This window comes from Limimaricola soesokkakensis (genome assembly GCF_900172345.1).
GTDB lineage: Bacteria > Pseudomonadota > Alphaproteobacteria > Rhodobacterales > Rhodobacteraceae > Limimaricola > Limimaricola soesokkakensis.
Genome location: NZ_FWFY01000004.1, coordinates 332564 through 423709, shown reverse-complemented (window position 1 = coordinate 423709; position 91146 = coordinate 332564). Strand labels below are relative to the sequence as shown.

At 67.0% G+C, this 91146-nt stretch carries 80 protein-coding genes, 1 tRNA gene, 1 rRNA gene and 3 pseudogenes (1 of these 85 running past the window's edge); 44 read left to right on the top strand and 41 right to left on the bottom strand.

Annotated features, from left to right (window positions below; translation table 11 throughout):
- Both rrf and LOS8367_RS09660 read left to right on the top strand, forming a co-directional pair.
- A 5S ribosomal RNA gene (gene rrf / locus LOS8367_RS09665) occupies positions 1-91 on the top strand; the annotation flags it as partial.
- A 96-nt stretch (positions 92-187) separates the two neighbouring features.
- Positions 188-264: transfer RNA gene (locus LOS8367_RS09660), tRNA-Met, on the top strand.
- Here the strand turns inward: LOS8367_RS09660 and LOS8367_RS09655 are convergent.
- From LOS8367_RS09655 to LOS8367_RS09650, 3 genes are all read right to left on the bottom strand, one after another.
- Complete coding sequence (locus LOS8367_RS09655; protein WP_242665548.1) at positions 221-1858, bottom strand: recombinase family protein; 1638 nt, start codon at positions 1856-1858, stop codon at positions 221-223. The genes LOS8367_RS09660 and LOS8367_RS09655 overlap by 44 nt on opposite strands.
- Before the next feature lie 111 nt (positions 1859-1969).
- A complete protein-coding gene (locus tag LOS8367_RS19035; RefSeq protein WP_165761429.1) occupies positions 1970-2134 on the bottom strand; it encodes a hypothetical protein in 165 nt (54 codons plus the stop codon).
- A 122-nt stretch (positions 2135-2256) separates the two neighbouring features.
- A complete protein-coding gene (locus tag LOS8367_RS09650; RefSeq protein ID WP_085896271.1) occupies positions 2257-2814 on the bottom strand; it encodes a DNA-binding protein in 558 nt (185 codons plus the stop codon).
- Between the two features lie 513 nt (positions 2815-3327).
- Between LOS8367_RS09650 and LOS8367_RS09645 the strand changes: the two genes are divergently transcribed.
- The gene (locus LOS8367_RS09645; protein ID WP_085896270.1) at positions 3328-5100 is read left to right on the top strand and encodes a DUF262 domain-containing protein; all 1773 of its coding nucleotides are present in this window, start codon (positions 3328-3330) and stop codon (positions 5098-5100) included.
- Between the two features lie 408 nt (positions 5101-5508).
- Here LOS8367_RS09645 and LOS8367_RS09640 read toward each other — a convergent pair whose 3' ends face one another.
- Positions 5509-5982 (bottom strand): hypothetical protein, encoded by a 474-nt coding sequence (locus LOS8367_RS09640; RefSeq protein ID WP_085896269.1) that lies wholly within the window; start codon positions 5980-5982, stop codon positions 5509-5511.
- Positions 5979-6542 carry a hypothetical protein gene (locus tag LOS8367_RS09635; protein ID WP_085896268.1) on the bottom strand — a complete coding sequence of 188 codons (564 nt, stop codon included), beginning with the start codon at positions 6540-6542 and terminating at the stop codon, positions 5979-5981. The genes LOS8367_RS09640 and LOS8367_RS09635 overlap by 4 nt, the downstream gene beginning before the upstream one ends.
- Positions 6543-7157: 615 nt before the next feature.
- On the opposite strand from LOS8367_RS09635, the gene LOS8367_RS09630 reads away from it, so the two are divergent.
- Positions 7158-8786 carry a plasmid recombination protein gene (locus tag LOS8367_RS09630; RefSeq protein WP_085896267.1) on the top strand — a complete coding sequence of 543 codons (1629 nt, stop codon included), beginning with the start codon at positions 7158-7160 and terminating at the stop codon, positions 8784-8786.
- Between the two features lie 352 nt (positions 8787-9138).
- Here the strand turns inward: LOS8367_RS09630 and LOS8367_RS18670 are convergent.
- A pseudogene (locus tag LOS8367_RS18670) lies at positions 9139-9497 on the bottom strand (transposase); the annotation flags it as partial.
- Between the two features lie 559 nt (positions 9498-10056).
- Between LOS8367_RS18670 and LOS8367_RS09620 the strand changes: the two are divergent.
- Genes LOS8367_RS09620 through LOS8367_RS09605 form a run of 4 tightly spaced genes read left to right on the top strand, consistent with a single transcriptional unit; the run spans position 10057 to position 14219 of the window.
- The gene (locus LOS8367_RS09620) at positions 10057-11172 is read left to right on the top strand and encodes a DNA-methyltransferase (RefSeq protein WP_207569246.1); all 1116 of its coding nucleotides are present in this window, start codon (positions 10057-10059) and stop codon (positions 11170-11172) included.
- A gap of 23 nt (positions 11173-11195) precedes the next feature.
- Complete coding sequence (locus LOS8367_RS09615; RefSeq protein WP_085896265.1) at positions 11196-11843, top strand: hypothetical protein; 648 nt, start codon at positions 11196-11198, stop codon at positions 11841-11843.
- Positions 11836-12867, top strand: a complete 1032-nt coding sequence (locus LOS8367_RS09610) for an McrB family protein (protein ID WP_085896264.1) — start codon at positions 11836-11838, stop codon at positions 12865-12867. The genes LOS8367_RS09615 and LOS8367_RS09610 overlap by 8 nt, the downstream gene beginning before the upstream one ends.
- 2 nt (positions 12868-12869) lie before the next feature.
- Positions 12870-14219 (top strand): 5-methylcytosine restriction system specificity protein McrC, encoded by a 1350-nt coding sequence (locus LOS8367_RS09605; RefSeq protein WP_085896263.1) that lies wholly within the window; start codon positions 12870-12872, stop codon positions 14217-14219.
- Between the two features lie 153 nt (positions 14220-14372).
- Here LOS8367_RS09605 and LOS8367_RS19260 read toward each other — a convergent pair.
- The 3 genes and pseudogenes from LOS8367_RS19260 to LOS8367_RS18665 all read right to left on the bottom strand — a co-directional run.
- Positions 14373-14809: pseudogene (locus tag LOS8367_RS19260) on the bottom strand (transposase); the annotation flags it as partial.
- Positions 14810-15111: 302 nt separating this feature from the next.
- Positions 15112-15786 carry a hypothetical protein gene (locus tag LOS8367_RS09595; protein ID WP_085896261.1) on the bottom strand — a complete coding sequence of 225 codons (675 nt, stop codon included), beginning with the start codon at positions 15784-15786 and terminating at the stop codon, positions 15112-15114.
- 532 nt (positions 15787-16318) lie between these two features.
- Positions 16319-16402, bottom strand: a pseudogene (locus LOS8367_RS18665) (IS5/IS1182 family transposase); the annotation flags it as partial.
- Positions 16403-16929: 527 nt separating this feature from the next.
- Between LOS8367_RS18665 and LOS8367_RS09590 the strand changes: the two are divergent.
- The 11 genes from LOS8367_RS09590 to LOS8367_RS09540 all read left to right on the top strand — a co-directional run bounded on the left by LOS8367_RS09590 (position 16930) and on the right by LOS8367_RS09540 (position 39516).
- Positions 16930-18711 carry an SLC13 family permease gene (locus tag LOS8367_RS09590; RefSeq protein WP_085896300.1) on the top strand — a complete coding sequence of 594 codons (1782 nt, stop codon included), beginning with the start codon at positions 16930-16932 and terminating at the stop codon, positions 18709-18711.
- A 476-nt stretch (positions 18712-19187) separates the two neighbouring features.
- Positions 19188-19916, top strand: a complete 729-nt coding sequence (locus LOS8367_RS09585; protein WP_085896260.1) for a sugar transferase — start codon at positions 19188-19190, stop codon at positions 19914-19916.
- Positions 19917-20047: 131 nt separating this feature from the next.
- Positions 20048-21442, top strand: coding sequence for an O-antigen ligase family protein (locus LOS8367_RS09580; protein WP_085896259.1), 1395 nt, complete (start codon positions 20048-20050; stop codon positions 21440-21442).
- Positions 21439-23349: a hypothetical protein gene (locus LOS8367_RS09575; RefSeq protein WP_085896258.1), complete on the top strand. Its 1911-nt coding sequence runs from the start codon at positions 21439-21441 to the stop codon at positions 23347-23349. Before LOS8367_RS09580 ends, LOS8367_RS09575 begins: the two co-directional genes overlap by 4 nt.
- Entirely contained in the window at positions 23346-24185 is an 840-nt protein-coding gene (locus LOS8367_RS09570; protein WP_085896257.1) for a glycosyltransferase, read from the top strand. Before LOS8367_RS09575 ends, LOS8367_RS09570 begins: the two co-directional genes overlap by 4 nt.
- Entirely contained in the window at positions 24182-25552 is a 1371-nt protein-coding gene (locus LOS8367_RS09565) for an oligosaccharide flippase family protein (protein ID WP_085896256.1), read from the top strand. Before LOS8367_RS09570 ends, LOS8367_RS09565 begins: the two co-directional genes overlap by 4 nt.
- Before the next feature lie 92 nt (positions 25553-25644).
- Positions 25645-31941, top strand: coding sequence for a type I polyketide synthase (locus tag LOS8367_RS09560; protein ID WP_085896255.1), 6297 nt, complete (start codon positions 25645-25647; stop codon positions 31939-31941).
- A gap of 6 nt (positions 31942-31947) precedes the next feature.
- Positions 31948-32916, top strand: a complete 969-nt coding sequence (locus LOS8367_RS09555) for a glycosyltransferase (RefSeq protein ID WP_085896254.1) — start codon at positions 31948-31950, stop codon at positions 32914-32916.
- Positions 32913-37478 (top strand): MupA/Atu3671 family FMN-dependent luciferase-like monooxygenase, encoded by a 4566-nt coding sequence (locus tag LOS8367_RS09550; RefSeq protein ID WP_085896253.1) that lies wholly within the window; start codon positions 32913-32915, stop codon positions 37476-37478. Before LOS8367_RS09555 ends, LOS8367_RS09550 begins: the two co-directional genes overlap by 4 nt.
- Entirely contained in the window at positions 37471-38127 is a 657-nt protein-coding gene (locus LOS8367_RS09545) for a 4'-phosphopantetheinyl transferase family protein (protein WP_106535032.1), read from the top strand. Before LOS8367_RS09550 ends, LOS8367_RS09545 begins: the two co-directional genes overlap by 8 nt.
- Before the next feature lie 120 nt (positions 38128-38247).
- A complete protein-coding gene (locus LOS8367_RS09540; RefSeq protein WP_085896251.1) occupies positions 38248-39516 on the top strand; it encodes a Wzz/FepE/Etk N-terminal domain-containing protein in 1269 nt (422 codons plus the stop codon).
- Between the two features lie 4 nt (positions 39517-39520).
- Here the strand turns inward: LOS8367_RS09540 and LOS8367_RS09535 are convergent, their stop codons facing one another.
- The 5 genes from LOS8367_RS09535 to LOS8367_RS09515 all read right to left on the bottom strand — a co-directional run bounded on the left by LOS8367_RS09535 (position 39521) and on the right by LOS8367_RS09515 (position 44786).
- Positions 39521-40441, bottom strand: coding sequence for a CpsD/CapB family tyrosine-protein kinase (locus LOS8367_RS09535; protein ID WP_085896299.1), 921 nt, complete (start codon positions 40439-40441; stop codon positions 39521-39523).
- 94 nt (positions 40442-40535) lie between these two features.
- Complete coding sequence (locus tag LOS8367_RS09530) at positions 40536-41510, bottom strand: glycosyltransferase family 2 protein (RefSeq protein ID WP_085896250.1); 975 nt, start codon at positions 41508-41510, stop codon at positions 40536-40538.
- On the bottom strand, positions 41507-42748 hold the full coding sequence (locus tag LOS8367_RS09525) for a glycosyltransferase family 4 protein (protein ID WP_085896249.1): 1242 nt from the start codon (positions 42746-42748) through the stop codon (positions 41507-41509). Before LOS8367_RS09525 ends, LOS8367_RS09530 begins: the two co-directional genes overlap by 4 nt.
- Positions 42745-43686 carry an NAD-dependent epimerase/dehydratase family protein gene (locus tag LOS8367_RS09520; RefSeq protein ID WP_165761428.1) on the bottom strand — a complete coding sequence of 314 codons (942 nt, stop codon included), beginning with the start codon at positions 43684-43686 and terminating at the stop codon, positions 42745-42747. The genes LOS8367_RS09525 and LOS8367_RS09520 overlap by 4 nt, the downstream gene beginning before the upstream one ends.
- Positions 43674-44786: a Gfo/Idh/MocA family protein gene (locus tag LOS8367_RS09515; protein ID WP_085896248.1), complete on the bottom strand. Its 1113-nt coding sequence runs from the start codon at positions 44784-44786 to the stop codon at positions 43674-43676. The genes LOS8367_RS09520 and LOS8367_RS09515 overlap by 13 nt, the downstream gene beginning before the upstream one ends.
- Before the next feature lie 182 nt (positions 44787-44968).
- Here LOS8367_RS09515 and LOS8367_RS09510 point away from each other — a divergent pair, with 182 nt between their 5' ends.
- The 15 genes from LOS8367_RS09510 (at position 44969) to phbB (ending at position 57745) form a co-directional block, all read left to right on the top strand.
- Positions 44969-45721 carry a WecB/TagA/CpsF family glycosyltransferase gene (locus LOS8367_RS09510; RefSeq protein ID WP_085896247.1) on the top strand — a complete coding sequence of 251 codons (753 nt, stop codon included), beginning with the start codon at positions 44969-44971 and terminating at the stop codon, positions 45719-45721.
- 127 nt (positions 45722-45848) lie between these two features.
- Positions 45849-46778 (top strand): ABC transporter ATP-binding protein, encoded by a 930-nt coding sequence (locus LOS8367_RS09505; RefSeq protein WP_085896246.1) that lies wholly within the window; start codon positions 45849-45851, stop codon positions 46776-46778.
- Positions 46775-47536: an ABC transporter permease gene (locus LOS8367_RS09500; protein WP_085896245.1), complete on the top strand. Its 762-nt coding sequence runs from the start codon at positions 46775-46777 to the stop codon at positions 47534-47536. The genes LOS8367_RS09505 and LOS8367_RS09500 overlap by 4 nt, the downstream gene beginning before the upstream one ends.
- A 38-nt stretch (positions 47537-47574) precedes the next feature.
- Positions 47575-48369, top strand: coding sequence for a S49 family peptidase (locus LOS8367_RS09495; RefSeq protein ID WP_207569245.1), 795 nt, complete (start codon positions 47575-47577; stop codon positions 48367-48369).
- Positions 48369-48548, top strand: a complete 180-nt coding sequence (locus tag LOS8367_RS09490; protein WP_085896244.1) for a hypothetical protein — start codon at positions 48369-48371, stop codon at positions 48546-48548. The genes LOS8367_RS09495 and LOS8367_RS09490 overlap by 1 nt, the downstream gene beginning before the upstream one ends.
- A complete protein-coding gene (locus tag LOS8367_RS09485; RefSeq protein ID WP_085896243.1) occupies positions 48548-49498 on the top strand; it encodes a calcium/sodium antiporter in 951 nt (316 codons plus the stop codon). Before LOS8367_RS09490 ends, LOS8367_RS09485 begins: the two co-directional genes overlap by 1 nt.
- A complete protein-coding gene (locus tag LOS8367_RS09480) occupies positions 49495-50277 on the top strand; it encodes an SDR family oxidoreductase (RefSeq protein WP_085896242.1) in 783 nt (260 codons plus the stop codon). Before LOS8367_RS09485 ends, LOS8367_RS09480 begins: the two co-directional genes overlap by 4 nt.
- A 280-nt stretch (positions 50278-50557) precedes the next feature.
- The gene (gene uvrC / locus LOS8367_RS09475) at positions 50558-52441 is read left to right on the top strand and encodes an excinuclease ABC subunit UvrC (RefSeq protein ID WP_106535035.1); all 1884 of its coding nucleotides are present in this window, start codon (positions 50558-50560) and stop codon (positions 52439-52441) included.
- A gap of 186 nt (positions 52442-52627) precedes the next feature.
- Positions 52628-53323, top strand: a complete 696-nt coding sequence (gene pgsA / locus LOS8367_RS09470; RefSeq protein WP_085896241.1) for a CDP-diacylglycerol--glycerol-3-phosphate 3-phosphatidyltransferase — start codon at positions 52628-52630, stop codon at positions 53321-53323.
- A complete protein-coding gene (gene moaD, locus LOS8367_RS09465) occupies positions 53320-53568 on the top strand; it encodes a molybdopterin converting factor subunit 1 (RefSeq protein ID WP_085896240.1) in 249 nt (82 codons plus the stop codon). Before pgsA ends, moaD begins: the two co-directional genes overlap by 4 nt.
- Position 53569: 1 nt before the next feature.
- Complete coding sequence (locus tag LOS8367_RS09460) at positions 53570-54010, top strand: molybdenum cofactor biosynthesis protein MoaE (RefSeq protein WP_085896239.1); 441 nt, start codon at positions 53570-53572, stop codon at positions 54008-54010.
- Between the two features lie 67 nt (positions 54011-54077).
- Complete coding sequence (locus LOS8367_RS09455; RefSeq protein WP_085896238.1) at positions 54078-54884, top strand: EAL domain-containing protein; 807 nt, start codon at positions 54078-54080, stop codon at positions 54882-54884.
- A 74-nt stretch (positions 54885-54958) separates the two neighbouring features.
- Positions 54959-56134 (top strand): acetyl-CoA C-acetyltransferase, encoded by a 1176-nt coding sequence (locus LOS8367_RS09450; RefSeq protein ID WP_085896237.1) that lies wholly within the window; start codon positions 54959-54961, stop codon positions 56132-56134.
- Positions 56134-56961: a patatin-like phospholipase family protein gene (locus tag LOS8367_RS09445; RefSeq protein ID WP_085896236.1), complete on the top strand. Its 828-nt coding sequence runs from the start codon at positions 56134-56136 to the stop codon at positions 56959-56961. The genes LOS8367_RS09450 and LOS8367_RS09445 overlap by 1 nt, the downstream gene beginning before the upstream one ends.
- Positions 56962-57019: 58 nt before the next feature.
- A complete protein-coding gene (gene phbB / locus LOS8367_RS09440; protein ID WP_085896235.1) occupies positions 57020-57745 on the top strand; it encodes an acetoacetyl-CoA reductase in 726 nt (241 codons plus the stop codon).
- A 278-nt stretch (positions 57746-58023) separates the two neighbouring features.
- On the opposite strand, the gene LOS8367_RS09435 is transcribed toward phbB, so the two are convergent.
- The 3 genes from LOS8367_RS09435 to LOS8367_RS09425 form a co-directional block, all read right to left on the bottom strand.
- Positions 58024-58191: a YdcH family protein gene (locus LOS8367_RS09435; protein WP_085896234.1), complete on the bottom strand. Its 168-nt coding sequence runs from the start codon at positions 58189-58191 to the stop codon at positions 58024-58026.
- Between the two features lie 127 nt (positions 58192-58318).
- Complete coding sequence (locus tag LOS8367_RS09430) at positions 58319-59083, bottom strand: tRNA1(Val) (adenine(37)-N6)-methyltransferase (protein WP_085896233.1); 765 nt, start codon at positions 59081-59083, stop codon at positions 58319-58321.
- A complete protein-coding gene (locus tag LOS8367_RS09425; protein WP_085896232.1) occupies positions 59064-59276 on the bottom strand; it encodes a putative signal transducing protein in 213 nt (70 codons plus the stop codon). Before LOS8367_RS09425 ends, LOS8367_RS09430 begins: the two co-directional genes overlap by 20 nt.
- A gap of 50 nt (positions 59277-59326) precedes the next feature.
- Here LOS8367_RS09425 and LOS8367_RS09420 point away from each other — a divergent pair, with 50 nt between their 5' ends.
- Positions 59327-60325 carry a polyprenyl synthetase family protein gene (locus tag LOS8367_RS09420; protein ID WP_085896231.1) on the top strand — a complete coding sequence of 333 codons (999 nt, stop codon included), beginning with the start codon at positions 59327-59329 and terminating at the stop codon, positions 60323-60325.
- Here LOS8367_RS09420 and LOS8367_RS09415 read toward each other — a convergent pair.
- From LOS8367_RS09415 to LOS8367_RS09405, 3 genes are all read right to left on the bottom strand, one after another.
- Positions 60318-61178, bottom strand: coding sequence for a 4-(cytidine 5'-diphospho)-2-C-methyl-D-erythritol kinase (locus LOS8367_RS09415; protein ID WP_085896230.1), 861 nt, complete (start codon positions 61176-61178; stop codon positions 60318-60320). The two genes, LOS8367_RS09420 and LOS8367_RS09415, sit on opposite strands and share 8 nt — an antisense overlap.
- Positions 61178-62872: a tetratricopeptide repeat protein gene (locus LOS8367_RS09410; RefSeq protein ID WP_085896229.1), complete on the bottom strand. Its 1695-nt coding sequence runs from the start codon at positions 62870-62872 to the stop codon at positions 61178-61180. Before LOS8367_RS09410 ends, LOS8367_RS09415 begins: the two co-directional genes overlap by 1 nt.
- 102 nt (positions 62873-62974) lie before the next feature.
- A complete protein-coding gene (locus tag LOS8367_RS09405; RefSeq protein ID WP_085896228.1) occupies positions 62975-64645 on the bottom strand; it encodes an electron transfer flavoprotein-ubiquinone oxidoreductase in 1671 nt (556 codons plus the stop codon).
- Between the two features lie 223 nt (positions 64646-64868).
- Between LOS8367_RS09405 and greA the strand changes: the two genes are divergently transcribed.
- Together greA and LOS8367_RS09395 are read left to right on the top strand one after the other, a co-directional pair.
- Entirely contained in the window at positions 64869-65339 is a 471-nt protein-coding gene (greA, locus tag LOS8367_RS09400; RefSeq protein ID WP_085896227.1) for a transcription elongation factor GreA, read from the top strand.
- Between the two features lie 28 nt (positions 65340-65367).
- Complete coding sequence (locus tag LOS8367_RS09395) at positions 65368-66330, top strand: hypothetical protein (RefSeq protein WP_085896226.1); 963 nt, start codon at positions 65368-65370, stop codon at positions 66328-66330.
- Positions 66331-66333: 3 nt separating this feature from the next.
- Here LOS8367_RS09395 and LOS8367_RS09390 read toward each other — a convergent pair whose 3' ends face one another.
- From LOS8367_RS09390 to LOS8367_RS09370, 5 genes are all read right to left on the bottom strand, one after another.
- Positions 66334-66915 carry a GNAT family N-acetyltransferase gene (locus LOS8367_RS09390; protein WP_085896225.1) on the bottom strand — a complete coding sequence of 194 codons (582 nt, stop codon included), beginning with the start codon at positions 66913-66915 and terminating at the stop codon, positions 66334-66336.
- Positions 66912-67526: a molybdenum cofactor guanylyltransferase MobA gene (gene mobA, locus LOS8367_RS09385; RefSeq protein WP_085896224.1), complete on the bottom strand. Its 615-nt coding sequence runs from the start codon at positions 67524-67526 to the stop codon at positions 66912-66914. The genes LOS8367_RS09390 and mobA overlap by 4 nt, the downstream gene beginning before the upstream one ends.
- Before the next feature lie 81 nt (positions 67527-67607).
- Positions 67608-68219, bottom strand: a complete 612-nt coding sequence (locus tag LOS8367_RS09380) for a hypothetical protein (RefSeq protein WP_085896223.1) — start codon at positions 68217-68219, stop codon at positions 67608-67610.
- Between the two features lie 3 nt (positions 68220-68222).
- Positions 68223-68372 (bottom strand): aa3-type cytochrome c oxidase subunit IV, encoded by a 150-nt coding sequence (locus LOS8367_RS09375; protein ID WP_085896222.1) that lies wholly within the window; start codon positions 68370-68372, stop codon positions 68223-68225.
- 58 nt (positions 68373-68430) lie between these two features.
- Positions 68431-68943, bottom strand: coding sequence for a hypothetical protein (locus LOS8367_RS09370; protein ID WP_085896221.1), 513 nt, complete (start codon positions 68941-68943; stop codon positions 68431-68433).
- 127 nt (positions 68944-69070) lie between these two features.
- Here LOS8367_RS09370 and LOS8367_RS09365 point away from each other — a divergent pair, with 127 nt between their 5' ends.
- Positions 69071-70033, top strand: coding sequence for an acetyl-CoA carboxylase carboxyltransferase subunit alpha (locus tag LOS8367_RS09365; RefSeq protein WP_085896220.1), 963 nt, complete (start codon positions 69071-69073; stop codon positions 70031-70033).
- 61 nt (positions 70034-70094) lie between these two features.
- Here the strand turns inward: LOS8367_RS09365 and LOS8367_RS09360 are convergent, their stop codons facing one another.
- From LOS8367_RS09360 to LOS8367_RS09345, 4 genes are read right to left on the bottom strand one after another with little or no spacing between them, the layout of a single operon-like run.
- On the bottom strand, positions 70095-70700 hold the full coding sequence (locus LOS8367_RS09360) for a pyridoxamine 5'-phosphate oxidase family protein (RefSeq protein WP_085896219.1): 606 nt from the start codon (positions 70698-70700) through the stop codon (positions 70095-70097).
- Positions 70700-71452 (bottom strand): lysophospholipid acyltransferase family protein, encoded by a 753-nt coding sequence (locus LOS8367_RS09355; protein WP_085896218.1) that lies wholly within the window; start codon positions 71450-71452, stop codon positions 70700-70702. Before LOS8367_RS09355 ends, LOS8367_RS09360 begins: the two co-directional genes overlap by 1 nt.
- Positions 71449-72357 carry a cell division protein FtsX gene (locus tag LOS8367_RS09350; RefSeq protein ID WP_085896217.1) on the bottom strand — a complete coding sequence of 303 codons (909 nt, stop codon included), beginning with the start codon at positions 72355-72357 and terminating at the stop codon, positions 71449-71451. Before LOS8367_RS09350 ends, LOS8367_RS09355 begins: the two co-directional genes overlap by 4 nt.
- Entirely contained in the window at positions 72354-73028 is a 675-nt protein-coding gene (locus LOS8367_RS09345) for a cell division ATP-binding protein FtsE (RefSeq protein WP_085896216.1), read from the bottom strand. The genes LOS8367_RS09350 and LOS8367_RS09345 overlap by 4 nt, the downstream gene beginning before the upstream one ends.
- 166 nt (positions 73029-73194) lie before the next feature.
- Here LOS8367_RS09345 and LOS8367_RS19470 point away from each other — a divergent pair, with 166 nt between their 5' ends.
- Complete coding sequence (locus LOS8367_RS19470; protein ID WP_370737696.1) at positions 73195-75150, top strand: zinc-ribbon domain-containing protein; 1956 nt, start codon at positions 73195-73197, stop codon at positions 75148-75150.
- Positions 75151-75162: 12 nt separating this feature from the next.
- Here the strand turns inward: LOS8367_RS19470 and LOS8367_RS09335 are convergent, their stop codons facing one another.
- The 5 genes from LOS8367_RS09335 to argH all read right to left on the bottom strand — a co-directional run bounded on the left by LOS8367_RS09335 (position 75163) and on the right by argH (position 80938).
- Positions 75163-77706: a TIGR02302 family protein gene (locus LOS8367_RS09335; RefSeq protein ID WP_085896215.1), complete on the bottom strand. Its 2544-nt coding sequence runs from the start codon at positions 77704-77706 to the stop codon at positions 75163-75165.
- A gap of 70 nt (positions 77707-77776) precedes the next feature.
- Complete coding sequence (gene lysA, locus LOS8367_RS09330; RefSeq protein WP_085896214.1) at positions 77777-79042, bottom strand: diaminopimelate decarboxylase; 1266 nt, start codon at positions 79040-79042, stop codon at positions 77777-77779.
- A 77-nt stretch (positions 79043-79119) separates the two neighbouring features.
- Complete coding sequence (locus LOS8367_RS09325; protein ID WP_085896213.1) at positions 79120-79428, bottom strand: DUF2834 domain-containing protein; 309 nt, start codon at positions 79426-79428, stop codon at positions 79120-79122.
- Positions 79425-79553 carry a hypothetical protein gene (locus LOS8367_RS19370; protein ID WP_278247962.1) on the bottom strand — a complete coding sequence of 43 codons (129 nt, stop codon included), beginning with the start codon at positions 79551-79553 and terminating at the stop codon, positions 79425-79427. The genes LOS8367_RS09325 and LOS8367_RS19370 overlap by 4 nt, the downstream gene beginning before the upstream one ends.
- The gene (gene argH / locus LOS8367_RS09320; RefSeq protein WP_085896212.1) at positions 79550-80938 is read right to left on the bottom strand and encodes an argininosuccinate lyase; all 1389 of its coding nucleotides are present in this window, start codon (positions 80936-80938) and stop codon (positions 79550-79552) included. The genes LOS8367_RS19370 and argH overlap by 4 nt, the downstream gene beginning before the upstream one ends.
- Before the next feature lie 24 nt (positions 80939-80962).
- Between argH and LOS8367_RS09315 the strand changes: the two genes are divergently transcribed.
- Complete coding sequence (locus LOS8367_RS09315) at positions 80963-81520, top strand: TlpA family protein disulfide reductase (RefSeq protein ID WP_085896211.1); 558 nt, start codon at positions 80963-80965, stop codon at positions 81518-81520.
- 114 nt (positions 81521-81634) lie between these two features.
- Here the strand turns inward: LOS8367_RS09315 and LOS8367_RS09310 are convergent, their stop codons facing one another.
- Positions 81635-82204, bottom strand: a complete 570-nt coding sequence (locus LOS8367_RS09310) for a YqgE/AlgH family protein (protein ID WP_165761427.1) — start codon at positions 82202-82204, stop codon at positions 81635-81637.
- Positions 82205-82321: 117 nt separating this feature from the next.
- Here LOS8367_RS09310 and LOS8367_RS09305 point away from each other — a divergent pair, with 117 nt between their 5' ends.
- A complete protein-coding gene (locus LOS8367_RS09305; RefSeq protein ID WP_085896210.1) occupies positions 82322-83116 on the top strand; it encodes a protein-disulfide reductase DsbD domain-containing protein in 795 nt (264 codons plus the stop codon).
- 7 nt (positions 83117-83123) lie between these two features.
- On the opposite strand, the gene moaB is transcribed toward LOS8367_RS09305, so the two are convergent.
- From moaB to ubiA, 6 genes are all read right to left on the bottom strand, one after another.
- A complete protein-coding gene (gene moaB / locus LOS8367_RS09300; protein WP_085896209.1) occupies positions 83124-83651 on the bottom strand; it encodes a molybdenum cofactor biosynthesis protein B in 528 nt (175 codons plus the stop codon).
- Between the two features lie 2 nt (positions 83652-83653).
- A complete protein-coding gene (locus tag LOS8367_RS09295; protein WP_085896208.1) occupies positions 83654-84271 on the bottom strand; it encodes a LysE family translocator in 618 nt (205 codons plus the stop codon).
- A complete protein-coding gene (locus LOS8367_RS09290; protein ID WP_085896207.1) occupies positions 84268-85059 on the bottom strand; it encodes a uracil-DNA glycosylase in 792 nt (263 codons plus the stop codon). Before LOS8367_RS09290 ends, LOS8367_RS09295 begins: the two co-directional genes overlap by 4 nt.
- Positions 85060-85202: 143 nt before the next feature.
- Positions 85203-85529, bottom strand: coding sequence for a hypothetical protein (locus tag LOS8367_RS09285; protein ID WP_085896206.1), 327 nt, complete (start codon positions 85527-85529; stop codon positions 85203-85205).
- 10 nt (positions 85530-85539) lie between these two features.
- The gene (locus LOS8367_RS09280; protein WP_085896205.1) at positions 85540-87558 is read right to left on the bottom strand and encodes an OmpA family protein; all 2019 of its coding nucleotides are present in this window, start codon (positions 87556-87558) and stop codon (positions 85540-85542) included.
- A gap of 58 nt (positions 87559-87616) precedes the next feature.
- On the bottom strand, positions 87617-88585 hold the full coding sequence (gene ubiA, locus LOS8367_RS09275) for a 4-hydroxybenzoate octaprenyltransferase (RefSeq protein WP_085896204.1): 969 nt from the start codon (positions 88583-88585) through the stop codon (positions 87617-87619).
- Between the two features lie 12 nt (positions 88586-88597).
- On the opposite strand from ubiA, the gene LOS8367_RS09270 reads away from it, so the two are divergent.
- The 3 genes from LOS8367_RS09270 to LOS8367_RS09260 form a co-directional block, all read left to right on the top strand.
- Positions 88598-89317, top strand: coding sequence for a 16S rRNA (uracil(1498)-N(3))-methyltransferase (locus LOS8367_RS09270; RefSeq protein WP_085896203.1), 720 nt, complete (start codon positions 88598-88600; stop codon positions 89315-89317).
- Between the two features lie 69 nt (positions 89318-89386).
- A complete protein-coding gene (locus LOS8367_RS09265; protein ID WP_085896202.1) occupies positions 89387-89902 on the top strand; it encodes a hypothetical protein in 516 nt (171 codons plus the stop codon).
- Positions 89903-90016: 114 nt separating this feature from the next.
- Positions 90017-91146, top strand: partial view of a glutamate--cysteine ligase gene (locus LOS8367_RS09260; RefSeq protein ID WP_085896201.1) — the 5' portion only. 241 nt of this gene lie beyond the right edge of the window; only the first 1130 of its 1371 coding nucleotides appear in the window; its start codon is at positions 90017-90019; the stop codon falls past the right edge of the window.

Here is a 91146-nt window from a genome sequence, read left to right as displayed (position 1 = left end):
ACACCCGATCCCATTCCGAACTCGGCCGTTAAGTGCCGTCGCGCTGATGGTACTGCGTCTCAAGACGTGGGAGAGTAAGTCACCGCCAGACCTAGTAAAGAACATCAAAACATTCTCTCTGAACGATCTCGAAAAGCACCATTCGGCCTCAAGCAGCCCCCCGGGGGCGACAGGCCAGACAAAATGGCGCGGGATGGAGCAGCCCGGTAGCTCGTCAGGCTCATAACCTGAAGGTCGCAGGTTCAAATCCTGCTCCCGCAACCAACTTCAGCGAACACGCCGCAGCCGCATAGCTCGCGGCGTTCTTGCTGTCCGCAGCCCCCAGCATCGACGAAAGATTGCCCTGAAGTTCGACCGTGTGGCCGATCTTGGCATCGTGCCGCACGACGATACGCTCGAAGAGTTCGTGCATCTCGTCGCTGGCGCGGCCAGCCACCTGCTCGCCCGACAGCGTCTGCACCAGGTTGTCCACGTAGGTACGATAGAGGGCAGGGAGGTCGTTGGGCATCTCGATCTGAACAGGTGCCGCGGCGTCTCGGCTGGCCCTCATGGTTTGTAGTTCGGCGTCTACGACCTCCAAGCGGGCGATAATGACCCGGCTGTAATCGCCTTGCTCGACGGCCTTGACCAGGTTGCGATGCACCTTCTCCTTTTCCCGGATGTGCTTGTCCCGCAACTTGAGCTCTTCCTGTCCCGAGGACGCACTGGCGGCCATGTGCTTCTCGAACTCCGTCCGGAAGCGCTGGAAGGCCTCGTCCTGCATCAGCTCGTCTTGCAGGCTGCTCAGGACCGTCTGTTCGGCGTGATGCTGAAGCAGGCCGGGCATCCCGGAGCAGATCGCCGGTCCTTTCTCCTTCGCATTGGCGCAGTAGTACCGCTTCTTCGGCCCGCTGCCCGCGATGGTCAGCTTGCCGCCACAGATCCCGCATTCCAACAGCCCGGAGAGCAAGTACTTGCGGCGACGCAGTGCCTGGCTTGCTGAGAGGCTGTTGCGATCCTTTGGGGCGGTGTCCGACCCCTTGCGCCGGGTCAGGTTGTCTTGCCGGGACTTCACGGCCTCCCACAGATCTTGGTCGACGATGCGCAGGGCAGGGACGTCCGCACGTTCCCATTGGTCTTCGGGCTGGAGCCTCGAGACCCGCTTCCGTGTGACCGGGTCGAGACTGTAACGGAGGCGGTTCCAGACACGGCGACCAGCATAGAGATCGTTGTTAAGGATCCCGGTCCCGCGGCTGCGATTGCCATTGATCGTATTCTGTTTCCAGTGACCTGAAGATCCACGCTTCGACTCGGCCGAGGGGGAAGGAATGCCGTCCCGGTTCAAGCCTGCGGCGATCTTCAGGGGCGATACGCCGGCAGCGAACTCACGGAAAATCCGGCGGATGACGGCTGCTTCATCTTCTACGATGTCCAAGGCGCCCCGCTCTCCATCTGGCGTGAGAGCCGGGCGGTAGCCATAACTGCGGCCACCGGCGCTTCTCCCGTTGTGCACACGGCCGATGAGCCCGCGGCGCGTCTTGTTTTTCAGATCCTCGAGGAAGAGCGCTCCCATCAGGCCGCGGAACGTCATTTTCATAGCATCCATCTCGCCCTCGCCGAGCGTATGAATCGTCACTCCCAGATGCTTGGTGTGCTTGTAGAGGTATGCGTTATCTTCAAGATCGCGGGTCACCCGATCAATGCTCTCAGCCAGCAGAATATCGAAGCCACCATTGTGAAGATCGGCGATCATGGCCTGGTAGTCCGGGCGCCAGTTGGAAGCGCTTGTCTGCTGTTCGTCGCTGTACTCGCGGACGACCTCCCAGCCTCGCTGCCGCGCGAAGCGCTGGCACAGCCTGATCTGGTCTGGAATCGACATCGGGCTCTGCATGTCCAGCGAATAACGGGCATAGATGGCTGCGCGTTTGACGGTCTTCATGGCTTGCTTCCTTGGCACCCGGACTGCCTCGCCGGATCTGTGTAGTTCACGCTACGCTTGCTGAGGGTCCAGCTTCGGCGCGCGCTCAATTTTGTTGCCGGGTCTCAGGCGCGAGCGTAGCACTGACCATACAGCACCCTGCAAACGCCGCGTGGAGGCGATGACCTCCCGCGCTGCTTGTTCGGCGATGAGTTCGATCAGTTTCTGGAGGTTCATCCGCATCTCCTTCGGCTTGGGGCAACAAACAACCCAGTGCTTGTGAGATAACGGTGGCCGACAGACCCGGACCCGGCTGCGCCCGCGTCGCACCAGCGGCGCGGGCTCTTTCTACCAGTCCTTCATGCTTGCTCAGGAGGGTTGGTGCTCGGATAAGTCACCAGCGACCGAGTCAACTTGTTCACAGTCCCGCTGTTCAGCATCTCCTGCGCGATGTTCTGCGCGAGAGCGTGGATCTTCTCGAACGACGCCAAGTGCTGCCATTCATCGACTTGCTTTTCGAGCCGATCAAGCTCGTCCGCCTGCTGTTCGATCTCCGTTTCGAGCTCGGAGACCATTCTGTCCCTCTCAGCGATCTTCTCGTGCAGCGCGGCGACCTCGATCGACCACTGCATGCGTTGAGCGGTGTGCTGCTTGTCAGCCATGCTCCAGACCCTGGCCCAGAGCGCTGTCATTTCATCCGGCATCTGAGGCACATGTGAGGCCAGCGGATCTTGGTCGTGGCGCTCCTGGGCCCAAGCGTCGAGCAGGGGGGTGATGGTGGAGTAGGAGCCGCCAGTAAGGCCTCGAACCTTCTCTGCCGTCGGATACTCACCGCGAGCGGAGAGCTCACCGGCGGCCTCCCATACGGCTTCTCGTGTTGCTTTCTTTGGTCGCCCAGGTCTGCGCATGTCCACCATCAACTCGAAAGTGTAAAGTAATGTATGCCATTACATTACTAATTGCAGCGGAATTTAGGTACTGCCGTGGCACGCTTGGAAACAAAAAATGGGGCCCATCGGACATCGTTCCGGAGATTTACCGTTGATAGGAAATAGCTCGGGTAAAGCTGCACTTGACGTGGCTGACGGGAACTTCTGCTTCAAGCTCTCGAGACCTCAGCTTACCCGCGCTACGAAGTACCTCGTTCCACCATGCCCTTCGAACCAGTGAAGCGCCGCGCGGCAAAGGCTCACACGAAGCAGGCCTTGGACGCTGAGCGCAGCATCACCGTCCATACGCTTCATACTCGCGGGTGAGGCTTCGGTCGAGGACCAGTTTGGCAGAAGCAACCTGCTTAGTGCGCAGCAGCCGCAAGAAGGTCACGCGTCAGAACGGAAAAATGGCTGGACGCGCAAACTTAAGTGGTTAGGTTGTGCGAGATCAACCAGAAGCTTAACCGTTCTGGATCATGATTTTGCGGCAGGGGATATATGTACCAAGCGGGTGGGACTATTGAAGATGCAGTAGTTGCAATCTCAAAAAACGAGTTTGTGCTTCCTGCAATACAAAGGGAGTTCGTCTGGCGTCCGGATCAGATCGAAAGGCTCTTCGATAGCCTGATGCAAGGCTACCCGTTTGGAACTTTTCTTTTTTGGAAGGTAGAGCCGGCAAACGCTGCGACGTTCAAGTTCTACGATTTTGTTCGTAACTACCATGAAAAGAATGGAGCACATTGCCCTGAGCTCGGGGACATGAAGGGTCGCCAGGTTACCGCGGTTCTTGATGGTCAACAACGTCTCACCGCTTTGAACATCGGATTGCGAGGCTCAATGGCTTGGCGCCTTAAGGGCAAGCGCAGAAACAATCTGCACGCCTATCCAAAAAGGAAGCTATACCTTGACCTTCTTGGCGTCGCTGCTGAGGATGATACGGGAATTGTATACCGATTTAAATTCCTTGACGAAGACGCTGCCAAGGCTGGCGATAGCACGTTCTGGTTTCCCGTTAGTAGAATATTGGATCTCGAAGATGGAAGTGCCATCTATGAGGTAATTGAAGAACGAGATCTTGCAAAAGAGGAGCGAAAGAGAGCCTACAATGCGCTTGATCGGCTGCGGACTGTAATACGGGTTGAACCGCTTATTTCCTACTATGAAGAGAAGAGCCAGCACCTCGACCGGGTTCTTAATATTTTTATTCGCCTGAATTCAGGTGGAACCGTGCTGTCCTATTCTGACCTGCTGCTAAGTATTGCGGTTGCACAGTGGACAAATGTTGACGCACGTAGCGAAATTCATGGCCTCGTTGACGACATTAACGAGATCGGAGCTGGTTTTGCTTTTAATCATGACTTCGTTCTGAAGGCGGGGCTGATGCTGGCAGATACTGCGAGTGTCGGCTTTAAGGTTGACAACTTCACCGCAAAGAATATGGCCATACTCGAAAATCGCTGGAAGGATATTCGAAGAGCGATCATATTGGCTGTGGAGCTAACGGCTTCGTTTGGCCTTTCGAGCTCGAACCTTCGGGCTGAGAGCGCAATTTTACCAGTCGCTTATTATATATTCATGAAGTCACCACCGAACAGCTACCTTACAGCCGCGAAGTGGGGGGGGGACCGGGAAGCTATTCGTTTCTGGCTAATTCGATCTCTTTTGAAGCCATCTGGCATTTGGGGAAGTGGCTTGGACACGTTGCTAACTTCGCTAAGGGAAGTGATCCAGAAGCATGGGGAAGATGGCTTTCCTGCCGATCAGCTGGCGCGGCGTATGGCTCAGAGAGGTAAAGCCTTAAATTTCGACGAGGAGGAGGTCGAGGAACTACTCGAGATGCGCTATGCTGATAAACGCACTTTTCTGCTATTGTCTCTTATGTTCCCTTTTGTAGACCTAAGGAATCAGTTCCACGTCGACCACGTCTATCCAATTTCACGCTTTAGTCCAAGTAAGCTCAAGGCGGCTGGGTATAAGAAGGAAGAAGGAGAGGATCTGCGTTGGCTTGCTGATACCATTCCGAACCTTCAACTTCTTGATGGTGCAATGAACAATGAAAAGCGGGCAAAGTTGCCTGCGGAATGGTTGAGGTTGGCTTGCAAGAGTCGGATTTCCCAAGAAGATTATTGTGCAAAGCATCGACTTGGCACTCTTCCCGAGTGCGTTGAGGACTTCGAGGATTTTGCTGAAAAACGGACCGCATCACTGCGGGAAGTTTTGGTGGGCTTACTAATGGCGCGAAGTAGGGGCATTATGCGGGCTGCTGAGTGAAGATTCACTAAATAGTAAGGGCAAATTTATTTTATCGACTATCTCATATGGTCTTAGTCAATAAATCTATTTGGTGTGAGTTTAGGAAATCGCCCTAAGTCTGTCTTGGTGGTTCGTAGGATTTCTATGCCGCTCCGAAGTCAGAAACCCACGTCCCACTCGCCACGCGGCTTTTCGTCGACATGTGGCAGCTTGGTCTGCAAAGCGGGCCAACACCCCTTGCCGCTGCTTCCTGCAATTGATCGCACCAGCGGCGCTTGACAGGTTGAATGGAGCGGGCGCGCCGACATCCCAGCAGCAGGAGAAGTGTCGCCGGCGCGCCCCGCGCCGCCTGATCCGAGGCGGTGCGTTGATGGCCGGAGATCCGGCCTCAAGGGGTGGCACGCCTTGGAAGGCGTGCCATGTCGGCTACGGGTTCGCGGGGCGCGCCAGCTGCGCGGTTCGCCGTCGGCCCGAGGCCAAGATCTGGTCGAGATCCCGTCGGTCGATGACGGCGTCGATCGCGTCTCGCAGCACCGACAGCTCACCACGGAGCGTCGCCAGCCGGAGCGCCTCCGGCGGCCAATACGTCTCGATCCAGCTGAGGCCCGAGACGTCGCATTCGTCGTCGGACCAATTTGCCACCTGCACGATCAGGCGGCCGATCTCGTCGTTGAGGTCCTCGACGAGTTCATGCAGATCCCACGCCACCGCGGCCTCGAAAATCTCGCGGCGTTCGATCGCGTCGGCGATGGACCGGGCGAGCTGTCCGGATCCGCCATGCAGCCTGACGGCGGAGTTTCCCCGCAGATGGGGCAGGGCGATCCTGCTCTGTGCGAGGGCATGCGCGGCCAGCGCCTCGATCGAGGACAGCTGGGCGGTTGTCGGGGTGCGAGGGCTCATGCGTGATCTCCCGTTTGGAGCGATACAGGTCGGCTTGGATTGCGCGGCTCGACGGTGAAGTCGCGGTCCCGAACGAGGACCTTTCGGCGGAGCGGCACGCGCGTGCGGTGCCTCTCGTTGCGGATGTCGCGCAGCGCGTGAATGCGGCCCCGCACTTCGTTCATGCGCTCGAAGATCTCGCCGTCGATGCGGCCGATCACGGGCGACTCCAACTGCCGGTCGAGCACGAAGCCGCTGTGCGTCAGCGCGACCAGAAGGCGCCGCGCGCCAACAAAGCGGGTGGGCTCATGCAGCCCCGCAGCGATGTAGTCGGCACGCTTGCGGATATGCACCGCGTCGCCGACGTTCGACTTTCGCCGCGAGGTCGTGCCGTAGGCCAGCAGCGCGTAGGTCTGGTCGCCGATCCGCTCGATGTCGAGCACGAGGCAGGGGCGGGCTTTCAGCTTCGCGGCCTCGCCCTCTTCGGCGAGCGGGAACTTGAACAGGACGATGTCCCCGTGGCTCAGATGATCCCGCCAGGCGGCGCTCATCCGCGGGTCGTGTTGCAATATGTCGAGCATGTTCGCTCTCCTTGTCAGCTTGGTTGCCGACACGTCCGAGCGGCCTTCCTCTCTCACCTTTCCGGCTGAGGTCGTCCGTCGTGCGCGTCACAAGGCGCGCGCACGGCGGAGGAGCCTCGGCCCATTTATGGGACCCCATTCCAGCTCGATTGCCCATGCCTGGACGGGGCGCCGTTCTTCGCCGACAGGCGATTTCGGGAGAGCGTCGAGAGGGTGAGGCAGCAGAGCGACCCCGGCGGGTGTCGCGGCGCTGCCGGGCCCTTTAGACCCGGCGCGGGGAGCGCGAGCAGGGGGTGCGGGGGAGTGCGGAATGATGACCCGAGCCCGCCGGGAGGCGCCAAGGGGTTGGAGGGGGAGCGGCGAGCGATGACCCTGCCGCCCTCCGCGCAGGAGCCTCCCGGGCAGGGCCCTCGGAGAGCCCCCGGAGGGCCGACGCGTATTGAGCCCCGAAGGGGCGTCTCGCAATACGCAAAGTCGGTCTCTACACCTTTTCTCCCGCAGCCCCGCAGGGCTGGCTTCGAAACGATGTCCCGACGGCCCGGTTCGTTTTTGGCGTGACCCTTTGGGGACTAATTCCGCGTCGACGTAATCACTCGGCACGGAAAGAACATAGGAATGCAGGGCTACCAATTTGCTCACATGGAGACATGGTCCCGTCAAGGCGGCGCGGTTCAGAACGGACGCCAGGAAACGGTGCGGCGCAACGGGCAGCGCAGCTGGTCGGCGCAGCAGATCATCGACGAGGCGGAGCGCGTTCCGGATGCCTGCGAGCACGTGCCCTACACTGGTAAAAAGCCTCTCGTCTTGGCGGGGACCTGCGGCTCCTTCGACGAACTGCGAAAGGCGCACGAGGCGGCCTCGACGATTAAGCTCTCGTTCCCCTATCGCGACAAGAAGACCGGCAAGACCTCGACCCGGCGGCGCCATCTGCGGGCCGACACGCATAGCCTCTACACCGCCGTCATCTCGCTGCCAGTGACGACCGAAGAAGCACTCTCCGACCCGGAGAAGATGCGCGAATGCATGCGTGTTTTCCGCATGGCAAAGGCGTTCGAGAAGCGCCGGATCGAGGCGCTCGGCGGCGAGCTCGCGATGGCGGTGATTCATTGCGACGAGCGCCAGGTGCATATGCATCTCTACGGTCTCGATCGAACCCGAGGATCGGTCAATGCACTGCATCCCGGGCGCGCCGCGCTGGACGATTTCCGTGAGCGTCATGGTGCGCTCAGCAAGCGGGACACCAATCTGTTTGCGCAGTCGAAGCGGGCCTACTGTGATGCCATGCGGGAGTGGCAGCGCGACCTACACCGAGAGGTGTTCAGCAAGGTCGGATTACTACGGCACGGGCCGAAACGCGCGCGCCTGAGCCGCCCGGACTACATCAAGGCAATGCAGGCCGCCGAAGAGCGGGCGAGTACGGCTACCGACCTGAAGGACATCCAGAAGTTCGCTGAAGCTGCTACGAGCATTGCCACGCTGCTCGACGAGAGGGAGGCGATAAACGACGAACGGGAGGACGCGTTCGATACACGGGAAATCCGGCTTAAAGGTTTCGCGGAGATACTCGACACGCGCGGCGCCGTAATGGCCCAGACATCACGACACACTACGCAGCTCGCCCAAAAAACGGCCGCAATGGCTGCGTCATTCGACGCCCGTGGCGCAGCTTTGGATATCCGACAAAAAGATCTGGAGCGACGCGAAACGCGTACCGATGCGCGTCACGCTGAGGCAGATAAGAGGGACGAGGAACACGCCAGGCGCAATGACGAACTCGACGCGTCCCTGGCAGTCGTCGAGGCCATGACAGGGGGGCTGGTCGTGTACGATGAGTCCGGCGAACAGCCTGAACTCCGTCGCGCTGCGACCGGCAAGAGCAGCACCGCATGGGCTAACTTTCTGGTCAGAACGAAGGCGGCGCCGAGCGCAGCGATTGCAACCGCGGGACAGCTCAGCGAGAGCCTGGCCGCTCTCCGCAAGAGGGCCGCCAAGGAGGGACTTGCAGAGGCGCGCACGACCGCGCTTGCGGAGCTTCGCGATGCATTCGGAGCCTTGGGCAAGGCCTCGGCGTCACTTGGCTCGGTTCATCAGTTTGCTCTTCAGCTAATTGGTCGATTAACAGGCAGCAACGAGCGCGAGGTCGCTAAACAGAAGCTGGACGACCTCACGAAAGGCACAGTGAACGATATTTACAAGGCAGGGGTCCGGGTCTCGAAGGCAGACATCGAGAAAAAGATTGAGTAGCGTTCTCGAAGACGGGGGATAAACGAATTGCGTCTCATGCTTATTCAAGATCCGTCTTGCTAAGTTCGCCTAACGCGAGAAGCTCGCTATAGGCGAAGGCCCGAGCGCGGTCGGCAAAAAAACCACCAGGATGGTTGATGCGCTCCAGTTAATTGCAGGCATTATTGAGAAGGTCGTGCCACTCGTGCAGTTGCGAAAAGGGAACCATACATCCCTCATCCAAAAACCACCTGAACTGATCTGTGATTTTCTGGGCGAGATCGTAGCGCTGCAACGCTATCAGCTCTTCTAAAGTCAGATGAAGATTCTCTACGAGCTCTCCGGCGTTTGAGGCATAAAAAACGGTGCAGGGCCGGCCGCGTGGCACCTTTCTCTGCGTGGAGCGATGCTGGCCCAGCGTGCGGCAGGCGCGGCGCTCGGACACGCCAAGCGCCTGCCGCACATGGTCGATGCACTGGCGGCGGCGCGAGGGGCTCAGAAGTTTCCCCGCGCCGCCTCGGCCAAGATGAGCTTGTCGAGCGTCAGGTCGGAGACCGCCCGACGCAGACGCTGGTTCTCCTTCTCGAGCTCCTTCAGCCGCTTCAGCTGAGACCGGCTCATGCCGCCGTATTGCCACCGCCACCTGTAGTAGCTCTGCTGCGTGATCCCGACCTGACGCACCGCATCGGCAACCGGCATGCCTTGGCCGTGCAGCACCTCGATCTGCCGCAGCTACAGCACGACGTCCTCGGCCTTCTCGCGCCTTCCACCCATCGCTTCGTCCTCCTCCTGACGAGATAAATCTATCTCAGTGGGCGGAGCACTTCAGTGGGGGCAGAACACGCTAAGGGGTAGTCTGTCCGGCGCCAGGCATACATCTTGTAGCCGGTATTAGAGCGGCGACGGGAGGCGGTGCCATAGGCAGGCATCGCGTACGCAGGCCCCCCTGCTCCTCACTGGTAGTGCCTTTGGACGCTTGGTATGGCGCTCCTCGGCCAGTCGAAAGCGGAACGAGACGAGGTCGCCCGGCGAGCTGGATCGAATAGGTGGAGTTGCGCCCTTCCGTTGTGTCTGCGATAGCCGGAACTTGCTGGACCAAGCCGGTGACCTCCAGAAGGCTCTGGGCAGGGAGGTAGCGGCAGAGCTGGGTCTTAAGGTCATAGTCTGCTACGACGACAAAGTAGCACAATCTACATGTAGATTGTATCTCGACGACTTGCGCATTTCTTGGTAAGGCTTCGAGGCTTCAACAGCTCAACCACTGGCGGCGCCGCACGGTGGGAAAACATGTATGTGCGAGAAGGCGAAAGTGGATAACTTTATTCAACCCATGGCTGAAGGTGCTGGCAACGCTGAAGAGGGTTATCGCAACCCAATTGATGTTGAGCGGGCTATCACTGAGCCATTTACTCAGACGTTGATCGGGGACGCTCGTAAGGTTCCTTTAGAGCCTGGCGCTGCCGACATGGTCATCACTTCACCGCCATACTGGATGAAGCGCGACTATGGTGTCGACGGTCAGATCGGCCAAGAGGCGACCCCAAACGAGTTCGTGCAGAATCTCATAGAGTGCATGGAAAGTTGGAGAGCTATCCTCCCAAGATGGGGCTCGGTATTTGTGAACCTCGGTGATACATACCATAATGGTTCACTGGTTAACACGCCGGGACGGTTGGAAATCGCTGCCCATGACGCAGGCTGGACCATTCGCAATCGTATCGTGTGGATAAAAGAGGCTGGTATGCCGGATCCTGCAAAGGACCGGTTGAAGAGCCGACATGAGTACATTATCCACTTCACGCCTCGGCGACGTGGATACTACTATGATCAGTTCGCGTATGCTGAAAAGTACGGCAATGGGACCGGACCAAGTGACGTTTGGCAGATTGGCTTCCGGCGGAACATGAGCAAGCACCTTGCTCCCTACCCAGTCGAGTTGGTCGATCGGATCCTAACGCTGGCTTGTCCCGAGCAGGTCTGCACGTGCTGCGGCAAGCCGCGGGAGCGAGTTGTACGTCGAACCGCAAAGCTTGATCCGTCGCGACCGCAAGCGAAAAGAGCAATGGAGCTTGCAAAAGAAAAAGGCTTAACGCCTGAACACATCGCTGCGATCCAAGCAACTGGCATATCCGACGCCGGGAAGGCGATGCAGGTACAGACCGGCACTGGCCGAAACTCGGCATCGGTCAAAAGTTTGGCAGCCGAAGCAAAGGCCGCTCTGGGGGGCTACTTTCGAGAGTTCACTTTTGCGAAGCGCGAAACCGTAGGCTGGACAGACTGCGGTTGCGCCGGGTCTTTTCGGCCTGGAATTGTATTAGATCCGTTCATGGGAACTGGTACAACTTTGACGGCTGCAAGGGCTATCGGGAGGAGCGCAATTGGTGTAGACCTCAGCTCATCACACTGAGTTGATGAGGTTGAAGAAGCGTGTTGAAGGTGGCCGACGGGCCGATCTACGTGTTTACAAAAGACGCGGTTCTCCGGTCAGTCCGAGTCCTCGAAGCGACGAAGATTCATGAGCACTTTCCTGGGTATTTAGCAATTCTTCGCGGCCTGAAGCTCGCAGCCCCCGAAAGAACCGTCAGATCAAGCGTCATCTGGGACCTCCATAACCGCTATTTGCGGGTGGATGGGGAGGGCGATCCACCGGTCTACGTACGTCCATTTGCGTCACGTGGGAGCAGTAGCCTCCACACATTCAATCCGAACGTCGCTGGCTCCTATGGTGCAAGTTCTATTCGGGCCCGTGGTAAACTTGTCGAGGTAATCGCGGTCGAAGGCGAGGGGCAGAACGCGGTCTATGGTTTGAAAGATGACCATGCAGCGCTCGCCTTTCAATATTTACTGAAAAGGCAGGTGCCGATTGGTGCCCTGACAGCATTCTTCTACCGTGACTACGGGTTTCAACTCGAAGAACCAGAACCTGACCGCATTATAAAGATGTTTCGGCAAGAGTTTGGCCTCGAGTCTGATATTAGCGAGGAGCAGGAGGCCTTCGAGACACTTTTCTTGGATGATACCGACAGTTACTCGGCCAACGATCTTGAGCTGCTGAATGAGGACGCGCAAAATGGATAGCCTTACTCAGGAAAAAGTCCGACCGCTTTCACTCAATGATCTCGGGGTTGCGCCTTCAGAGGCAACGCTGGAGTCCTTCTTTAGTGACGCAGAAGAAGAAAGTGGGGTCGAGACTCTCCCGGAGAGCCATCCGCTTCTTGTTCGCGTTCGAAGTGCGCTCGATATGGGGTTCGCCGGGGTGATCCTCGCGGGCCCTCCCGGGACTGGGAAGAGCTGGTACGCAAAGCGCCTCGCGCATACGATCGCCGGCCATTCTGATGCAGTGCGAATTGTGCAATTTCATGCATCTTATCAGTACGAAGACTTCATGCTCGGGTTCGCCCCAAGCGATGAGGGTGGATTTCATCTACAGAAAAAAACGTTCGCCTTGATCTGCGACGACGCGGCGGAGGAGCCAGCGGTTCAGCACGTCTTGCTAATTGATGAAATTAGCCGGTGCGACGTAGCTCGGGTTTTCGGTGAGGCCATGACTTACATCGAAACCGACAAGCGTGGCCACGAATTTACCGTGGCATCGGGCGGCAAGATGACAGTTCCCCCAAACCTCATTATTCTTGCTACAATGAACCCTTGGGACAAGGGTGTCGATGAACTCGACATCGCTCTCGAGCGAAGGCTGGCACAGATAGACGTTTTGCCCAGCCGTTTAGAATTGCGGCGCCTGCTCGAAGCGCAGGGTGCGCGAGAAGACATTATTAATCGAGTAGAGCGAGTATTCGACGCTATCCAGCGCGAACAAAATGAGATGGTTCGTTTAGGGCATGCCTATTTTCTGAACTGTGTAAGCGAAGAAGGCGCGCGGCTCGCATGGGAACTTCGTCTCAAACATTTTTTTCAGAAAGCTTGCCGCTTGGACAAAGCTACTTTTGAGAGAATTGAGCAGATTTGGTTCCGCGAGTTCCCGCCTTTGGCAGAAACAGCGGCTCCTCCCGAGGCAGGTCCTGGCAGCGAGAACGAGCGAGAATCCGGTCCTGAACCGGCGAATGGGGCGGAGCCCAATTCAACGGTTACCACCGAGGCCTGAAAATGGTAGAAGTCAGTGTATTGGAGGGAATATTCGGCGAACGTGCCTTGGCAGCCGGAACTGCCTCGCGGGTCATTCTCCAAGCGGAAGAGCATGAGACCGTAGATGTACCGGCCGAGCTGATAAAGCCCGACGGATCGTTGGATGTCTATCCGGATGTATTACGGCATTTCCGACCGACCTATCAACGGAACCGACCGGCGATCCAGTGTAGCGGACTTGTCGGCCACATCCCGTTGAATGATTCTTTCGCCTTAGAGGTGGCTACGCGGGTACCAGTCGGAAACCTCGAGCGATTGATCGGGATGGCGGAGGGATATTCCCCAGTAATTCTGCAAAGATTTAGTCGCCTATTCGCTCATGCTGATAACCAGCTTGACTCACTGATTGATACGCTAACAGACCAGCTTCTTGCAGCCCTTGATCGCATCTGGGGCGCGGGGCTTCTAAAGATCTACCGCCAGAAAACGCAAAGGAGTAGCTCACCCAAGGGAAGGATGTTGCCCTTTGAGACCGCATTATTAACGGCGCGAGTAGGGCGTCCAACGGCAATGTCGTCATCGTTCGAACGTACTCCCGATTTCGGGCCTAATAGGGTTATTCGTTTGGCTGTCGAGCGTCTACTGAGTAGGTATGCTGGGCTGACGGGGAAAGGTCAGAAAGAGCGTCGGTTGGGCCTCTACCGCGCGCTTCACAAGCTGTCCGACGTCAGTCATCCTCACTCACATGAACTCTCGACGGATGCAATTTCGAGATACGTTCTTGAGCTGCCGCCTTTTCACGACCACTACGATGAAGCTCTAATGGTCGCGCATTTGGTGTTGACTGACTTAGGGGTGGCGATTCGTGGCGCCGGATCAATTGCTAATCTTCCTCCAGTATTAATCGACATGGCGAAAGTTTTTGAAAGCGCTCTTCGTAATATTTTGGCGGACGGATTTTCAGATGATCCGCGGATTGCCGTAAGGGATGGTAACATCTCACAGGAAGGCGGCGGCGCAAAGGTGGAGCTATACGACGTGGTTCGCTCCGGAAGCAAAAAGCCGTATGCCACACCAGACATTGTGATTGAGCGTGATGGAAATCCAGTATTGATCATTGACGCGAAATACAAGCCTACGCCGGACATGCCAAGCAGGAGCGACGTTGGGCAAGTAGTCGTCTACGGCGCGCGCTATGGAACAAAGAAAGTTATACTTCTTCATGCCTCTCGCCCCACAGGTCGTAGCTATTTAGAGCGAGCCGGAGCGATCGGGGAGTACGAAGTATTTAGTGGATTAATAGACCTTAATGCAATCCCAGCCGAGGCTGAAGAGAAGGGTTTCGTGCAAGCAGTTCGGGCGCTGCTGTAGGATTTTCTTCGTAGAGAAACGATGCTGTATTTTTGATCTGGTGTCCGATTTTGGTAATTGAGCATCGAGAGATATAGATCATCCCAGTAATTCACGCCACAATGGTTCCGGCTCCGGGCATCGGGTCGAGATGGTCCGCAAGTACCAAGCTGCTCCGTCGCGGTTGGAAATGAATTCCACGGTGCGGATGTTGGAGGTGGCCGTGTCGAGACCAGGTTAACCTTCCGCCATTGGCGACGGCCGCGCAGACAATGCTTGGGGGCCTGCCGCTCGCCATCGCCCAGGAAGTTGATCTCCATGCTGTTCACGAGCATGTTCCGCGGCTTATTTGCGTGGCGATACGGGATCTGGACGGCCAGGATCCTTCGCCTGCGGCATAGCGCCGAATAATCCAGCACCGGCCAGTCCAGGTCCGCTATCCGCAAGAAGCTGGCCACCATGCCGGTCGTTTGCTTCAGTGGTAGCCTGGACAGCACTTCGATCGACTGACAAATCCGGATGGCGCCCTCGGAGAAGAGTGGAGGGCGTCACGGACGTCCTTCATGCGGCGCGAGCTACGTCATCTCCCGGTCCAGCCATACTTTTAGCGTTGACGTTGTCAGTGTCGCGGTCGGAGCGGCCTACATGATCAGTGTCTGCGGCTGGGTTCGCCAAAGTTCAAATCCTGCTCCCGCAACCAAATCCAAACCTGCGTTGCGCTTCTTCCAATAGGTTGACCAAGCGGCGCAGACTGTGGGCTGCGGGATCATACGCCAGAAGGGTCTGCGACCGGGCGCTGAAGGCCGGTGACCTCACCAACGCCCCGAACCAGTTCGAGGAAACCCGCCGGTTGGCCCCGACAGGCGGGTCGTTGGGAATCAGGCCACCGCGGTGAGCTCTGGCCCGGTATTCATCAGGCGGCGATGTCGGTGCGCTCGCCGGCCGCAGCAGGCAATGCGGCGCTGGCACCATAGGCCGCACCGGCGCGCGAGGCGCTCTGCGCGTTGATCGGTGCGATGCCCATGTCGCTTTCGGGACGTGCGCCGATCGAGGAGATCATGTTCTGCATGCGGTCCAGTTCTTGGAGCCGGATCGCCGCCGCGCGAGCGGCCGCGATGTCCGAAACCTCCGCCTCGGCCGGCGCGGCTGCGGCGGCACGGCCGGTTTTCTCGGCGGCCGCCGAGGCTCCGAGACCTGTAAGGCTCGTTACCTTGACGACTGCCTGCTCGGTCACGGCAACGGCTTCGCTGGCGGCCTTTTCGGGGATATCCGCGACTGGCGCTGCGGCTTGGGCTACAGCCTCGGTGGTCTCTTCGTTGGTCGGCGACATGACGGTGGGAGCGACCACCTCTTCGACAGCCGCGGCGACGGTCTCGGGGGCTGCGGGAGCGCTGGCCGTTTTCGCTTCCGCGGAGATATCGATGCGGATGGCGGGTTCGGTGGCGGCTTGGGCCTTAGTCGCTTCGGCCGGAGAGGAAGCTTTCTGCTCTACCGTTTTGTCGGACTTGGCGGCGCGCGCTTCCATGAGGGCGGACAGGGCGGCTTTCCAGTCGAAGCCGGAGGAACCGGCATTGAAGGTGAGTGGCATCTCGGACCTCTTACGGGTGCGTCTGATGCGATTTGGGGCTGTGATTGAGGCGGGAATGGCGCCGGAGTGGGGCAATACGGAAGCATATGCCATGTGACCTTAGGGCGCATGAGAAGCGCCTTTGGTATAGGTGCGTCTCTGCTGGCCAAATCGGTTAGGCTTCTTAGTATCTTAGGCATGATGCAAATCCAGTTCCAGACTCGCGTAAGGACACTGCGTACGATATCGGTCAGGGGGCGGCCGCGCCGTAGAACAGCCCGCCGTTACCGGTGCCCTACAGCGCTTCCTGACTCAAATCGCGCGGCGGGTGAGAAGTGTGCCGTGGTTGCGGCCCCTGAGGCGGTCGTTAAAGCACAGATCTCGGTGGGTTCAGGCTCCCGCAACCAACAAACGCGTACCGACATTAGAACCGCCGTGTCCCGCAAGGGCGCGGCGGTTCTGCGTTGCGGATGTGTCGGTGACGAAGGCCGGCACCGAGGCTTAAGGACCTTCGGTTGGCAGGCCTGGTGGCGTTCGTGCCCTTGCCGCCGCGCCATCGCAGACCGTCACGGTTGAGGAAGATGATACCGCTCAAGCCGCGGCGGTCATCGATGCACGGGTTGCCGTGGCTCTTCGGAAGTCAGGAGCAACGGAAAACAGTCCGGTGCTCCTTCTCCCGACAAACGGCAGCAGCTGGCCATCTTCTCGGCCATCAGAAGAAAAAAAGGTTGCTTATCAATCTTGCCCTTGGGGAGCTCGAAGCACTCCGCCTAGGCAAGGTCGCGGGTCCTGGGCCTGAGGATGGATCACTCGTGCGCTGGAGTAGTAGCCTTCCGGACGGAAAAGGGCACTCTAACGGCGGTGTTCTGAGCCGTTGCACACCTCCATCCAGTTCTTCTTGCACTTCCTGCGCCAAGTGAACGGACGGTTGCGAAAGCGGTCGGTCTTTCGCGGTAGCTCGCCTCTACGCCGCTTCGTCATCGAGCCTGTCTTATGATTCGGAGGTAGAAAATGCGGCGAAGGGGCAGGCCATGAAGAAGCAGGCGCCTTCATCTCGCCGCGTTGAGGGGATTGCCTTTCTTCGATGGCTCGGTAGCACTGTGCTTCGGCACGTCGTGCCGGACCCGCGGGCCGGTCTGCCCGTATCTTCAGATGGATCCTGAAGTGATCATCGATCTTGGAGTCGCCGCGCCCTATGCGGCCCTTGCGTTGCTCGCCCTTGTTTTCGTCACCTTCACGCTTGAGATCCGCTCTGCCGACATGGTCGCCTTCTGCGGTGCCGTGGGGGCCTTGCTGCTCGGGTTGGTGCAGGTAGACGATGTTCTCGGGGCGCTCGCCAACCCGGCCCCGGCCACCATTGCCACCATGTTTGTGCTGTCAGCGGCGCTGGTGCGCACCGGGGTGCTGGACAGCGCGACCACGCTTCTGCGCAGCGGGATGGCGAGATACCCGCGCCGCACCATCGTGATCTTTCTGGTTACGGCCGCCGTGGCTTCCGCTTTCATGAACAACACGCCCGTCGTGCTGGTGCTGATCCCGGTCGTGATCGGGCTCGCGCGCGAAGCGGGGATGGCGCCGACGCGGCTGCTGATCCCGCTCTCCTACATGGTAATCCTCGGCGGGACCTGCACGCTGATCGGCACCTCGACCAACCTTTTGATCGACGGCGTGACACGGGACATGGGGCTGGCACCTTTCGGCCTGTTCGAGATCGCGCCGCTGGGCTTCGCCGTGGCACTGGTGGGCGGTGGATTCCTAGCGCTGGCCGGGCCCTATCTGCTGCCGGCACGACGCGAGGGAGCCGCCGTCACGAGCGAGACGGGCGAGAGTTGGCTTGTGCGGATGGAAGTGCCGGAAGGCTCGGTGCTGATCGGACGCGCGCCCGACGACGTCGAAGCGTTCCGCCGCAGCGGAACCCACCTGGTCGATCTGCTGCGTGGCGAGAAGTCGCTGCGTAACCGGATGGCTGAGATCCGGATCGCAGCGGGCGACATGGTTGTGCTGCGCTGCCCGGAAAGCGAGGTCGCGGCGCTGCGCGACGGCCGCGTGCCAGGGCTGCGCCTGCCGAATGAAAGCGGGGAACGGCCGCGCCGCAGCCATGCCGCCAGTCTTCTCGTCGGACCCGTCGCGCGCAGCCTGAACCGGCCGCTGTCGCGTCTGCAATGGCGCCGTCGCTACGGCGTCTATCTGCTCGCCACCGACCGCTCGGGCGAAGCGCGGCCCGAAGCGCTAGAGCGGCTCCGGGTCGGCGACAGGCTTCTTGTGGAGGGACGCCTCGAGGACATCGCCCGGATGACGCGCGAGGAGCGGCTGATGTCGCTTGGCAGCTTCGAGGCGCGCGCCTTCCGGCGCGGCAAGGCGCCGATCGCCATCGCGACCATGGCCGCCGTGGTCGTGCTCGCCGCCTTCGGCGCAGCGCCGATCTTGGCGCTTGGACTGGTCGGTGTCGCGGTGGTGCTGCTCACCGATTGCATCGACGCCGATGAGGGGGTGGGGGCGATCGATGGTCGACTGCTCCTGCTGATCGTGTCGATGCTGGTGCTGGGGCAGGCAATGGATCGCTCGGGCGCGTTGGTCATGGCGGTCGAGGCGCTGCGCCCGCTGCTGGCCCTGGCGCCGCCGTTGCTCGCGCTGGCGGCGGTTTACGCGGCCACGTCGGTCCTTACCGAAATCGTGACTAACAACGCGGTGGCAGTGCTGATGGCGCCGATCGCGGCGGGCCTCGCCGCGGGGCTCGGTCTCGACCCGCGGCCCTTCCTGGTCGCGGTGATGTTCGGGGCCTCGGCCAGTTTCGCCACGCCGATCGGCTATCAGACCAACACGCTCGTCCATGCCGCTGGCGGCTATCGCTTCTCCGACTTCCTGCGCATCGGCCTGCCGATGAACATCGTTGTCGGCATCGTCACCGTGCTGGTGGTGCCGCTGATCTGGCCATTGCAGGGCTGAACCGGGACGAATCACTCCGATCGCGTATCCGGCAGTCATTAACGACAATGCACCCCGGAGGGCGGCATTGTCTCGCTATGGTCTCCTCATTCGGGCGCGCGCCATGAGAATGCCTCGCTTCCGCCGGCGAGCCGAACGATCTCGGGCAACGGCCGGCGCGGGCCGCGCGCGATGGGAGAGGAATTGGCGCATTGGGAGAGGTCCCGTTTCCTCTCCGGCGCCAGTTCGACATGGTGGCCCTGTATGGTGCGGGAGCTATGACAATCCGGCCGGATTTGCGCAGGTCGAAGCCGGGGCAGCGCGCCGCATCGGCCCGGGAATTTCTCGCAATTACGGAGATTTAGAAGCCCGCGACGTACCGGAATTCTTGGCCGTTGGCGGGGCTGGCCCTAACTTCGACCGGGACGGTGAAACCGGGACAGATCCGGCGCACCGGTCACGATGTTGCCGCAAACGGCGAGGGCAAAGGGCCTGAGATGAAGACCATGGCAGTGAATACCGGACTGACGAATCTGCGGCAGGTCATACCGTCCTCCGACAGGTTCGTGCGGGATATGGGCCCCTCGGAGTATCTGGGCCAAGTCGGCTCCGTCAGGGACGGACTCTATCGGCGCCGCGCAAAGCGCTGGCTAGACATTGGCCTGACGGTGTTGCTCGTCCTGCCGGTGACCTTGATCGTGGCGATCATCGCTTTGCTGGTCGCGGTCGATGGTGGTCGGCCCTTTTACGTGCAGCCCCGGGTCGGGCGCGGCGGGCGGACTTTCCCGATGTTCAAGATCCGCACCATGGTGCGCGATGCCGAGGCGGTGTTGAAGCGTCACCTCGAGGACGACCCGTCGGCCCGCGCCGAGTGGCTCCACCGCCAGAAGCTGCGTCACGATCCGCGCATCACGCCGCTTGGCCGCTTCCTGCGGCGTACATCGCTCGACGAGCTGCCGCAGTTCTACAACGTGCTGCGCGGCGACATGACCCTCGTTGGCCCGCGTCCGTTCCTGCCCGAGCAGAAGGCCTATTACGACGGCGAGGAATACTATCTGATGCGACCCGGCATTACCGGATTCTGGCAGACCTCGGAGCGAAACGAGACGAGCTTCGTTCAGCGTGTCGCCTATGACCGGTGCTACTACCACGCGCTGTCGCCGCTAACCGATATTCGAGTGATCGGCCGGACCCTAAAGGTGGTGCTGCGCGGCACCGGCATGTGAGGCGGCACCCCTTGCGCCGCGCCGGCAACGGGTGTTGCCTGAACCGTGACGCCCGCTGATCGCCATGGCGGCGTCACGACTTCGTCCGGACATCGTGCCATGGTCGGGATGACACGCTGAACAGGGGCCGCATGCCGAACGCCGTCGCTTCGATCGCCCTGCTGGCTTGGCCACTGGTCACGCTGGTGCTTTTCGGGCGCCTGCGACCGGGCGTGGCACTGGTGGCGAGCCTGCTGGCGGGCTACCTGCTGCTGCCACCGCTGCCAGCGGAGTTCGACCCGCCGCTGCTGCCATCGCTCAACAAGGACACGATTCCCAGCCTCTCGGTCCTGCTGGCCGCCCTCATGTTGCGGCGGGTGCAGCTACGCGAACTTCTGCCGCGCCAGCGATTGATGCGGCTGGCGCTGGCGGTGTTTCTCCTGTCGCCGCTGATGACGGTGCTGAGCAACGGCGATCCTCTGGTCTTCGGGCCGCTGGTGCTGCCCGGGCTGCGGCTGGCCGAAGTGCCGGGGCTGCTGATCCAGCAGGGGTTTCTCGTGGTGCCGCTGCTCCTCGCGCGGGTCTTCCTGCGCGACGAGCGCGAGCACCGCATGATGCTTTGGGCGCTGGTGATGGGAGGTCTGGCCTACACCTTGCCGATCCTGGCCGAGGTGCGGCTCAGCCCGCAGCTCAACACCTGGATCTACGGCTATTTCCAGCACAGCTTCGAGCAGATGATGCGCGGCGAAGGGTTCCGCCCGATCGTGTTCCTCTATCACGGGCTCTGGGTGGCATTCTTCATCGCGATGGCGGTGCTCGCGGCAACGGGGCTGGCGCGCAGCGCGGAGAAGGGGCGCGCTCCCGTTCTCTGGGCGGTGGCAGGGTTCCTCGGCGTCGTGCTCGTGCTGTGCAAATCCATGGCGGCGCTGCTCTATACGATGGTGCTCGTTCCGGCTTTGGCCTTCGCGCCACGCCGGCTGCAACTCTTCGGCGCCGCGGCAATGGCGGTGCTGTCCCTTGCCTACCCGCTGCTCAAGGGCGCCGATCTGGTGCCGCAGGAGCGGCTTCTCGAATGGGCCGGATCGGTGAGCGCGGACCGCGCCCAGTCGCTCGGCTTTCGCTTCGACAACGAAGACCTGCTCTTGGAGCGCGCCATGGAGCGGCCCGTTTTCGGCTGGGGAATCTGGGGTCGCAACATGCTTTACGATCGCCAGAGCGGACGCGAGATCACCGTGACCGACGGGCGTTGGCTGGTGGTGATCGGGGTGTTCGGCTGGGTCGGTTTCCTTGCCGAGTTCGGCCTTCTGGCCTTCCCCGTCCTGCGGCTCTGGGGTGGCTCCGGCCGGTCGCCGCCCGGTCCCGCCACGGTGACGCTCGCCGTGATCCTCGGCATGAACCTTGTCGACCTGTTGCCCAACGCCACCTTGACGCCGCTGACCTTTCTGGCGGCGGGGGCGGTGCTGGGGCTGATCGAGACCGCACCGCGTCATCGGCCGCAGCCCGAGGCTGCGCCACGCCAGCCTGCGCCGATCCGGACCGTCCTGTGAAGGGGCTGGCGGGACTCGCCGCGCTGCTCCTCTGCGCAGCGCTTGCCGGTCTGCCCGCGCGGGCCACGCCGCTTTTGGGCATGAACCTCGCGGGCATCTCGGACTGGTCAACCGAGCATCCGTTTCTCGATCTGATGAAAACCTCGCGGCCCTGGATCGGTCATGGCGATGACCAATGGGGCGCGATGAGCGCCGAGCAACTGGTTGCCGAGGGGCATGTCGATCGTACCGGACGCCTGCTCTCGATCCCCGACGGTATCGCCAGGGTCGGTACGCTGATCCTCACCGATCAGCCCGAGGCGGCGGTCTCGCTCGCCGGGCGTTACGTGCTGCGCTACGACGGGCAGGGCGATATCACGGTGGGAGGGCGCGGCCGCGTGGTCTTGCAGATCCCCGGAGAGATTCGCTTCGACTACGATCCGGGTCCGGGCGCGGTCGAGATCGAGGTGGCCGCGATCGACGCGGTGGACCCGCTGCGCGAGATCACGGTGGTGCGCGAGGACCGGCTCGGCCACGCGGCGGCGGGCGCGCTGTTCAATCCCGACTGGCTGGAGCGGATCTCGGATCTGAGACTGTTGCGCTTCATGGACTGGATGCAGACCAACGGCTCCCCCCAAGGTCGTTGGGACGATCGGCCACGTCCCGGGGACCAGCGCTGGGTCGATGGTGTACCGGTCGAGGTGATCACCCGGCTTGCCAACGAGATCGGCGTCGATCCGTGGGTGACGCTGCCGCACATGGCCGATGACGATTATGTGCGCAGCTTTGCAACCTATATGCGGGACCATCTCGATCCCCGCCTCAGGATCCACGCGGAGTGGTCGAACGAGGTCTGGAATTTCGGGTTCGAACAGGCGCATTGGGCACAGGCGCGCGCGCGTGATCTTTGGGGCGAGGATGCGCCCGGAGATGCCTGGATGCAGTTTGCGGGCTGGCGTGCGGCGCAGGTGGCGGACATCTGGACGGACACCTTTGGCGCTGTCGCCGAAGAGCGGCTGGTGCGGGTCTTCGCCACCCAGACCGGTTGGCCGGGGCTGGAGGCCGCGGCCCTCGAAGCGCCGCTGGCCTTGGGCAAGGGGGCGAGCCTGCCCGCAACAAGCTTCGACGCCTACGCCGTCACGGGATATCTCGGCCATGATATCGGCGCTGACGATCACCTCGGTGAACTGCGCGCGCGACTCGTCGACGGCACGGCGCAGGCCCATGCGCTGGGTCTCCTCGAAGACGATCTTGCCGAGCTGACGCAGAGGTTCTGGCCGCATCACGCCGGCGTCGCGGCGCGGCATGGGCTGCGATTGGTGATGTATGAGGCCGGGCCGCATCTGGTGGCGGGACCGGCGGGGCGCGACGATGCGGCCGTGACCGATTTCCTGACAGAGCTGTCCTACGCTCCGGAAATGGCGGCGCTGATCGACGATCTCATGGCGGGCTGGCGAGCGGTGGGTGGCACCCAGGCCACAGCCTATCTCGACATCGCCGCCCCGTCGCGCTGGGGCAGCTGGGGTGCGCTGCGTCATCTCGACGATGCCTCGCCCCGCTGGGACGCCTGGATGCGCCATAACCACAAGGGTGCGGATTGGGAAAGCCGGGCGCCGGGAAGCTTCGATGACGGGGTGACGCTGCAGGGAAGCGACAGGGCGGAGCGGCTGGTCGGCACGCCAGAGGAAGACCTCCTGTTGGGAGGTGGCGGCGATGATGTGATCCATGCCGGGCCCGGCGATCGTGTCGATGGCGGGGCGGGGCATGATCGGGCGGTGCTGCCCGCGGCGCTGCGCGACCTGCCCGTGACGCGCGAGGGCGAACGGCTGCTGGCGATCGGTGCCGGGCCTTCGCGGCTGCTTCTGGCGGGGATCGAGGAGATCGCCTATGTGGAGCAATCCGCGACCCTGACGGAGACGCCGCGATGACCGCGCCGATGCCGATGGATATCCTGATTCCGGCCAGCAATGAAGCCGGCCTGATCGAAGGCTGTCTCTCGGCGCTGGCCGCCAGCGAGCCGCTGCCCGGTCCCGTATGTGTCACCGTTATTGCCAATGGCTGTCGCGACGCCACTGCCGACGCCGCGCGGGCCGCCGGCGCGGCCCTTACGGCGCGCGACTGGACGCTGCGAGTGATCGAGCTGGCGCAAGGCTCGAAGGTCGCTGCGCTGAACGCGGGCGAGGCGGCGCTGACCCGCCCGGCGATCCGGGTCTACCTCGATGCGGATGTGACGGTATCGCCGTCATTGCTGTTGCAGCTGCACCGGGCGCTGGACCGCCCGGAGCCGCTTTATGCCAGCGGTTTGCCACGGATCACCGGTCAGGGCCGTGTCGCGCGCGCCTATGCGCGGCTCTGGGCGCGGCTGCCCTTCATGACGCATGGCGCGCCGGGCTGTGGCCTTTTCGCGGTCAACCCCGCCGGGCGGGCCCGCTGGGACATGTTCCCGGACCTCATTTCCGATGACGGTTTCGTGCGGCTGTGCTTCTCGCCGGATGAGCGGATCGCCGTGCCGGCGCGCTACGACTGGCCTGTCGCCGAGGGGTTCGCAGCGCTGCTGCGGGTGCGTCGGCGACAGGATGCGGGCATGGCGCAGATCGCAAGTTGTCACCCCGATATGCTGGCGCGCGAAGGCAAGCCTGCGCTCGGTCCTTTGGGCGTCGCGCGCCTCGCCCTGCGCGATCCAGCAGGGTTCGCCGTCTATGGCGCGGTGGCGCTGGGCGTCCGGCTTCGGCCTGCCCCGTCGGACTGGAGCCGCGGCCGGTGAGCGCCGCATTGATCGGGCACCTGCGCTCGCGCGGCATCGGTGGTCGGGCGCTGCGCTCGGCCGCGATCATCATCGCGGGTTTCGGGGCGGGACAGGGTCTGCGCCTCATCTCCAACCTCGCGCTTACCCGGCTGCTCTTTCCCGAGGCCTTTGGCACCATGGCGATCGTCATGGTCTTCATGATGGCACTGGGCATGTTCTCGGATGTCGGCATCTCTCCCGCGATCATGCAAAGTCGGCGCGGCGACGATCCCGAATTCCTCGACACCGCGTGGACGATCCAGATCGGCCGGGGGCTGGGATTGTGGATTGCGGCGTTGGGCCTCGCTTGGCCCGTGGCGCAGTGGTATGGCGAGCCCGACCTCGCGCGGTATCTGCCGGTGGCGGCCCTCGCGCTGATCCTCAACGGCTTCAACCCGACCAAGCTCGAAACCGCGCACCGGCATTTGCGCGCCGGGCGCGTGACGCTGATCGAGCTGGCGACCCAAAGCACCCAGTTGGTGACCGGCGTCGTCCTGGCGTGGATCTGGGGCTCGATCTGGGCGCTGGTGGTGGCGGGGCTGGTCGGCGCGATGGCGCAGCTCGTGTATCTCAACCTGTTCCTGCCGGGGCCGCGCAACCGGCTGCGCCTCGAACCTGCCGCCGCGCGAGAGCTGGTGCATTTCGGCAAGTGGATCTTCCTGTCGACCGTGGCAGGGTTCCTGCTGGGCCAGAGCGACCGGGTGCTGCTTGGGGGCTATCTCTCGTTGGCGGATTTCGGGGTCTACAATATCGGCCTGTTCCTCGCGACCTTCCCCCTACTGCTCGGACACCTCGTGACGCGACGGGTGCTGATCCCGGTCTACCGCGAAAGCCCGCCGGCCGAGAGCCGGGCCAATTTCCTGCGGCTTCAGCGGCTCAGGATGCTGGCGACCTCAGGCCTCCTCGCGGCGACGGCGGTGCTGGCGCTGTCGGGTAACCAGCTGATCGGAGTGATGTATGACGGGCGCTACGCGATGGCGGGGGGCGTGGTGGTGCTGATGGCGGTGCTGCAGATCCCGGTGCTGGTCGGCCTGACTTACGAGCAGGCGGCACTGGCCTCGGGACGCTCGCGCCGCTTCTTTGTGCTGCAAGCCTCGCGCGCGGGGCTGACCATCGCCGGCCTGGCGCTGGGCCTCACCCTGGGCGGCTTTCTTGGCGGGCTGATCGGGCAGGGCGTGGCCGCCTTGCTGGCCTACCCGGTACTGGTCTGGGTCGCACGACGAGAGAAGGCATGGGATCCGCGCCACGATGCTTTGGCTGCTCTGGCCGGAATAGCAATTGCCGCTTTGGCTCTGGCACTGAACTGGCCCGCAGTGGCAGCGCTGGCTGCGGTCGCGCCGGGATAGCCAGCATGGCTGCAAGCCGGTATCCCGTCGGAAAAGTGCCGCATTCGCAGTCTAGCCAGTTTGCGCAACCATACGGGGCAGGGGAAGGTATCATGCAGGAGGCGAAGGAACGGGATACGGGCGATATCGCCATCACCGGCATGGCCGTGGATCTGCCCGGCGCTGACACGCTTGAGGCGTTCTGGGGGATGTTGGCGGCAGGGCGCAGCGCGATCCGTCGCCTTACTCCCGAGGAACTGGCCCGTGCCGGGGTGAGCGAGGCCGAGAGCCGCCGCCCCAACTACGTTCCTTTCGGCGCGCCGCTCGCGGGGCATGACTTGTTCGATGCGGGCTTCTTCGGCCTGACACCGCGCGAGGCCGAGATCATGGACCCGCAGCACCGGCGCTTCATCGAGACGGCTTGGTCGGCGCTGGAGAACGCGGGCCATATGCCCGAAGCTTTCGCGGGCGCGATCGGCGTATATGCGGGCTGCGGGGCCAACGACTACTACATGCGCAACATCATGGGCAACGCGGAGCTGGTGGAGAACACCGGCACCTTCCTGTTGCGCCATACCGGCAACGACAAGGATTTCCTCGCCACCCGTCTGGCGCACATGCTCGATCTGACAGGCCCGGCAGTCTCGGTGCAGACCGCATGTTCGACTTCGCTCGTGGCTATCCACATGGCGGCGCAGGCGCTGCTGACCGGCGAATGCGACATGGCTCTGGCGGGCGGTGTCACGATCGAACAGCCGCATGGCAGGGGCTATCTGTGGCGCGAGGGAGAGATCCTGTCGCCGGATGGGGCGTGTCGCGCCTTCGATCACCGTGCCGCCGGCACCGTGTTCGGCTCGGGTGCGGCGGCAGTGGTCCTCCGCAGGCTCGAAGACGCGCTGGCCGATGGCGACCATGTCTGGGCCGTGCTGAAGGGCAGCGCCATCAATAACGACGGTGCCCGCAAGGCCAATTACCTCGCCCCCTCGGTCGAGGGGCAGGCGCGGGCGGTGGCGATGGCCCAGCGTATGGCAGGCATCGAGGCCGGCTCCATCGGTTTCGTCGAATGCCATGGTACCGGCACACCGCTCGGCGATCCGATCGAGGTGGCGGCGCTGACCCGCGCCTTTCGCGAAACGACCGCGGCCGCCGGCTTCTGCCGGATAGGCTCGGTCAAGACCGGGATCGGTCACACCGACACCGCCGCCGGCGCTGCGGGACTGATCAAGGCGGCGTTGGCTCTGCACCACCGGACGATTCCCGGCACGCCGGGCTTCGAAGCGCCGAACCCGGCGCTGGCGCTCGACGGATCACCCTTCGAGGTCGCGGCGGAAACGGCAACTTGGCCACGGGGCACCACGCCCCGCCGCGCCGGGGTCAATTCGCTCGGGGTCGGTGGTACCAATGCCCATGCGGTGCTTGAGGAGGCACCGGAGCCCGTACCCCCGGCCGAGAGCGAGTGGCCGTTCCAGCTGCTCCGGGTCTCCGGCCGCTCCCGCGCCGCGCTCGATGCTACGGCGGCGCGGCTGGCGGCGCATCTGCGCGCGCATCCCGAGCAGCCTCTGGCCGATGTGGCGCATACGCTGGCAGTCGGGCGCCGGGCGCTGACGCATCGTCGCGTGCTCGTCGCCGAAAGCCATGCCGAGGCCGCCGCATTGCTCGAGCGGCCCGATCCGCGCGCCGCGCCCACGCATCTGGCGCAGGATGCGCCGGAAGTGGTGTTTATGTTCCCCGGCGGCGGCGCACAGCAACCGGGCATGGGCCGCGACCTCTATGAGACCGAGCCGGTGTTTCGAGACTGGATCGATCGCGGCTTTTCCGCCATGGGCGCCGAAGGCAAGACGTTGCGTGCGCTGTGGGACCCGGCACCCGGCGACGAGGCACAGGCCGAGGCCATGCTGCGCCGCCCTTCGCTGCAACTGCCGCTGCTTCTGATCGTCGAGCACGCGCTGGCGCAGCTCTGGATCGGCTGGGGCGTGGTGCCGGACCGGCTGGTCGGTCATTCGATGGGCGAGAACACGGCGGCGGTGCTCGCCGGTGTCATGTCCTTCGAAGAGGGTCTGGAACTGGTACGGATGCGCGGCACGCTGTTCGAGCGGACCGAGCCCGGTGCGATGCTTTCGGTGGCGCTCGGCGCCGATGCGCTGCGCGAGGAGTTGGGCCCTGATCTCGATCTCGCGGCGATCAATGCGCCGGGGCTCTGCGTCGCCTCGGGGCCTGTGGCCGCCATCGAGGATCTCGCGGCGCGGCTCGAGGTTCGAGAAATCGAGAGCCGCCGTGTGCCGATCGAAGTCGCCGCCCATAGCCGCCTGCTCGATCCGATCTTGCCGCGTTTCGAGGCGCATCTGCGAAGCATGACCCTCTCGCCGCCGCGCATCCCAATCATCTCCAACCGCAGCGGCCACCTCCTGACCGATGCGGAGGCGACCGATCCCGAGTACTGGGTCGGCCATCTCCGCCATGCCGTCGATTTCGACGGTGCGCTCCACAACATGGGCGAGGCCGCGCGGATCTGCATCGAGATGGGTCCCGGCGGCGTGCTTGGCATGCTGGCCGGGCAGCAACCCGGGATCGGTCATGAGCGGGTGCTGCCTGGTCTGCGGCCGCCACAGGAGCCGGGCGGCGATGACCGCTATATGGCCTTGGCGCTGGGACGTCTCTGGGCGATGGGCGGCCGCTTCGACGAGGCGCAGCTCGCAGGCGCCGGGCGCCGCCGCCTGCCGTTGCCGGGCTATGCCTTCGAGCGGACGCGTCATCATGTCGAACCGGTCCGCTCGGTGGCTGCCCCGGCTCTGGCGCAGCCCGTGCCGCGAGAGGAGGATGTCGCGCGCTGGGCTTGGCAGCCTGCTTGGGTACGCCGCTATCCCGAGGGCACATTCGAGGCGGGGGACGACCTTGCGGAACTGCCGCACGAGACCTGGCTGATCTTTCTCGATCGCACCGGGCTGGGCGCCGCCCTTTCGGCGCGGCTGCGGGCTGCGGGGCACCGGGTCGCGACCGTGACCGCGGCCGGGTTCGAGGCGCGCGCCGGCAGCAATAGCTGGCAGCTGCCGCCGGAGGCAGGCCAAGCGCCAGTCGAGCGCCTCTTGGCGGCGCTTGAACGCGAAGATCTGCTGCCGGACCGGGTGCTGCACTTGTGGAGCGTCACCGAGGCCACCGATCCGGACCTGTCGCCGCTGCACGTCCAGTTGCTGCAGGAGCGCGGCTTCCTGAGCCTGATGCATCTCGCGCAGGCTTGGCACGCCATGCAGGGCGACAGGCCACTGCGTCTTCTGGCGGTGAGCAGCGGTGCGCATGCCGTGCGCCCGGGCGAGCGGCCCGATCCGGCCAAGGCGATGCTCGACGGGCCTGCGCTGGTGATCCCGAGGGAACTGCCGGGCATCGCCTGTTCGCGGCTCGATCTCGCGCCGCCGCGCCGTGCCACGCTTCGATCTCAGGTCGAAGCGGTGCTGGAAGAGGCGCTGTCGCTGCCCGAATCCGCGCCGGTGGCTTGGCGCGACGGCATTCGCCGGGTCCGGACGCCGCAGCGCGCCGCACTCCCCGCGACGCCCCGGCTGCCATTGCGTCGCGGCGGTGCGGTACTGATCACCGGTGGCCTCGGCGGTATCGGTCTGACCTTGGCCGAAACCCTGATCCGCGATTGGGACGCGCCGGTCGCGATCATCTCGCGCCGACCCCTGCCTCCGCGCGAAGACTGGTCCAGCCATTTCGCCACGGGCGGTCCGATGGCCGAGTCGCTGCGCGCGTTGCTGCGGCTCGAGGCTCTGGGCGGGCGGGCCGAGAGCTATTGTGCCGATGTCACCGATCCCGATGCGATGCGCACCGCCCTTGCCAAGGCCGAGGCAAGGCTCGGGCCGATCAGCGGTGTAATCCATGCGGCCGGTCGTCTCGACGACGCGCCGGTGCTGGGCCGCGCGGCCGAGGCGAGCGAGGCGGTGATCGCCCCGAAGCTGCAGGGGCTGATGGTGCTCGACACGCTGTTTCCGGACGGTCGGCTCGACTGGATGGCTCTCTGCGCCTCCAGTTCGGTCTGGACCACTCCGGCGGGGCAGGCGGATTACGTGGGCGCCAACGCCGCACTCGACGCCTTTGCGCTGGTCCGCTCAGGCAGCGCGACCCGTGTGGTGGCGATCGACTGGGGCATCTGGGCCGATACCGGCATGGCGGCCGGGGCGGCCGCGCCGGATGCGGACGAGGCGGGGGGCGAGCCCATTGCCCTGCCGATGCTGGAGCGTCGCGAAATCATCGAGACCGCTACCGGCGAGGAAACTGTCTTCTCGGCCCGGTGGACGCCTTCCGAGCGTTGGTTCCTCGATCAGCACCGGACTAGGGCGGGTGACGCCTTGCTACCCGGCGCGGGCTATGCCGAGCTTCTGGCCGAGGCGGTCGGCCCCGAGGGCTTCGTGCCGTTCGAACTGCGCGATCTGCGATTCCTGGCCCCGCTGCGCACGCCCGATGACGGCGCGACCCGGCTGCGGCTGCGACTGTCGCCGGGCGACCACGCGGGCAGGGTCGAGGTCGAGGCCGCGCCACCGGGCGAGCCATGGGGACCTGTCGCCATGGCCCGGCTGCTGGCGACGGATGGCACACCGGGCCGCATCGATCCGGCGGCCGTCGCTGCGCGGCTGCCGGCGCCCGGACCGCTGACCCTGCCGCAGGGGGCGCATCTCGATTTCGGGTCGCAGTGGCAGGTGACGGGCGAGGCGGCGCTGAGCGAGGATGAAGGGCTGGCTCGACTTCGGCTGCCGCCGGATGCCACCCCCGGCCTCGCGCTGCATCCGGGGCTCTTGGATATCGCGACCGGCTGGGCGATCGGAATGATCGCGGGCTATGATCCGGCACGACTCTGGGTGCCGGCGGGCTATGCGCGGCTGAGCGTCCATGCGCCGTTGCCGTCAGAGATTCTGAGCCATGTCCGGCTGGTCGATCAGGCGACCGGCATGGCCCGGTTCGACATCGTGCTGGCCACCCTTAATGGCGAGATTTGTGCCGAGATGTCCGGCTTCGAGCTGCACCTGCTGCCGGCGGAGGCCGGTTTTGCTGCCGGCGCGAAGGCCATGACCTTGGAACAGACAGTGTCGCAGGACCGGCTGGGCGATGCCCGCCGCCATGGCATCCGGCGCGAGGAGGGCGGACGCGCCTTCATCACGGCGATGGGGGCGGGGTTGTCGCAGATCGCCATGACGGCGCAGCCGCTGCCCGCGCTGATCGCGGAGGCGGCAGTGGCGCCCCCGGCTTCGGAACCGGTCGCGCCCGCCGATCCTGTCGCCGCTGGGTTCGAGACCGAGATGGAAGCGCGGCTCGCCGCGCAATGGAGCGCGCTGCTCGGCGTGGCCGATATCGGTCCAGATGACAGCTTCTTCGACCTCGGCGGACATTCACTGATTGCGGTGCGGCTCTTCGCGGCGATAAGGCGGGAAACCGGTACCGCGCTGCCGATCTCGGCGCTGTTCGAAACGCCGACGATCCGCGGCCTCGCGGCGCGGATTGCAGGAGACGCCTCCGGTCCGGTTTCAATAGAGACGACCGGAAAGCCGGGCGCGGCCCCGGCGATGATCTCCGGCCTCGGCGAGGCGGTGCATCTCGTGCCGCTGAGCCAAGGCGGCCCGGGGGCGCCGCTCTTCCTCGCGGCGGGCATGTTCGGCAACGTGATGAACCTGCGTCATCTTGCGCAGCATCTGGGCGAAGACCGACCGGTCTGGGGTCTCCAGGCGCGCGGCGTCGCGGGCGATGTCCCGCCACATCAGGATTTCACCGCGGCGGCACGCGATTGCCTTGCCGAAATGCGTCGCGTTCGTTCCAACGGGCCTTGGTTGCTGGGCGGCTATTCGGGCGGTGGCATCACGGCACTCGAAATCGCGCGGCAGCTGCGCGCAGAAGGCGATAAGGCGGAGGCATTGCTGTTGCTCGATACGCCGCTGCCGGTCCGGCCATCGCTAAGTCTGCGTGACCGGATTGCGATCCAGGCGATCGAGCTGCGCAGGGGAGGGCTGCGCTATCCGGCGCAGTGGGCGTCGCGGCGCCTGCGCTGGGAGATCGACCGCCGCCGCTTCGGACGAGACGCCGCGCGCCCGGTCGAGAACCAAGCGGACGCCGCTCTGGAAACCGCCTTCTACGTCGCCTCCGCCGCCTATAGATTGGAGCCTTGGGACGGGCCCATGACGCTGTTCCGACCTCCGCTGAAGGGGCAGTGGCGGTTGCCGGGCGGGCGACTGGTGAACAAGGAACGGCAATACGTGGTGCATGACAATTTCTGGGGCGAGTGGGCGTCCGCTCTCGAAGTGGTCGAAGTGCCGGGCGATCACGACACCATGGTGCTCGAACCCAATGCGCGCGCTCTCGCAGCCCGGATGAAGGCGGCGCTCGAAGGCGCCGTCGCTCGGGACGTGCCGAAACTACATGCGGCGGAGTAGCGCGCGATGACAACTGTTCTGACGGTGATCCTGAACTGGCGCACGCCGGAGATGACGCTGCGCGCCGCCGAGAGCGCGGTGGCCGCGATGGCCGAGATCGAGGGCAGGATCGTGATCGTTGACAACGATTCCGGCGATGGCTCGGAAGAGCGGCTGCGCGCCGGCGTGGCCGCGCGCGGCTGGGGGAACCGGGTGCGCGTGGTGCAGTCCGGCCGCAATGGTGGTTTCGGCGCGGGCAACAATGCGGGCATCCGCGACGCCCTGGCCAAGGGCGAGCGTCCGGACCTCGTCTACATTCTCAACTCCGACGCCTTTCCCGAGCCTGGGGCGATCGCCGCTCTCGTCAAGCACTTGGCGACCCATCCCACGGCTGGTCTTGCCGGGAGTCTGATAAGCGATCCGGATGGTACGCCGCATCTTGCTGCCTTCCGCTTTCCCTCGCTCTTGTCCGAGATCGAGGGACCGTTGCGTTTCGGCCCTGTCTCGCGGCTTTTGTCGCGACAAAGGGTATGGATGGAGGTGCCGGAGCAGACTTGTCGGGTGGACTGGGTTTCGGGGGCCAGCCTGATGATCCGGCACGAACTGTTCGAGCGGATCGGCGGTTTCGACGAGACATTCTTTCTCTATTTCGAGGAAACCGACCTTTGTCGCCGCGCTCGCGACGCGGGTTTCGAGACCCATTTCGTGCGTGAAAGCCGCGTCACCCATATCGGATCGGTCTCGACCCGAATGAACGAGTGGCGCCGCGTTCCCGATTACTGGTTCGAGTCGCGCCGGCACTATTTCCGCAAGCATCACGGCGATGCGGGTGCGGCGGTGGCGACGCTGCTGCATCTCGCGGCGGGGGGGCTTCACCGGCTTCGCTGCGTTGCGATGCGGCGCGATCCGGGCGATCCGCCGCGATATTTACGCGACTTGCTGCGTCACGAATTGCGTCAGTTGCGGGCGACCCGGGCAAGGGAGGAAGCGGCATGAACGGCAGCGTTGCACTGATCGGCGCCACTGCGCTGAGTCTCGAGGCCGCGCGGTCGCTGCGCGAAGCGGGTTTTCGACTGGCGCTAGTGGCGAGCCGCTACCCGGAACTGGATGCCTTTGCCGAGGAGCACGGCATCCCCCGGCACGATCCCGACCGGCTCGACGATCTGCCCGAAGGCATCGACTGGCTTCTCAGCGCCGGGAATCTCGACTTGGTGCCGGCCCCCGCACTGGCGCGCTTCGCCGCAGGCGCCATCAATTTTCATGATGGGCCGCTGCCTGAGCGGGCCGGGCGCAATGCTCCGGTCTGGGCGCTGCTCGAAGGTGCACGTCGCCATGCGGTGACGTGGCACATGATGACGCCGGGCGTGGATGCGGGGGACATCCTGATCCGTCGCGATTTCGACATCGACCCGGAGGAGACCGCGCAGAGCCTCAATGCCCGTTGCTTTGCGCTGGCGCTCGAAACCTTGCCGGAGTTGATCGATCAGATGCGTCACGGGCTCCGGCGCCGGCCGCAGCCTGCGATCGAAGGCCGGGTGCACCGTGCCGCCGACCGGCCGGGTGCAGATGCACTGATCGACGGGCGTGGCCCGGTCGATGCGGCGCTGCGACTGGTCCGGGCGCTCGATCATGGTGCGCATCCGAACCCGCTATGCTGTCCCAAGCTCTCCCATGAGGGTCGGCTGCTGCTGATCGGCACGGCGCAGCTGCTCGCGTCCGGGGCGCAGCCCGAGCCGCCCGGCACGATCCGCGCGGCGATGGACGACGCGTTGGAGCTGGTCTTCGAAGACGGTGTGCTGCGGCTTTCGGGACTATCTCGGCCAGATGGCGCGCCGGTCGCGCTGCCCAAGGCCGGTACCCGGCTGGCGCCGATCCCCGACGCTGCGGCACTCACCATGCGTATGCAGCATGTTGCACGGGCCGAGTATGGCTGGCGAAGGCGATTGGAGGCGGTGCGTCCGGTGCCGTTGCCCGGCCTCGCGGTGGCACTTCCGATGCGTCCCGACATGCCTGATGAGCGCCGTTCGCTCGAACCGCGTGGGTCGGCGCGCCTTCGCGCCGCGGCCTGGGCGCTGCTGGCGGCGCGGCTCTGCGACGGGGCTGCCGATCTGGCACTGGTTCGGCCCGCCGCAGGGGACCCTCATGTGGCGGACTGGATTCCCCTGCGTGTCATTCCGGAACCGGGAGAAAGCCTGTCGCGCTTCGCTGACCGGTTCGACGCGGAGATGCGCGCCGCATGCGCCGAAGTCGGTTTCGCGGCGGATCTGCCAATGCGGCTTGGCCTCGCCACGCCCGCGTTGGCGTTGGGGCCAGCGCGGCCGCCCGGGGCGCGTCTCAGCTTCGATCCCGAAGCCGGTATCCTGCGAGCGGCGGGCGGCACGCTGTTACCCGGTGCGCTGGATCTGCTCGCGGCGCGCCTCATGACCATGATCGACGCCGATCACGATACGGCCTGCACGGCGCTGCCCGCGATGTCGCCGGGCGAACGCGCGCTGCTCCTCGAGGACTGGAACGACACCGCGGGTCCGGTGCCCGAGGGGACGATTCACGCCGCCATCGCCCGTCGCGCCGCCACCGCGCCGGAGACCGTCGCGCTGGTCTTCGGTGAGGAGCACCTCACCCATGCGGAGCTGGAGGCGCGCTCCAACCGCATGGCGCGGGTGCTGCGCGAGATGGGGGCGGGCCCGGGCATGCGCGTCGGGCTGCATATGGGCCGCTCGACCGAGATGGTGGTGGCGGCGCTGGCGGTCATGAAGTCCGGAGCCGCCTATCTGCCGCTCGACCCGGCCTATCCGCGCGAACGGCTCGCGCTCTATCTCGAAGATAGCTCTGCCGCGATCGTGGTCAGCGCCCCCGACATCGCGTCGGATCTGCCGATCGGCGAGGCGGCATTGCTGCGGCTCGACGATCCGCGATTGGACAAGGCCGAGGCCACGCCGCTCGATGAGGCCGCCACGGGTTCGGATCTTGCCTATCTGATCTATACCTCCGGCTCCACGGGCCGTCCCAAGGGGGTGATGATCGAGCACCGCCACGTGCTGAACTTCTTCGAGGGGATGGACGAGCGGGTGCCGCACCGGCCCGGCGACGCGTTGCTCGCCGTCACCTCGATCTCATTCGATATCTCGGTGCTCGAACTGTTCTGGTCTCTGTCGCGCGGCCTCAAGGTCGTGGTCCAGGGCGACGAGGAGCGGCTCTTGACCTCCTCGGAGACGACACCGGTGTCCGCAGGGGCCGGGCCGTCGCTGAGCCTGTTCTATTGGGGCCATGAGGCGGGGGACACGGACGACTATTCCCTGTTGCTCGACGGGGCCCGCTTTGCCGACGCGCATGGGTTCGAGGCGGTCTGGACGCCAGAGCGGCATTTCCACGGCTTCGGCGCGGCCTATCCCAACCCGGCGGTGACCGGTGCGGCGGTGGCCGCCGTCACCTCACGCGTGGCAATTCGCGCTGGCAGCTGCGTCGCGCCGCTGCATCACCCGGCGCGGATCGCCGAGGACTGGGCGGTGATCGACCGGTTGTCGGGCGGGCGTGCTGGGGTGGCGTTGGCGGCGGGCTGGCAGCCTCAGGACTTCGTGCTGCGCCCCGAAGCGGCGCCGCCCGCCAACCGCAAGGCGCTGCACGATGCAGTCGATGCCGTGCGCCGTCTCTGGCGAGGCGAAGCGGTGGCCTTTCCCGACGCGGCAGGCGAGATGCAGGAGGTTCTGACCCGACCGCGCCCGGTCTCGTCCGAGCTGCCCTTGTGGATCACCGTTGCCGGCAACCCCACGAGCTGGCGTGAGGCGGGGCTGGCGGGCGCCAACGTGCTGACGCATCTGCTGGGTCAGAGCGTCGCGGATCTGTCCTCACGGATCGCCGAATGGCGCGCCGCGCTGATCGAGGCTGGGCACGATCCGGCGTCCCGGCGGGTGACGGTGATGCTGCACACCTATCTCGCCGAGAGCCGCGCCGCCGCACGCGAGGTGGCGCGCGGCCCGATGATCGATTACCTGCGCTCGGCCAACGGGCTCATTGCGCGACATGCCGCGGAATTTCCGGCGTTTCGCCGTGGAGGGGGCGGTGCGGTCGACCCCGGCGCCTTGACGCCTGAAGAGGAAACGGCGGTCCTCGACCACGCCTTCGAGCGATATTTCGAAGGGCAGGGGCTGTTTGGCACTGTCGAGGACGGCTTGGCCCGGATCGAGGTGTTGCAGGCCGCCGGGGTGGACGAGATCGCCTGCCTGATCGATTTCGGGATCGCACCGGCTCAGGTGATGGAGGGGCTGCCGCGCCTCGCGGCGCTGGCGCAGCGGGAACGTCCTGCGGTCGATGATGCCGGACCACCGGCGAGTGACCGTTCGATCGCGGCGCAGATCCGCCGCCATGCTATCACCCATCTGCAATGCACCCCCTCGATGGCGCGGATGCTTGCCGCCGACGCGGTGAGCCGCGCCGCGCTGGGAGGTCTGCGCCACATGCTTGTGGGCGGCGAGGCGCTGCCCGCCGCGCTGGTCGAGGAGCTGCGCGGGGCCGGGGTCATACATCTGGAAAACATGTACGGCCCGACCGAGACCACGATCTGGTCGACCAGCGCCACGATAGAGGCGGGTCTCCCGGCCACGGTGATCGGTCGGCCGGTCCGCAACACCCGGACCTATGTGCTCGACGCGCAGATGTCGCCCTGCCCGGTGGGGGCGGAAGGCGAGCTGTGGATCGGCGGTGCGGGTGTGGCGCGCGGTTACTGGGAGCGGGCCGAACTGACCGCCGAGCGATTCCGTCCCGACCCTTTCCGGCCCGGTGAGCGGATCTACCGAACCGGGGATCTCGCACGCTGGCGTTCTGACGGATTGCTCGATTTCATCGGCCGCGCCGATGGGCAGGTGAAGCTTCGGGGGCACCGCATCGAGTTGGGCGAGGTCGAAGCAGCCCTCGACGCGATTTCGGGTTTTGGCCCCTGCGTCGCCGTGCTGCGCGAAGACACCCCCGGCGATACGCGGCTCGTGGCATATCTGGAGACGACGGAGCCAGTCGACGAGGCGGAGTTGCGCCGCGAACTGGCGACGCGTCTGCCGGCGATCATGGTGCCGGCACGAATCGTTGCTCTCGAGCGGTTTCCGCTGACGCCAAATCGCAAGACCGACCGCGCCGCCTTGCCGCCGCCGCCGGCACATCGTGCCACAGTCTCGCCCACGCCCGCAGATCCTGCGCCGAGCCCGGCAACCATCAAGGTCGCGGGCTTGCGTCGCGGTGCCGCAGCAACCGAGATCGCGGAGATCTGGCGGGAGCTTCTGGGGATCGAGGCCGTTTCGCCGAACGATAGTTTCTTCGATCTCGGCGGCCATTCCCTGCTGGCGGTGCGGGCGCATCGCGAAATTCGCGATCGGCTCGGCCTGCCGGATCTGAGGATCACCGATATCTTCGGCTTGCCGCGCCTCGCCGATCTCGCGGCCCGGATCGAGGCGGAACTGACCGCACCCGAGGCCGCCGAACCGGTCGCACCGCTCCCTTCGGCGAATGCACGGGACGAGATCATGGCGCGCCGCAGGCAGCTGCGGGCCCGGCGCCAAGGTCTTGGTTGAGCTTGCCGCCCTGATCGAGAGGCTTGGCGGCACTGGCACCGCCGCCGCGGTGGTGCGCATTGGTGCCGGACATGCGCTCTGGCCCGAAGAGGCGCCAGCCATGGCGCGGGCCCGTCTCGCCCGGCAAGCGGAATTCGCGGCCGGGCGGGCGGCGGCGCGGCTGGCGATGGAACGGCTCGACCTGCCGCCGCGGGCGGTCCCGATGGGACCGGATCGCGCGCCTGTCTGGCCACAGGGGATGCACGGCTCGATCAGCCATGATGACGGCCTCGCGGTTGCCGCTCTATGCCGGGTGGGCGATCTCGGTCTGGATCTGTCCGCCGCCCTGCCGCTGGAGCCCGCGCTCTGGCCCGAGATCGCCCTTCCGGACGAGATTGAGGCTGTCGGGTTGGAGCCAGGCCTTGCGGCCCGGCTCGTCTTCGGTGCCAAAGAGGCTGCCTATAAGGCGCAATATCCTCGGAGCCGCGCGCTGCTCGGCTTCGATGCCATGCGCGTTCAGGTCACGGGCGAGGGCCTCGCGGCACGGCTTTTGCGAACGGCTGGACCTTATGGGGCTGGGACCGTGTTTCACGGGGGGTGGGGGATATGTTCCGACCGCCTGATCGTGGTCATGCGGGTTCCGCCCGGGTTTCGCGGCCTGCAACAGTGAGTTGACCGGGCGGTTCGCCATGGTCAGATGCTGCCCAAGGCCGTAGATTGTGGCTCGGGTGTGGCGGAAATTGGACCGGCGCGGGCGGCCTTCGGCCCTTGCGACGAACGGGAGCTGGTCATGGAACATCTTGCCTCGCTGCGCGACCTGCGCGGCGCGCTGCGCCGCCGGGCTTGGGCCATCGCCCTTGTCTGTGTTCTGGGAATTCCATTCGTTCTCTGGTTCGCGATGACGCGGCCGCCGGTCTTTCAGGCAACCGCGGTGATCCAGATCGAGACGCCGCTGGTCGATGCCGGGGGCGACGCCGCCGTCATCGCCGACACTCAGCTTGACCTGATTGAGCAGCAGGTGATGGCGCGAGAGAAGATCCTCGAACTGGCCGAGCGGTTCGATCTGTTCGCCCTCCTGCCGCCGCATGAGCGGCTCGTGCAGACCCGCGCCTCGATCGAGATCACCAAGCTGGTGAACCCGGCCTTGGCTTGGCGCCCTGAAACCGTGCCCTCCGGCTTGTCGATCACGGTCGAACTCGACGAGCCGCAGCTGGCTGCCGATCTCGCCAATGCCCTGTTGCAAGAGATCGTTGCCGCCGCGCAGAGCCGGCGCGAGGGCCGCACCGCGCGCACGCTCGATTTCTTCGAAAGCGAGGAGGCGCGGCTCGGTGCGGAACTGGCCGCGCTTGAGGAGGAGTTCGCGCGGTTCCAAGAGGGCCGCTTCGACTCGCTGCCCGGCAGTCTCCCGGCCCAGCGTGAACAGCTCTCGGGGTTGGTGGCGCAGCGGATCGACCTCGAACAGCAAATCATTGCCTTCGAGACCAGTTCGGACCGGCTGCGGGAGGACGAGCTGACGCGCCGCCGCAGTCTGCTCGAACAGCAGCGGCAGCTGATCGCCGACAACATCGCCCGGATCGAGGCGGCACTCGCGGCCGCGCCTGAGACCGAGCGCCGCTACAACGATTTCGTGCGCCGCCGCGAACAGCTGCAGCAGGCGCTCTCTGCGGTCACCGCCCGGCGCACAGAGGCCGCGATGGCGCAGCTGCTTGAAAGCCGTGACGAGACCACGCGCTTCGAGATCCTCGAACGGGCGGTGCCGCCCGATTACGCGGTCTCCTCCTCGCGCCGCAAGATCGCGGTCGCAGGCGGGTTCGGCGTGCTTCTGGCGGCGCTTGGTCTGGCGCTGTCGCTTGAGGCGGTAAACCCGCAGATCCGCACCGCCGCGCAGATGGAGCGGGCGCTCGGCGTGCGACCGGTCGTGGTGATTCCCGAATTGGATCGGCGTCAGGCACGGCGCCGCGCCCGGGCCGCGCAGCGGCGGGATGCCGGACGCTTTCTGGGGATTTGGGGCCGGCTGCGCGGCGGGATGCGGGGGTGGTGGCGCCGGTTGCCGATCTAACCTCCTAGCCGCTGCCCGAGGCGTGGTCTTCCTCGGCGCGGTTTAGGATCATGCCGAGGATCGGCTTGTCCTCGCCGATGCGGCGCACGGCCTCGCGGATCTGCTCGGCGCTGTTGTGGCCGCCGCCCACTACCATCAATACGCAATCGTAGCGGCTGCGGAACGCGGTCACGTCGTCCTGGCTCAGCGCGGGGGGCAGGTCGAACAGCACTGCGTCGGGGGCGATCTCCTCCTGCATCTGGTCGAGCACGGCCGCGGTCTTGGGGTCCTGCAGCAGCTCGGCCGCATAGGTCTCGGAACGGTCGTTGAGGCCGACCGCGAGCCCGCCGATGCCAAGCAGGTTCTGCCCGACGCGCTGCAGCTGGGTGCTGCTGGACGTGGCGCCGCGCAGCCAGTCGGCGATCGGTCCCGGCGCCGGCGCGCCCAGAACCTCGGCGAGTCCCGGCGCCCTCAGGTCGAGATCGAGCAGCACGGTACGGCGGTTTTCATAGCGCGACAATGCGATGGCGAGGTTGGCAGCGGTGAAGGTCTTGCCACAGCCCCGCGTCGGCGACGTGATCGCCACACGTTTCCAGCCATGCTCGTCGAGCGCCTGCAGCAGGCGGGTCCGCAGCAGGTCGAAGGCGGTATGGGCGGGGTCGCGGCGGCTCGCGGTGATGACGAGGTTGCTCTCGAGTACGGCTTCGTTCACCGGAATCTGGCGCAGGCTGCCCCACAGGTCATGCAGCTGCGGCAGCCGGACCTCGTCTTCGCCTAACACGGCGGCGCGCAGCGCCCGGGTGGTGTCGTCGGTCTCGGCCGGGGCTGGCCCGGCAGGCGAGGGAGACGCGGGCTTCGGCTGCAATGCCGCGATCCGGTCGAGAATCGCCGTGCGCGCCCCGGGCTCAAGCCGCCTCCGCCCGTCGCGCCTGCTGCGTTCGCTCATCTCCGCCATTCCCGTCACCGGCCAAATCGGCGCGAGGATAGACCGGAAACGGGGGCGAGAATAAGCCCCGATCGGGCCGTGCCCGGCGGTGCGGCTAGCGGTACTCGATCAGCCGCATTTCGTGTTTGCGCAGCCGACGCAGCCGGTAGGTCAGCATGCCCTGCGCATTCGGAAACTTCGACAGGACCAAGAGCCCTGCGAGGCCGAGGGCGCGCCGGAGCGGCTGGCCCGTCCGCCGCAGCTTCAGCGCGCTGCGCCCCCAGCTCACCGCCAACAATGCCGTCGCGATCAGAAGCGCTGCCGTGCCCCATGCGATTATTCCTGCCAGCGCCACTGCGGGGAGCGCCATTCCCCATAACCGCACCCGGCGTCGCTCGGCCGTGAAATGTCCGGGGTGGCGGTCGCCTACCTCGGCGAAGCCGTGGCCCGCGCGCACCGCGCGGCGCCACCACTGGCCCAAACGGGTCATCGCGATGTCGTGGCGGGTCATGACTTGCGGCAGGCGGTGCACGCGCAGACCGAGGCCCCGCACCCGCAGGCACAGATCCTCGTCCTCCGAGCAGATGATCGCGCCGTCGAAGCCGCCGATCCGCTCGAACAACTCGGTGCGCAGCATCATGTCGCCGCCGCAGGCCGGGATGTCGCCGGCAGGGCGGTGCCATTCCCATTCGGCCATGGCGTTGTAGAGGGTGGCGTCGGGGGCGATCTCGCTGCGCCAGCCGGTCACGATGCCGATGCCCGGATCGGCGGCAAGTGCCGATGCGCCCGCCTCCAGCCAGCCCGGCTCGAGCGTGCAATCGCCATCAACGAACTGCACGAACTCGGGCAGCCCTGCCTCCCGCAATGCTTCGAATCCTGCGTTGCGGGCGCGGGCCGCGGTGAACGGGGCTCCGGCGTCGAGTTCGATGATCCGCGCTCCGGCCGCGCGGGCGATGTCAAGGCTGCCATCGGTCGATCCGGAATCGACATAGACCACCTGCGCCCCGCTGTTTTCGAGGGAGGCGAGGCAGGCGCCGAGCCGCGCGCCTTCGTTTCGGCCGATGACCACGACGCCGATCCGCGCGGTCATGAGATCGGCTCCGGGCGGACCGGTCCGCCAGGGCCGTCGCGCAGCAGCCGCGCCAGCCGCGCCGCCTCGCCGGCAGCGTCGAACTCGGCCAGCACCCGGGCCTGCCCCTCGGCCCCCATTGCGCTACGGCGCGCCGCGTCACCCGCGAGGGCGACCATCGCCGCTGCCAACGGCGTTTCGGCTCCCGGCGGCACCAAAAGGCCGGAGCGGCCGTCATCGACCAGTTCGGTCACGCCGCCCACCCGCGTGGCGATCACCGGCCGGCCAGCGGCCATCGCCTCCATCAGCACAACGGGTACCCCTTCGGCGAAGGAGGGAAGGATCAGGATGCCCGTCTCTTTCAGCATCCGTGCCACCTCGGCCTGTCCCTTGTAGCCGTGGAACCGCACCGCGGCTTCGAGGCCGAGTCTGCGAGCCATGGTCTCGAACGCCGCGCGGCTCTCTCCGTCGCCCACGAGGTCGAGCGTCAACTCTGGTCGCATAGCCCGTGACTGCGCCAGCGCCTGCAACAGCACCGGCACGCCCTTGACCGCCGCCAGCCGGCCGATGAAGAGCATCCGGTCCTCGGGCGGGGGCGGAGCATCTGCATAGAGACCCGGGTCCACGCCGCAATGCACCACGTGCAGCTTGTGCCAGTGGGCGGGGTCCGAGAACAGCATTGCCTGCGACCGCGCGAAATCAGAGATGCAGGCTACGAAGCGCGCACGCGCGATCTTCTCGCCCAAGGCCCAGTGTTCCGGGGCGAAGAAGATGTCCGGGCCGTGCAGGGTGAAGCTGTGCGGGATGCCCGATATCTCGGAAGCGAGCATGGCGACGGTGCCGGAGGATTTGGCGATATGGTTGTGCAGATGGGTGATGCCGCGCCTCTTCATGCGTTGCGCCAGAACCAGAGCCTCGCCGAAATAGATCAGGTTGTAGATGCGGCCCCGCACCCCCTTGGGGGCCGTGCGCCATGCCAGCGCCAGGGCACGCAGGAAACGGCCCGGGTTCCGCAATGCCGAGAGCTTGGCCCGGATCATGCGCCACGGGTTCAGCATGGCCTCCAGCAGGTGAAAGGTTTCTGCGGCCTCGGTGCGCTGCTCGGGGCCGACATGGTGCGACGGGTCGGTGCGCCGCACCGAGGCGGTCTCGACCGCGACACCGAGGCGGCGCAGCGCCGCGACCTCGCGCTGGATGAAGGTGTCGGTGGCGCGGGGGTACTCCCCGGTGAGCCACATCAGCGGTCCGAGGCCGGTCATGCCCGGGCCCGCCGCGCATCGGCCATCGCCGCCTCTAACCCGGCCTCGGCCCGAAAGCCCAGCGCATGGGCCCGGGCATTGGCGTATCGCAGCGGCATCAGCCGCGCGCGCAGTACCTCGCGCCGCAGCAACCCCGGCAGGCGCGGGCCCAGCGGTGTCAACGCGCGGGCCGCCATGTCGAATCCGCGCCAGCCCAGCGGCAGGCCGCGCCGGCCCAGTGCAGCAAGGAAGCGCGCCCTGTCGGGGCGATCATCGTCGAGAGCGTGGATCAACTCGATTGTCTGCGCCTGCGGCCGGGTCGCCGCGAGCAAGAGGATCTGCGCGGCATGCGGCAGCCAGCACAGCGGCAACTCGCCCGCGTGGCGCGGCCCGAGGACCAGTGGCCCCAGTTCGATCCCCATATGCGCGTTCCACAGCCGACCCGCCCCGAAGATCGCCCCGGGCCGGACGATCCGCAGCTGCGCGCCGTATCGCGCCGAGATCTCGCAGGCGTCTCTCTCCTGAGCGAGCTTGGCGCGGGTATAGGCGTCGCGCCGCTCGGGGTGTGGCTCGACGGGCGTCGCCTCGTCCACGAGGGCAAATGGCGCGAGATCCCGGGCTCCCAGCACCGAGATCGAGCTGACCAGCACCAGCCTTGCCCCGGCCTGCGCGGCCCGCTGCAACAGAGCGGCACTCGGCGTTACCGTATCGCGGGCCTGCGCCGCGTCATCGCCCGACATCCGCGCGGCGGCATGGATCACCGCCGCCGCGCCGTCGAGCGCTGGCAGTTCGTGGCGCAGATCGGCGCGGATCACGTCGATGCCGGGGTCGGCGGCCCAAGCTTCGGGTGGATCGCCGCGCAGGATCGCGCGCACTGGATGGCTCTTCTCTCGCGCCCGCGCGACCACGGCGCGGCCGAGGAACCCACCCGCCCCGGTGACGGCGATCACGTCGCCCACGGCATCGGCTCCATGGGATCGCAGCGCGTTTTCATGTCGCGCACGGCCCCCTCCTGGATCGCCAGCGTCACCTCGGTCAGGTGCAGCGCATAGTCTCCGGCGAGGCGGCTCTCGCGGCCTGCCGCGATGGCGTCAAGCATCTCGGCGGGCCCAAGCGCGAAGTCCATCCGCGCCGCACCGCGGCGGCGCGGCTTCGGCTGATGCGTGCCCTTGAGCGATACGTCGCGCGCCAGCGGGCTTTCCAGCAGGCGGCGACGCAGCCGCATCCGGCGGCGATATCGCACCGGCGCGTGGTTGTCCCAGGCACGGCCCACTTCGATCACCCCCTCATCGCCGAAGATCCGCAGCCGATGGTCGTGCGGTGCCGCGATCGAACAGGTGAGCCGCGCCACCGGCCCGCTTTCGAAGAATAGCGCCGCGACCGAGAAGTCCGGTGCCGCGTGCCGCAGCCCGGGCTTGTCGGGAATGACCTCGGCCGCAGCAGAGACCACGCGGCTCACCGGCCCCAGATGCGCGATCAGCCAGGACAGCCAGTAGCCCGCATGTTCCAGCGTGCAGCCGGTGGCGAACTCGTCCTCGGCCGGCCAAGGCGCGCCGCTCTCACTCTTCCAGTCGCGGTAGGGCGCCTGCGGGATGAAGCCGTCATCGAGCTCGGCATAGATCAGCCGCGGCGTGCCGCCGACGCCCATACGCAGCGCCCGTCCCAGCCCCTGCGCCGATTGCGACAACACCGACGAGGGTGCCGTGGCGAGCTGCAGCCCGCGGGAGCGGGCAAGATCGTGCAGCGACTGGGCGGTCTCCATGTCGGTGACGAGCGGCTTTTCGGACCAGACGTGGCGGCGGGCGCGCAGGCAGCCGCGGATGATCGTCTCGTGGCTCTTGGGATTGGTCAGGTTCAGCACGAGCCCCTCGGCGGGCAGTGCCTCGCAGGCCGCGGCTGGGTCCGGCAGCGGCGTCAGGCCCCAATGCGCGCAGAAGGCGGCCTGTCGCGCAGCGTCGCGGTCATGCGCCCCCAGCACCCGGATTTCGGGATGCGCCATCAGGCTGCGCATGTAGAGATCGGCGACATAGCCGCATCCGATCACTGTAACGTCCTTCATCGCGGCGCGGCTCCGTTGTGTCGCATCGGGCTCCGGCAGGCTTGCCGGTCCGGAGCCGCTCGGTACAGAAGGGAGATGGCGACAATCGGGCGGCCAAGGGTTCCCCGTCCGTATCGCTAAGCGAGTGCGGCCGGCGCGCCAAGGGGCCGGATCGCGATCCGGCGGAGCCAGAGGAAAGAGCGATGGAATTCGATCACGGCGCCGGGCGGGTCCGGGTGAACATGACCGATCAGGCGGCGCTCATGGCCGAAATCGGTGCACGTCTCGCGGCGCGACGCGGCTTCGCGCTGGCTACGCTCAACCTCGACCATCTGGTGAAGCTGCGTAGTGACGCTGGCTTTCGCGCAGCCTACGCGGCTCAGGACCTCGTGACAGCCGATGGCAACCCGGTGGTGTGGCTGTCGCGTCTGGCAGGTCGCCAAGTGGCGCTTTTACCCGGTGCCGACCTGATTGTGCCGCTCGCGCGGTTGGCGGCGGCTCGGGGCGTTCGGGTGGCCTTCATTGGTGGTACGGAGCACAGCCTCCGGCAGGCCGCGGATGCGTTGGCGCGGCAGGTGCGGGGGTTGGAGGTGGTGGAGCGAATCGCGCCGCCGATGGGCTTCGATCCCGACGGGGACGCTGCCGATGCCGCGCTTGATTCGGTGGCCCGCAGCGGCGCCGGTCTCGTGTTTCTCGCGCTGGGCGCGCCCAAGCAGGAGCGGCTTGCAGCGCGGGGCCGGGCGCGGCATCCGCAGCTGGGCTTCGTCTCGATCGGTGCCGGGCTCGATTTCCTCGCGGGGCATCAGCGCCGGGCGCCATGGCTGGTGCGGCGGCTGGCGCTCGAATGGCTCTGGCGCGCGGCCTCGAACCCCTCCCGCCTTGCCGGACGTTATGCGCGCTGCGCCGCGATCCTGCCGGGCGAGGCGTTCAGGGCGTGGCGGCTGCGAAGCCGTTGAGACGCGTTCCCACCGGTTACGGCCGATAGCCCTGTGCGCTGATGCGCGGAGATCGCGGTATCGCCGGGGTTTCGTGTGCAACGGCCCGCCGCTATCGTCCCGGCAATTCCATAGAAGGCTCCGTAGCATGGCCCCTATCGTGTCGGTCCGTGACCTGACCAAGACCTATGCGGGCGGTTTTACCGCCCTTGACGGCGTGTCGCTCGATATCGAGGAGGGCGAGATCATCGCACTGCTCGGACCGAACGGTGCTGGCAAGACGACGCTGATCTCGACGATCTGTGGCATCACCATGCCCACGGGCGGCACCGTCGAGGTCGGGGGCCACGACGTCGTGCGCGACTGGCGGCGGGCCCGCGACCTGATCGGACTGGTGCCGCAGGAGATCGCGCTAGAGCCGTTCTCGACCGTATGGAACAACGTGCGCTTCACCCGGGGTCTGTTCGACCGGCCGCGCGACGATGCGCATCTGGAGCGGCTGCTGCGCGACCTGTCGCTCTGGGAGAAGCGTGATGCCAAGGTGATGGAGCTGTCGGGCGGCATGAAGCGCCGGGTGCTGATCGCTAAGGCGCTGAGCCACGGTCCGCGGATACTGTTTCTCGACGAGCCGACGGCCGGCGTCGACGTGGAACTCAGGCGCGACATGTGGCGCGTGGTCGAACGGCTGCGCGGGGAGGGGGTCACGATCATCCTCACTACCCATTACATCGAGGAGGCCGAGGCCATCGCCGACCGGATCGGCGTCATCTCCAAGGGCCGGATCATGCTGGTCGAACGGACCGAGGACCTTATGCGGCGGCTGGGTCGCAAGGAACTCCGGATCGAGTTGGCCGAGCCGGTGGAGACGCTGCCCGACACGCTGCGCCGCGAGGGGCTGGAACGGGTCGATGGCGGCCAGGCGCTGGTCTATACCTATGACACCCATGCCGAGCGCACCGGCATCACCGCGCTTCTCGCTGATCTGCAGGCGGCCGGTCTGCAGCTGGCCGATCTCTCCACATCCAATTCCAGCCTCGAAGAGATCTTCGTCGGGCTGGTGAAGGAGGACGCGGCATGAATTTCGGCGCCGTATCCGCGATCTACAGGGCCGAGATGGCCCGCTTCTTCCGCACGCTGCTGCAGAGCTTCATCTCGCCGGTGATCTCGACCTCGCTCTATTTCGTGGTGTTCGGCTCGGCCATCGGCGGCCGCATCCAGGAAGTCGAGGGCATCCCCTACGCCGCCTTCATCGTGCCGGGGCTCGTGATGCTTTCGGTGATGACCCAAGCGACCTCGAACGCCAGTTTCGCGATCTATTTCCCGAAGTTCATCGGCACGATGTACGAGTATCTCTCGGCCCCGATCAGCTTCTTCGAGGTGACGTTGGGCTTCGTGGGCGCTGCCGCGACCAAGGCGCTGTTCATCGGGCTGGTGATCCTCGCCACCGCGACACTCTTCGTCGATCTCACGATCCTGCATCCGGTCTCGATGCTGGCTTTCCTGATCCTGACCTGCATCAGCTTCTCGCTTTTGGGCTTCATCATCGGCATATGGGCCAAGAATTTCGAGCAGTTGCAGCTGATCCCGCTTCTGGTGATCACACCGCTCGTCTTTCTGGGCGGCAGTTTCTACTCGATCTCGATGCTGCCTCCGGCCTGGCAGGTGGTCACCCGCTTCAACCCCGTGGTGTATCTGATCTCGGGCTTCCGTTGGTCCTTCTTCGGGCAGGCCGACGTGCCGATCGGGGTGAGCCTTCTGGCGATCTCGGGCTTCACCGCGCTGTGCCTCGGGATCATCTGGCTGATCTTCCGCACCGGCTGGCGGATCCGCTCCTGACCTTGTGATGGGGCAGGGCGGGGCCTAGATGTCGGAGCATGATGCACTGGCTGCCGTTCCGCCCCAAGGGCCCCGTCGTTTCCGTCATTCGCCTGCAGGGCGCCATCGGCATCGCCGGGCGTGGCCTCGACGATGCGGGCACCGCCGCGATGATCGAGAAGGCGTTCAAGCGCGGCAAGCCCGCCGCCGTCGCCATCGAGATCAATTCGCCCGGCGGCTCGCCGGTGCAATCGGCGCTGATCGCCGCGCGAATTCGCCGGCTGTCAGAGGAAAAGGGCGTGCCGGTGCTGGCCTTCGTCGAGGACGTCGCGGCCTCGGGTGGCTACTGGCTCGCGGCGGCGGCGGACGAGATTTTTGCCGATCGCGGTTCGATCATGGGCTCGATCGGGGTGATATCGGCGGGCTTCGGCGCGCATGAGCTGCTCGAGCGCAAGGGCATCGAACGGCGTGTGCATACCGCCGGCAAATCGAAGAGCTTTCTCGACCCGTTCCGCCCCGAAAAGCCCGAGGACGTGGCCCGGCTGGAGCGCTGGCTCTCTGAGATGCACGAGTACTTCATCGACCACGTGAAAAGCCGTCGTGGCAATCGGATCGCCGAGGACCCGGACCTGTTCACCGGTGAGATCTGGATCGGCCAGAAGGCGGTCGAGAAGGGGCTTGCCGATGGGATCGGCCATCTCGTGCCGACCCTCAAGGCGCGGTTCGGCGACAAGGTGCGGCTGCGGCGCTATGCCAAGCGGCGGCCCTTCCTGAGCCGCTTCGGCGCGGCGCTGGCCGCGGAGACGATGGGCATGATCGAGGAGCGCGCGGGTTTCGCCCGCTTCGGTCTTTGATGCTGATCAAGATCGTCACGCTGTTTCTGGTGGGCATGGTGGTGCTCGCGATGTTCGGAAAGCTGCGGCTCCCGAAGCCCAAGGGGCCGAAGGGCCTACTCGGGCGGGGGAACTGCGCCGCCTGCGGGCGGCCGAGGATAGGCAAGGGGCCCTGCCCCTGCGGAAAGGACAGGACTTGATGGACTGGCTGTTGGTGGCGGCGGGGCTCGTGCTCCTCGTCTTCGCGGGCGACGCTTTGGTGAAGGGCGCGGTGAATTTGGCGCTGCGCCTAAGCATTCCGGCGCTGATCGTGTCGCTGACCGTGGTGGCCTTCGGCACCTCGGCGCCGGAGCTGCTGGTATCCGTGGACGCGATCCTCAAGGGCACCCCCGGCATCGCGCTGGGCAATGTCGTCGGCTCGAACGTCGCCAACGTGCTGCTGGTCCTCGGCATTCCCGCCCTGATCACCACGCTGCACGCCAGCGGCGGATCGGACACCCGGTCGAGCTTCCTGCAGATGATGGGGGCCACCTTCCTGTTCATGGCGCTGGCCTTCACCGGCGTGCTGTCCTGGGGCGCGGGCCTGTTGCTGCTCGCGGCGCTGGCGGCGATGCTGATCTATGCGGCCCGCGTGGCGCACAAGCACCGCAACGGCAATGGCGGCGAACTCTCCGAGGAGGAGGTCGAGGGTGCCGACCCGAGGATGCGCGGCTGGAAGGTCGCGGCCTATCTGCTGGCCGGTGTCATCGGCCTGCCGGTGGGCGCCGACCTGCTGGTGACGGGCGCGGTGTCCATCGCCGAGACCTTCGGCGTCTCGGATGCCGCCATAGGTCTCACCCTCGTCGCGATCGGCACCTCTCTACCGGAGCTTGCAACGACCGTCATGGCCGCTATCCGTCGTGAAGCCGATGTGGCGATGGGCAACGTGATTGGATCGAACATGTTCAACCTTCTTGGAATTCTCGGGGTAGCGAGCCTCGTGGGGCCGATCCCCGTGGGCGCCGAGTTCCTCGGCTTCGACCTGTGGGTGATGCTGGCGGCCTCGCTGCTGCTGGTGCCCTTCGTCTACTGGGGGCGCGACGTGACGCGCGGCTGGGGCGTGGCGCTGACCGCGCTCTACGTCGCCTATGGCGTGACGGTGCTGGCATGAAGGCGCGGGCACTCGTCACCGGCGCGGGCGCGCGGCTGGGCCGCGCCATGGCGCTCGATCTGGGGCGTCGCGGCTTCGACGTGATCGTGCATTACAACACCTCTAGAGGCCCTGCCGAGGAAGTGGTGGCCGAGATTCGCGCCATGGGCCGCGATGCGCATGCGCTGGAGGCCGACCTGCTTGACGAGGCGGCGACCCAAGCGCTGGTGCCGCGCGCCGTCGAGGCGCTGGGCGGGCCGATCACCTGCCTCGTCAACTCCGCCTCGATCTTCGAATATGACAGCATCGAGAGCGCGACCCGCGAAAGCTGGGACCGCCACATCGAAAGCAACCTGCGCGCGCCCTTCGTGCTGACCCAGAGGGTCGCCGAAGGGATCACCGAGCCGGGCCGCGATGCGCGCGGTGAACCGGTGGCGCAGGGCCTCGTCGTCAACATCATTGACCAGAGGGTGCGCAAGCTGACGCCGGACTTCATGTCCTACACCATCGCCAAGATGGGGCTCTGGGCCTTCACCCGCACCGCCGCGCAGGCGCTGGCACCGCGGCTGCGGGTCAACGCCATCGGCCCCGGCCCGACGCTGCAAGGTGCGAAGCAGAGCGACGAGCACTATGCCGCGCAGCGCGCCAACACCGTGCTGCAGCGCGGCTCCAACCCCGAGGACATCTGCGCGGCGCTGGGCTACTTCCTCGACGCGCCCGGCGTCACCGGGCAGCTTCTCTGCGTCGATGGCGGCCAGCATCTGGGCTGGCAGACGCCCGATATCCAAGGTCACAACTGATCTTGCGCACGGCCCCGTCCACCGGTTCGTCCACCGGGGCTGTGCGCAATCCATCCGATCGCGACGTGGGGATGAAATCTTCGCGATCCCCTCGGGTTTCCCCTGCGAAAACAGCGGATTGGCGGCGCCCAAAAAACAGGCACTCCCATCAACCCCCTGACTCTCCAAGCCGAATCCACACCCTCCCGGCACTGTCCACCAGCTTATCCCCAGAAACGGTGGACAGCTTTGCACATGGCGCTGGGACAGCTAGATTGCAGGGCCCGCGCATGATGCCGATATGGACCGCATGACCGAGACCCAGACCGATACCCCGAAGGCGCCATTGACAGGACATGAGCTGATCCGCTCGCAGCTGCGGCTGATCGACGGCTCGCCCGGCGTCTACCGGATGCTCGATGCCGAAAGCCGGGTGCTCTATGTCGGCAAGGCCCGCAACCTGCGGGCCCGGGTGTCGAGCTATGCCCGCCCCACCGGGCATTCGGGCCGGATCGCGCGGATGATCCGCGAGACCGCCTCGATGATGTTCCTCACCACCCGGACCGAGACCGAGGCGCTGCTGCTGGAGCAGAACCTCATCAAGCAGCTCAAGCCGCGCTACAACGTGCTTTTGCGCGACGACAAGTCGTTCCCCAATATCCACATCTCGGATCACGCGTTTCCGCAGATCGGCAAGCATCGCGGCGCCCGCAAGGGGCCGGGGCAGTTCTTCGGACCCTTCGCCAGCGCCGGCGCGGTGAACCGCACGCTGAACCAGCTGCAAAAGGCGTTTCTTTTGCGCAATTGCACGGATTCGGTGTTCGAGGGCCGCACCCGACCGTGCCTGCTGCACCAGATCAAGCGCTGCTCGGCGCCCTGCACCGGCGAGATCAGCGCCGAGGAATACGCGCGTTCGGTCGATGACGCGGTGCGGTTCCTGTCGGGCAAGTCGACGCAGGTGCAGGAGGTGCTGGGCCGCCAGATGGCCGAGGCCTCGGAGAACATGGAGTTCGAGCGCGCCGCTGCCTTGCGCGACCGGATCCGGGCGCTGACGCAGGTGCAGACCGCGCAGGGCATCAACCCGCGTGGCGTTTCCGAGGCCGACGTGATCGCGCTTCATGTCGAGGGCGGACAGGCCTGCGTGCAGGTGTTCTTCATTCGCGGCAATCAGAACTGGGGCAACCGCGACTACTATCCCCGCGTCTCGGGAGAGGAGGATCCTACCGAGGTGATGCAGGCCTTCGTTGGCCAGTTCTACGCGGACCGAGAGCCGCCGCGCCAACTGATCCTGAGCCATGGGCTCGATGACCCCGATCTGGTGGTCGAGGCGCTGAGCGAGAAGCTCGGCCGCAAGGTCGAGGTTCTGGTGCCGCAGCGGGGCGAAAAGGCCGAGCTTGTCGAGGGCGCCCAGCGTAACGCGCGCGAGAGCCTCGCGCGGCGTATGTCCGAGACGGCGACGCAGGCCAAGCTGCTGCGCGGGCTCGCCGAGGCTTTCGGCCTCGACGAGGCGCCGCGCCGGATCGAGGTCTACGACAACTCTCACATCATGGGCACCGACGCGGTCGGCGGCATGATCGTCGCGGGACCCGAGGGCTTCGAGAAGAGCCAATACCGCAAGTTCAACATCAAGGGCACAGAGATTACGCCGGGCGACGATTTCGGCATGATGAAGGAGGTGCTGACGCGTCGTTTCTCGCGGCTGCTCAAGGAGGATCCGAACCGCGAGAGCCCGTCCTGGCCGGACCTGCTGCTGATCGATGGCGGTGCCGGGCAGGTCAGCGCGGTGCAGCAGATCCTCGACGAGCTGGGTGTCGACGATGTGGCGATGATCGGCGTCGCCAAGGGGGTGGATCGCGACCACGGCAAGGAGGAGTTTCACCGCACCGGCATGCGGCCCTTCGCGCTGCCGCGCAATGACCCGGTGCTCTACTTCATCCAGCGGCTGCGCGACGAGGCGCACCGTTTCGCCATCGGCACGCACCGTGCCAAGCGGTCCAAATCCGTAGGCGCGACGCCACTGGACGAAATCGCCGGCGTGGGCGCCACGCGCAAGCGTGCGCTGCTGGCGCATTTCGGCTCGGCCAAGGCGGTGAGCCGCGCCAACCTTGCCGATCTCAAGGCGGTGCAAGGCATCTCGGAAAGCCTCGCGGAAAAGATCTACGGCCATTTTCACGAGAACGGCTGATCGCTTCGCTGCGACTTCGTTCCGAAAATGCGCCCGCCGGAGGCGGACACCCGGCTCACCACGGGCACGCCCCTGACCGGCCGGGCGCCCTGCGTATTTGAAGAACAAAGTCGGAGCATGGCGCGCCAGACATCGATCGGCCGCTGGCTATGGCAAGACCGGGGGGAGCGCGCTATCTCTTGGCCCATGACATGGACCCTGCCCAATATCCTCACCGTGCTTCGCCTGTTCGCCGCGCCCGGCGTCGCGGTGATGTTTCTCTTCTTCATCCGGCCCTGGGCCGACTGGTTCGCGCTGGTGCTCTTCGTCACCGCGGCGGTGACCGATTTCGTCGATGGCTACCTTGCCCGCGCTTGGAAACAGGAATCGAAGTTCGGTGCGATGCTCGACCCGATCGCCGACAAGGCGATGGTGATCATCGCGCTGCTGGTCATCACCGGTTTTTCGGGGATGAACCCGTGGATCCTGCTGCCCGCGACGCTGATCCTGTTCCGCGAGGTCTTCGTCTCGGGGCTGCGCGAGTTCCTTGGCTCCAAGGCGGGGCTGTTGAAGGTGACCAAGCTCGCCAAGTGGAAGACCACCGCGCAAATGGTGGCCATCGCCGTTCTGTTCTCTACCGGTGCCTTCGAGCATTATTTCGTCATGGAGAGCATCGGCATGGACGAGACCATGGTCGACTCGATCCTGTCGGGTGGCACGCCTGACGAAGTCGGGCTGGTCTGGAAATACTGGGGCATGATCATCAGCTGGTGGACCGGCATCGTGCTCTTGTGGCTGGCGGCGATCCTGACGCTGATGACCGGCTGGGACTACTTCTCCAAGGCGCTGCCGTTCCTGCGCGACGCGCCGCAGCCCGACCCGTCCGAGAGGCATGCGCCATGATCGACGTCGTCTATTTCGCCTGGGTGCGTGAACGCATCGGCCTGCCGCGCGAGCGGATCGAGACCGAGGCCGCCACCGTCGCCGATCTGGTTGAGGAGCTGCGGGGCCGCGAGGAGCGCTACGCCGCGGCTTTCGCCGACATCTCGGCGCTGCGGGTGGCGCTCGATCAGGAGCTGTCGGAGTTCGACGCGGGCCTCGCCGGCGTGCGCGAGGTCGCCTTCTTTCCCCCGATGACCGGGGGCTGAGATGAAGATCTCGGTGCAGGAGGGGCCTTTCGACGCGGGCGCCGAGCTCGATGCCTTCAGCCATGGCCGTCACGAGGTCGGGGCCATCGTCAGCTTTACCGGCATCGTGCGCGACCGCGACGGCGGACTGGTGCGCATGGAGATCGAGCATTATCCGGGCATGACCGAGAAGGCGATCGCCGAGATCGCCGAGCAGGCCAAGGCGCGCTGGCAGCTTGCGGACCTCTTGGTGATCCACCGCCACGGGGCGCTGCCGCTGGGCCAGCCGATCATGATGGTGGCGACGGCGGCAGCGCATCGCCGCGCCGCTTTCGACGCCGCCGAATACTTGATGGATTATCTCAAATCCCGCGCGCCTTTCTGGAAGAAGGAGGTGACGCGCACCGGCGAGCATTGGGTCGAGGCCACGCCCGAGGACGAGGACGCGCTGTCGCGCTGGTAGCACCGTTCACCCGGTATTAGGACGGAATGCGGCAGGATCGCGGAGCCATCCCAGTCAGGGGCCCGCCATGCCGTCCGAGGCCGACCCGCCCGCCGATCCCTTCGCCCATGCCATGGCGCTCGACGCGGCCGACATCCCGCGGCTCGTGCGCGCCGCGCTGACCGAGCGGCGCACCGCGCTTGCCTACCAGCCGGTGATCGTGGCGAAGACCGGGACCACCGTCTTTCACGAGGGGCTGATCCGGCTGCACGACGGAGCCGGTCGGCTGCTGCCGGCGCGGCATTTCCTGCCCGAGGTCGAGGCGACGGATCTGGGCCGCGATCTCGATCGCGCGGCGCTGCGAGAGGGGCTCGAGGCGCTGCGCCGCGACCCGCATCTCAGGCTCTCGATCAACATGTCTGCCCGTTCGATCGGGGATGGGCGCTGGCGGCGGACGCTGCAGGACGGGCTCGACCGCGGCCCCGATATCGGGGAACGGCTGATCCTTGAGATCTCGGAAGGCTCGGCGATGATCCTGCCCGAATTGGTCGGCCGTTTCATGAGCGAGATACGGCCCCGCGGGGTGAGCTTTGCCCTCGACGAATTCGGAGCGGGCCGCACGGCGTTCCGGCATCTGCGCGGCTTCCTGTTCGATATCGCCAAGATCGATCCGCATTTCGTGCGTGGCATCGGCGCCGACACCGACAATCAGGTGCTTTGCGGCGCGCTGGTCGCCGTGGCGCGGCAGCTTGGCATGGCCTCGATCGCCTGTGGTGTCGAAACCGAAGCGGAGGCACGGATGCTGGGCCGGATCGGCGTGGACTGCTTGCAGGGCTATCTCTGGGGCCGCCCTGCCAGGCAGCCCCGCCCGGCGGTCCGAATGCCGTTGCCCTGACGGCAGAGGCTGGTAGGCTCGGCTCCGATCCGGGTCCCCGGCGTGAGCCGGCCCCGCCTGTCAGGGAGAGTTTCATGACCAATGTCGTAATCGCCTCGGCCGCTCGCACCGCGGTGGGCAGCTTCGGTGGCGCTTTTGCCAATACCCCCGCGCACCAGCTCGGCGCGGCCGTGCTTGAGGAGGTCGTGTCGCGCGCCGGCGTCGACAAGTCCGAGGTGAGCGAGACGATCCTGGGGCAGGTGCTGACCGCCGCGCAGGGCCAGAACCCGGCCCGGCAGGCGCATATCCTCGCCGGCCTGCCGCAGGAGTCGGCGGCCTGGGGGCTGAACCAAGTTTGCGGCTCGGGGCTGCGCGCGGTGGCGCTCGGCGCCCAGCACATCCAGCTCGGCGATGCCGGGATCGTCTGCGCAGGCGGCCAGGAGAGCATGTCGATGGCGCCGCACGCCCAGACCCTGCGCCAGGGCCAAAAGATGGGCGACATGAAGCTCGTCGATACGATGATCAAAGACGGCCTCTGGGACGCCTTCAACGACTACCACATGGGCACTACCGCCGAGAACGTGGCAAGCCGTCACCAGATCACCCGCGACATGCAGGACGAGTTCGCGGTGAAGAGCCAGAACAAGGCCGAGGCGGCGCAGAAGGACGGTCGGTTCAAGGACGAGATCGTCCCCTTCACCGTCAAGACCCGCAAGGGCGACATCGTCACCGATGCCGACGAATACATCCGCCACGGCGCCACGATCGATGCCATGGCCAAGCTGCGCCCGGCCTTTGCCAAGGACGGGTCGGTCACGGCGGGCAACGCCTCGGGCCTCAATGACGGCGCCGCGGCGACCCTGCTGATGTCGCTTGACGAGGCGAACCGGCGCGGCATCAAGCCGCTCGGCCGCATCGCCGCCTACGCCACCGCCGGCCTCGACCCGGCCTTTATGGGCGAAGGTCCGATCTATGCCTCGAAGAAGGCGCTGGAAAAGGCGGGCTGGTCGGTCGATGACCTCGACCTGATCGAGGCCAATGAGGCCTTCGCCGCGCAGGCCCTCGCCGTGAACAAGGAGATGGGCTGGGATCCCGAGAAGGTGAACGTCAATGGCGGCGCGATTGCCATCGGCCACCCGATCGGCGCCAGCGGTTGCCGGGTGCTGGTCACCCTGCTGCACGAGATGGCGCGACGCGATGCCAAGAAAGGCCTCGCCACGCTCTGCATCGGCGGCGGCATGGGCGTCGCTCTTTGCATCGAGCGCGATTGATGCCCTGGACCGCCCCCCGGCAGCTTGTTTTCTCGGGGGGCGGTCTGCGCTGCTTCTGGCAGGGGGGCTTCATGGAGGTCCTCGGCCGCCATGCCAGCATCGCGCCGGAGCGTATCGCCGGCGTCTCGGGCGGCGCCCTCTCGGCGGCCTGCCATGTCGCGGGACGCGAAAGGGTTCTGCTCGACGCGATGTGCAAGGCGTTCGAAGAGCAGGACAGCAATCTGTTCGATCGCGAGGCGGGCGGCATCAGCCCGCATCAACGAATTTACTGCAAGGTCGTCTCCAAGGTGCTCGACGACGAGGCCGCGCGGAAGGTGGCGGAGGGGCCGCAGCTGCAGATCCTGATCGCGCATCCGCCGGCGGGCGGGTTGCCCAAGATCAGCGGCGTCGCGGCGACCGCCGCCTATGAGGCGGAGCTGCACCTGATCAATTCACCGCATTTTTCATGGGCCGCGAAGCTTGGTCTCGAACACGGGCTCGTCGATGCGCGGGCGGCCGCGCGCGACGGGCGACTGGTCGATCTGGTCTGCGCCGCGGCGGTGATTCCGCCGATTTTCGAGCCGCCCGATTGGGATGGCCGCCCGGTCGTCGATGGTGGCATGGCCGACCAAGCGCCGATGCCGGAACCCGATGAGGGCGAGACCCTTGTGCTCCTCACCCGCCACTACCGCAGGTTGCCGGATGTGCCGGGGCGGCGCTACGTGATGCCCACCGACGAAACGCCGGCCGACAAGATCGATTTCACCGATCCCGAGAAGCTGCGCCGCACCTGGGATCAGGGAATGCGCGACGCCGAGGCCTTTTGCGACGAGCTTGGGCTTGCTTGACCCAGCGTGATACGAGAGGGTCAATATAGACCACTTTGCAAGGCGAGGGAGAGCGGACATGGCACGCACGGCATTGGTGACAGGGGGCAGCCGGGGAATCGGCGCCGCCATCTCGAAAGCGCTCAAGGCGGAAGGATATAATGTCGTCGCAACCTACGCGGGCAACGACGAAAAGGCGCGTGCCTTTACCGACGAGACCGGCATTGCCACCTACAGATGGGATGTCGGCGACTACGAGGCCTGCAAGGCTGGCATCGCCCATGTCGAGGAAGAGCACGGTCCGGTCGACATTCTGGTGAACAACGCCGGCATCACCCGCGACGCGCCATTCCACAAGATGTCGCCACAGCAATGGCGCGAGGTGATCGACACCAACCTGACGGGGCTGTTCAACATGACGCATTGCGTCTGGCCAGGTCTGCGCGAGCGCAAGTTCGGTCGCATCGTCAACATCTCCTCGATCAACGGCCAGAAGGGTCAGTTCGCGCAGGCCAATTACGCCGCCGCTAAGGCCGGCGACATCGGCTTTACCAAGGCGTTGGCGCAGGAGGGCGCGCGCGCCGGCATCACCGTGAACGCGATCTGCCCGGGCTACATCAACACCGAGATGATGAGCACCATTCCTGAAAAGGTGATGAACGAGGTGATCCTGCCGCAGATCCCGGTGGGCCGTCTTGGCGAAGCCGAGGAAATCGCGCGCTGCGTGGTGTTCCTTGCCTCGGATCAGGCGGGCTTCATCACCGGTTCGACGCTCTCGGCGAATGGCGGTCAGTACCTGGCCTAAGATCCTGCCGGCTGGGACATCAGGCGGGCGCCGTCGGCGCCCGCCTGAGCGCAGATGCGCACAACGTTGCCTGCCAGAGTTCACCACGCTTCGCATGGCCCGCACTCGTTCCTGACAGGCAAAGCAGGCCGACCAACGAGTTCACCCCTCCAAAGAAAAACGGGCACCCGTTGCTCTGCCGCGGGCACCCGTTGATACGTGGATTGGCCGGATATCCAGTACAGGCCATCCGATCGTGGGGAGGATGCGCGGCGGGGCGTCGCCGCCGCGCGGTAGCGCTAGTGCGGGCTAAGCCGCGTGATTTCTTCCTTAAGCATGAGCTTGCGCTTCTTCATCTGAGCGATCTCGAAGTCGCTGGTTGCGGGCGACCTCTGCGCCATCTCCACTTCCTGTGACAGGGTTTGATGTTTCCGGCGAAGTTCTTCCAGATGCGATGTCAGGCTCATGGACGTACTCCCGTGTCTGGTTTCGACCCTCTCAGTCGAGCATGGTTTTACATTTCTGTCACCTGCGAGATGCGACGGATTGAACCAATGTTCAGGTGACTGGCGAAATTTTGCGTATCTCCAGCGGTCAAAGGCGCAATTTTTTCCCATGCCGAAGAATTGCTTCGGCCTCGGGGGTGAAATCGGCCGAGTCGGACAGGTGCCGCGATCCAGCATGGAGCACCAGCGGCGCTGCCAGCCGGAACGCCGCGCGGCCGCTCTGGCGCGCCGTGACAAGCACCCGTTCAGAATCGCGCCCCGCCCGCGACACCAGCGGTCGCACCGCGAGCCCGCCCATGCGGCCATGCAGCGCCGCCACGATCTCGGGCAATCGCTCCGCGCGCTGGATCAGCGTCAGGCGCCCCAAGGGCGCCACCCGGCGCGCCATGGCGTCGATCCAGTCCGCGAGCGGCAGCGGCGCTCCGAAGGCGGTCTCCTTCGTCGCATCGGGGGCGGGGCGGGAATGGGCGCGGTCGAAATAGGGCGGGTTGGCGATGACATGGTCGTATCGCCTGGCACGGATCTCGGGCGGCAACCCGCGCAGATCGGCGGTGTGAATCGCCGCCGCCGAACCGTTCAGCGCCGCGTTGCGCCGTGCCAGATCCGCATAGGGGGGCTGGATCTCGACGCCGGTGAGATCGAGACCCGGCACCCGCGCCGCGAGGCACATCAGCGCCGCACCCGCGCCGCAACCGAGTTCGAGCACGCTTTGACCCGGCTCGGCCGGTACGGCAGCGGCAAGGAGCACCGGATCGGTTCCGGCACGGTAGCCGCGCCGCGGTTGCAGCAGCACCACCCGCCCGCCAAGAAAGGCGTCTCGGGTCAGCGCCTCCTCAGCCCAGGTCGATGTCATTGTCGCGCATCGCCCGCTGCGCCGCGGTCAGATCGGCCTCGCGCACCATCAGGCGGCGGGGCAGGATTCCGATCGAGCCTTCGAGGATGCTCGTGTTTACGTCCAACTCGAAGCAGTCTATACCCTCGCCGTTCAGAAGGGCGGTGGCAAAGGCGATGACCGTCGGGTCGTTGCTGCGCAGAAGCTCTTTCATCCGCAACCAGCTAGGACGTTCCGGCGTCCTTGTCGAGAAGACCGCCGCCCATGGATCTCGCCACCGATACCGCCAAGCCGCATGACCGCCTGTCCGAGGCTCTCTCGGATGACATGAGGGCGGTGAACGCGATGATCCGCGAGCGCATGGCCTCCGAGCATGCGCCACGCATTCCCGAGGTCACGGCGCATCTGGTAGAGGCGGGGGGCAAGCGGCTCAGGCCGATGCTGACGCTCGCCGCCGCGCGGCTGTGTGGCTATGACGGGCCCCATCACGTGCATCTCGCCGCGACGGTGGAGTTCATCCATACCGCCACGCTGCTGCATGACGACGTGGTCGACGACAGCAAGCAGCGGCGCGGCCGCCCCACGGCGAACCTGTTGTGGGACAACACCTCCTCGGTGCTGGTCGGAGACTACCTCTTCGCGCGCTCGTTTCAGTTGATGGTCGAAACCGGCTCGCTGCGGGTGCTCGACATCCTAGCCAATGCCTCGGCCACGATCGCCGAGGGCGAGGTGTTGCAACTCACCGCCTCGCGCAATCTTGACACCACCGAAGATACTTATCTGCGGGTGGTGCGCGGCAAGACCGCGGCGTTGTTCTCGGCGGCGACCGAGGTTGGCGGCATCATCGCCGGCGCGTCGGAATCGCGCGTCGCGGCGCTCAGAGCCTATGGCGATGCGCTCGGCATCGCGTTCCAGATCGTCGACGACCTGCTCGATTACGGCGGCACGGCGGCGATAGGCAAATCAGTCGGTGACGATTTCCGTGAGGGCAAGTTGACGCTGCCGGTGATCCGCGCCGTGGCGCAAGCCGACGAGACGGAGCGCGCCTTCTGGACCCGCTGCATCGGCCGGGGCCGGATCGATGAGGGCGATCTCGCGCAGGCACAGGCGCTGCTGACCAAGCATGGTACGCTCGAGAGCACCCGGCAGACGGCGCTCGACTGGGCCGGGCGCGCGCGCCGGAGCCTGAGGGATCTGCCGGATCATGAACTGCGCGAGATGCTCGAGGATCTCGCCGACTACGTGGTCGAGCGGATCAGCTGAGCAGCGGCGCCGGGGCGACCCACCAGCCCATTTCCGACAGCTGGATCGCGCGGGCAACCTGCCGTGCGCGGCCCATGTCGCGGGTCAGGCCGATGCAGGTCGCGCCGGACCCCGACATCAGCGCCAAGTCGACGCCGGGCATGGCGCGCAGCCGCTTCAGCGCGCGGGCGATCTCAGGCGCGATGGCTTCGGCGGGGGCTTGCAGATCGTTGCGCTGCGAGGCCAGCCATTCGACGAAGCCCGGGTAATCGAGCGCCTCGGGCAACTCGTCCATGCCGGCATTGTCCGAGCGTTCCAGCTTGTCGAAGACCCGGCCGGTGGGCACCTCGACGCCCGGATTGACCAGCACGAGGCCGCAGGCGGGCAGGGCGGGCAACGGCTCGAGCACCTCGCCGATGCCGCGCATCCGCGCCGGTTCGGGGGCATGCAGGCAGACCGGGACGTCGGCGCCGAGTTCCAGCACCTCCGGGTCATTGGGCGCGAAGTTCTCGACCCCCCAGATCTGCGACAGAAGTCGCAGGGTTGCCGCCGCATCAGACGAGCCGCTGCCGATGCCGGCGGCATGTGGCAGCGTCTTGGTCAGCTTGAGCTTTGCCCCCTGCGCCACGCCGCGCGCCTCTTGCAGCATCCGTGCCGCGCGCATGACCGAGTTGGTCTCGTCGGCGGGGACACCGCGCGAGAACGGGCCGGTCACCTCCAGCGACAGCTCGGCCGCAGGCAGGGCGGTGAGCTGATCGCCGACGCCGGCGAAGGCCACGATGCTGTCGAGCAGGTGATAGCCGCCCGCCCGCACCCCCGTGACGTGAAGCGCGAGGTTGATCTTGGCGGGCGCGAGCCCCTTGTCGAGCGGCATCAACGGTGCTCCGCGACCTGCCTGAGGGGGGTGCCGCCTTCGGAGGCGAGCACGGCGTCGAGCCCTTCGGCGAGCTTGCGGCGCAAGCGCTCGGCGTTTTCCGGCGTCGGTCCGAATGACAGGGCGCGCTGCCATTGGAAGCGGGCCTCGGTCATGCGGCCCACGGCCCAGTAGCCGTCGCCGAGATGGTCGTTGACGATCGGGTCGACCGGTTCGAGTTCGGCGGCGCGTTCGAGATTGTCGACCGCCTCGCGGTAGTGGCCAAGCTTGAACTGGGCCCAGCCGAGGCTGTCGACGATCGCGCCGTTGTCGGGCTGGGCGCGCACGGCGCGCTCGATCATCTCGAGCGCCTCTTCCAGCTTCTCGCCGCGTTCGACCAGGGAGTAGCCGAGGAAGTTCAGCACTTCGGCGCGGTCGGCATCGACTTCGAGCGCGGCGCGGAAATCGGCTTCGGCACCGGCCCAGTCATCCTGCGCATGGCGGGTGACGCCGCGCATGTAGTAGAGCCACCAGGCCGCATCGGCACCGGCGATGTCGATGGCGCGGCCATAGGCGGCCTCGGCCTCTGCAGGCGCGCTCTCGGAGCGACGCAGATCGCCCAGTGCCACCTGCACCTCGGCGAGGCCGGGGGCGGTGCGGGCCAGCTCTTCGAGCACGGCAAGCGCGCGTTCCGGCTGGCCGGCGCGGCGCAGCACCTCGGCTCGGCCGAGTTCGGCGGTGACATGGGCGGGATGCGTGGCGGGCACGCGCTCATAGACCGACTGCGCGAGGTCGTGACGCTGCGACCGCTCGAGCAGTCCGGCCGCGAGAAGCAGCCCGTCGACCCGGTCCGGGTCGAGTTCCAGCGCAGCACGGGCGTAGAGAAGGACGTAGGAGTCGGGCACCTCGTTGCTGAGCGCGCCCGCGACGGAGATGTAGAGTTCCGACAGGCCATCGGCGGGAGCGGTCACGCAATCCCAATCGACCGGCGCGCCGGATGCGATCTTGTCGCGCATCGCATCGAGCACCGGCGACCCGCGACCGGCTTCGTCGAGAAGCGCCAGCGCATCGTCGCGGCGGTCGAGTTGCGACAGCACCTGCGCATGCGCCAGAAGCACCGGCTCGCTCACCGGCAGGCCGTTTTCAGGAGCGGCGGCGAGCACGGTGTCGGCGCCCTCGAAATCACCGGCCGAGGCCAGCGCCAGCGCCTTGTGATAGAGGCCGAAGCCGCGCAGGCCCGGGGTCTCGATCACTTCGTCGAGCGCCGAGAGCGCCTGATCCATGCGGCCCTGGCCGATCCGGGCCCAGACCCGGGTCAGCCCGTCCACGAGGGGGCCGACGCCCCGATCGGCTTCGAGCAGTTCGAAGATCTCGCCCCAGGCGCCGCGTTCGGCGGCGTCAAGCTGGAGCACCATGTTGGCGACCTGGCTCGCGGCCCCGGTCTCGCGCATGCGCTGCGCCAAGGGCAGCGCTTCGGACACGTCGCCCGCGGCGAGCAGCCCGGCGATGGTACCTTCGAGGAGGATGGGATTTCTGGGATCCGCGCCTAGCGCGGTCTGGAACCAATCTGCGGCTGCGGAGTAATCCTGTGCGGCTGCGGCGGCGCGGGCGGCGAGATAGGGACCCGCCTCGGTGTGGCTCGTTTGCGCGGCCACGGGCGTGGCTGCGACGAGCCCGGTCACAATGGCCAAGGCTCGCAGTCTTTGGATCACCATAGATTTGCTCCTGCCGTTTCCGGTGCTCACATTGGCGGGCACGCTAGTGATCGTAACGTGATCGCGCAATGTGAGTTCCGGATGACCGGCGGATATCCGCGATCACATATTCGGGTAATTGGGCCCGTCGCCACCCTGCGGAACCGTCCAGACGATGTTCTGAGTGGGGTCTTTGATGTCGCAGGTCTTGCAGTGAACGCAGTTCTGGAAGTTGATCACGAACTCGGGTCCACCTTCTTTTTCAACCACTTCGTACACACCTGCGGGGCAGTAGCGCTGCGCCGGTTCGGCATAGACCGGCAGGTTGTGAGCGATGGGGACGTTTGGATCCTTCAATTTTAGGTGACAAGGCTGACTTTCTTCGTGATTTGTGCCCGAAAAACTCACGTTGGTGAGTCGGTCGAAGCTCAGCACGCCGTCGGGCTTCGGGTAAACAATCTCCACGTGATCCTTCGCGGGCTCGGTCGCCTCGGCATCGGATTTGCCATGGCCGAGGGTGCCCAGAAGCGAGAAGCCCAGCGTGTTGGTCCACATGTCGAAGCCGCCCAGCGCCATGGAGGCGGTGAGGCCCCAGCGCGACCAGATCGGCTTCACGTTACGCACCTTCTTGAGGTCCTTGCCGATCGCACCCTCGCGCACCGCCGTGTCGTAGCTTTCCAGCACGTCGCCGGCACGGCCCGCCCCGATCGCCTCGAAGGCGGCTTCGGCGGCGTGGATGCCCGAGAGCATAGCGTTGTGATTGCCCTTGATGCGCGGCACGTTGACCATGCCAGCCGAACAGCCCAGCAGCGCGCCGCCCGGGAAGGCGGTTTTCGGCAGCGACTGCCAGCCGCCCTCGGTGATTGCGCGCGCGCCATAGGCCACGCGCTTGCCGCCCTTCAACAGCTCGGCTACCATCGGGTGGTGCTTGAAGCGCTGAAACTCCTGATAGGGGCGCAGATAGGGGTTCTTGTAGCCCAGATGCACGACGAAGCCGACATAGACCTGGTTGTTGTCGAGGTGGTAGATAAACGAGCCGCCGCCGGCGTTCTTCTCGAGCGGCCATCCCATGGTATGGACGACGCGGCCCTCGCTGTGCTTGGCCGGGTCGATCTCCCAGATCTCCTTCATGCCGAGGCCGTATTTCTGCGGCTCGCGGCCCTCGCCCAGCGCGAAGCGCTCGATCACCTGCTTCGACAGCGATCCGCGCACGCCCTCACCGAGGAAGACGTATTTGCCCAAGAGCTCCATGCCCGGCTCGTAGCCCGGCCCTGGGGTGCCGTCGGGGTTTTTGCCAAACTCGCCCGCAACCACGCCGGCGACGCGGCCATCCTCGCCCCAGACGATCTCCGAGCAGGACATGCCGGGGAACACTTCGACGCCCAGCTCCTCTGCCTTTTCGGCCATCCAGCGGCAAACATTGCCCATCGAGACGATGTAGTTGCCGTGGTTGTTCATCAGCGGCGGCATGATCGCGTTGGGCAGGCGCATCGAGCCGCTCTCGCCCAGCATGTAGAAGCGGTCGTCGCGCACCGGTACCGTGATCGGCGCGCCCATTTCGCGCCAGTCGGGCAGCAGCCGGTCGAGGCCGCAGGGATCGAGCACGGCGCCTGACAGGATATGCGCGCCGACCTCGGAGCCCTTCTCCAGCACCACCACCGAGATCTCGGGGTCGAGCTGCTTCAGGCGGATCGCCGCCGACAGCCCTGCGGGGCCCGCGCCGACGATCACCACGTCGTATTCCATCGCCTCGCGCTCGGGGCGGTTCTCGGTCTGGCTGGCGGTATCGCTCATGTTATGGTCCCTGCTGGCTCTCCTGCTGCGGGCCAATGGCTAGCGCATGCGCTGCGGCGGCACAATCGCGGCCGGGTGACACGGCGTCAGGCGCCGACGTGACCGGTGGGCTCTTTGTACGGGAGCGGGAAGGCCGGGGGGCGGGCTTGACTTCGGCCCGCCGGGCGGGGTTAGAACGTCCGGTGTTGCACGGGCCCCGAGACCGGGGGAAAGGCTGTAGAAAATGGAAAAGATCCCGCTGACGCGCGCCGGTTTCGCCAAGATCGACGCGGAGCTGAAGCACCTGAAGACGGTCGAGCGCCCGGCGATCATCGCGGCGATCTCGGAGGCACGCGCGCATGGCGACCTCTCCGAGAACGCCGAGTACCATTCGGCTAAGGAAAAGCAGAGCTTCATCGAAGGCCGGATCAAGGAGCTCGAAGGCGTGATCGGTCTTGCCGACGTGATCGACCCGTCGAAGATGTCGGGCTCGATCAAGTTTGGCGCCACCGTGAAGCTGGTCGACGAGGACACCGACGAGGAAAAGACCTACCAGATCGTCGGCGAATACGAGGCCGACATCGAGGCGGGCCGTCTCAACATCAAATCGCCGCTGGCGCGGGCGCTGATCGGCAAGGACGAGGGCGACAGCGTCGAGGTCCGGACCCCGGGCGGCGAGAAATCCTACGAGATCCTGAGCGTCAGCTATTCGTGAGGCCGCGGACGCGGCCCCAGGGGGCGGTATGAGCGACGATCCCGACAGCCCGGAGATCCGGCCCGCAGCCGAGCCCGCGACCGGGTCGGAGGCCGACGCTTCCGCACCGTGGGAGTTGATGGGCCGCGCCGAGCGCATCGCCGCCGGTGTCAGCCTGGGCTGGGTCGTGATCGCCGGCACCGCCATGGCGATCGGCGGCCAGCCCTTGGTCGGGCCGGTGCTGGTCATCGTGGTGCCAGTGGCGTTGCTCTGGATGGGGTTGTTCGCCAGCCACGCCTCGCGCAGCGCCCGCGAGGAGGCACATCGGCTGCGGGCCGAGATCCAGACATTGCAGCGCAGCCTGCGCACCCAGTCGCGCGGCGGGCTGCCGCCCGAGATGGATCGCAGGCTCGCGGCGATCGAGCGCGCGGCGCGGCAGACCGAGACCGCCCTGGCGGGGTTCGGCGTGAGCCGCCCGACCGAGCCCGAGCCCGAGCCGGAACCGGCCGAGGAGGCACCCGCCGCGCCCAGCGCCCCGGCGCTGAGCCGTATCGAGATGGCGCGGGCGCTGAACTTTCCCGACAACGACCAGGATCTCGAGGGCTTCGCGGCGCTGCGCGCGGCGCTGCGCGACACCCGTGCCCGCCAGCTGATCCAGGCGAGCCAGGACGTGCTGACCCTGCTCAGCCAGGACGGCATCTACATGGACGATCTCGCGCCGCCACAGGCGCCGGCCGAAGCCTGGCGCGCCTTAGCCCGCGGGGAGCGCGGCACGCCGCTAGAGCGGTTGGCCTACGGACTCGACGAGGATGGTTTCGCCGGGATCGCCGCGTCGCGGCTCTCGTCGGACACGATCTTCCGCGACACGGTGCAGCATTTCCTGCGGCTGTTCGACCGGATGCTCGACGAGTATTGCGACGGCGCCGACGACGACGAGATCGCGCTTCTGGCGGAAACCCGTACCGGTCGCGCCTTCCGCCTGCTCGGGGCGGCCGCCGGCAACTTCTCCTGAAACTCAGCCGAGCCTGCGAATCATCGTTGTGGCGGCGCGGAACCCGAACAGAAGCCGCAGCGGTCCCAGCGGGCGCCGCCCGGCGGCGGTGAAGCCGCGCCGCTCGTAGAGCGCACGCGCACGAGGGTTCTCGTCGATCACTTCGAGGCGGATCTCGACATAGCCGCGCTGTCGCGCCTCCTGCGCCAGCGCCTCGATCAGGCGCGAGCCGACTCCGCGACCGCGCGCCTCGGGGGCGACGAAGATGCCGTCGATCAGGAACCTGCGATTGTCGGTGTCGGTCTCGAGCAGCGTCAGCAGCCCGGCCCGCCAGAGCGCGCCGGCCTCGCCATAGGCGCTGCGCATGCCGCGCAGGCCGCCCGAAACCAGCGCCCCCTGCGCGGTCTTGAAGCCGGCCACCCCCAGAAGCGTGCCGTCGCCGTCGCGGGCGCAGAGCGCGTGATCGGGATCGAGCGCGCGCTCGACGAAGCGCAGTGCCAGCCGCCGCGGGCCCAGCACCCGGCCGAGCTTGGCGCCGAAGGCGTCCCAGTAAAGCTCCGCAATGCGCTTGCGCTCGGCTTGGTCGAAGCCCGGGGCGATCTTCACGCAGCCCCCCCTGAAAGGGTTTCCGCCCGCGCGAAATCCTCCGGCGTGTTGAGGTTGGCAAAGGGATCCGGTTCGCCGCTGGGGAACGGCGCGCGCGCCGCGCCCTGCGACAGCGCCCAGTCGCCGACGCGCCGCGCCCCCGCCGCGATGTCGGCGGCGAGCCGGTCCGCCAGCGCCACCGGCCAGAGGCCGCAGACCGGGTGCAGCCGCCCGCCGGATTCGGCCAGCGCCAAGCCATCCGCGTCCTCGGCGGCCATGATCAGACGGGGCACGAGATCGCCGGGCAGCCATGGCGTATCGCCCGGCACGGTCAGCACCCAAGGCGCGCCGCGCGTCTTGGCCCAGCCGATCGCCGCCAGAATGCCGGCCAGTGGCCCGGGATGGTCGGGCAGGGTGTCGGGGATCACGTCAAGGCCGAACCTCGCGAAGCGCGCGGGATCGCCATTGGCGTTGAGCGCGAGGGCAGGGACCTGCGGCGCCAGACGGTCGATGACATGCCCGAGCAGCGGCCGACCGGCGAGCGGCACCAGTCCCTTGTCGCCGCCGCCCATTCGCCGCGACAACCCACCGGCGAGGATCACCCCCGGCGGCGCCTCGATCGGCTGCTGCATCGCCCCGCTCCCGCGCTGTATCGTCGTGATCTCGATAGATAACGGGCGCCGCGCCTTCGAGCCAGCGCCGCGTGGGGGCGTTCAGCTTTCCAATTGCCTGGCGATGGCGCGCCGTGCGTCGCGCAGGCTGTCGCTGTCATTCTCGTTGTGTTCGGTGGTGACCACGCCGGGCAGGGCGTCGAAACGCGCCGAAAGCTTGTCGGGAAACCAGGTGGTGCCGAGACCCTCGAAACCGGGCAACTCGCCCAGAATCTTCGAAATGGCGCGGGTGCAGTAGGCCTGCGGCACCGGACCCGCGACGAGGGCGAGCCGATAGGCGCGTTCGGCGGTTTCGGGCGGCACCTCGATATACTGCTCCACCGTCACGTAGGATTCGCGCGAGTGGTAGGAGACGTAGCTGGTCACGACCGAGGGTGTCATCCCGAACAGCACGTCGTTGCGCTCGGGGATCGATGCATGGCCGAAGCTTCCGGCCGGGTCGAACAGCACCCGCTCGGACGCATTGATCAGCAGCGACGAATGCGCGCCGTTTCCGGTGCCGAGATTGTTGACGGTGTAGAGCGTCAGGGCAGGCGGCCCGGCATGGCGGTAGCGCGCCCGCTCGACCGCCGCGTCGGGGGCCCAGACCGCTTCACCATTGCCGCAACCGGCCAGCGCCAGCGGCGCGGCCATCAGAAAGACGCGCCGCTGCATGGATCAGGCGTTGACCAGGGCGAGCAGGATCAGGGCGACGATGATGGCGATGGTGCCACGGGTCACCAGCGTCATGAACCCCGCGAAGGTGCGTTCCTGATCGGTGATGTCCATGGTGCCCTGGACGTGGTGGTGCTGCTGGTCATCGGCCATCTCGGGCTCCTCGCATCTGGCGTATCCGGGCGGGGGTTAGCCCGAATCCCGTCGGTTGTCACGATGTCTCGGCCGCGGCATCGGGTCCCTGTGGCGCGCCCTCCTCGTCGGCCTCGTCCTCCTCGAGCTCGCGCGCGAGCCGGAACCCGATCCGTTCGGGCGGCGTCTCGGGGCGGGGCCGGGGCAGAGCGCGCAGGATCACCGACAATTGGGTGACATGCTGGATCAGCTGCGTCTTGGCACCCGAGGGATCGGTGCCGTAGAAGGTCACGATGTCGGGATCGAAATAGCCCAACCCACCGATCCGAAGCACCCCCGAATGCCCGCCGGTCATCGCCATGGCGACCTCTTCGCCGGGCTCCAGCCCGTCCTCGAAACGCTTGATGTAGTGGATCAGCCGCTCATAGGCCCAGCGCGCCGGGCTCTTGCTCTCCGCCGGTTTGCGTAGCGCCGGCGGCAACACGGTGGCGGCGCCGCAATCCTCGGTCGCGTCCGTATGGACCTCGCGCAGCCGGGGCAGCGCCTCGGCCTCGAGCGCCTCGGCTGCGGTGGCGATGATGTCGTCGCTCATGACGGTCGTTTCCTCCTGCGGCACCCGAAGGGTGGCACGGCCGGGCGCGGCGTCAAGCGGCGGCGAGTTGCATGGCCTCGCCCGACGCGTCATATACGGCCTCACGAGCAACCGCAGGGGCCTTTGCATGACCATCTACCTCGAATTCGAGAAGCCGCTCGCCGAGATCGAGGGCCAGGCCGAGGAGCTGCGCGCGCTGGCCCGGCGCAGCCCCGAGATGGATGTCGAGAAGGAGGCCGCGGCGCTCGACCGCAAGAGCCACGACATGTTGGCCCAGCTTTATGGCAACCTGACGCCCTGGCGCAAATGCCAGGTGGCGCGCCATCCCGAGCGGCCGCATTGCAAGGATTACATCGATCGGCTCTTTACCGAGTACACGCCGCTCGCCGGTGACCGCAACTTCGCCGACGACCACTCGGTGATGGGCGGGCTGGCGCGGCTCAACGGCCGTGCCGTGGTGGTGATCGGCCACGAGAAGGGCAACGACACCAAGTCCCGCATCGAGCGAAATTTCGGCATGGCCCGGCCCGAGGGCTATCGCAAGGCGATCCGGCTGATGGATCTCGCGCATCGCTTCAACCTGCCGGTGGTGACGCTGGTCGACACGCCCGGCGCCTATCCCGGCAAGGGCGCGGAGGAGCGCGGCCAGTCCGAGGCGATCGCGCGCTCGACCGAGAAATGCCTGCAGATCGAGGTACCGCTGGTCTCCGTGATCATCGGCGAGGGTGGCTCGGGCGGCGCGGTGGCCTTCGCCACGGCGAACCGCGTGGCGATGCTGGAGCATTCGATCTACTCGGTGATCTCGCCAGAAGGCTGCGCCTCTATCCTGTGGAAGGATGCCGAGAAAATGCGCGAGGCCGCCGAGGCGCTGCGCCTGACGGCGCAGGAGCTTAAGGAGCTGGGCGTCTGCGACCGCATCGTCGCCGAGCCGCTGGGCGGCGCGCATCGCGACGCGAGCGCGGCGATCGATGCTGTGGGCCGTGAGATCGGCAAGATGCTCGACGAGCTGAAGGGCATGGACGGCAAGGCGATCCGCGCCGACCGGCGCAAGAAATATCTCGACCTCGGCTCAAAGGGGCTGGCCGCCTGAGCGCGCCGCCCCTGACCAAACTTGCCTGAATTTAGGGGAGGCCCGGCGAGATAGCCGGGCGTCACCACATGCTGGTCTTCGCCCGCTCCGGCCATTCGGCGTCATAGGCGTCGCCGTCGAAGCCCGCCTTTGCCTCGGCCACCATCTCGCCGATGCTGGGCAGGTCTGCGCTCTCATTGCCGCGGCTCCACAGCTCCGATCGCATCACCGCGCGGGCGCATTGCGGATAGACCTCGGCGACCGTCACCACGATCACCGAGCGCGGATGCTTGCCTTCATGGTCGAAGCGCGCGGTCAGCTCAGGGTCGTCGCTAACCACGGCGCGGCCGTTGACGCGTATGACGCTGGCGGCACCGGGGACGAGGAACATCAGGCTCACCCGCCCGTCGCGGACGATGTTGCGCAACGAATCCATGCGGTTGTTGCCGCGCCAGTCGGGCAGCAGCAGCGTCCGCTCATCGGCGATCCGCACCACCGGGCCATCATCGCCGCGCGGGCTGGCATCGGTGCCCTCGGGGCCGACGGTGCTCAGCACGCAGAACCGCGACGCGGCGATCCAGCGTGCCTGCGCAGGCATCAGCCGGTCGGTCACCTTGTCGAGCGCCGCGCCCGACGGCCGGCGTTCATACAGGGCTTCGAGCGCCTCGATGGATCCGACGATGCGCATCAGCGCTCCTTCACCGCGATGGGAAACCCGGCCTCGGCCATCAACGCATCGGACCGGGTTTCGATCTCGGCTTCGATCCGAGACATGAACTCGGCCGAGGGCAGGCCCGCCGGGATCTCGGGCAGGAACTCGACGATGGCGGTGCCGGGGCGGCGCATCACGCCGCGCTTGGGCCAGAACACGCCGACATTGCAGGCCACCGGCACGCAGGGCTGGTCCAGCTCGCGGTAGAGAGCGGCGGTGCCCATCTTGTAGGGGGCGGCGACGCCCGGTGCGACGCGGGTGCCCTGCGGGTATATGATCAGCTGGCCCGGGTCGTCCCGTCCGGCGCGGACCTCTTCCATCATCTTCTTGATCGCGGCGCCACGGCGGCCCCTGTCGACCGGTACGCAGCCCATGCGCAGTGCGATCTGGCCGAGGATCGGCGCGTAGACCAGTTCCTTCTTCATGATGAAGCGGCCGCGTGGCACCGCGCCGTAGATCAGGATGATGTCGAGGAAGCTCTGGTGCTTGGCCGCGATCATCACCTCGCCGGTGGGGGGCGTGCCGCGTACTTGCGTGCGCAGCCCCAGGAGCACCCGCGCCAGCCAGGTCACGAAGCGGCACCAGCGATGGGCGGCGGCGACCGCGCCGTCGCGGCTGGCGATGGCCCATGGCAGGTAGGCCAGCCCGATCGGCAGCATCGCGGCATAGATCAGCACGCTGAACAGCAGGCTCCTGAGCCAGCGCCACGCATAGGCCAGGCCGTTCATGACTGCCGCTCCAGCATGCGCCGCGCCGCGCCGCGCGTCGCGGCAAAGGCCACGGCGGCGGCCAGTGGCGGGATCAGCGGCAGCCAGAGCCATTCGGCTCCGGAAAAGCCGATGCCGGTGAGCACGCTGCCCCCGTCCTGGACCCCGCCGGGCAGCAGCGCCACCAGGATCGCGCCGATGAAGGTGCCCGCCGCCGCGCCCGACAGCGCCCGCAGCGTGAAGCGGCGCACGAAGGCGCGGGCGATATAGGCATCGCGCGCGCCGACCAGCCGCAGCACCCGGATCACCTGCGCGTTGGCCGAGAGCGCCGATTGCGCTGCGAGCGTGATCATCGCGGCGGTCGAGGCGCCGATCAGCACGATTGCCAGCGCGCCCAGGCCCCGCAGCTTGCCGGCGGCGGCGACCAGCGGCTCGCGCCAGCGGGTATGATCGTCGAGCACCGCGCCGGGCACCTCGGCCTGCAGCCGCGCCCGCAGGCCGGTAGCGTCGTAGCCGCGCCCCTCGGCCTCGATTTCGATCAGCCGGGGGATCGGCAGGGCATCGAGCGGCAGGTCGGGTCCGAACCACGGGGTCAGCAAGGCCTGTTCCTCTTCCTCGGTCAGGGCGCGGGCCGAAGCGATGCCCGGCGTGGTGCGAAGCACCTCCAATGCGGCGGCGGTCTGCGCCGCCATCTGCTCGGCCGGGGCCGAGATGCGCAGCGTCGAGGTCTGCGCCAGCTCGTCCGACCAACGCACCGCGAGCCGCCCCGCCGCAAGCGACAGCGACAGAGCGAAGACGGCGAGCAGCGCCATCGCGGCGGCGGTGAACAGCGTCAGCCGCGCGGTGAAGCCGGTGGGCGGCACGCTGCGATCGGCCTGGGCGTCTCCGGCGAGCAGCGACAGCGCGGTCCAGATCGCGCGCTTCACAGATCGGCCCCCGCCGCGAGGAGTTGCCTGTCCTTGAGCCTAAGCGTGCGCACCGCGACCTGCGCCTTGGCGCTGCGGATCAGGTTCAGGTCGTGGGTGGCGATCAGCACCGCCTTGCCCATGCGGTTCAACTCCACCAGCAGCGCCAGCAGCCGCTGCGACATCTCCCAGTCGATGTTGCCGGTGGGTTCGTCGGCGATGATCACCTCGGGCGACATGATGACGGCACGGGCCAGTGCCGCGCGCTGCCGCTCGCCGCCAGACAGCTCGGGCGGGCGGCGGTCCACGTGGCGCGTCAGCCCGACCCAGGCCAGCAGGTCGGGCAGGTAGGCCGCAGCCTCGTGGTGGCGTCCGGCGACGGTCAGCGGCAGCGCCACGTTGTCGCCAAGCGGCAGATGGTCGAGGAACTGGCAGTCCTGATGCACCACGCCGATGCGGCGGCGGTTGAGCGCGAGCCCGTCGCGGGCCATGCCGGTCGTGGGCTCGCCCCAGAGCGCAACCTCGCCCGATGTGGGCACGAGATCGCCGTAGCATAGCTTCAGAAGCGTCGTCTTGCCGGCGCCGGAGGGGCCGGTGAGAAAGTGGAAAGACCCCGGCGCGAGCGCCAGCGACAGGCCGGAGAACAGCTCTCCGCCGCCGTAACTATAGGCCACGTCCCGAAGCTCGATCACCTGCCGTCCCCCGTTTGCGTCCCCCTTCTGCCCGACCGGGGCCGGGGTTGCAATTGCAGCGCTGCATCATGCGGCGGCGGCCGGATCGCGTGTTCTTGGCGGCGCGGCGCTTGGCCGCTAGGTTGAACCGGCAGTGGCCCTGCCCGGGCGCGAGGGGATGAGACGGATGCGACTGACCTGCCCGAATTGCGGGGCGCAATACGAGGTGGCCCGCGATGCGGTCCCGCCCGAGGGGCGCGACGTGCAGTGCTCGAACTGCGGCGTGACCTGGCTTGCCATGCCGGAACCCGCGACCGAGCCGCAGGGGACGGTGTCGCCGTCCGCGCCGCGCAGCACGATCACGCCGGAGATCGCCGAGATCCTGCGGGCCGAGGCCGAGCGCGAGGCCGCAGCGCGCCGGCGCGACGGCACGGCAGGAGCGCAACCCGCGACCGCGCAGCCGTCGCAACCCAGCGCCAGCCCCTTCGAAGAGGACGACGACGACACCGAGATCGACTTCACCCCGGATGATGGCGGGCTGAACAGGGGCGCGGGGGCCGGCCACCGCCTCGACAGCCGCGAGATCTGGGACGAGGAGGAAGATGACGGCGATTTCGACTGGGCGGGCTTTGCCGCGGCCCAGTCGGCCACGCCGAACGCACCCGCCCCTGAAGCCGAAGCCGCCGAACCGGCCGGGCCGTCCGGCGAGGCGGAAGCGCAAGGGGTAGGCGCCGGCGATGATGCGGCACTTGAAGAGCCCGTTGAGGTCTCGGCGCCGGATGGACCGCCGGTGGAGGCGGCCCAACCCGACACGACCGATGTGCCGGAAGACGCTCGGCTCGATGAGGATGACGACGTCTTCGGCGGGCCGGACATGGAGATGGGCGACGCTGCGTCCCAGGAGCCTAGTTCCGAAGACGAGGACCTAGAGGATGACGGGTCCGATACGGCCTTCGACGAGGGCAGTTTGGAGGACGATCCCACCTCGACCGATCACGATCCGGAGCATGAGGTGACGCCTTTCGCCGCTGTGGACGATCCGGACGACGACGACACCGAGATCGAACAGGATCCGTTCCTCCATAACGAGCCGGAGGCGGAGGATCTCACCGAGTCCGGCCTTCCGGAGGAGGAGGGGGACGATCTGGATGCCGACGACCCCCCCTTCGACCATCCGGCCGAGGACCGGGGCACGCAGCGGCTCGCCGATCTCGCGGCAAATGAGCCGCTGGACGACGACCGCGTCGACAGTGCCCATGTCGACGAGGAACCGGTCGAGGACATGCAGCCGGACTGGCAGGCCCCGCCGAGATCGACCGTGACCGAGACCGACGCTTTGGACGAGACCGAAGAGGACGACCCTTTCGGCCGAGCCATGGCGGAGGCCGCAAGAAGCGGTAACGGGCGGGCCGTCGCGTCGCGAGACGAGGAGCCGGAGGATGATCCTTTCGAGAGCGCTCCATATGACGACGACGCGGTCGAGGACACGCGGTCCGAAGGGCACGACGCCCTGAGGCCGGCTGTGACCGAGCGCGAGGCTTTCGACGCGGCGGAGGAGGACGACCCCTTCGCGCGGGTTCTGGCGGAGGTCACGGAGAACGACTCCGACAGGCCGCTCGATGCGCGGGACGAGATGTCGGAGGGCGATCCCTTCGCCGAGTCGCCCGAGGCATCGCGGAGCGACCCGTTCGAGACGGAAACCGAGGCGTTGACCGGCGATGATCCCGACGATGCCCGGCATCGACCGGAGGAGTCGGATACTCAGGACGAATGGGAGGATCCGCATGCGGCGGCCCGGCAACGGGCGGCACTGGCGGCGGCCTCGACCGGGGCGGTGACGCGTCGCGACCTGCTGCCGGATATCGAGGAGATCAATTCCAGCCTGCGCAGCACCTCCATGCGCGGCGGCCCGGCTCGGCCGGTCGAGGCCGAGGACGTGCAGCGCGGCCGAGGCTTCAGGTTGGGCTTCGGGGTGGCGCTGCTCCTCGCAGCGGCGCTGGCGCTGGTCTACTCCCATGCCGAACGTATCGGCATGGCGCTGCCGCCGCTGGCGCCGGCGCTCGACGCCTATGCCGGGGCGGTCGACGCGATGCGGGTCGGGCTCGACAACTGGCTGCGCGGGCTGATCGACGCGCTGGGCTGAGGCCCACCAGGATCAGAACAGGTCGAGCAGCCGCTCGAGATAGTCGCGCTCGGCCTGCGGGCGTTCGCGTTCGGCGGCGCGGCGGCGGATCTCGCCAAGGAGCTCCTCGGCCCGGCGCGCCGGATCGGTGCCGTCGAGCATCGAATCGTCGCTGCCCGCACCACCCCGCTCGGCGGTGTCGCGGCCCAGCGGATCGCGCTGGCCAGCCCCGGCGCCGCGGGTTTCGCCGGCGCCGGGCGTGCCGGGCTCGCCTTCCTCGCCACGCGCGAGCGCCTCGCCGAGATCGCGCGCGGCGCCGCGCAGCGCCTCGGTCGCTTCGGCCTGCCTGTCGATGGCACCCGCCAGATCGTCGCGGCGTAGCGCATCCTCGGCCTCGTCCATGGCGCGACCGGCGCGGTCAAGCGCCTCGCCTGCTCGCCGGGCCGCCTCGCCTTCCAGCCGCGGCAGGGCGCCGCGCTGCCTCGCCAGCTCGTCGCGCAGGGCGCGCTGCCGATCAGCAAGGCTGCCTTCGCCCGGCTGCTGTCCGGCTCCCGGCTGCTGGCCGTCGCCGGGTTGGCCCGGCTGACCCGGCTGGCCCTGGCCCGGTTGACCCGGTTGGCCCTGACCGGGCTGACCCTGTCCCGGCTCGCGACCGTTGAAGCGGTCCTGCAGGTCGCGGAACGCCTCGTCCGACAGATCCTGCTGGTCGCGCAGAGACTCCTGCAGATCCTGCATCGATTGCTGACCCGGGGTGCGCGGGCCGTTGCCACCTTCGCCCTGCGCCACCTGCAGGTTTTCCATCATCCGGTTGAGCTGCTCCATCAGCTCGGCGGCCTCGGCCATCCGGCCCTCTTCCATCAACTCCTGAATCCGGTCCATCAGCGCCTGCAGCTCGTCCTGGGTGACCTGCATGCTCTCGCCCTGTCCGGTCTGCGGCTCGTCGATGCCGTCCTCGGCCGGCTGGGCGTTCTCGGCGAGCATGCGCAGATACTCGTCGGTGGCGGCCCGCAGCTCGTCCATCAGCTCGGCGATCTCGTCGGGGCTGGCGCCGTCGCGCATCGCCTGTGCCAGCCGCTCCTGCGCCCGGCGCAACCGTTCGCGGGCATCGGCCAGAGTGCCGTCCTCGAGCTGCACGGCGAGCTCCCAGAGCGCCTGCGCGATCTCGGCCTGCGCGTCCTCGGACAGCCCGTCCGGCGCGCGGCGCAGCGTGTCGAGCCGACGCAGCGCCACGCGCAGCCGCAGATATGTGGTTTGGTTCGGAAACACCTCGCCGGGGCGGTGCGACACGGCGCGCAGCAGATCGACCACGCGGCCGGCATTGTCGCGCGACCACAGCAGGTCGCGCCGCTGCTCGGCCACGGCGCGCGCCACCGGCTGGAAGAAGCGGCGGCCCGGCAGGGTGGTGGGGTAGGGTTCGGAGGCGCCGGTCTGCCCGGCGGCGTCGGTCACCTGCAGCGTGATCCGCACTGGCATGTTGGCGAAGGGATGCTCGGAGAAGTCACCCGCGAGGATCTCCTCGATCTCGGCCCGGTCACCGGTGAAGGGCATTGGCAGATCGACGGTCAGCGCCGGTCGCGGATCGGGTTCGATATCCAGACCGTGGCGCCGCTCGACCGCCTCGGCATCAAGCGCGATGGTGGCGCTTCCCGAGACCACGCCGTGGTCGTCGCTGGCCCGGAAGGGCAGGGTCATCTGCCCCAGCCCAGCGGTCTCGACCGGTCCTGCGACCGAGACCTGCGGCCGCGCGTCGGGGATCGCCTCGACCTGCCAGGCCGCGCCGCCCGGCCCGTCGATCTCGATCGTCCCGTCGCGGGTGACTTCGAAGGACTGGCTCGGCTCGGAGGCGGCGGGCAGCTCGCCGGTGCGGCCGGATACGGTCTCGGAGAGAGTCAGCGCGCCGATCTTGCCGTATAGCCGCAAGGTGACGGTGCTGCCGGTCGGGACGGTCAGCGGCCCGGGCGGCTGGTCGGGCAGATAGAGTACCGGCTGGCCGGTATGGGCCGGCGGTTCGACCCAGCCTTCCCAGACCGGGCCCTGCGCCAGCGCCTCGCCACCGCCCGGGGTCAGGCCGGCAACGCTGCCAAGCCGCCAGACTGAGCCGAACATCAGCGCCGTCAGCAGGAACAGCAGCGCGATGTAGCGCAGGCCGAAGGGATCGCGCGCCGCGAGATTGAGGTTCGGCCGGGCAGGGGGCGCGTTTTCGCTGCGCGCCCGCATCCGCGCCAGATGCGCGGTCCAGAGCGCCTCGGAGCCCGCATCGCCGCGCCCGGTCGCCTGCGCGTCCCTGAGCGCCGAAACCGGGCGGCCCGGCAGGCTGCGGTCGAGCCGGTCGAGCGCCGCCTCGCGGGAGGGCCAGCGAAACCGCCACAGCCCCCAACCCAGCCCGGCGATCGCGCCGAGGATCGCCAGTACGCCCCAGCCCCAGAATGCCTCGACCGGCAGCCGATCCTGCCAGCCGGCGATCAGCGGCGCCAGCGCCAGCGCCAGCACCGTCCAGAGCGGCCAGAAGGCGCGTAACAGGCGTTCGGCGACCATCCCGGCGCGGGTCAGCGCGACGGGGCGTTTCAGATGCGACAGGGGATCGCGTGTCTCGGTCAGGGTGCCGGTGCTCCGTGCAGCGGTCTGTGGCGCGGTCGGGTCGTCTCCATCATAGCCATTCGGGGATGCTATCGCGCGCGATCATTTCCTCATAGCTAGGCCGACGGCGGATAACCGCGAATTGATCGCCCCTGACCAACACCTCCGGCACCAGCGGCCGGGCGTTGTACTCGCTCGCCATCGCCGCGCCGTAAGCCCCGGCGGAACGGAACGCGACGAGGTCGCCCTCGCCTACGGGGGGCAGTTCGCGGCCCCGCGCGAAGGTGTCGCCGGTCTCGCAGACGGGGCCGACCACGTCCCACGGCCTGGTCTCGGCCCCGGCCTCGGGCTCGATCACCGGGACGATGTCGTGATGCGCGTCATACATCGAGGGGCGAACCAGATCGTTCATCGCCGCGTCGAGGATCAGGAAATCGCGGCCCTCCCCGGACTTGGCGTAGATCACCCGGCTGATCAGCAACCCGGCATTGCCGGCGACCAGCCGCCCCGGCTCGATCTCGATCTCGCAGCCCAGATGGCCGACCGTGCGCCGGATCAGCGCGCCGTAGTCGAAGGGCAGGGGCGGCGCCTCGTTGATCCGCTCATAGGGAATGCCCAAGCCGCCGCCGAGATCGAGGCGGCGGATGTCGTGCCCGTCGGCGCGCAGCGTCTCGGTCAGCTCGGCCACCTTGGTGAAGGCCGCCTCGAAGGGGGCCAGTTCGGTGAGCTGGGAGCCGATATGCACGTCGATGCCGATCACTTCGATGCCCGGCAGCCGGGCGGCCATGGCATAGACCTCGCGGGCACGGGCGATCGGGATGCCGAACTTGTTCTCGGACTTGCCGGTGGCGATCTTGGCGTGGGTCTTGGCGTCGACGTCGGGATTGACGCGGATAGTGATGGGCGCGGTCTTGCCCAGCGACGACACCACCTCGGAGAGCGCCTGAAGCTCGGGCTCGCTCTCGACGTTGAATTGGCGGATGCCGCCCTCGAGCGCCATGCGCATCTCGTCACGGGTCTTGCCGACACCGGAGAAGACGATGCGCTCGCCCGGCACGCCGGCAGCGCGGGCACGGGCGTATTCGCCGCCGGAGACAATATCCATGCCGGCCCCGGCCTCGCCCAGAAGTTTGAGCACCGCGACGTTGCCCAGCGACTTGACCGCGAAGCAGACCAGATGCGGCAGCCCGTCCAGCGCCTCCTCGAACAGCTTCAGATGCCGCAGCAGCGTGGCGGAGGAGTAGACGTAGACCGGGGTTCCGATCTCGGCCACGATCTCCGAGACGGCGACGTCCTCGGCCATCAGCCGGCCGTCACGATAGAGGAAATGGTCCAAGGTCTCGCTCCGCTTGCTGCTCCGCGCCGCCTCTTAGCAGATCGCGGCGCGATCCCAAGCCCCGCGATGCCGCATCCTCAGCCGAGCGGCCGGGTCCGCAGGAACAAGAACAGCGGCAATCCGCAGCCGATGCCGATCAGGAAGGTGGCGGGGATCGCCGCCAGTGCCTCCCAGTTGCGGCGCACCCGTACCTCGGAGAGGATCCAGAGCGTCAGCGCCACGGCGGCGATGGTGGCGTCCCACATCAACCCGGTCGTCGCCGGGTTGGCGCGCCAGGCCGCGAACAGCCCGGACCAGGAATAGCCGTTCTGCGCGAACCAGGCGATGAACCAGCGCGTCGGATGCAGCGCGCCCCAGACCGCGAGCGCCAGCCAGACCCATCTCACGGCGCACCCCCGAGGCGGCGGTCGATCCCGGTCTCGCCATAGCCCAGCACCGCGCCGGGCGCCTCGGGCACGCCGCCCGCACCGCAACCGGCCAGCAACATCAGCGCCAGCAGCGTGAGCTTCACTTGAGCGCGTCCCGCCAGCGCGCGATCTGCGCGCGCACGTTGTCGGGCGCGGTGCCGCCATAGGCGGTGCGCGAGGCGACCGAGTTTTCGACCGTCAGCACGCCGAACACGTCTTCGGTGATGCCCTCGTGCACAGCCTTCATGTCCTCGATCGTCAGCTCCGGCAGGTCGCAGCCCCTTTCCTCGGCCCGCGCGACCAGCGACCCGGTGACGTGATGCGCGTCGCGGAAGGGCAGGCCGAGCTCGCGCACCAGCCAGTCGGCCAGATCGGTCGCGGTGGAAAAGCCCGAGGCCGCGGCGGCACGCAGATTGTCGGGCTGGGCGGTCATGTCGGCGACCATGCCGCTCATCGCCGCGAGCGACAGCATCAGGTTGTCGGCAGCGTCGAAGACCTGCTCCTTGTCTTCCTGCATGTCCTTGCCATAGGCCAGCGGTAGCCCCTTCATCACCGTCATCAGCGCGACGTTTGCGCCCATGATCCGGCCGATCTTGGCGCGGATCAGCTCGGCGGCATCGGGGTTGCGCTTTTGCGGCATGATCGAGGAGCCAGTCGACCAGCGGTCGGACATGGCGACGAAGCGGAACTGCGCCGAGGACCAGATCACCAGCTCCTCAGAGAGCCGCGACAGATGCATCGCGCAGATCGTCGCGGCCGAGAGGAACTCCAGCGCGAAATCGCGGTCCGACACCGCGTCGAGGCTGTTGGCCATGGGGCGGTCGAAGCCAAGCGCCTGCGCCGTCGCCTCGCGGTCGATCGGAAAGGAGGTGCCGGCCAGCGCCGCGGCCCCGAGCGGGCTTTCGTTCATCAGCGCGCGGGCATTGGCGAAACGGGTGCGGTCGCGGCCGAACATCTCGACATAGGCCATCATGTGATGACCCCAGGTGACGGGCTGCGCGGTCTGAAGGTGGGTGAAGCCCGGCATCACCCAGTCGGCTCCGACCTCGGCTTGCCCGAGCAGCGCCTCGATCAACGCGGTGAGCGCGTCCTGCGCGGCGTCGCACTGGTCGCGGACCCAGAGACGCAGGTCGGTCGCGACTTGGTCATTGCGCGAGCGGGCGGTGTGCAGCCGGCCGGCAGGCTCGCCGATCAGCTGCTTGAGCCGCGCCTCGACGTTCATGTGGATGTCCTCGAGCGCGGTCGAGAATTCGAAGCTGCCGCCTTCGATCTCTGACAAGACCGTGAGAAGGCCTTTCCTGATCTCTTCCGCATCCTTAGGCTCGATGATGCCCTGCGCCGCCAACATCGCGGCATGGGCCCGGGAGCCTTCGATGTCCTGCGGCGCAAGACGCCGGTCGTAGCCGATCGAGGCGTTGATCGCCTCCATGATCGCGTCCGGCCCGGCGGCGAAACGGCCGCCCCACATCGCGTTGGAGCTCTCGGTCATCTTTGGGTCCTCGAAGGAAGTCACATGCGCAGCATCGTTCTCATCGGTCTTTACATGGCGGCAACGAGCCTTGCAAACGCCGGCCCCGCCGACATCGAGGCACTGCGCGAAGGCGACATGCGCAAGCTCGCGGTGCATGCCGAACCGCAGCGCGGCTCCGACGTCGCCTTCGAAAGCGAGGAGGGCGGCGAGATCACCTTGGCCGCATACGAGGGCAGGCCGGTGCTGGTGAACTTCTGGGCCACGTGGTGCGCGCCCTGCCGGGTCGAGATGCCACAACTCGCGGCGCTGCAGGACGAGTATGGCGGCGAGGACTTCGAGGTCATCACCATCGCCACGGGCCGGAACGATCCGGCCAGCATGGAGCGGTTTCTCACCGAGATCGGTGCCGAGACCCTGCCGCGCCACAAGGATCCGAGACAGGCTCTGGCGCGCGATTTCGGCGTGCTCGGCCTGCCCGTGACGCTGATCCTCGATGCCGAGGGCCGCGAGATCGGGCGCCTTCAGGGCGAGGCGGACTGGTCCTCGGACAGCGCGCGCGCCATCGTCGAGGCGCTGATTGCCGAAGGGCAGGAGGGCTGAACCGTCGGGATTTGCGTATTTGAAGAACAAAGTAGCCAAGGACTGCGTCACATGGCCACTTTGCTCTGAGAATACGCATGGCGACCGGGCAGGGCCCGGCGTGCCGTTCTCGGGTCAGGCGGTGCCGGAGGTCGGTGACAGGCTCAGCGGATCGATACCGAGCCCCTTGAGCGCGGCGGCCCATTTATGCTCGTTGGCGCGACCGAACACCACGGCGTGCTGCGCTTCGCCGATCAGCCAGCCATTCTGCGCCAACTCGCTCTCGAGCTGGCCGGGGCCCCAGCCGGCATAGCCCAGCGCCAAAAGCGATGATTTCGGGCCGCGCCCATGGGCGATCTCCTCGAGCACGTCGAGCGTCGCGGTCATCGCCGTGCCTTCGTCGACCTGTAGCGTGCCCTGGTCGGAGGTGTAATCCGTCGTGTGCAGCACGAAGCCGCGGCTTTCCTCGACCGGGCCGCCCAGATGCACGCGGATGTCGCGCAGGCCGGGATCGGGCGTGATCTCCAGCTGTTCGAGCAGATCGCTGAACCGCACCTCGGTGGCGGGCTTGTTGACGATCAGGCCCATCGCCCCTTCATCGGAATGGGCGCAGATGAAGATCACCGCGTGATCGAAGCGCGGGTCGCCCATGCCGGGCATCGCGATGAGGAGCTTGCCGCTCAGATCGGGGTTCAGGGCTTTCATGCTTTCAGAATGTGGTGCATGGGCCACGCGATCAAGAGGGGGCACACGTCGCTCTCGCGTCGACGTGACTTTCCTTCGACCCGCGGCCACGGCATCACTGCTGTCATGAACAGCCGAATGCCCCTTTCCCCGCTTGCCGTCCTGATTGCCCTGTCCATTCCCGTGGCGGCCTCCGCCGGGCCGGTCGACGACATCGTCCGGCTGGATCTTCTGCCGGGCTGGCGGACGGCCGAGGGCACGCAGATGGCCGGCTTTCGGATCAGCCTTGCGCCGGGATGGAAGACCTATTGGCGCGCCCCGGGCGAGGCAGGCATCCCGCCCCGGATCGACTGGAACGGCTCGGAGAACGTCGCCGGCGCCGCGTTCCGATGGCCGGTGCCGGAGGTGTTCGAGATCGGCGGCTACGAGACCTACGGCTATTCCGACCAGGTGGTCCTGCCGGTGGAGATCGCGCCCGCGCGGGCGGACGCGCCGATGCGCATCGAGGGACGTCTGGAGATCGGGGTCTGCCAGGAGGTCTGCGTGCCGGTCTCGCTCGATTTCGCGGCCGATTTGCCGCGGACGGAACAGCGCGACCCGACCCTCGCGCTGGCCTTGGCCGACCGGGCGCACACGCCGGCCGAGGCCGGGATCGGACCGGCGCGCTGCAGCGTCGCGCCGACCGACGAGGGGCTGTCGCTCACCGCGACGCTTCCGGCGATGACCGGAGCCCGGGCCGTGGTGGTGGAGACCGGCGACGACGCGCTCTGGGTGGCGCCGGTCGAGATGCGCCGCGACGGCGGTGCCGTCGTCGCCAGCACTCGAATTTCCCATGTCTCAGGCGCCCCGGTGGCGCTCGATCGCTCGGCGCTGGTGCTGACGATGATCGGCGAGGGCGAGGCGGTGGAGTTCAGGGGCTGCGCCCCGGCCTAGGTCCGGATCACTTGCGCCGCAGATGTTCGTCGAGCCGCGGCAAAATCTCCACGAAATTGCAGGGGCGGTGGCGGTAGTCGAGCTGACGCTCGAGGATCTCGTCCCAAGCGTCCCGGCAGGCCGAGGGCGAACCGGGCAGGGCGAACAGGTAGGTGCCCATGGCGACGCCGCCGGTGGCCCGGCTCTGGACGGCCGAGGTGCCGATCTTGTTCATCGAGACGATGGTGAAGACCGTGCCGAAGGCGTCGATCTCCTTTTCGTAGACGTCGCGATGCGCCTCGACCGTCACGTCGCGCCCGGTCAGCCCGGTGCCGCCGGTGGAGATCACCACGTCGATCTGCGGATCGGCGCACCATTTTCGCAGTGTCTCGGCGATGGCGGCGCGGTCGTCGCGCAGCATCTCGCGCGCCGCCAGCACGTGTCCTGCCGCGCCGAGGCGTTCGACCAGCGTGTCACCGGAGCGGTCGTCGGAGGCATCTCGCGTGTCGCTCACCGTCAGGATGGCGATGCGGACGGGCAGGAAATCTCGATCCATGATTAGGCCTTTGGCAGGAGGGCGAGGCGCAGCGCGAGGGCCGCGAAGATCGAGGCCGAGACGCGGCCCAGCCAGCGATTGAACCCCGCCGACCCGGCGAGGCGGCGGCCGATGCCGCCGGCGAGGACGCCGACCGCGCCGTTGACCACCAGCCCGCCCAGCGACAGCACCGCGCCGAGCGCGAGGAATTGCGGCAGCACCGGGCGGGCGGGGTCGGTGAATTGCGGCAGGAAGGCCAGCACGAAGAGGATCACCTTGGGGTTGGTGAGATTGACCGCGAGACCCTGTCGAAAGGCGCGCGCCGGGCGCACGGCCGGGATCTCCGTCGCCGCGCCATCGCCCCGCAGGGCCGTCGCGGCGAGCCAGAGAAGATAGCCGACACCGATCCAGCGGATCGCGTCGAAAAGCCATGGCATCGCCGCCACGGCGGCGCCGAGCCCGAGCCCCGCCAGCGTCACGTGACCCATCACCGCCAGCCCGATGCCGGCATCGGCGGCCAGCGCCGCGCGCGGCCCGCCGCGCAGGCCCTGGCCCAGACAGAACATCATGTCGGCGCCCGGCGTCAGGTTGAGCGCGAGCGCCGCCGGAAGAAATGCCAGCAGCACGAGGGGATCGATCATGCCATGCCCCCGTCGAGCCGTGTTTTCAGGGCCAGAAGGTCGGCCCAAGCTTCGCGCTTGGCCACCGGGTTTGCGATCAGATGCGCGGGCGAGAAGATCGGCAGGGCCGGTCGGCCCGAAAGCTCGGTCCAGCGACCGCGCAGACGGTGCAGCCCGCCGCCCTTGATCAGCGCGGCGCAGGCGACCGAGCCCATGATCACGACGACATCCGGATCGGCCAGCGCGACATGCCGGTCGAGGAAGGGCCGCATCATCGCGAGATCCTTGGGGTCGGGGGCGCGGTCGCCCGGGATCCGCCAAGGCAGCACCGGCGCCATGTAGACCGCGCGCTCCGCGTCGGGCGCCTCGGCGGAGAGGCCGATGGCGGCGAGCATCCGCTCCAGCAGCACGGCGGCGGGGCCGGCCACCGGCGTGCCGGCGCGGTCCTCCTCGCGATGCGGCGGATCGAGCAGCAACATCACGCGGGCACCGGCCCGGCCGGCCGCGAAGACGAAGCTGCGCGCGCCGCGCCGCAGGTCGCAGGGTTCGAATCCCTCCATCGCGGCGGCGAGCGCTTCGAGATCGGGCGCGGCCTCGGCGGTGGCATGGGCCAGCGCCACCGGATCCGGCTCCTCGATGCGGACCGGCCCGGGGGCGGCAGCCGCGCCGGGTGCAGGGGTCATGGCAGGGCGGGTATCGGTGAGCGTATAGCGGTCGAGCGGCGCGTCGAGCATCGCCTCGTCCGCCCCCATCTCGATCTGCCAGTCGAGCAGCGCCCGCGCGCTCCAGTAATCCAGTGCCGATTCCATGGGGCGCAGGCTATGCCGGATCGCGCCGGGATGGCAGGGGGCGAATGGGCCCGATGAACGGTGCGCCGCCCCTGTTCATCTTTCTCCAAATACGCATGGCGACCGCCCCGACGCCGGCGCGCCGGCTCGGCCTTCCGGGTGCCTCAGCCGACGTTGTGACGTTCGATCCAGCCGCGCAGATCCTCGGCCTCGTGGCGCGCCTCGCGCAGCGCTTCCATGGCGGCGCGCAGCTCGGCCTCGGACTGCTTGAGCTGGCCGGTCAGCTCGGCCTCGCGCTCCTCCACATAGGAGATCGCCTGATCGCGCGTCTCCTCGGCTTCGTGCAGCGCCTGCGCCATTCGGTCCAGCTCACCGATATCGGCGCGGGTGACGCGGGTGAAGCGGTTCACCAGCCAGCTGGCGAACCAGCCTAGCGCGAAGGCGGCGAAGAGGATGACCGCCGTGGCGATGATGAACTCGGTTCTGTTCACGTCCCTGTCCCTACTCGTCTTCCTCGTCTGAGGGTCGTGCCCTCGGCCCGGTTCCGGGCTTTTCCATCGGCTGCGGCCCGGCGGCCGTATCGTCGTCCGTCCCGGTCTCGGCTTCCGTATCGGCCTCGCCATCCGCCTCCGCCCCGGCTTCGGTCTCGGCCTCGTCTTCAGTCCCGTCTTCGGTCGCGGCCTCGTCTTCAGTCCCGTCTTCGGTCGCGGCCTGCGCGCCCGAAAGGCGGAACTCGATACGGCGGTTGGCCTCGCGGCCCGCCGAGGTGCCGTTGTCGGCGATCGGATCTGCTTCGCCATAGCCCACCGCGGTGAAACCCGCCACCGGTACGCGGGCCCGGCGCAGCGCCTCGACCACCGCGTCGGCGCGCTCCTGGCTCAACTCGAGGTTCATCTCATCGCGGCCCTGGCTGTCGGTATAGCCCGCCACCTCGATCTCGAGCTCCGGGCAGCGGCGCACGATCTCGGCGATGTCGTCGATCACCGGGCGCGCCTCGGCGGTGATCGAAGCCGATCCCGCGTCGAAAGTGATCTTGGTATCTGCGGTCACGAAGGCGATCTGGCGCAGGCATTCCTCGGGCGAGGGCAGGCCGGCGATCGGGTCGAGCTCCTCGCGATAGCTCACATCGATGTCGAACTTGGCGCCCTGGCCGAGCTTTTCGGCCATCAGCCCGGCGATGTCGGCGGCGGCGCTCTTGCGGCCGGTCAGCCCGCTGACCGCGACATTGTCCGGACCGACGGCGAGGCGGCCCTCGGAGAGAAGCGACAGCGCATCGAGACCGGTCAGCACCCGCACCGACCAGTCGCCCGGCAGCCCATCGGTCACCCGCGTCGCCACGGCGAGGCCGTCGCCGCCGAAGCGGGCCCGGGCGAAGTTCTCGACCGTGGTGCTGGCCAGCTGGTCGGGCAACCGGCCGCTCAGGCGCAGCGCCCCGTCCTCGGCGAGGACGGCGTTGAATTCGGGGGCGCCTTCGGGACGCGCCTCGGGCGCCTCCGGCAGCACCGCCTCGAGCGCGAAGAAATCGGGCAACTCGGTTTCGAGCTGCGCCGCCACGCGGTCGAAAGCGGCGGCATCGGTGCCCTGCGCCGCGACCAGCGAGACGTCGGCATCCGAGAAGGTGACGCTGCCGCCGCCTATATCGGCCAGCGCGGCGATGGCGCGCGAGACCGCCTCGCCCCATTCATCCGAGGGCACGCCCAGCCCGAGGATGCAGTCGATCTCGCCCGAGGCGCCGGCCGCCTCGGCAGCGGCGATGATGGCAGCCTGGGCTTCGGTGGTGTCGGCCGAGCAGGCGTCGAAGCGGGCGCCGTCCTCGTCGATCACGAAACGGGCGGTGAAGGGGGTAATCACCGGGCGCGGCGCCGAGATCCGCAGCGCCAGGCGCACGGTGTCGGGCTTGAGCCGCGCCAGCTCGCTCTCCAGCTTGCGCTGCGCCTCGGGGCTTTCCGAGATCGCCTCGACCCGGACCCGGCCGGGCCGCACCGAGAGCTTGGAATGCGGCAGCGTCTGCAACGCCCGGCCAGCATAGCGCAGCGCCGAAGCCCAGTGCTCGGGCACCGGGTGGTCCGCGACGTCGAGCAGGTCGGTCACCGGCAGCCCGTCGGCGGCGCGCTCCATCTCGGCGATCAGCGCCGCGCGGTCGGTACCGGCCGGGATCAGGCCGATCAGCGACACGCCGCTGTCGTTGCGCAGGATCTCGACGGCGAAATCGGGCGGCGGCGGCGTCTCGGCCTCGACCACCCGCATGTTGTCGATCACCCGGCTCGCATCGACCACGCCGCCCGCCGCCGACATCGCCCGGAATCGGATCGCCTCGGTCGGAGCGGCGCCTTCGATCACCACCTGCAGCCCGTCGGCCTGCACGCTGGCCCAGTCGTAGCCCTGCGCGGCGAGCGCGGCGCGAACCTCGCTGGCCGAGACATCCTCGACCACGGCGACGGCGGTGCGCGCGGCGATGACCGAGACTCCGCCGGCAAGGGCGAAGGCGGAAATGACGGCGGCTATCGGAGGGAGGCGCATCTGGGGTCCGGGTCTGTGGCGGCCCGCGCCTTCTAGAGCGCAGGGGATGCCAGATCAATCACAGCGCCAAGGCGGCGGCGGAAAACAGCACGGGCAGGAGCCCGGCATCGCGGTTCGAACGGAACAGCCGCAGCAGCCCGGCATTGTCGGCAGGATCGAAGCGCGCCAGCTGCCAGACCATGTGCCATCCCATCGCCCAAGGCCCGCCCAGCGCCACCACCAGCGACAGCACCGACCGGTCTCGCGCGGCCAGCAGCACCGCGAGCCCCATCAGCAGCACCGTGGCCACCAGAAAGCCGCGCAGCCAGATCCGGGAGCGGTCGCCGAACAGGCGGGCGGTCGATTTCACGCCGATCAGCGCGTCGTCCTCGGCATCCTGATGCGCGTAGATCGTGTCGTAGAACAGCGTCCAGGCGATGCCCGATAGATAGAGCGCCACCGGCGCCCATGACAGCGACCCGGTGAGCGCCGCCCAGGCCAGCAGCGCGCCCCAGTTGAAGGCGAGGCCCAGAAATACCTGTGGCCACCAGGTGAAGCGCTTGGCGAAGGGATAGATCGCCACCGGCACCAGCGAGGCGACGCCGAGCCAGATCGCGGCCCAGTCGAAGGTGAGCAGGATCACCAGCGACACCAGCGTCTGCGTCGCCATCCAGATCAGCGCCTGCATCACCCGAACCTGTCCCGAGGGGATCGGGCGAGAGCGGGTGCGCGCGACCGAGCCGTCGATATGTCGGTCGGTCACGTCGTTCCAGGTGCAGCCCGCGCCGCGCATCAGGAAGGCGCCCAGTGCGCAGCCGATGGCGATCCACGCGCCCTCGAGCCCGAAGCCGTCCATCGCGAGCGCCGCCAGCAGCAGCCCCCACCAGCAGGGCAGCAGCAGCAGCCAGGTGCCGATCGGTCGGTCGGCGCGGCTCAGCCGCAGATAGGGGCGGGTGCGGCGCGGCGCGAGACGATCCACCCAATTGCCGCGCGGCGCATCCGCGACGCTGCCCTCTTCGGCCTCTGGCATCCGATCCGCCGCTTTCATATGGTCCGCCCCATGGCATCCAAGGTCCGGCTGTTTGTAGATCACCCTCTGGCCGAAGGGCAAACCGTTCCGCTGGAGGCGGCGCAGGCGCATTACCTCTCCGGGGTGATGCGGCTGCCCCCGGGCAGCGTCATTTCCGTTTTCGACGGGCACTCGGGCGAGTTCGACGCCACCATCGCGCAGGCCGGCAAGCGCGGCGGCACGCTGGAGATCGGCGCGAAGACAAAGCCGTTCATGCCACCGCCCGATCTTTGGCTGTGCTTCGCGCCGATCAAGAAGGCGCGCACCGACTTCATCGTCGAGAAGGCGGCCGAGATGGGGGCGGCGCGAATCCTGCCGGTGCTGACCGAGTTCACCAATTCCGAGCGGGTACGGGTCGACCGGTTGCAGGCCCATGCCGTCGAAGCGGCCGAACAATGCGGCGGCACCTACGTGCCGCAGGTGGCCGAGCCGGTAAAGCTGGCGCGTCTGCTCGACGGCTGGCCCGGGGAGCGTAGGCTGATGTTCTGCGACGAGACGCTGGTGGGGGAAAGCGGGCGGTTGCCCGACGCCCCGGGGCCATGGGCGGTGCTGATCGGACCCGAGGGCGGGTTCTCGGACAAGGAACGGGCGCGGCTGCGCGGGCTGGAGGGTGCGCATCCCGTCAGCCTCGGGCCGCGCATCCTGCGCGCCGACACCGCGGCGGTCGCGGCCCTGACGCTCTGGCAGACCACGCTCGGGGACTGGCGGTGAGCCGCCCGGACCCCGGGCGCCCGGCCGTGGCCGGGTTTGCGTATTTGAAGAACAAAGTCGGGCAGGGCGATGGCTGATCTGCTGCGCCCTGAGGCGCGCGCGGCGCTGTGGCGTGGGCGCGAGGTGCTCGTCGGGCTGGTCCTTGCCGGGCTCGGGCTCTGGTGGGCGCTCGCGAGCTTCGGCATCCTGCAATGGCTGGGCTGGGGGCTTGCCGCGCTGGGTGCCGGACTGGTGATCGGTGGCGTGCAGCGCTGGCGCTTCCGGCAGGAGGGGCGGGGGCCGGGCCTCCTGAAGATCGACGAGGGCCGGGTCGCCTATATGGGGCCGCTGACCGGCGGCATGGTCGATCTTGACGAGGTCCGGCGGCTCAGGCTCGACCGGCGCGCGAAGCCGGCGCATTGGCTGTTGGAAACCGGCACCGAGGTTCTCGCGATCCCGGTCACCGCCGATGGGGCGGAGGCGCTGTTCGACGCCTTTGCGGCGCTGCCGGGGCTCAAGCGCGGCCGGATGATCGAGATGCTGAATGACGAGACGCGCGACGTGGTCACGATCTGGACTCGGCCGGCGCGGCTGACCGTGGTCTGATCTTCTGTGCGGCCGCGCATGGCCGGCCCGCGCGAAACCGGGTGTCGGCTCCATTGACTTATGGCCCCATGCGCGACACCTGTAGCCCCGCCTCGCGAGATAGGAGCCAGCGCCATGTCCATCCCTCAATCCGGCGGCGGGCCGATCGAGCATCATTCCCAGCTCGCCGAGTATCTGGCCAAGGGCTGCAAGCCCAAGAGCGACTGGCGCATCGGTACCGAGCACGAGAAATTCGGCTATTGCCGCGACAGCCTCAAGCCGCTGCCCTATGACGGTCCGCGCTCGATCCGCGCCATGCTGGAGGGGCTGCGCGACCGCTTCGGCTGGAGCCCGGTGGAAGAGCAGGGCAAGCTGATCGGGCTGGAGCGCGACGGCGCCAATATCAGCCTCGAGCCGGGCGGGCAGTTCGAGCTGTCCGGCGCGCCGCTCGAGACGATCCACCAGACCTGCGACGAGGTGAACAGCCACCTCGCCGAGGTGAAGAGCGTGGCCGACGAGATCGGCGTCGGTTTCATCGGGCTCGGCGCCGCGCCGGAGTGGTCCGAGGCCGAGATGCCGATGATGCCGAAGGGCCGCTACCGGCTGATGACCGATTACATGGACCGCGTCGGCACCCACGGAAAGCAGATGATGTACCGCACCTGCACGGTGCAGGTGAATCTCGACTTCTCCTCCGAGGCCGACATGGTCAAGAAGCTGCGCGTGGCTCTGGCGCTGCAGCCGGTGGCGACCGCGCTCTTCGCCAACTCGCCCTTCTTCGAAGGCAGGCCCAACGGCATGAAATCGTGGCGCTCGCGGATCTGGCGTGGGCTCGACGATTCACGGACCGGCATGCTGCCCTTCGCCTTCGAGGAGGGCATGGGCTTCGAGCGCTACGTCGAGTGGGTGCTCGATGTGCCGATGTATTTCGTCTACCGAGACGGCAAGTACATCGACGCGCTGGGCCAGTCGTTCCGCGATTTTCTCAAGGGCGAACTGCCGGCGCTGCCGGGCGAGAAGCCGACCCTGTCGGACTGGGCCGATCACCTGACCACGGTGTTCCCCGAGGCAAGGGTCAAGAAGTTCATCGAGATGCGCGGCGCCGATGGCGGCCCGTGGCGCCGGCTCTGCGCGCTGCCCGCCTTCTGGGTCGGGCTGACCTACGACCAGGGCGCGCTCGACGCGGCGTGGGATCTGGTGAAGGGCTGGGACGCCGAAACCCGCGAGGCGCTGCGCGTCGCGGCGGCCGAACAGGGGTTGCAGGC

Bases quoted from the DNA above. Each gene is read 5' to 3' on its own strand.
- LOS8367_RS09655 (WP_242665548.1), bottom strand. From the start codon at position 1,858: ATGTCGATTCCAGACCAGATCAGGCTGTGCCAGCGCTTCGCGCGGCAG.
- LOS8367_RS19035 (WP_165761429.1), bottom strand. From the start codon at position 2,134: ATGAACCTCCAGAAACTGATCGAACTCATCGCCGAACAAGCAGCGCGG.
- LOS8367_RS09650 (WP_085896271.1), bottom strand. From the start codon at position 2,814: ATGGTGGACATGCGCAGACCTGGGCGACCAAAGAAAGCAACACGAGAA.
- LOS8367_RS09645 (WP_085896270.1), top strand. From the start codon at position 3,328: ATGTACCAAGCGGGTGGGACTATTGAAGATGCAGTAGTTGCAATCTCA.
- LOS8367_RS09640 (WP_085896269.1), bottom strand. From the start codon at position 5,982: ATGAGCCCTCGCACCCCGACAACCGCCCAGCTGTCCTCGATCGAGGCG.
- LOS8367_RS09635 (WP_085896268.1), bottom strand. From the start codon at position 6,542: ATGCTCGACATATTGCAACACGACCCGCGGATGAGCGCCGCCTGGCGG.
- LOS8367_RS09630 (WP_085896267.1), top strand. From the start codon at position 7,158: ATGCAGGGCTACCAATTTGCTCACATGGAGACATGGTCCCGTCAAGGC.
- LOS8367_RS09620 (WP_207569246.1), top strand. From the start codon at position 10,057: ATGTGCGAGAAGGCGAAAGTGGATAACTTTATTCAACCCATGGCTGAA.
- LOS8367_RS09610 (WP_085896264.1), top strand. From the start codon at position 11,836: ATGGATAGCCTTACTCAGGAAAAAGTCCGACCGCTTTCACTCAATGAT.
- LOS8367_RS09605 (WP_085896263.1), top strand. From the start codon at position 12,870: ATGGTAGAAGTCAGTGTATTGGAGGGAATATTCGGCGAACGTGCCTTG.
- LOS8367_RS09595 (WP_085896261.1), bottom strand. From the start codon at position 15,786: ATGCCACTCACCTTCAATGCCGGTTCCTCCGGCTTCGACTGGAAAGCC.
- LOS8367_RS09585 (WP_085896260.1), top strand. From the start codon at position 19,188: ATGAAGACCATGGCAGTGAATACCGGACTGACGAATCTGCGGCAGGTC.
- LOS8367_RS09580 (WP_085896259.1), top strand. From the start codon at position 20,048: ATGCCGAACGCCGTCGCTTCGATCGCCCTGCTGGCTTGGCCACTGGTC.
- LOS8367_RS09570 (WP_085896257.1), top strand. From the start codon at position 23,346: ATGACCGCGCCGATGCCGATGGATATCCTGATTCCGGCCAGCAATGAA.
- LOS8367_RS09560 (WP_085896255.1), top strand. From the start codon at position 25,645: ATGCAGGAGGCGAAGGAACGGGATACGGGCGATATCGCCATCACCGGC.
- LOS8367_RS09555 (WP_085896254.1), top strand. From the start codon at position 31,948: ATGACAACTGTTCTGACGGTGATCCTGAACTGGCGCACGCCGGAGATG.
- LOS8367_RS09550 (WP_085896253.1), top strand. From the start codon at position 32,913: ATGAACGGCAGCGTTGCACTGATCGGCGCCACTGCGCTGAGTCTCGAG.
- LOS8367_RS09540 (WP_085896251.1), top strand. From the start codon at position 38,248: ATGGAACATCTTGCCTCGCTGCGCGACCTGCGCGGCGCGCTGCGCCGC.
- LOS8367_RS09535 (WP_085896299.1), bottom strand. From the start codon at position 40,441: ATGAGCGAACGCAGCAGGCGCGACGGGCGGAGGCGGCTTGAGCCCGGG.
- LOS8367_RS09530 (WP_085896250.1), bottom strand. From the start codon at position 41,510: ATGACCGCGCGGATCGGCGTCGTGGTCATCGGCCGAAACGAAGGCGCG.
- LOS8367_RS09525 (WP_085896249.1), bottom strand. From the start codon at position 42,748: ATGACCGGCCTCGGACCGCTGATGTGGCTCACCGGGGAGTACCCCCGC.
- LOS8367_RS09515 (WP_085896248.1), bottom strand. From the start codon at position 44,786: ATGAAGGACGTTACAGTGATCGGATGCGGCTATGTCGCCGATCTCTAC.
- LOS8367_RS09510 (WP_085896247.1), top strand. From the start codon at position 44,969: ATGGAATTCGATCACGGCGCCGGGCGGGTCCGGGTGAACATGACCGAT.
- LOS8367_RS09505 (WP_085896246.1), top strand. From the start codon at position 45,849: ATGGCCCCTATCGTGTCGGTCCGTGACCTGACCAAGACCTATGCGGGC.
- LOS8367_RS09500 (WP_085896245.1), top strand. From the start codon at position 46,775: ATGAATTTCGGCGCCGTATCCGCGATCTACAGGGCCGAGATGGCCCGC.
- LOS8367_RS09495 (WP_207569245.1), top strand. From the start codon at position 47,575: ATGATGCACTGGCTGCCGTTCCGCCCCAAGGGCCCCGTCGTTTCCGTC.
- LOS8367_RS09490 (WP_085896244.1), top strand. From the start codon at position 48,369: ATGCTGATCAAGATCGTCACGCTGTTTCTGGTGGGCATGGTGGTGCTC.
- LOS8367_RS09485 (WP_085896243.1), top strand. From the start codon at position 48,548: ATGGACTGGCTGTTGGTGGCGGCGGGGCTCGTGCTCCTCGTCTTCGCG.
- LOS8367_RS09480 (WP_085896242.1), top strand. From the start codon at position 49,495: ATGAAGGCGCGGGCACTCGTCACCGGCGCGGGCGCGCGGCTGGGCCGC.
- uvrC (WP_106535035.1), top strand. From the start codon at position 50,558: ATGGACCGCATGACCGAGACCCAGACCGATACCCCGAAGGCGCCATTG.
- pgsA (WP_085896241.1), top strand. From the start codon at position 52,628: ATGACATGGACCCTGCCCAATATCCTCACCGTGCTTCGCCTGTTCGCC.
- moaD (WP_085896240.1), top strand. From the start codon at position 53,320: ATGATCGACGTCGTCTATTTCGCCTGGGTGCGTGAACGCATCGGCCTG.
- LOS8367_RS09460 (WP_085896239.1), top strand. From the start codon at position 53,570: ATGAAGATCTCGGTGCAGGAGGGGCCTTTCGACGCGGGCGCCGAGCTC.
- LOS8367_RS09455 (WP_085896238.1), top strand. From the start codon at position 54,078: ATGCCGTCCGAGGCCGACCCGCCCGCCGATCCCTTCGCCCATGCCATG.
- LOS8367_RS09450 (WP_085896237.1), top strand. From the start codon at position 54,959: ATGACCAATGTCGTAATCGCCTCGGCCGCTCGCACCGCGGTGGGCAGC.
- LOS8367_RS09445 (WP_085896236.1), top strand. From the start codon at position 56,134: ATGCCCTGGACCGCCCCCCGGCAGCTTGTTTTCTCGGGGGGCGGTCTG.
- phbB (WP_085896235.1), top strand. From the start codon at position 57,020: ATGGCACGCACGGCATTGGTGACAGGGGGCAGCCGGGGAATCGGCGCC.
- LOS8367_RS09435 (WP_085896234.1), bottom strand. From the start codon at position 58,191: ATGAGCCTGACATCGCATCTGGAAGAACTTCGCCGGAAACATCAAACC.
- LOS8367_RS09430 (WP_085896233.1), bottom strand. From the start codon at position 59,083: ATGACATCGACCTGGGCTGAGGAGGCGCTGACCCGAGACGCCTTTCTT.
- LOS8367_RS09425 (WP_085896232.1), bottom strand. From the start codon at position 59,276: ATGAAAGAGCTTCTGCGCAGCAACGACCCGACGGTCATCGCCTTTGCC.
- LOS8367_RS09420 (WP_085896231.1), top strand. From the start codon at position 59,327: ATGGATCTCGCCACCGATACCGCCAAGCCGCATGACCGCCTGTCCGAG.
- LOS8367_RS09415 (WP_085896230.1), bottom strand. From the start codon at position 61,178: ATGCCGCTCGACAAGGGGCTCGCGCCCGCCAAGATCAACCTCGCGCTT.
- LOS8367_RS09410 (WP_085896229.1), bottom strand. From the start codon at position 62,872: ATGGTGATCCAAAGACTGCGAGCCTTGGCCATTGTGACCGGGCTCGTC.
- LOS8367_RS09405 (WP_085896228.1), bottom strand. From the start codon at position 64,645: ATGAGCGATACCGCCAGCCAGACCGAGAACCGCCCCGAGCGCGAGGCG.
- greA (WP_085896227.1), top strand. From the start codon at position 64,869: ATGGAAAAGATCCCGCTGACGCGCGCCGGTTTCGCCAAGATCGACGCG.
- LOS8367_RS09395 (WP_085896226.1), top strand. From the start codon at position 65,368: ATGAGCGACGATCCCGACAGCCCGGAGATCCGGCCCGCAGCCGAGCCC.
- mobA (WP_085896224.1), bottom strand. From the start codon at position 67,526: ATGCAGCAGCCGATCGAGGCGCCGCCGGGGGTGATCCTCGCCGGTGGG.
- LOS8367_RS09380 (WP_085896223.1), bottom strand. From the start codon at position 68,219: ATGCAGCGGCGCGTCTTTCTGATGGCCGCGCCGCTGGCGCTGGCCGGT.
- LOS8367_RS09375 (WP_085896222.1), bottom strand. From the start codon at position 68,372: ATGGCCGATGACCAGCAGCACCACCACGTCCAGGGCACCATGGACATC.
- LOS8367_RS09370 (WP_085896221.1), bottom strand. From the start codon at position 68,943: ATGAGCGACGACATCATCGCCACCGCAGCCGAGGCGCTCGAGGCCGAG.
- LOS8367_RS09365 (WP_085896220.1), top strand. From the start codon at position 69,071: ATGACCATCTACCTCGAATTCGAGAAGCCGCTCGCCGAGATCGAGGGC.
- LOS8367_RS09360 (WP_085896219.1), bottom strand. From the start codon at position 70,700: ATGCGCATCGTCGGATCCATCGAGGCGCTCGAAGCCCTGTATGAACGC.
- LOS8367_RS09355 (WP_085896218.1), bottom strand. From the start codon at position 71,452: ATGAACGGCCTGGCCTATGCGTGGCGCTGGCTCAGGAGCCTGCTGTTC.
- LOS8367_RS19470 (WP_370737696.1), top strand. From the start codon at position 73,195: ATGCGACTGACCTGCCCGAATTGCGGGGCGCAATACGAGGTGGCCCGC.
- argH (WP_085896212.1), bottom strand. From the start codon at position 80,938: ATGACCGAGAGCTCCAACGCGATGTGGGGCGGCCGTTTCGCCGCCGGG.
- LOS8367_RS09315 (WP_085896211.1), top strand. From the start codon at position 80,963: ATGCGCAGCATCGTTCTCATCGGTCTTTACATGGCGGCAACGAGCCTT.
- LOS8367_RS09310 (WP_165761427.1), bottom strand. From the start codon at position 82,204: ATGAAAGCCCTGAACCCCGATCTGAGCGGCAAGCTCCTCATCGCGATG.
- LOS8367_RS09305 (WP_085896210.1), top strand. From the start codon at position 82,322: ATGCCCCTTTCCCCGCTTGCCGTCCTGATTGCCCTGTCCATTCCCGTG.
- moaB (WP_085896209.1), bottom strand. From the start codon at position 83,651: ATGGATCGAGATTTCCTGCCCGTCCGCATCGCCATCCTGACGGTGAGC.
- LOS8367_RS09295 (WP_085896208.1), bottom strand. From the start codon at position 84,271: ATGATCGATCCCCTCGTGCTGCTGGCATTTCTTCCGGCGGCGCTCGCG.
- LOS8367_RS09290 (WP_085896207.1), bottom strand. From the start codon at position 85,059: ATGGAATCGGCACTGGATTACTGGAGCGCGCGGGCGCTGCTCGACTGG.
- LOS8367_RS09280 (WP_085896205.1), bottom strand. From the start codon at position 87,558: ATGCGCCTCCCTCCGATAGCCGCCGTCATTTCCGCCTTCGCCCTTGCC.
- ubiA (WP_085896204.1), bottom strand. From the start codon at position 88,585: ATGAAAGCGGCGGATCGGATGCCAGAGGCCGAAGAGGGCAGCGTCGCG.
- LOS8367_RS09270 (WP_085896203.1), top strand. From the start codon at position 88,598: ATGGCATCCAAGGTCCGGCTGTTTGTAGATCACCCTCTGGCCGAAGGG.
- LOS8367_RS09265 (WP_085896202.1), top strand. From the start codon at position 89,387: ATGGCTGATCTGCTGCGCCCTGAGGCGCGCGCGGCGCTGTGGCGTGGG.